Genomic DNA, 113100 nt, shown 5'->3' with positions numbered 1-113100 from the left:
CAGGAGGACAGGGCCAGGGCGGCCGCGGCCAGGGCGGCGCTCAGGGCGAGAATGCGGGGAGTGTGCATGCGAGTGCTTTCCATGAAGGTGATTGACTAATTAGCGCATGATGTATTTTTGCTTGCCCCACTTAGGCAAGGGTAAGCTTAGCGCGCGAGAAGAACAGTAGCATGGATCCGGCCGTCCCGGTCAAGATCCTGCGACATCATTGCTTCGCATATCCTGCACGCACCCGCCGCGCACTCCGCGGCCCGAGAAAGGCCACCGACCATCGACCGCACCACACCGCGCATCAGCTCGCTGCTGGCCCTGGCCGCCGGCGTGGGCGCCGCCATCGGGCTCAGCCTGTGGATCGGCAGTACCACCTCCAGCTTCGCCGAGCTGCGCCACGCGCTGCTGGCCCCCGACGGCCAGGTCAGCGACATCGCCATCCGCGAGATCCGCTGGCCGCGCACCGTCACCGCGCTGGCCGCCGGCGCCGCTTTGGGGATGGCCGGCACGCTGATCCAGGGCCACACCCGCAACCCGATCGCCGAACCCGGCCTGCTGGGCATCAACCAGGGCGCGGCCCTGGCCATCGTCTCGGTCGCGGCTTTCTCCGGCCCGCTGCCGGCGTGGACCCAGGCGCTGCTGGCCCTGGGCGGAGCGCTGCTGGCGGCCCTGGTGGTCTTCGGCATCGGGCGCATCGACGGGCGCGGGGGATCGCCCATCACCTTGCTGCTGGTGGGCGCGGCGGTCACCGCGCTCTGCGCCGGAGTGGTCTCGGCCATCGTGCTGCTCAGCGATGCGGCCCTGGAAACCCTGCGCTTCTGGCAGGTCGGCTCCGTGGTCCAAGGCTACGAATCCTTCTTGTCGCTGTGGCCGCTGCTGGTGGCCGGTACCGTGCTGGCGCTGGCCAATGCCCGCGGGCTGAACGCGCTGACCCTGGGCGAGGATTCCGCCCGCAGCCTCGGGGTCACCGCCCTGCATGCCCGCGGGCTGGGGCTGGCGGCGATCGTGGCACTGTCCGGGCTGGCGGTCACCCTGGCCGGGCCGATCGCCTTCCTGGGCCTGCTGGTACCGCATATTTCGCGGCGCATCTTCGGCGCCGACTACCGCTGGGTGATTCCCGGCTCGGCCCTGTGCGGCGCGCTGCTGCTGTGCGTGGCCGATGTGCTCGGCCGCATGCTGGCCCGCCCCGGGGAACTGCCCGTGGGCGTGGTCATCGCGCTGCTCGGCGCGCCCTTCTTCATCTACGTGGCCCGGCGCCGCAAGGCGGTCACCGTATGAGCGCCCCGGCGATCCGCACCCCCGCTTCCGCGGTGCGCGCCCGGCGCGCTGTGGCTACCGGCCTGATCCTGCTGGCCGTGGCCCTCGCGGCCTTCTGCCTGCACCTGGCCATCGGGGGCACCCCGATCGCGCTGGGCGATGTGGTGGCTACGCTCTTCGGCGCGGCCCCGGATCCGCGCACCGAGCTGACGATCATCGAGTTCCGGCTGCCGCGCAGCGTGGCCGCGGTGCTGGCCGGGGCCGGCTTCGGAGTGGCCGGGGCGCTGACCCAGAACGTGGCGCGCAACCCGCTGGCCAGCCCCGACATCCTTGGGGTGACCAACGGAGCGGCCCTGGGCGCGGTGGCCGTGCTGGCCCTGAGCGTGCACGCCGGCGGCCGTTCGGAACTGCTGGTGCACTACGGGCTGCCCATCGCCGCCACCCTGGGCGGCTTGCTGGTCTCCGCCCTGGTCTTCGCGCTGGTCTGGCACAGTTCCCTGGAAAGCAACCGGCTAGTGCTGGTGGGCCTGGGCTTTTCCGGGCTGTGCGCCGCGCTGACCTCCTGGATGCTGACCCTGGGAGAAATCTACAACGCCCAGCAGGCGCTGACCTGGCTGGCCGGGACCATCAACGCGATCTCCTGGGCCGACCTGGCCTTCGCGCCGGCGGTCATCGCGCTGGGACTGGCCGCGGCCGCACTGCTGCGCAACCAGCGCGAGGTGCTGGCGCTGGATTCGGATACCTCCCGCGCGCTGGGCATGAACCTGGGGCGCGACCGGGTCCTGATGCTCGGCATCGCCTCGCTGCTGGCCATTGCCGCGACCGTGATCGCCGGGCCGCTGGCCTTCGTTGCGCTGGCCAGCGGGCATGCCGCGCGGCTGGTGGCCCGCGGCACCATCCCGCCGGTGCCCCATGCCGCGCTGATCGGGGCGATCTTCGTGCTGCTGGCCGACCTGGTTGCGGCCCGGGCTTTCCCGGTGATCCTGCCTGCCGGGGTGGCGACCGCGGTGATTGGCGCCCCGTACCTGATCTTCCTGGTCATCCGCCAGTCCAAGGTCCGCCAACGCGGCTAGCGGCTTATCCACAGTTGGCGATGGCTGCCAGCTCGGTCCTCTGGCCGCGCCCATGATGGGTCCATGGGCATCCACCAGCTAGCCGCAGCGATCCAGGTCCTGCGCGAATCCATCACCGGGTCGCTCCCGCGCGGAGCGACCCAAGTGCTCCTTGAGCTGATGGCTTCCTGCTGCGCGCTGCTGGCCAAGCTCTCCTGCACCCTGCGCGAGTCCGATGACCCGCGGGTGGCGGCGGGGCATGCGCGGCTGATTGAAACGCTCTACCGCTACACCCTGCGGGAGCAATTGCACTGCGCTATCCATCTCGAATCAACCGGCGCCCACCTGCTGGAAGACGATGAGCTGGCGGCCATTTCCGCATCGCGGACCAGCTACGACCGCCCCGCCCGCCAGCATTCAGGCCGCGCCCACTACCAGAACACCGGCGACTTCCTGGCCAGCTGGCTGGGGATCAACGCCCATGAGGGGCAGCACCGGGTGAATGACGCGCACCTGCTCATCGCCCGGCGCCTCATGGATGGCAGCACCGCCGCGCCGCGCTTGTCCCAGCTGGCCAGGCTCTACGCCGAAGCGCCGGACCTGGACCCGCGGCTGATTGCCCGCACGGCCCGCGCACTGGACAAATTCGAGCCGGCTGACACGAGCTTCCAAGGCCGGCCGCTGGAATCGTCCGCCCGCAATGAACAGGGCCAGCTGCTCGATCACCAAGCCGCCGCGCTGCTGCAGGAACCTGACCGTGCCACCCGCGAGACCCAGCTCGCGGCAATGCTTTCCGCTGAGCGCAGGGCACGCAAGCAAACCAGGAACCCGGCACCCGGCATCTATCCGCGAGGCGCCGTGGGCGACTGCGACAAGTACGAGCTCTACATCGCCGGGACCCAGCGCGAGGAATTCCGCTCCACCCTGGCCCAGGCCGATAACCCGCGTACCAAGGCAGGCAAAGCCGCCCGTGCCGCCAAATCCGGTTCAGGCGCTGCCCCTGATGATGGCCAGAACGCCTCAGAGGACCAGCAGGAAGCGGATCCCGGGGCAAATGCCGGGCAATCAGCCACCGACGACCTGTTCAGCAGCAAGGAACCACCACCGCCATGGGCCCAGGACGGGCACGGGGAGGAAGAATCCTTGTCCGGAGCGCAGCAACAACCTGACAAGCTTGTTGATGAGCAGGAAACGCGCGGCGCAGGCGGAGCAGGTGAAGGCCTCCAAACGTCCCTGCTGCTTGGCGATGGGGAGGTTCCGGTGGCCCAGCGCCGGCTCAACGCACTATTGGCCGCGCTGAGAGGGCGCACGGCAGGTGCCGCGCCCAATGGAATCATTCCAAGGATCGGCATCCATATCCAGTTGCGCGATCCGCAGGATCTTGGCGATCCGGCCAAGCTTCGCGCCACCTCCGACCACGGGGTGAAACTCGATTCCGCGGACACCGCACAGCTGATCTGCCAAGGCGAGATCTACCGGGTGGTCTTCGGACCCGATGGGCAACCGCTGGATGTAGGACGCAAGGAACGCTTCTTCACGGATGCAATGAAGCGCGCAATTTTCGCCCGCGACCGCGGATGCATCGTCCCGGGATGCACCGCACCGCCTGAAATGCTCGAATACCATCACGACAACTGGTGGGAACGTGGCGGGTGCACTTCATCGCGCAATGGCAGCTGCCTGTGTCGGAGGCACCACCATGCCATTCATGCAGGATTGCTGACCCTGGTTACCGTTGGGGGACTGGCTCACATCCTGCTGCCCAAGCACCTGGACCCGATGCAGGTACCGCGAAGAAACAGTGTTCCGGTGGCCGCCTGAGCACCCGGAGCCGCGAACTGCTGCACCTGCCGGCGTGGCCAAGATGCTATGGGCGCGAGAGCGCAACTTTCAGTCCGAACCCGATCAGCACTGTCCCGGTGATCCGGTCCATCCAGGACACCGACTTCGCTGAGCCCAGCCAGCGGCCAGCGATCCGAACCCCGTATACCAAGGCCACTGCCCACACCAGGGTCAGTGCAACATGCACCGCCGATAGCCCCATGCCCATGAATAGGGCGTTGGTGCCCGCCGGGGTGAACTGCGGGATCGCGGCGATATAGAAGACGCCGATCTTCGGGTTCAGCACGTTGGTCACCAGCCCGGTCAGGTAGGTTCGATACCTGCTTTGCGATATCGGGACCCGGGTAGTCGTCAACTGCTTTTCCCGCAGGCTCCGGTAGATCATTTGCCCGCCCAGGAACACCAGATAGGCTGCGCCGGCATAGGCCAGCACCTGGTAGGCCAGGGATGAGGCGGCCAGAATTGCCGAAGCTCCCGCGGCCGCGGCCACACCCCAAACGAATACTCCCGTGCAGATCCCCAGCGCCGCCAGCAGCGCTTCACCGCGTCCCCGGGCAATGGCCGATCGCAGGATCAGCGCGGTATCGACACCCGGAATCAACGTCATCAGGGCGGCAACTATACTGAACCCAGCAAGGCGGAAGCAACGGTCATGCACTCAATGCTAGAAGCTGCAGCTGGGCGCAGGCCCCAGGGTGAGCAAGCTCATGATCTTCGCCCGACGCGCGGGGCCAATTAGAGTTGGCCACCGCGCACGCTCTCTGGCATAATTGCAGGGTACTCGATTCGCAGTGGCCCCTCTCTCCGCTATGAGTCCTGTCCTTTTAGAATCCGACCAGTAAGGCCTGCCCCACAGGTGCTAAAAATTGGATTCGACCATGTTGAGAAACAGGAGACCACAAAAGTGGCCGTAAAGATTCGTCTGAAGCGCTTCGGTAAGATGCGCGCACCTTTCTACCGCGTTGTCGTCATGGACTCGCGCGCTAAGCGCGATGGCCGTGCCATCGAGGAGATCGGCAAGTACCACCCAACCGAGAACCCATCGGTTATCGAGATCGATTCGGATCGTGCACAGTACTGGCTGTCCGTTGGCGCTCAGCCAACCGAGCAGGTACACGCACTGCTGAAGATCACCGGTGACTGGCAGAAGTTCAAGGGCATCGATGGCCAGGAAGGCACCTACAAGGTTGCCGAGCCTAAGCCAGTATTCGTTGCTCCTGATAAGGGTTCGGTGATCCTCCCAGAGGCAATCACCAAGAAGGCTGAAAAGCCAGCTGCTGAAGAGGCAGAGGCCGAAGCTACCGAGGCTGAGTAACAGTGCTCGTTGACGCGCTAGACCACTTGGTACGCGGGGTTGTCGAGGAACCGGAAGACGTCAAGGTCGCCTTGAAGTCCACCCGCCGCGGCGACCTGCTCGAAGTACGTGTGAACCCTGAAGATCTCGGTCGTGTGATCGGACGCCAGGGACGCACCGCGCGAGCACTGCGCACCGTGATGGCAGCGTTGGCCAAGGAGCCGGTACGTGTCGATGTAATCGATACCGACCGTCGCCGAGGCTAAGCAACTTAGAGGTCTGGCTTTTAAGTTGGCTTCGAAACGAAAGGAGTTTCCGTCCTAACTAGTGACGGAAACTCCTTTCGTGTTTACCCCCTAGAATTTCCATTCCAGTCTCCCGGCACACGCCACGGAACACAGTGCAGAAAGAGCAGCAGACTATGCGATTGCAGGTTGCCCGCATCGGCAAGCCCCACGGCATCCGTGGCGAAGTCACCGCCCAGGTCATGACCGACACCCCGGAAGAGCGCTTCACCGCTGGCGAAGAACTCATCGTCGTCGACGGCCCGGTCAAGACGCTGACCATCGAGAATGCTCGCTGGAACAAGACCATCCTGCTGCTCTCCTTCAAGGAAATCGCCGATCGCAACCAGGCTGAAACCCTGCGCGGGGCGCGCCTGGAGATTGAAGTTTCCGACGAGCCGGAAGATGACTCGGACGAATGGTACGAGCATGAACTGCTGGACCTGAAGGTCATGCTCGATGGCGAGCAGGTCGGCGTCATCACCGCACTGCGCACCAATCCCGCCCAGGACCTGCTGGTCTTCGAAGACGCTGACGGCCAGGAGATCTACCTTCCTTTCGTCGACGAATTCGTCCCAGAGGTCGATCCGGAAGCCGGCATCGTGGTCATCACCCCGCCGGCAGGCCTGCTGACCTTGAACAGCGATGAAGAAAGCAGCGACGAAGAGGGAAAAAAGTAAGCCATGCGTCTTGACGTCATCTCGATTTTCCCTGAGTACCTCCAGCCGCTCTCGCTGTCGCTGATCGGCCGCGCCGCGGAAGACGGCATCCTGGATCTGAACGTCACCAACCTGCGCGACTTCACCGCCGACAAGCACCGCAAGGTCGACGACACCCCATACGGTGGCGGCGCCGGCATGGTGATGATGCCAGAACCATGGGGACAGGCACTGGATGCGGTGCGTCCAGCCGATGCTGGCGGCCCCAAGCCAACCCTGATCGTCCCATCGCCTGCAGGCACCGTGTTCAACCAGCAGATGGCCTATGACCTCGCCGAGGAAGAGCACCTGGTCTTCGCCTGCGGCCGCTACGAAGGCATTGATGAGCGCGTCATCGAATACGCGCACGAGAACTTCAACGTCATCCCCGTATCCATCGGCGATTACGTGCTCAACGGGGGAGAAGTGGCCGTGATGGTGATGGTGGAGGCCATCGCCCGGCTGATCCCAGGGGTCATCGGCAACCCGGAATCGCTGGTAGAAGAATCCCACTCTGATGTTCTGCTGGAATACCCGGTGTACACCAAGCCGGCTTCCTGGCGCGGCCGCGATGTCCCCGAAGTGCTGCTCGGTGGCAACCACCAGCGGGTGGGACGGTTCCGCCGGGATGAGCAGATCAAGCGCACCGCAGCGCGTCGCCCTGACCTGATCACCCAGCTGGATGCCGAGAGCCTGAACCGCAGGGACCGCGATGCCCTGTGGCACAGCGGATTCGCGCTCGTTGACGGTGCCATAACCCCCAAGTCCGAATTGGACTGGGCTACCGGCGCTGGCACCGAGAGCGACTAAGAGGCCAAAATCACTCGAAAGCCATTTCGGGCAAACTCGCATCGGCTTCGCTGATACGGCATAATTGTTTCTTGGTGTGTTTTTGTTCGACTCCTGCCGCAGGGGGAAGTTCGAGCCACAGAAGACCGCCGCACCGTTTGCTAGAGGCAATCGGTGGTACAACGTTCCGGGGATTTCACTGGTTTCGACCGGTGTCGGGCCCCGCTACGAGGATTCGGTGACCTACGGCATTGATCCTAGGAGATGCACTATGCATATTCTTGACTCTGTTAACGCAGCCTCGCTGCGCTCCGACGTTCCAGCCTTCGGCCCAGGCGACACCCTGAAGGTTCACGTCAACATCATCGAAGGCAAGAACTCCCGTGTTCAGGTCTTCCAGGGCTACGTCCTTGGTCGCCAGGGCCAGGGTGTTGGCGAGACCTTCACCGTTCGCAAGGTTTCCTTCGGCACCGGTGTTGAGCGTACCTTCCCAGTCCACTCCCCAATCATCGACAAGATTGAGGTTGTGACCAAGGGTGACGTTCGTCGTGCAAAGCTGTACTACATGCGCGATCGTCACGGCAAGGCTGCTCGCATCCGCGAGAAGCGCGACTTCAGCGCAAAGAAGTAATCTGCGTTCTTCAATGAACCGGATTGCACGCACTGAGCGGGCAACAATGAAGCGCCGGGCCTTTTCATGGGCCTGGCGCTTCGCTGTACTCGCCATCATTCTTGGTCTGCTGGCCGCCATCGTCATTCGCGCCACCCTGATCGACGTCTTCCATATCGAGTCCAACTCCATGGAATCCACGCTCAACCCTGGCCAGAGCATCGCCGTAGACCGCCGCGCTTACTCGGATGCCGAACCGCAACGCGGAGACATCATCGTCTTCGATGGCCGCGGCTCGTTCCTGCCCTACGCCAAGGCCAGCTTCGCTGATGATCTGCTGGGGGCGTTCAGCCTCACCGGCAGCAGCAATAAGTACGTCAAGCGCGTCATTGGCGTTGGGGGAGACACCGTGGAATGCTGCAGCGCCGATGGGCTACTGCTCGTCAACGGCGAGCCTGCAGACGAGCAGTACATCTTCGCCGGGGATGCTCCGAGCGACCAGAAATTTTCCGTAGAAGTGCCAGTTGGCCGCTTGTGGGTCATGGGCGATCACCGCTCCACTTCCAAGGATTCGCGGGCATTGCTGGGCGCAAGCGGCGGCGGAATGATCAGCGTCGAGCGCGTCACCGGCAAAGCGACCGAGGTGATTTGGCCGCTCGATCAGCGTTCAGTAATCAGGTGACACGCCGTAGCAACCGGCGATTTGGATAGCGCCAGATGGGTAGAACTACCCATCTGGCGCTATTTTTCTAGGTTAATGGAATTAATTCGGATGGATTTCCATCCCACCCGATTTGCTGTGCAATTCGTGTGTAAATTTCGCGACAACACTCAGGATCCACCAAGCTGACTAGGGATTAGAAAGAGAAGTCCAATCTTAAACCAATACTACTGGCACGTAAGTTGTAACCAAGCTCGATGAGGGTAGAGCTATTTGACTAGGTGAAACGGGTTCCGGAATTTATATTTTTGTTGGATTCGATGGTTGAAAAGCTGTGTCGGAACCAAGTATTGTTTCATTTTGGTAACAACACCTGTGCTTACGCGCGCGCCCTTAGGTAAGGGGACGCGCGGGCACTCGCACCATAAATCTGGGAGAAGCATTAATGCCACATCCAAAAAAGAAGACTGCGCAACGCGGCATCGTTGCAGCAGCCGCGACCGCCTTGGTGGTCGGCTCTAGCTTCATGCCTGCCGCAGCGGCGCCAACGGCCTCCGAATCGCCGTCTGCGTCCGCTACGGCAAGCGAGAAGCCTTTGGCCAGCGAAACCGCTCTGGACACCGAGGGGCTCGACAAGGCTATTGAGAAGGACCTCAATAAGTCCGTTGAAGAGTACGTCAAGGACGGGGAGACCAGCGACGCTGCTTCCAAAGTCCGCGACGAACTGAATGCGAAAGGCATTGACGCCACTGCCTCGGTGAAGGACGGCAAAGCCGAGATCACCGTAAGCAAGAAGGACGCTGCCAAGGCCAAGGAGATCGTCCAGGCTAGTGCAGCTCCGGCTCCTATCGTGGTGACCGAAGTTGACTCGCAGGTCAAGACCGTAGACAAGGTCTACACCGAGCTCTTGGCCAACATCGAGCCGAAGGAACTGAAGCGCATCACCGCTATCCTTCAGACCAACGATGGCTTGAAGATCTATGCAAAGGGCTTCGACGAGAAGGAAGCTGCGGACGACCTGAAGTCCAAGTCCGCTGGCTCCCTGCCTGAGAAGCTGACCGTTGAGCAGTTCGTCAGCGAAGCTACGCACGTTGACGGTGTAGAAAGCTCGGGTGTTGCCAAGACCACCGCCGCAGAGGATATTTACGGCGCCTTGGGTTACGCAATGGACAAGTCCGGCGCACCTACTAGCACGTCGACCGTCTGCTCGCTCGGATTCACCGCGTGGACCGCAGAGGGCGAAGATGCCATCATCTCGGCTGGGCACTGCTCGGAAGATGGCGCCACCAGGATTTTGGGCCTTGCCGAACAGTCGGTTCCAGGCCAATCGCCAACGCTGGGTGCCGAGCTGGGTACTTTTGGATTCAACCAGTTCGGTGGTCCGGGTAATTCGGGCCTATCCGCCGAAGAACTGGACTCCATGACCGAGGAAGAGTTCAATAACCTGGAACCAGGCACGGACATCTCGGTGATCGATAACATCAATCCTGCGCTGAACTTGCACGCTGCTGTGTCCGAATGGGCTGACGGCAAGGAACCTCGCGACGAAGTTATCAACGTGACTGGCACGACCAAGGCACTAGTTGGGTCGGAAGCTTGCTCTTCGGGTCGTACGACCGGTTGGAGCTGCTCCCCGATTATCGGTGAAGGCGTCTTCTTCGTTGGTGGCTCGGATAAGACCTACCGTTCAGTTGCTGGCTATGTCGCTGAAAATCCTGGCCAGAGCGTGCTTGACCAGGGTGACTCCGGTGGCCCAATGCTCGTAGGCAGCAAGGCGGCAGGCATCAACTCGGCCAACGCCGCAGGTGAAGACCTGAAGGAAAACACCGCTGATGACATCGCCATGTACACCTCGCTCGATGATGTCTTCGACAAGGGCTACATTGATGGCTACACGCTGAAATTCCATATCAATACCCCTGCCATCACGGTGGAAAACGGTACTGAAGTTGAACCTGGTGAAGCAATCACCGGTACCCTTGCCAATGCTCCGGCTGGCACCATCATCCGTGTGGTCGTTGACGGCAAGCTCTACAAGAAGGTTGAGCTGGACGCTAAAGGAAACTTCTCGTTCCCAGCCCCGGAAGAACCAGGAAAGTTTGCGTTCAGCGTTGTGGCCAAGAACGGCTTCAACACCTCTGAGCGGGTCAACGCCAACGTCGTGATCGTTGCTGCGCCGACTCCAACTCCAACTCCAACTCCAACCGAGGAACCAACCGAGGAACCGACTGAGGAGCCTACCGAGGAACCGACTGAGGAGCCTACCGAGGAACCGACTGAGGAACCAACTACGGAGCCTTCCGAGGAACCAACTACTGAGCCTTCCGAGAGCACCTCGCCATCGCCTTCCGAAGAAGAAAGCGACAAGCCTTCCGAGAGCACCTCGCCATCGCCTTCCGAGGACGAAAGCGACAAGCCATCGGAGAGCACCTCTCCTTCCGCTTCGGAGGACGACGACAAGTCGGAAGCTCCGAAGGACCAGAAGGACGACGAGCCAAGCAAGTCTGCAACTCCAAAGGAAACTCCTAAGAAGGACGATCCTTTGGCGGATACCGGTTCGAACAGCGTTCCGCTGATCGCCGCCGGTGGCGCAATGGCCCTGGCCGGTGCGGCATTCCTGCTGTTCCGCCGCAACGCACGTCGCCACGGCTAAGGGATTCTGTTCCGGCGGGACTGGGTCCTGCTGAAAATGCCCCGCTACTTGAGAACAAGTAGCGGGGCATTTTTACTTGGCACACATGTAGTTCCTTGGTTGCTCTACGATTTCGGCACTAGTCTCAAAGCTAAGATCGTTGCGGCAACGTGAATATCACCGAGGTGTAAATTATGAATTTCAACGCTAGAACTTCACGCACGCCAATCATGCTGGCCTCTACTGCCGCCATGGCTGCCCTATTGCTAACCGGCTGCGGCCAGGGCACCGATCCAGGTGCGCAGGCTACGGCCAGCGCCACGGGATCGGAATCCTCGCAGCAAACAGAAAACTCGAGCGGGAACACCGTGGATCAAGACGCACTGCTCCAGACCAATGACCAGCTCTCCGAAGCCTTGGGCGATGAATACGTCCAGGGTTGGATCAAGGACGGGCAGCTGAATGTTTCGACGACCAGCGAAGAGCAGCTATCCGCTATTGAAGAAGCCGGGGCCATCGGGCACCTAGTCCGATTCAGCAGCGAGGAGCTTCGTTCGGCGATTTCCGAAATCATGAAGTGGCAGGGCAAGCAGGAAAACCCCGTGCGCACTGCCATCCATGCATACACGCTGAATCCTGAAACGGGCGGCATCACCCTGTCGGTGGACAAGAGCCAGCTGGACGAAGTCCAAAAGCTGATTGAAGCTGAGAAGCCCATCGGCGAAATCCCCGTGGACTACAAGCAGAGCGGTGGCATCATGTCGCCTGCTGCCACCCAGTAGCCCGCAGTCCGCTTGTACGGACGCACCAATGGCCAGGCCCGGCGACGGACCTGGCCATTGGTGCGTTTCTGGGCAACTGGCCGTGGCTATGCAATGATCCGTTGCGCCTGGCAAGACACGTAAGATGGGGATTACACGCGACAATGGAAGGTACTAATCGAATCGTGAGCGCAGCATCAGCAGAGACTCCTCCAAGCAGGGGACCCCTATACAAAATATGGCGCTTCGTCCGCGAGATTGTCATCATCATCGCGATCGCGCTGTTGCTCTCGTTCGTGATCAAGACCTTCTTCTTCCGTGCCTACTACATCCCATCAGGCTCCATGGAGCATACCCTCGAGGTCAACGACCGGATTTTCGCCAACCTCATGGTTCCCGGGCCGTTCGAGCTGGAACGTGGCGACGTCGTCGTCTTCCGCGATGACCAGGAATGGCTGCCACCGCTGACCGAGTACCCCACCGCGTTCCAGAATGCGCTCTCCTTTGTCGGCGTGCTGCCAGCGGCTGATGAGCAGTACCTGGTCAAGCGCATCATCGGCATGCCCGGTGACACCGTGGAATGCTGCACCGCGGAAGGCGCCATCACGATCAACGGCGAGCCCATTGACGAGCCGTACATCTTTGACGGCGACAGCCCGTCAGACATGGAATTCAAGGCGACCGTCCCAGAAGGAAAAATCTGGGTGATGGGTGATCACCGAGGTGCCAGCGCGGATTCCCGCTTCCACGCCGATCGCCAGGGCGGTTTCGTCGACCTCGAATCCGTCCAGGGCCGCGCTTCGGTGATCTCTTGGCCAACCTCGCGCTGGGGCATCGTCGACTCGCACGAAGAAGTCTTCGCCAACGTCCCGCACGCAGTGGCGAAGTAGGGGCACCGCCCATGGCCGTTTTGAAGAGCAAGGCAACCACGCTAGAACATGAGCGCGCCTTGGCAGCCAAGCATGGGTTCCGCTATATCGCAGCGGTCGATGAGGTGGGACGCGGCGCCTTGGCTGGTCCGATTACCGTCGGCATGACGGTGATAGATATTGAGCAGGTCACGGAGTTCCCAGCGCTGCGCGACTCCAAGCTGCTGAGCCCGGAAACCCGTACGGAACTGGTCGATCCAGTTCGCCAGTGGGCCGTGGGCTACGGCGTCGGGCATGCCTCTGCGGCTGAAATCGATGAGCTGGGAGTTACTGGCGCCCTGCGCCTGGCCGGATCGCGGGCCATGGAGCTGTGCGCGGTACAGCCCGAGGCGGCGCTTCTGGATGGCAGCTACGACTGGCTGACCGCACCGGAACCGGACCTCTTCGACATCCTGGCCGATGACCGCGAACCCGTGGGCCTGCACATCCCGGTGACGACCATCATCAAAGGCGACATGACCTGCCAGGCGATCGCCGGAGCTTCCATCCTGGCCAAGGTCGAACGCGATGGAATCATGGTTGATCTGGCCACCGAGCATCCGGCCTTCGGCTGGGAGATCAACAAGGGGTATGCCACCGCTGCGCATCGTGCCGCGATCGTTGCGCAGGGTCCCTGCGACTACCACCGCAAGAGCTGGAACTTGACTTCGGGTGCTGATCAGGCCCAAGGTGAAGCCACGACAAAGAAAGCAAAGTGATGGCTGCCGACGACCTGGAAAACTACGAGTCCGACATGGAACTGCAGCTATACCGCGAGTACAAGACCGTGGTGGGGCTGTTCAATTACGTGGTCGAGACCGAGCGCCGCTTCTACCTGGCCAACCAAGTGGACGTGAAGACCCTGTCCAACGCCGGGGAAGTGTACTTCGAGTTGAACCTCACCGACGCGTGGGTCTGGGACATCTACCGCCAAGGGCGCTTCGTGAAGTCCGTCAAGGTGCTGACCTTCAAGGACGTCAACGTCGAAGAACTGAACCCTGACGAGTTCCAGATCCCAAAGGATGGGCTGGGCTCCTAACGCGAGGCACTGCGGCATTCGATCGCCGGCTCTGTTCCTGGAACAGAGCCGGCGATCTCGCTTAAAGCGAATTGTCCACATTCCGCGGCGGGCGCCGCCGCTGTGGACCATAATTCTCCGACGATGTTTCCATTACGGATCGCAGACATCGAGGAGCAAACATGCAGACCGCGAAGCAACGCCTAGGGACCGATGGCGAACAAGCTGCCGCCACATTTCTCACCGGGCAGCACTACGAAATTCTCGATCGCAATTGGAGATGCCCAGCAGGGGAGCTGGACCTGGTAGCAAGAGCCGGCAACGGCCAGATCACCGCCATCGAAGTCAAAACGAGGTCCTCGCAACGCTATGGATCAGGCTTCGAGGCGATCAGCGCGGCAAAATTCCGCCGGCTCAACAGGCTGCTGATTTCCTGGGCCCAATGCCATCGCATGTTTCTCGCCGAACTTCGCGTGGACATCGTCGAGGTCTATCTGACAACAACAGGGTTCGAATGCCGGCTGCATGAGAACGTGCGCTCATGAGCACCGCCCGGACCAGCGCAGTGGCCCTGCACGGGGTCAGCGCCTCACTGGTGGAAGTCGAGGCCGACCTCGGCAACGGCATCCCAGGATTCGTCCTGCTGGGCTTGCCCGATGCATCTTTGAGCGAGGCCCGCGAACGAATCAAAGCCGCGGCTAGGAACTCAGGGATTCCTCTGGCAAACCGGAAACTGACGGTCAATCTTTCGCCAGCCACCCTGCCCAAGTATGGATCAGCTTTCGATCTGGCCATCGTCATCGCCGCCTTGGCCGCTGATCAACAGCTGTTCGCGTCACCGAGCACGCTGTACATGGCGGAACTCGGCTTGGATGGCACCTTGCGGCCAGTACCCGGGGTGCTGCCAGCGGTGCAGCTTGCCAAGGTCCATGGTCTTGACCGGGTGATCGTGGCCGAGGCTAACGGGGCAGAAGCGAGGCTGGTGCATGGAATCGAGGTCATGGCGCTACGCCATCTGGGACAGGTCCTCACCTGCTGCGGAGCCCCAGCCGAACAGGTCACCACTTACCTGCGCCACCGGCAGCCGCAGGCGCCTACCGAATCTGCCGGCCCTGCCGCAGGAACTGCTGCCTCGGGCGATGCGGACCTGGGCCTGGTCAACGGGCAGCAGGAAGCACGGCTCGCCTTGGAACTGGCCGCGGCCGGCGGGCACCACCTGATCATGGTCGGACCGGCCGGCGCCGGCAAAACCATGCTGGCCAAGTGCCTGCCATCGATTCTGCCGCCACTTGATGACCTGCAAGCCCTTGAAGCCACCGCGGTGCATTCCATTACTCGGGGCGGATCCGGGGAATTGGACCAGCTGCAACGCACCCCGCCTTTCGTGGCGCCGCACCACACCGCGTCCCGCTCAGCCCTGATTGGCGGCGGAACCGCACAACTCATTCCCGGGGCCATTACCCGCGCGCACCAGGGCATTCTATTCCTCGATGAAGCAGCGCAATTCCACACCGGAGTACTTGATGCGCTTCGCCAACCGATCGAGGAAGGCTATATCAACCTCGCGCGGATACGCGGCCACCAGCGGCTGCCGGCCCGTTTCCAACTCATCATGGCCTCCAATCCGTGTCCCTGCGGAAAAAACTTCGGCACCGGTACCGGGTGCACCTGCACGCCCATGGCCCGCCGGCGCTATTTCGCCCGGCTTTCAGGACCCATCCTCGACCGTGTGGATCTGCAAGTCAGAGTCAATCCGGTAGCGCAAGCACAGCTTCTTAGCGGGGTACCAAATGAATCCAGTGCACAGGTGCGTGAACGCGTCTTGGCCACCCGGGCACGCAGCAAGGAGCGGCTGGGAAAGTTCTCCATTGCTTGCAACGCGCAAATACCAACTCAGATCCTCAGGAATGAACTGGAATACCCGGCCAAGACCCGGGCGGCGCTTGAACAACTCGCCACACGACGCGGGCTATCTGCGCGCGCCATCCACCGCCTCCTGCGGGTCGCGTGGACGGTTGCAGACCAGCAAGGGCATGCAGCACCGACCGAGGATGATCTGGCCATCGCCGCTCACCTTCGCCAGAACTTGGAAAATAGCTAGGTAAGGCCATGACTTTCAACGATGTGAACACTGCCGGAAAAGCCTCGCCTCCAACCAGCCAGGAGCGCCGGGTCTACGCCCATCTGAACCAACTTATCGAGCCCAACGACTATGTGGCCACGGCCTTGCTGGAACTGATGAGCCCACAGGAACTGCTGCGCCTGATCCAGCGGGAGGATTTCTACCCGGCCGCGCTCAAAGCGCCGGTCGACGGAATCCTCGGATTCCACCCGCCCGGGGATGGCGCACAAGACTTGAGGGTAGCCTTGGCCCGATGGAGAAAGCGCCTGTCGCTGAGCAACCCGGCGGGAGCCTTGGATGCCGCTGCGCGCGCGGGTGGCGGATTGCTGATCCCGGACGATGCTTCGTGGCCGCGACAGCTAGCCGACCTGGAACTGGGACGTCCCCTGTGCCTGTGGTGGCGTTCAGCGAACCCGCAATTGCTCGAAGGCCAAGAGCTGGCGCGCAGCGTGTCCATCGTCGGCTCCCGCGATGCCAGTGACTACGGTGATCAAGTCACCTTCGATCTTGGCCGGACCCTGGCCCTGAACGGGTACACCATTGTCTCGGGTGGCGCTTACGGCATTGACGCCAGCGCGCACCGGGCCGCTCTGAGCGTGGACGATTGGCAGCATCCGAACCCGCCAACGATCACGGTTATGGCTGGCGGCATCGATCGGCTCTACCCTTCGGGCAACAGCAACCTGCTCAACCAGATTATTGCTCGCGGCGTGCTGATCTCAGAGGTGCCTCCCGGAACCACATCAGCACGCTTCCGCTTCCTGAACCGCAACCGGCTGATCGCGGCATTGAGCAGGCTGGTTATCGTCAGCGAAGCGCGCCACCGCTCAGGAGCGCTGAACACCGCCAGCCATGCAGTCGAGTTGGGACGCGATGTAGCGGCCGTTCCCGGAAGCGTTTTCGCGCCCAACTCCGCAGGGTGCCACCGATTGATTGCAGAAGGCAGTGCTACCTTGCTCGCCAGCCCGCAAGATGCGCTGGGCCTGGTTGGCCACCACTGCCAAGCAGAGCCGCGAAGTGCCAAAGTTCAGCAACGCCCGACGGACATCCTGGGTAGGGACGAAGCAATGGTGTACGACATCATGTCCTTCACCAAAGGATTGCTGGTCGATGAGATCTCTGCCCGCAGCGGGGTGCCGCTGATCCAGACGCTACGCGCCATCAATCGATTGGAGACACTGCAAATGGCTGCCACCGATGGCCTGGCATGGAAGTTGGTGCGCCAAAACTGACCGGTGACGCAGCTGAGGGTATCCTCAATAGTGATGAAGCAAGAATCAACGACGCACGCCAGCAATGCGACGTCAGCAAAATTCGCTGAGCCGGTGGCAGACTACCTGGAGTACCTGCAACGCGAACGCGGCCGCAGCACTAATACCCTGCGAGCCTACGAAGTGGATTTGCGGAACCTCGGCCAGTTCTTGCTCCACCATGCGCAGGATCCGAGCCTCAAGCAGATTTCAGTTGATACGCTCCGCGATTGGTTGGCACAGCTTCATGAATCGCAGATTTCCCGCACCACCTTGGCCCGCAGGATCTCTGCGGTGAAGAGCTTCTTCGCGTGGGCGCTGAAGCATCAGCTGATCGACGCGGACCCTGCCCTGCGGCTGGCCGCGCCCAGGAAGGAACGGCGTCTTCCGCATGTTTTGCAACCAAGCCAGATCGACCGCTTGCTCTCCGAAACAGCCCAGCCGCCTGCTGGAAAAGAAGTCAGCGAGAGCAAGCCGGAACCTGCCCCCGATGCCAAGAGCCAGGCCGTAGCGGCACGCGATAAAGTCATCGCCGAGTTGCTGTACGCATCCGGCCTGCGTATCAGCGAGCTCGTGGCCTTGGACGTTGACGACATCGACTTCGAACGACGCACCGTCAAGGTTCTCGGCAAGGGCAACAAGGAACGGGTTGTTCCGTTTGGCAAGCCCGCAGAGCGCGTGATCATCGGGTGGATTCGGTCGCATCGCAAGGTCCTGGCCCGCCAGGAAGCTCAAGGCGCTTTGCTCGTAGGGGTGCGCGGTGCGCGTTTGAATGTACGCCAGGCACGCGAGGTCATTTCCAAGGCCTTGCAATCGCTGGGGGATACCGCTGCCAGCGGCCCGCACGCGTTAAGGCACACCGTAGCCACGCATCTGCTGGATGGCGGCGCAGATTTGCGTGCCGTCCAGGAATTCCTCGGGCATGCTTCGCTGGCAACAACCCAGCTATATACTCACGTTTCGGTTGACCGATTGAGGCAAAGCTACCGCCAAGCCCATCCGCGAGCCTGACTATTTGGTACCAATCTGCAAAAATAGCCTTTCTGGGTGGCGAAAGGCCTCTTCATCGGGCAAAATGGAAGTATCGGCGGCGATGGCACCGGAACGATGTTGACGTAGGGGAAGACGATCAACACCGCAACGGAGGATGGCATGTCTGCACCGATGTCCAAAGGCGTGATTTATATTCATTCCGCCCCTGCAGCGCTATGCCCACATCTGGAATGGGCAATCGGGTCCGTGCTCGGCACTCCAGTAAAAATGGAGTGGACCGAACAGCACGTCGCACCCGGATTTTGTCGCGCCGAAATCGAGTGGGTAGGTACGCAAGGTACCGGCGCTTTGCTGACCAGTGAGATGCATGGTTGGCAGCATCTTCGTTTCGAAATCACCGAAGACCCAAGCCCGGGTGCCGACGGCAGCCGTTGGTCCGTGACCCCTGATCTTGGCATCTTCCACGCCACGGTTGATTGCGCTGGCAACGTCATGGTCAGCGAAGAACGCATCCGGTGGGCCTATGAAAAGGGCGACGGCAATCCCTCGGTCTTCTACCAGGAGATGTCCATCGCTCTCGGCGAGCCTTGGGATGAAGAACTTGAACCCTTCCGTCACGCAGGCGAAGACGCGCCTGTTCGATGGCTCAACCAGGTGGTTTAGCAACTGGTTATCTAGTCCCTGAGTGACTTATCAACAGACACTCAGATACAACCCCGATGGTGCGGGGTTGTTACCCAAAAGAAGTGGGATCCCATGCCGGGGATCCCACTTCTTGCTTTAAAAACTGCGGTTGTGGAGAAGTGCCGAAGCGCAGTGCTATGCTCGATGGCGATGAAGACCAGTCAGGCCGCATGCGGCCACTCCCGGAACGGCAAACTGGTCGTTCCCTGATCCGCGGCCCTCCCGTGCCAGATGCATTCCACCAAAGAACAGCACATCTGAACCACGAAAGGGAGACATGACCGCACAGTTCAACCACACCATCATCGCTTCACTCGACCCGCAACGCATGGCAAAGTTCTATCTTGAGTTGCTCGAAGCACGCGCGGAATCAAGCTGGGGACCATTTACCAACATCAGCCTGGCCCACGGGGTGCTGCTTCAATTCGCTGCACCACCGATGGACTTCCCAGCGCAGCACTATGCCTACCTGCTCGATGATGAGCATTTCGACCGCGCCTACGCGACTATCCGCGAGGGGAAAATGGAGCACTGGGCCGATCCCCAACGGCAGCTGCCAGGGCAGATTAATCATGAACACGGCGGCCGGGGAGTCTACCTGCTTGATCCTTCCGGGCACTACCTGGAATTGATCACCCGGCCTTACCTGCCCGCAGCCACCTAGGACCAGCTAGCGCTGAACCTTGAATACGTTCTTCTGGATGCCGTTGGAGTAGACCTGCGAATCAATGAGGGCCAGCTTCTGCGCGTCCAGGCTGGCGTCGCTGAAAAGGCGCTTGCCTGCACCAAGCAAAACCGGGAAGACCAGCAGGTTGTACTGGTCGATGAGCTGATGTTCTTGCAGCGAGTGGACCATCGTTGCCGATCCATGGATACTGATCGGGCCGCCGTCGCCGGCTCGAAGCCGCGCCACATCGGCGACCGAGCGCAAGATCGCAGTCTCGCCCCAGTTCCCGGCCAAGTCCTTCTCCCGCAAGGTAGTGGAGAGCACGTACTTGGGCATCGCGTTGTACTGCGGGAACTGCTCGGTCATCGAGGGCCACACCGCGCAGAAGGCCTCGTAGCTGTGCCGGCCCAAGAGCATGGCGCTGGCTTCTTCTTGCTCGGCGCCCTTCAGTTCGTAGGCGGCGGGGTCGAACTCGACCGAGTTCATCGTCCAGCCTGAATTGCGGTAGCCGGGTTCGCCGCCCGGGGCTTGGACGACACCGTCCAAGGAGACGAAGGAAGTTGCGATCAGGGTGCGCATGGGAAGGGATCCTTTGTTCGTGGCAAGTACCGGCAGTTGCCTCCGACGTGAGGCGGTACTTGAGCTTAACGAACATGTCAGGACCGAAGCAATGGCTCTGAGCCAATTCTTTCGGGGTTAAAGACCACTGGGCTGGTTGAAGAGTAATCTTCAACCAGCCCAGTGGCGCGCTCGCCTGCAGCTGCCGGAACGGCTAGACGCTGCGGATGGCGACCACGGCGTTATGGCCGCCGAAGCCGAAGGAGTTATTCAGCGCAACGATGGAGCCCTCTGCAGGCAGCTGCGCAGGCTGGCCGGTGACGACCTTCAACGGGATCTCTGGATCCTGGTTGTCCAGGTTAATGGTCACCGGGGCCTTGCGGTTGTAGATGGCCAGTGCGCACAGCACGGACTCCACGGCACCGGAAGCGCCCAGCAGGTGGCCCATCTGTGACTTGGTCGCGGATACCCACACGTTCTCGAGGTGATCGCCCAGGGCGTTCTTCAGCGCAGCGTATTCCGGCTTGTCGCCAACTGGGGTGGAGGTTGCGTGGGCGTTCACATGGACTACGTCCTCTGGCTGGATGCGGCCATCGAACATGGCAGCCTTCAGCGCACGGGTTGCACCCATGCCTTCTGGATCCGGTGCGGTGATGTGGTGCGCATCGGAGGTGACCGAGGAGCCTGCCAGCTCGGCGTAGATGCGTGCGCCGCGGGCGATTGCATGCTCTTCGGCTTCCAGTACCAGCGCGCCAGCGCCCTCGCCCATGACAAAGCCATCACGGTCGGTGTCGTAGGGACGCGAAGCCTTGGTCGGATCATCGTTGCGGCGGGAGAGTGCATGCATGGACGCGAAGGCGGCCATCGGCATGGGGTGGATCGCGGCTTCTGCGCCACCGACCATGACCACATCGGCCTTGCCCGAACGGATCAGTTCCAGGCCAACGTGCATCGCTTCGGTACCCGAAGCGCAAGCCGAAACCGGGGTATGCGCGCCACCGGCGGCACCCAGGTCCAGCGACACGGCAGCTGCTGGGCCGTTAGGCATCAGCATTGGCACGGTCATGGGCAGGACGCGGCGTGGGCCCTTTTCACGCAGGGTGTCCCAGGCGTTGAGCAGGGTCCAGACGCCGCCGATGCCGGTAGCGAAGGCAACGGCCAGCTTGTTCTGGTCCATCTCTTCCTTGACCAGGCCTGAGTCGGCCCAGGCTTCACGGGCCGCAACCACAGCGAACTGGGTCGATGGGTCCATGCGCTTGGTCTCCGGGCGGGAGAGTACCTCGGTCGGCTGCACAGCAGCGCGGGCGGCGAAGGTGACCGGCAGGTCGTATTCCTTAACCCAGTCATCTTCCAGGGTTACGGCGCCGGAGACGCCCTTGAGGGCGTTTGCCCATAGGGTGGGGACGTCCCCGCCGATTGGGGTGGTGGCTCCGAGACCGGTGATCACTACTTTGCGCGCCATCATCAAACTCTCTACTGTGCGAATAAGAACTGTGCTTGGAAATTCAGGGGGCCGGCTTGACGTACCGGCCGGTGTGCGCGGCTTGCCCGCACAACGGTGTGGCGAAAAACGCCGGGAAGCTTAGGCCTGTGCCGCAGCGATGAAGTTGACGGCGTCGCCGACGGTCTTCAGGTTCTTGACCTCTTCGTCAGGGATCTTGACCTCGAACTTTTCCTCAGCCTCAACGACGATGGTCATCATCGAGATCGAGTCGATGTCCAGGTCCTCGGTGAAGGACTTGTCCATCTGCACGTCTGCTTCGTCCAGGCCGGTCTCGGAGTTGACGATTTCGGCGAGGCCCGCCAGGATTTCTTCGTTGCTAGCCATGGATGGCTCCTTTTCTTCTTAGCCGGAGGACTCCGGTCATTTTTGTGGCTGGGCGCAGATCCTGTTTCCAGGAACCGGTTCCAGCCGGCTTAATGAAACTTTGGTGGCGCATCAAGAATGCGCGGCACGTTTCGTCGGTTTAAAGCTTAGGCCAGAGACGCGCTCGGCGGACGCAACATGACGTTCCCGGCGTGCACAATCTGTGAACGGCGCAAAAGCCTAGTTGGCGGTGTGCTCGGCGATGAACGCCTTGGCAGCTTCCAGATCCGCTGGACTCTTCACCGCCAGGGTCTTCACGCCCTTGAGCCCGCGGCGGGCCAATCCCACCAGGGTTCCGGCCGGTGCCAGTTCCAGCACACCGGTCACGCCAGCTTCGGCCAGCGTCTGCATGCACAGGTCCCAGCGGACCGGACGCGATACCTGGGCGACCAGCGAATCGAGGTTCGCCTGGCCATCGGCTACGGCCTTGCCGTCGAAGTTCGAGAGCAGGGTTTCCGCTGGTTCCTTCGGGGTGATGGTTCCGGCCAGTTCCTCCAGGATGCCAACTGCGGGCTGCATGTGCGCGGTATGGAATGCGCCGGCAACCTTCAGGGGGATCACGCGAGCCTTGGCCGGCGGGTTCTCGCCCAGGGCCGCGAGCTGCTCCATGGTTCCTGCGGCCACAATCTGGCCGCCGCCATTGGCGTTGGCCGGGGTCAGGCCCAGTTCGTCGAGCATGGCCAGGACCTCATCCGGGTCGCCGCCGAGCACTGCTGCCATGCCGGTCGGAGCCGCCGCAGCGGCTTCGGCCATGGCGTTGGCGCGGACCTTCACGAAATTCATGGCGTCAGCTTCGTCCAGCGCGCCGGCCAGGGCCGACGCGGTGATCTCGCCAACCGAGTGGCCGGCCACAACGGCGCCTGCCGGCAGCGAGCTGCCAAAGAGCGCACGGGCGGTGACCAGGCCGGCAGCGACGATCAGCGGCTGGGCGACGGCGGTGTCCTTGATGGTCTCTTCATCGGAGGTGGTGCCGTGGGCGGTGAGGTCGCGCTCGGTGATCGAGCTGAGCGCCTGCAAATGCTCGGCCACGCCATCGACGTCGAGCCATTCGGTGAGGAAACCTGGGGTCTGGGAGCCCTGTCCGGGGCAAACGATTGCTAACACTCTTACAGCTTTCCAAATGTTGGGAGCTTTTGGCGCTTCATTTGAGTACCAAGCTCGTGGTGACTGTTTGTAGGATCTCTACAAAAGCCTAGCGTATCCAGAAGCTGAATTCCGCTGTAATGCGCGATCAACTCGGAATTATCGATGTCGGGAGCTCGACGCTCTTTGGTTGAAGCCTACAAGTTCGATTCGTGGAGCCGTCCGAAAAGCAGCGCGGTTTGCAGGACGAAGGCATCCCGGGGAACCAGTGGATCCCAACCGGTGACTTCGCTGACCCGCTTGAGCCGGTAGCGCACCGTGTTTGCATGGACAAACAGTTCCCGGGCGGTGCCTTCGAGCGAGTGGCCGAGCGCCAAGTAGCTGGAGAGCGTTTCAGCCAGGCCATTGGAGGCCTGCTGCAGCGGAATGTAGACCTGGTCCACCAGCGCCGTGCGGGCCAATTCATCGCCGTTGCAGGCGCGTTCTGGCCACAGGTCATCGGCACCGACCGGATTCGGCGCTTGCGGCCAGGCCTTGGCAGCGCTGAATCCCGCCACGGCTGCCACCGCGGCGTGGTGCATTTCCTTCACCGTCGGAGCCATGGGGGAGTAGACCAGCGGGCCGGGACCGAAGAACCGGGTCAGCCGGCTCAGATCCGCTTCTTCGAATTTGGTGTCCGAAAGCATCAGCACCGAGCGGTCGCCGAGCACGCCCACCAGCGAATCGCGCGAGTAGCGGATGGCAATACGGCGCAGGGCCGAGACGAAGGTGGCCGGGTTGGACGAAGGGGTGGTGCCCACCAGGATGCGGATATTCTTCTGCGACTTCCAGCCAATGGCCGCAATGCGCGAGGAGAGCGAGTCGTGGGCCTCGCCGTGCAGCACCGCGTCGACCACGTGGGCCTCCAAGCGCGAGTCCCAGGCGCCGCGGGTTTCGGCGGCGCGGGCATAGACATCGGCGGCGGCGAAAGCGACCTCGCGCGAATAGCGCAGCACCGCTTCGCGCAGGGCTGCCTGCTCATGCTCGGCGGCGATGTCGGGCACCTGGGATTCGACCACTTCCACGATGGTGCGCAACAGGCCCAAGGCCTTCTGCAGGGAGATGGATCGGGTCAGCTCCGTGGGAGCGGCGCCGAAGACATCGGTCACCACCCAGGACGGGGTGGAGGAGGGATCCTCGTACCAGGTAACGAAGGTGGAGATGCCCTTCTGGGCGATCAGTCCCAAGGCGGCGCGCTCATTGGGCGCCAGCGATCGGTACCAGGGCAGTTGCTGGTCCAGGTACTTCAGCGCGGTGGTGGACAGGACGCCAATATGGCTTTTGAGTCGCTTGAGCGTTTCACTGCTGGGTGCCTGGGATCGGCTGGGACGGTTCTTCGGAGCTGCGGCGGCATCCATTTCAGGACTCATGGGTTCCAGCTTAGTTTCTTTTCTTCCCCCGCGCCCGGCACAGCAGGTAAAGGTGAGATTAAATGAGCCAGCTGCCCGGCAACGAGGAAAACCTCGTCATCGGGCAGCTGCTCAATGCGGCGCCGGAGCAAGCTCCGGGCACCTGGACCCTGGGGCCTAGGCGTCGCCGCCAGCGTTGCCGGACTGGCCGGCGTTGGCGTTATTCAGGTCGTACTTGGCGTGCGCCTTCACTGCGGTGTCCGCAGGGATTTCGCCGCGCTCAACCAGCGACTGCAAGGTCTGCACGACCAGCGAGTGCGCATCGATCTTGAAGAAGCGGCGGGCCGCGGCACGGGTGTCCGAGAAGCCGAAGCCGTCCGCGCCCAGGGTGTGGAATTCACCTGGCACGTACGGGCGCAGCTGCTCGGGCACGGCGCGCATGTAGTCGGTGGTCGCGATGACTGGGCCCGGGGTGGACTCCAGCTTCGAGGTCACGTACGGGGTGCGGCGCGGCTTCGATGGATCCACGAGCACGTCGGCGTCGGCGCGCTGGCCGTCGCGGGCCAGTTCGTTCCACGAGGTGACCGACCAGACATCAGCCGAAACGCCCCACTCCTCGGCCAGGATGGCCTGGGCTTCCAGCGCCCATGGCACGGCCACGCCCGAGGCCAGCAGCTGTGCGCGCGGGCCGTCGGTGGTAGCTTCCTTGAGCAGGTGGATGCCCTTGATGATGCCTTCGATGTCAACGTTCTCCGGCTCAGCTGGCTGGCTGATCGGCTCGTTGTACACGGTCAGGTAGTACATCACGTTCGGATCGGCGTGGGTTCCGCCGTACATGCGTTCCAGGCCGGAGCGCATGATGTGGCCGATTTCGTAGCCGTAGGCCGGATCGTAGGTGATCACAGCAGGGTTGGTCGAGGCCAGGATTGGCGAGTGGCCATCTGCGTGCTGCAGGCCTTCACCGGTCAGGGTGGTGCGGCCGGCGGTAGCGCCGATGATGAAGCCACGGGTCATCTGGTCCCCGGCTGCCCAGAACTGGTCGCCGGTGCGCTGGAAGCCGAACATCGAGTAGAACACGTAGATCGGGATCAGCGGTTCATCGTGGGTCGAGTAGCTGGTGCCGGCAGCGGTGAAGGCTGCGACAGCGCCGGCCTCGTTGATGCCCGGGTGGATCAGCTGGCCCTGAGGGGATTCCTTGTAGGCCAGGACCAGATCGCGGTCCACGGACAGGTAGTTCTGGCCGCCCGGGTTGTAGATCTTCGCAGTCGGGAAGAACGAGTCCATGCCGAAGGTACGGGACTCATCTGGCACGATCGGCACGATGCGGTGGCCGAATTCCTTGTCGCGCATCAGGTCCTTGAGCAGGCGCACGAAGGCCATGGTGGTGGCCGCCTGCTGCTTGCCCGAACCGCGCTTGGCGATCGCGTAGGTCTTCTCGCCTGGCAGGGCCAGCTTCTTCGAAGCTTCCTGGCGGCGGGTAGGCACCGAACCGCCCAGGGCCTCGCGGCGCTCCATCATGTACTTGTACTCAGCCGAATCCTCGGTTGGGCGGTAGTACGGAGGAGTGTAGAGGTCCGCTTCGAGCTGCTCGTCGGTGATAGGGATGCGCAGGTGATCACGGAACTTCTTCAAGTCCTCCATGGTCAGCTTCTTCATCTGGTGGGTCGCGTTGCGAGCCTCGAAGTGCGAACCCAGGCCGTAGCCCTTGACGGTCTTGGCCAAGATGACGGTCGGCTTGCCCTTGAACTCCGCAGCAGCCTTGTAGGCGGCGTAGACCTTGTGGTAATCGTGGCCGCCACGCTTCAGGTTCCAGATCTCGTCGTCGCTCATGTCGGCAACCAATTCCTTGGTTTCCGGACGCTGGCCGAAGAAGTGCTCGCGAACGAATGCGCCGGACTCAGCCTTGTAGGTCTGGTAGTCGCCATCCGGGGTCTGGTTCATGATGTCAACCAGCGCGTTGGTCTTGTCTGCTTCGAGCAGGGCATCCCACTCGCGGCCCCAAGCAACCTTGATGACATTCCAGCCGGCACCGCGGAAGAAGGCTTCCAGTTCCTGCATGATCTTGCCATTGCCGCGAACCGGGCCGTCAAGGCGCTGCAGGTTGCAGTTGATGACGAAGTTCAGATTGTCCAGCTTTTCGTTGGCGGCCAGCTGCAGGAAGCCGCGCGACTCCGGCTCGTCCATTTCGCCGTCGCCCAGGAAGGCCCAGACCTGCTGGTCCGAGGTGTCCTTGATGCCGCGGTTCTGCAGGTAGCGGTTCAGCTGCGCCTGGTAGATGGCGTTAGCTGGGCCGATGCCCATCGAGACGGTTGGGAATTCCCAGAAGTCAGGCAGGGAACGCGGGTGAGGGTAGGAAGGAAGCGCGTGGCCTTCCTTCGACTTTTCCTGGCGGAACCCGTCCATGTCCTCTTCGGACAGGCGGCCTTCGAGGAATGCGCGGGCGTACATGCCTGGCGAGGCGTGGCCCTGGAAGAAGACCTGGTCGCCGCCGCCTGGGTGGTTCTTGCCGCGGAAGAAGTGGTTGAAACCTACTTCATACAGGGTCGCTGCACCGGCGTAGGTGGAGATGTGCCCGCCAACGCCGATATGAGGGTTCTGGGCGCGGTGCACCATGATGGCGGCATTCCAGCGCATGAAGGCGCGGTAGCGGCGCTCGATGGCCTCATCGCCCGGGAATTCTGGTTCCTGGTCCACAGGAATGGTGTTCACGTAGTCGGTGGTGGTCACGTGAGGCACGCCCACGGACTTGGCACCTGCACGCTGCAGCAGCGAGCGGATAATGAACTGGGCACGCTCGGTGCCCTGGGTCTCTACGAGGGAGTCAAACGAGTCCATCCATTCCTGAGTTTCCTCAGGATCCCGATCGGACAGCTGGTAAGTCAACCCGCTACGGATCTGGGAGATGTGTTCCTCTACAGCCACGGAAGCTCCTTGATTGAATTGCGGCTCCGACGCTGTGCAGTTTTGCGCTGCGGTGCATCGGTATTGGGACAACGGGTGCAGTAGCACTGGAATGATGTGCACTGCCGGTTCATATGCAACTCTAGTGTTAAACGATCCAGTTTTGTGGCGCGTTTTCCAGCAAAAACCGGTTTAAATCAGATATTTGAAGTGACTTGCGCAACTAGGTACGGGAGCTAACTTCCCGATGGCCATGTCAATATGATGCGGGTCACTGGAATGTGGGTTATATTTGTTCGGCGTGTTATCGCTGTAGCGCTTGAACGGAGCGGCAAAACCGTGTTTCGTTGGTAGTAACGCTTTGCACCAGCAGGAGGAATGAAGTGAGCGACGCCGTATCGGCAAACTTGGAGCCCGCCAAAAAATTGGGCTTCGCTAATGAAGACCTTATTCAGGAACTGGGTTACGACGATGACGTGGACTACGATCTGCGCGAATCGATCGAGGACCTGATTGGTTCAGAGCTGCTCACCGAAGAGGACCATGACGTTGTCGACGCAGTCATTTTCTGGTGGCGCGACGGCGATGGAGATCTAGTTGACGCATTGATGGACGCGCTGAACTGCTTGGACGAGAGTGGCATCGTTTGGCTGCTTACTCCTAAGCAGGGCCGCGAGGGACATGTATCCCCAGCACTTATCCAGCAGGAGGCGCCAACCGCTGGCCTGCATGTAACTACTAGTGAAGGCGTTTCGGAGGATTGGTCCGCAATCCGCCTCGCCCCGCGTAAGAAGAACTAATGATTCAAACAGGTTCACGCCTGTTCGACTTCTCGCTGGAAAATCAGTACGGCGAAACGATAACCAGTACCGGGCTGTCTAGCGGCCGGGTGCTGGTTGTCTTTTATCCCTGGGCATTTTCGCGGGTATGCGGGTCGGAACTGGCAACACTCCAAGAGCACTACGAATTCTTCACGCAGCACCAGGTGCGCATCGTGGCCATTTCGGTGGACCATAAATTCACCCTGCGCAACTATGCGCAGTCGCTTGGCTTGGACTTCGAGCTGCTGGCCGATTTTTGGCCTCATGGGGCGGTGGCGCAACAGGCCGACGCCTTTGACCCTGAGCGTGGGGTCGCGGCCAGATTGACGCTGTACCTGGTTGACGGTGAAGTGCGCGATATTTTCCGCAGCGAGATGACGCAGCCAAGAAGCATTGATGATTACAAGGCGGCAGTGGAACGCGCCGTTTAGCGTGCCGATATGGGCTGTGCTCCAGTTCACGAAAAAAGTCGGCTCACCGATTTGCCCGGACGCAGAAACCTGTGTAGAGTTATTCCTCGTTGGCTTGCAAAAGCGAACATGGTAAGGGCCTTTAGCTCAGCTGGTAGAGCGTCACGTTTACACCGTGAATGTCATCGGTTCGATCCCGGTAGGGCCCACCAAATAAGAATCCTCGATCCATTCGGATCGGGGATTTTTTGTCTCCTTGAGGCGATTTTTCCACTCGGGCAAGTCCTGCGGTGCCCATAGTGCCGGCTTCATGGAATATTTGATCCTCGATGACGCTGGACTCCTGGCATTGTCGTCCGAAGCCAGCGTGGCTGAGCCGGTGGCCCTTGCGCGGCACCGGAGGGTGCTTCGAATCTGCGAACCCGGTACAGCGATCTGGCATCGCTGTTTTCCAATGCCCCGTGGAGGGTGGCGGGGTCGTCTTCGATCACCGCTTCCTGGTACGTGCTATCGCTCATCGAGCTGCTTCGCTTCCACCTGCGGGGCAAGTCCGCAGATCCAGGCGCCTCGTGTTCTTCCGCGCTGGACTGAGCTCGCGCCTCGGTGGCGCTGGTCCCAGTGGTGCAGCGGGGAATAAGCAGGTGTGGGGGCGATGCTGGCGATTGCGGATTACCCGTGCATGCGAACAGCCTCGAACTTGCCGGCAACGCCACTGGAGAGTAGGTTCCAAGATCAGGCGATGTGGTGACGCTCGGCACTCTTTTATGAAAACCTCCATTTCAATTTGCCAAGTCAGTTCGGGATGCATTAGATTATTACTTGTTGCAGCGAAGGACTGAAGGAAAGAAACTTCCCGATTTCACACACTGCAGGAGGGCCTTTAGCTCAGCTGGTAGAGCGTCACGTTTACACCGTGAATGTCATCGGTTCGATCCCGGTAGGGCCCACCAAAACGAAGACCGCTTCAATCACTCTGGAAAGAGTGATTGAAGCGGTCTTCTTCGTATTCCCGGCCGGCGCCAGCCAATCGCCGAATGCCAGCGAAAGTGCGAAACTGGATGCATGACTGCACCAGAAGAAAACCTTTGGCTCGCCACCGTTCGCAAGAACCCGGACCACTCGCAGAATTTTGCCCAGCGCTGGCGCACGCTTGCCGCCGAAGGCCAGGATATTTTCGGGGAAGCTCGCGCCGTTGACGCGATGGTTGCCCGGGGCAGCAGAATTCTGGATGCCGGATGCGGGACCGGGCGGATCGGCGGCTGGCTTTCCGAGCAAGGGCACCAAGTGGTTGGCGTGGACCTCGACCCGCATTTAATCGATGTTGCCCGGGCAGATTACCCCAAAGCCCAATGGCAGGTCGGCAATCTGGCTGACTTCACCATCGCTGACGCAGCGGGGGAGAACCAGGAATTCGACCTGATAGTTTCTGCCGGCAATGTCGTCACCTTCCTCTCCGAGTCCGAACGCCGCCCGGCGCTGCAGCAACTGCGCGGGCATCTGGCGGCAGACGGGCGCATGATCATCGGCTTCGGCTCGGGACGCGGCTACGGGTTCGATGACTTCGAGGCCGACGCTTTGGAGGCGGGGCTGGCACTGCAGCAACGCTATTCGACCTGGAGCTTCCATTTGCCTGCCGCCGATTTCCTGGTCGCCGTACTCGGGCGCAAATAGCTCCAAGCGCGACCCGAACACTGCAGGAAAAAAGCCACTTCGCTTCCATGCGACGTGCAATTGCTCTTGAAAGGCCTCTGGCCTGCGGCTTCTGCCGTGGGTCGAAAACGGCGGGGTGCGATTAGGCGCAGCTGCCAGAATGCGCCTCTTGCGGTAAGCCGTCGTTAGCGCTATCTTGAACTTTGTAATGCAAAGTGGTTTTCATCACGTACTGCTTTGCGGCTCGGAGGCGGTGATCGCCGAAGGAGGCAGTGCGCCATGGACAACACGAACAGCAATGACATCGACCCGGCTCGCATTCTGCGTGGAATCGAATCGGATGCACAGCAAGCCCGCGAGGGCATGAGCCCGAACCAGCAACTGCTGTTCTCCATCTGGGGCGGTGCCTGGATCATTGCCTTCCTCGGGCTCTACTTGGCACTCGCGCCGCAGGGCTCGCCGCTGCTGCCGCCGGCGGTTGGCATCGGCACCGCAGTTGCCTCATTCCTCATCGCGATCGTGACTTCCGGCGTGCATTCGGCCAAGCGCGGTTCGGGGACCAAAGGTCCGTCGATGGCGCAAGGGGCGATCTACGGCAACACTTTCAGTCTGGGCATGATCATCACCGCCTTGCTCGGTTGGCGGCTGCATGCCGAGGGGCTGAGCTCAATGGGCATGGCGACTTTTGCCCTCACCGGCCTGTGCCTGGTGATCGGCGTGCTCGTGGTTGCCGGCTCGGTGCTCTTCAACGACCGGGCCCAGCTGGTCTTCGGGTCCTGGATCCTGGCTATTGCCCTGCTCTCACTGGCCGCGCCGGCACCGCATAACCTCTTGGCCGGTGCAGTTGGCGGGCTGGGATTCATCGTGCTGGGCCTGCTGCACGGCAGCAAGCCGGAACTGGTCTCAGGAGCCTTGATCCGGGGTGGGCATGCAGGAGCTTGACCCGCTGATCCACGCCCAGGCACGGCTGAGGACCGTCACGGTCCTGGACACCTTGCGGGCCGGGGACAGCATCTCGTTTCCCAAGCTGCAGGGCCTGCTGTCGATGACCTCGGGTAATCTGGCCACGCATTTGCGCAAGCTGGAAGACGGTGACTACGTGAAGGTGGACAAGATCCTGGAGGGGCGCAGCCCAGTGACCTACATTGCCTTGACCCGCGCTGGGCGAACCGCCTTCGAAGAGTACAAGGAACAGCTTCGCGCATTGCTGGATACGGTGTGATCGTCGGACGAACGTGCAAGGATACACGCAATTGCGCAGCCGGGGAGGAACCGGGAAAATCTGCCAGCTAATGCAGAGGCCCGGGACAGGTGAATCATCTGCGCGGCCCATTAGGCTGGAGAAGGTACGCTGTCGAATCAACTGCAGAAGGAGATTTTCCAATGGGCCTAGGCGATAAGATCCAGAATAAGGCGCAAGAAGTTTCGGGCAAGGCCAAGAAATCCGTAGGCGATGCGACCGGCAATGAACGCCTGCAGGCTGAAGGCGTTAAGGACCAAGCCGCTGCGAAAGCCAAACAGGCCGGCGAGTCAGTCAAGGATGCGGCCAAGGACGTACGCGACGGCCTGGACAAGTAGCAACAGGCACGCAGGAGCTTAAACGGCAAAGGTGCCCGCGAATTCCGCGGGCACCTTTGCCGTTTCTGCATGGAACGCACTCGGGGCTACTTGGCCTTGAGCCTCCACAATGAAGTGACTTCCTTCGAACGGGCCGCATGCAGCACGTCCTGGGCATCCTGTGCGCGGTGGTGCCTTGGCGCGGTGTCGATCTTGTCGATGACTTCCAGGCCTGCCGCCTCGATGGCCTCCAGCAGCAGCGCGCGGGTACGCAAGCCCAGCAGCTCGGCGAGATCCGAGATGATCAGCCATCCTTCGCCGCTCTCGGTCAGGTGACCGGGCAATCCGCGCAGGAACTGCATCAGCATCTTGCTCTCGGGATCGTAGATGGCCGCATCCAGGGTGCTCGGCGCGCTGCCCGGAAGCCACGGGGGATTGCACACGACCAGCGGGGCCCGGCCCTCGGGGAACATGCTGGTCAGTTGCGCACGAGCGGCGCCGGAAATGCCCAAGCGCGCGAAGTTGTCGTTGGCGCAGTCCACCGCGCGCTGGTGAATGTCGGTTCCGATGACCTGCTTGACTCCGCGGCGGGCCAGCACTGCCGAGAGCACTCCGGTTCCGGTGCCGATGTCGAAAGCCAGCGAGAGGTCCTCCAGCGGAGCCACCGCCACCAGATCCACATATTCCTGGCGGGTGGGCATGAACGTCCCGTAGGCCGGGTGGATTTTCGCTCCCAGGGCCGGAACGTCCACACCCTTCAGGAACCACTGGTGGGCACTGAGCATGCCAGCTAGTTCCTGCAGGCTGGCCACAGCCCGGTGTCCAGCCAGGTCCGCGGCCTGCTCGTAGCCGAATGCCACCGCCGGACCGACGATCGGCGCCCGGGGCAAGTCCAGGACGGCCAGGCCGTCCTCGGCCTGGAAATCCAAGGGAACCAGGATCAGCGACAGCATCCGTGAACGCTGGGCCCGGGCCTGCCGGATGGCGTAGAACTTCTGCGCATCATCCAGGACCTTTTTCTTGGCCTTCGCGCTGCTGGCCTTGGCCGCGTTGGCGGCCGCCATGCGCCGGTCCATGGCGGCAAGCAGCTGCTTGGCGTTGTGGAAGTCGCCGGTCCACAGCATGGCCGTGCCGCGGGCCGCGTGGCGCATGGCCGCATCCGCGCTCAAGCGGTCATCGGCCACCACGATGTGTGCTGGTGCCCGGCGGGAATTGGCGGACAGCCAGATGGCTGTGGTGCTGGTTCCTTCGTGGTCCCAGGAAACGGTCACAGGGGCGGTGGCGGAATGGGAAGCGATGGGATAGCCCTGTCGATCAGCGTTGCTCAAGCGCATGGCAACCGCGCATGAGCTGTTCTGTTGCGAGGGGCTGGAGTTCCAATTCTACCGGTCCCGGCCAGGCTAGCTGGGCCGGTGCCTGGCGCCCAGCTGTTCGAGGATCCTTATCACTGGAATCGAGCTGTCCGTTTCGGCTGCCAGCTGCCGGGCAATTCGCCGGGCGCCATCGGCCAAGTCCTCATTGGCCAGGACTCCGGTAATTGAGGACGCGAGCCGCTGCGCAGTCAAGTGCTTGTAGGCAATGGGCTCGGCAGCCGCGCCGAGCCGGTGGATGCGCTGGGCCCAGAACGGCTGGTCGGTGAAGACCGGAACCGGAACTGCGGGGACGCCTGCCCGCAGGCCAGCGGCCGTGGTGCCGGCCCCTGCATGGTGCACGACGGCCGCCATCTGCGGAAACAGCCAGTGGTGGGGTACCGCGCCGATGCCCAGGATGCCGGGTTCGTCGATTTCCGGTTCCCCTTGCACGATAGTCCGTCTTCCGGTGCGCCGGGCAACATCCGTGATGAAGTCCGGTTCCAGCGCCTGCGTGCTGCCGAAGCCAATGAAGACTGGCGCCGGCCCCTCGTCGATGAAGTCGAGCAGCCTCTGCGGCGGTGTCCATGCCGGATCGGCTGGCGGCCACCAGTACCCGCAATTGACGATCCCCTCATGCCAATCAGCGGACCGTGGAACGATAACTGAACTGAAGCCGTGGAGAATGGGGCTCCGGTGCTGGCGGCGAAGGCGTTCGGAGGCGGCACGGCTGCGTGCGGGCAATCCCAGGGATTCGCGTACCCGCTTTGCTGGGAGGTCGTAGGGCGCCTTGGAAGCGGCGAAGAGCTGGCCGAGCAGCTTGTTGCCCAGTGGCCCGAAGCTGCGCGATGCACCCAAAGCCATGGGCGAGTACGCTGCACTGGGTTCAATGGGTTGCAGGTGCGCGCCGATCGCGGGGATGCCCATGGCCTCGGCCACGTCGTAGGCATAGGGTGCTACCGCATTGGTCATGATGATATCGGCACCTCGCTCGGCTGCGGCCATCGTTCCGGTAGCTGCCAGTTCGAAATAGTCCCGGAGCTCCCGGAGGTACCGGCGCAGATCCTTGGGGCTGGCCTTAGCGCCCGGAGCTGCCGGCTTGACCAAGGCAACCATGTCGCCGGGGAGCTCTCGGAATCGGCAGCCTGCGGAAACCGCAAGGTCCTTGTATGCCGGGTTTGCCGCAATGGATACATCGAAACCATGGAGCGCCAGCTTCTGGCCGAGGCCGGCCATCGGCGCGACATCGCCTCGTGTTCCCGGTGCGATCATCAGCAAGCGCATGGTTCCTCCTGTAGAGTTAAATGCGAACAGTGTTCGCGGTTAACTATACAGCCAGAGCACGGCGCGTGACGCGCCCTGCGGGAAAGGACGGGCGATGACCGGCAACCAGCCTCGCACCGGGCCCAGGCCCCGGCACTCCCGGGCCAAGATCGCCCAGGCGGCGATCGCGCTGGCCGATGAAGAAGGCATGGGAGCGGTATCCATCAGAGCCGTAGCTGCAAAGATCGGAGCAGGAGCCGCCTCCCTGTACCGTTACGTTGAGTCCCATGAGGAGCTCACCGGCCTCATGGTTGAGCAGATCAGCGCCGAATATGAACTGGAATCGCTGGCCGGTTCGGCTGCCCAGCAGCTGCTCGGCCTGGCCACCCAGGGCCTGCAGATCATGCGCAGGCATCCCTGGGTGCCCTCGCTGGCCATGGGCAAGGCGTCCATGGGGCCGAACGCCTTGGCCTACCTGGAACGTGGATTAGCGGCCCTGGAAGGCAGCGGGCTGGAGGCAGGGGCCAAGCTGCATTGCCTGGCGATGCTCAACGCCATCACCGCAGCATTCGCGCTCAATGAGCAAAGCCAGCAGCGGCCCGAAGACCCGGCGGCGCTGTTCGCCCAGCTGGAAACAGGCCGCTACCCCCACCTGTCGGCCGCGCTGGGCCAAGCGGCAAGGCCCGTGGACCAGCAAGAGGCCTTCGTGAACGCGATCATGCACTATCTGCGTGGTGCCGGTGTTATTCCCAACTAGCCAGAGGCCATTCTTTGACATCTTCTAGGTGGTGCGGGAGCAATATGGAAACATGAATCCATAGCATCATCGCCTAGAACCAGGAGCTGAAATGCCCGCGCCCAGCGAAGCAAGCATGAAAGAAATCCACGAGCTCATCGCCGTGGACACCACTAGCCGCGACAGCAACCTTGCGCTGATCGGGAATGTCGTGAAGAAGCTGGACGCCTATGGCATCAGCTCCCAGCTGATCCACAACGAACAGGGCACCAAGGCCAACCTGCTGGCCACCATCCCCGCCGCCGATGGAACCCGCACCGGCGGCATTGTGCTTTCCGGGCACACCGACGTGGTGCCAGTGGACGGGCAGAAATGGAGCAGCGATCCATTCGACGCCCAGGTGCGCGCAGACAAGCTCTATGGCCGCGGCACCTGCGACATGAAGGGCTTCCTCGGGGTGATCCTGGCCAAGCTGGACCAGTTCACCGGCGCAGAACTTGCCGAACCAATCCATCTGGCGCTGTCCTATGACGAAGAAGTCGGCTGCGTCGGCGCGGTGTCGCTGGTGCAGAGAATTGTTGACGAGAAGCTGGCGCCTCGCGGATGCTTCGTGGGGGAGCCATCGAGCATGCGGGCGATCCGCGGCCACAAGTCGATGAACGTTTTCCGCGCCGAATTCAACGGCGTCGCAGCGCACTCCTCGCTGCCTTCCGAGGGGGTCAACGCAATTTCCTATGCGCTGCGCTTCGCGAATTTCGTCGAGGAGGTTTCGGCCGAGCTGCGCAACCATGGCCCGCGCGATGAAGCATTCATCGAACCGACCACCACCATGAACGTGAACAAGTTCGACGGCGGCATCGCGGTGAACACCATTCCCTCGCAGGCGGTGGTGTTCTTCGAGTACCGCTCGCTCGCGGTGGTGGACCGCGAGGCGCTGACCGCGCGCTTGCGCGCAGAAGCGGCCAAGCTGGAAGCCCAGATGCGCGAGCAGAACCCGAGCTGCTCCGTGGAGTTCTCCCAGCAGGCGGGCGCTCCGGGACTGGATACCGCTGCGGAGGAAGGGATCGTGTCCTTCGCGGCCGCCTGCGGCGCCATTGCCACCGATGAAAAGGTTACCTATGGCACGGAGGCCGGGCTGTTCGCCGCGGCCGGCATTCCCACCGTGGTGTGCGGTCCTGGCGATATCGCCCAAGCCCACGCTCCGGACGAATACATCGAGCTGGAGCAGATCGTGGCGTGCGAGAACTTCATCGATTCGCTGATTGCGCAGGTCAGCTCGTGAGCGCCGAGGTGAAGGCGACACCAGAGCAGATCGTCAAAGCCCGCAAGGCGGTCATCTCCAGTTCCATCGGCGCGGCGCTGGAATGGTTCGACATCATTGTCTATGCCACTTTCGCGACGACCATTGCCAAGGTGTTCTATCCGGAATCGGACGGCACGTTCGCGCTGATTCTCACCTTCGCCACCTTCGCAATTTCCTACCTGATCCGCCCCCTGGGCGGCATGGTGCTGGGCAGCTACGCCGACCGCAAGGGACGCAAGAACGCGCTGACCCTCACGCTGGGCCTGATGATGCTCGGTACGCTGATCATGGCTGTGGCACCGCCCTATGAGGTGGCGGGCGTAGCCGGTGCCTTGATCATCCTGCTCTCGCGCATGATCCAGGGCTTCTCTGCCGGTGGCGAATTCGGCACGGCCACTGCATTCCTGATCGAAACCGCACCGCACAAGAAGGCGTTCTACTCTTCGTGGCAGGTCGCCAGCCAAGGTGCATCCATGCTGCTGGCTTCTGCCTTCGGCTACTTCCTGACCACCGGCCTGAGCCAGGAAGCCCTGGAGAGCTGGGGCTGGCGCGTGCCGTTCTTCGTTGGCCTGCTAATCGGGCCGGTAGGCCTGTACATCCGCGCCAAGCTGGATGAAACCGACGAGTTCGTTTCCGCCGCCAAGGAGAAATCGCCACTGGGCACGCTGTTCACCCAGCACTACGGCCGCCTGCTGGCGGCAGCGGCAACCATTGGCGTGGCCACGATTTCGGTGTACATGATCCTGTACATGCCGACCTTCGCCGTCACGAACCTGAAGATCCCTGCCGACGCGGCTTTCCTGGGCGGCATCTCGGCGGGCATCATCACATTGTGCGGCGTCCCGCTGGTGGGCCATCTGGCTGACCGCATTGGCCCGGCCCGGGTGATGACCTACGCAGCGGTCGCGGCGTTCGTGCTGGCCTACCCGCTGTTCAAGCTGATGACCTCGAACCCGAGCGTGATCGTGATGGTGATCGTGATCGCGGTTCTCGGCGTGATCATGTCCTTCTACTTCGGTCCGCTGCCGGCGTTGCTCTCCAACCTCTTCCCGGCTGCCATCCGGGGTTCGGGCCTGTCGGTGGCCTACAACGTGGGCGTGACCCTTTTGGGCGGAATTGCCCCGCTGGTACTGACGTGGCTGCTGGACCTGACCGGGTCGCTGGATGCACCAAGCCTGTACTACATGGCAATTGCCGTGATTTCGCTGATCGGCCTCGTGGTCGTGCGAAAGCGCTACGGCCAGCGCTAATCCAGCCTGGGATTCAGCCAATGATCGCCGCAAGCTTCCTCGTGGAACTTGCGGCGATCGCTTTTTCCAGCGGGTTCGCGCGCTTACAGGGCCACCAGAAGCACAGCCGTCCAGTGGCACAGGAAGGCCATGACGGTGCAGGCATGGAAGAGCTCGTGGAATCCGAAAACGCTCGGCAGCGGATTTGGCCGCTTCGTGGCGTAGAAAACCGCACCGATCGTGTAGGCCAAGCCGCCAGCGAGAATCAGGATCATCACCGCGGGGTTCGCGGCCCAGAACGCTGGCAACTGCATCAATGCGCCCCACCCGAGCAGGATGTAGAGGCTGACTCCAACCCAGCGGGGTGCCGCGGGCCAGAATGACTTGATGGCAATGCCGGCCAGTGCACCGGCCCAGATGACGGACAGCACGATGATCGCCTGCGGACCGGGCAAGGTCAATGCTGCTACCGGAGTGTAGGTGCCGGCAATGAGCAGGAAGATGTTCGCATGGTCGGCCCGGCGGAAGAGCCCCATGACCTTGTCGGTCCAGTTGCCACGATGGTAAAGCGCCGAGGTGCCAAAGAGCAGGATCGAGCAGAGCGCGAAGACCGCGGTGGTCCATTCCGCCAAGCGTCCGTTGGCCAGTACGACCAGCACCAGGCTCATGATGATAATGCCCGGGGTGGACCAGGCATGGATCAGCCCGCGCCAGCGAGTACGCTCGGTGCCGATGTGCGCGAAGGTTCGCCCGGCTCGGCCTTTGCCTGCAGATGGTAGCGGTGCGGTAGCCATGGGTCTCCTTAACGTCGTGCGCGGGCACTGGGCCCATCATCGAACTATACGATAATCGGCTGTCAGCGTGCTGTGGGGTCATCGCGATTAATCCCGATTAGGATTCGAATATGGCAGATGACCAAGAAATTACCGACCACCTGAAGACTATTGCTCAACTCAATGAGCCCGGAGAAGTGCTGGCCAATGATTCACCGTTCATCTCCGTGCGCAACCCTGACTGGTTCGAAGAAGTGGCCCCGGGCTCGTGGAAGGCGATCGGGGAACGCGACCAGTTGCATCGGCGGTTGATCGACCAGGAACTGCGGGCAGCGGGCGGCGCCCAAGCGCAGCGCCAAGCTGTTGTGCTTGCCGGAGCTCCGGGAGCCGGCAAGAGCAGCCTGCTGCGCGAACTGCTTGGCGGTCATGAAGATGACTATGTGGTGATCGATGCCGATGAATTCAAGGCGAATCTGATGCGCGAAGCGCAAGAAGACGGAACTTACGAAGGATTCTTCAAGCCTCGGGAAGTCAAAGAGCGCGAGCAGCGCGGTGAGCAGTTCTTCCCGATGGACATGGCGAGCCTGGTGCATGAGGAATCTTCCATGCTCAGCGAGAACCTGCGTGCCGCATGCTTCGAGCAAGGGCTGAATGTCGTCATTGACAAGGTCCTTGCGTCCGAGGATTCAGCGCAGAAGCTGGCAGCTCAGCTGCAGGAGGCCGGATACGAGATTCAGATCGTGGAGGCGTACGCGCCGCAAGATGTCTCGGAAGAACGGATCGTTGAACGCTGGGAAAAGCAGCAGGAAGCTTCCCTGGATGGCGACGACAACCTTGGTGCACGCTGGGTTCCCGAAGGATTTACCGATATGGTCTTCGACGCCCCGGGCCAGCGGTCCCGGCCTGCTGCCGTGGCCCAGATGTTCGCACGCAACTGCCCAGCGGTACTGAGCTTCAAGGTATTCCATACCGCACTTGGGGAAGCCTCGGACACGGAGGGGAGCCTTCTGCTTTTCGAATTGCGCAGGGAAGCCGTGGGCTCTGAGCTGCTGCGGGTGAAGTAGCCAAGACAAGAGAAAAACCCGCCGAGCAGCAGTTGGTACTGCTGCTCGGCGGGAATTCAAGATCCGCAGGACAATGGTCCCTCGGGAGGTGACTTAGGCCCGTCGTTTGGTGATGAAGCCCCAAATGACCAAGACGATCAGGGCGCCGCCGATGGCAAGAAGCCAACTTGAGATCGAGAAGAACTCATCCACGCCCTCACCGAAGATAGCACTTCCGATCCAGCCTCCGAGTAGGGCGCCAACGACGCCGAGAATCAGGGTAGCGATCCAGCCGCCACCTTGCTTGCCGGGCAGAATGGCCTTTGCGATCGCTCCGGCAATCAAGCCCAAAACTATCCATCCAATGAATCCCATGATTCGCTCCAATGGTCAGACTGTGCAGTGGTCGGGTTCGATCCACTTAAAAACCGAGAGTACATGGCATTGAGCTGGGGTTCTACAACGACCTCGAAGAAATTCAGCATTTTCAAAGGCTGGGTTCAAGCCATGCTTGAACCTCGGGCCAATTGATCCGGGAATTCCCCATCTGGCCACATGTTTTACAGAATCTTCCTGGTGAACCAGGTGCAACCTGTTGACAGCGTCCGCTGCCGCTCCTACTCTAGTTAAATCATACTTTATGACTTTGGCTACAACATAAGTCATATATTAGGTTCACGTACGACGGAGTAAATGGATGAGTGAACAGGTCCCGCCCCTTGTTGTAATGGGTGTCTCGGGCAGCGGCAAGACCACCATCGGAAAGATGCTGGCTGATCAGCTGCATCATGAATTCATTGATGGCGACAACCTGCACCCCAAGGCCAACAAGGAAAAAATGGCCGGCGGACAGTCTCTGGATGACGCTGACCGCGAGCCGTGGCTGCAGCTGATCGGCGCCAAACTGGCCGAAAGCAATCGGCACCAAGCGCCGCCGGTTATTGCCTGTTCTGCACTCAAGCGAAGCTACCGGGATCTCATCCTCAGCTTGGAGCCAGCAACGATCTTCATCCACCTCACCGGTGTCCCGACGCTGATACGGGACCGGATGAACGCGCGTTCGCATGAGTACATGCCCACCAGCCTGCTTGACAGCCAGCTGGCCACGCTTGAGGCTCCCGATGCGGACGAGCCGGTGCTCAGCGCCGATATTGCCGATAGCCCCGAGGACATCGTTCGACAGCTGATCGCCAAACTGTCCTAGTGCAGTGCGCCGACAGCAATCCACAGACCACCTATGGCATAAGCCTCCCATTGATCAAGGATGACAATGACAACTGAGCTTGAACTGAACTGGACGTTAAGTACGCCCGGGCTCCTGACGCTAGCGGTCGCGGCGGTAGCGCTGCTGCTGGTGCTGATTATCCGCTTCCGCGTCCACGCGTTCCTCGCACTGGTGCTCACCAGCTTGCTGACCGCGGTCGCTTCCGGCATCCCGGCTGAATCGGTCATCACGACGCTGACCGGCGGCTTCGGATCCACCTTGGCCAGTGTGGCCCTGCTGGTCGGCCTTGGCGCAATGCTCGGACGCATGCTGGAAACCAGTGGCGGCGCCGATGTGATGACCAACTGGCTGATCTCCAAGTTCGGCGAGAAGCGCGCGCCGCTGGCACTGTCAGTTGCCTCGCTGCTCTTCGGCTTCCCGATCTTCTTCGATGCCGGGCTGGTAGTCATGCTGCCGATCATCTTCACCGTGGCCCGCCGCTTGGGCGGCTCGCTGCTGCTCTACGCCATCCCATCGGCCACCGCATTCTCGGTGATGCACGTCTTCGTTCCGCCGCACCCGGGCCCTGTGGCCGCCTCCGGCCTGCTGGAAGCCAACGTCGGGCTCGTGCTGGTGCTCGGCCTGGTCGTCGCGATTCCAACGTGGTTCGTTGCAGGCCATCTCTTTGGAAAGTTCGTTGGCAAGAAGTTCAACATCCCGGTACCGAATATCCTGGATGCGGCACTGGGCAACGGTGCAACGAAGGACGAGTTCAAGTCCTCTCCTTCCGTGGGCACGGTGTTCAGCTTGCTGCTGCTCCCGCTGTTGCTGATCTTCATGAACACCGGACTGAACATGCTCGGTTCCGCCGGCATCGTGGACCCGGAAGCCTCCTGGGTGCGCTGGCTTCGCCTGCTGGGTGAAACTCCGGTGGCCCTGCTCATCACCGTGCTGCTGGGCATTTTCCTGCTGGGCTTCCGCAAGGGCAAGGACAAGACCCTTACCGAGACCATCGTGGACTCCGCGCTGGGCCCGGTCTGCTCGATCATCCTGATCACCGGCGCTGGTGGCATGTTCGGCGGAGTGCTGCGTGCCAGCGGCATCGGCAACGCCATTGCCACCTCGCTTGAATCGGTGGGCATGCCGCTGATCGTCGCCGGCTTCCTGATCGCGGCCATCGTCCGACTGGCCCAGGGCTCGGCAACAGTGGCGCTGACCACTGCGGCGGCCATCGTCCAGCCGGCGGTGCTGGCGGATGCCTCGCTGACCGCATTCCAGGTCGCCGCCATGGTGCTCGCGCTGGCAGCAGGCTCGGTCTTCGCCGGCCACGTCAACGACTCGGGCTTCTGGCTGATCTCGCGCTTCCTGGACATCGATGTGCCAACCACCTTGAAGGTCTGGACCGTTGGCCAGGCGCTGGTATCGGTGGTCGGCTTCGCCTGCGTCATGGTGCTCTACGGCCTGGCGACCGCGCTGGCCTAAAAAGGGGCAGCGAGCAGGACAAAAAATCCGCCGGGGCAGCGATGCAGTCGCTGTCCCGGCGGATTCGCTTTTAAGAAGGGAATGCCGGGTTACTGGGCGCTCTTGGCCGGGTCCACGAACAAGCGCGGCGCGCCGTCCCAGAGGCTGCAGATCTCGTTGTGCGTCCGGCGCATGATGCTTTCCATGTTCTTCCGCGCGCTGGCGGAGTCCGAATTGGAGATGGCATCGGCGACCGACTGGTGCCAGAGCAACGCTTCCTCGTGCGGGCGTTCAGGCATCAGGCCCAATTCGGTGCGGCCGCGCAAAATCGCTCCGATCGGGGTGGAGAGGTTCGCGAACATCTCATTGCCGGAGGCGGCCAGCACCACAGCGTGGAATCGGATATCCAGTTCCAGGAAACGTCGCAAATCGCCTTGGCGCCCGTAATGGTTCATCTGCGCCGAGAGCATCATCAGCTCCTTGCGCATCGCTTCGGGGGCGAACTCGGCCGCCAGTTCCGCGGCCATCGGCTCTACGGAAATGCGCAGCTCGGTCAGCGAGCGCAGCTGTGCGCCCTTCTGGTCGCTGGCCAGCCGCCAACGGATGACATGATCGTCGTAGGGGTTCCAGCGTTCGGCCCCCAGCACGCGGATGCCCACGCGCTTGGTGCTGGTGACTAGGCCGCATTGGGCCAGAACGCGGATGGCTTCACGGATCACCGAACGCGAGACCTGGAGCTTCTGCTCGAGGTCGGCGGCGAGGATAATGGAGCCGCGCGGAATTTGCCCGCTGATAATGCGAGAGCCGAGGTGCTCAACCACATGAGCGTGCAGACTAGTTGCCATGGGCTCAGTTTAGCCAATGACTTGCGCCAAATCGGACTATGGCGAGTCGATCGGCGAAATAAATATGCTTTAATTTACGCGATCCTCTGTAAAACACGGGCGTCGCCCTTGTAGGATGGAAAGGTCACGTGGCCGTGAACAGGGATCGTGACTCATCCGGTCTCTGCTTGGCGGTTCAACTCCCCGTAATCGATGGAGACTTATTTTTATGCCTGCACAGATTGGTGTCACAGGTCTGGCCGTCATGGGCGCAAACCTTGCCCGTAACTTCGCTCGCAACGGATACACCGTCGCCCTGCACAACCGCTCGGTCGGCAAGACCGACGCGCTGCTGGAAGCTCATGGCGATGAGGGCGATTTCATTCGCACCGAAAGCCTGGAAGAGCTGGTAGCAAACCTCGAAACCCCGCGCCGCGTGCTGATCATGGTCAAGGCCGGCGGTCCAGTGGACTCGGTCATCGACCAGCTGGTGCCGCTGCTCGAAGAGGGCGACGTGGTCATCGACGCCGGCAACTCGCACTACACCGACACCCGCCGCCGCGAAGCTGCCCTGGCTGAAAAGGGCCTGCACTTCGTGGGCATCGGCGTTTCCGGTGGCGAAGAGGGCGCACTGCTCGGCCCATCGATCATGCCCGGCGGTTCCGCTGAATCCTACAAGTCGCTGGGCCCGATGCTGGAAAAGATCTCCGCCAAGGCCGACGACGGCGCACCGTGCTGCGCTTGGATCTCCACCGACGGCGCCGGCCACTTCGTGAAGATGGTCCACAACGGCATCGAATATGCCGACATGCAGGTTATCGGCGAAGCCTACGATCTGATGCGCAGCGCCGCCGGCATCGAGCCAGCCAAGCAGTCGGAGATCTTCAACGAATGGAACCAGGGCGAACTGTCCAGCTTCCTGATCGAGATCACCGCTGAGGTGCTCGGCCACGTCGATGCTTCCACCGGCAAGCCGCTGGTCGACGTTATCCAGGACTCCGCAGGCCAGAAGGGCACCGGCCGTTGGACCGTGCAGTCCGGCCTGGATATGGGCTCGCCTGTTTCGGCCATCGCCGAATCGGTCTTCGCCCGCTCCCTTTCCTCGCAGCGTGATATCCGCGCCGTGGGCCAGAAGGTGCTGACCGGCGAAACTGCCGAGGTCACCTTGCCGGAGAACTTCGTCGAGGATGTGCGCCAGGCGCTGTTCGCTTCGAAGCTCGTCTCCTACGCGCAGGGCCTCGACATGCTCACTTCGGCTGCCGGCGAATACAACTGGGACCTGAAGCTCGACGAGATCGCTGGCCTGTGGCGTGAAGGCTGCATCATCCGTGCAGCCCTGCTCAAGGACATCACCGCTGCCTACTCGGCAGGCGAGAAGCCTTCGAACCTGCTGTTCGCTCCGGCATTCGCTGAAGCCATCAACAAGGCAGTTCCAGCATGGCGCCGCGTGGTTTCCGTTGCTGTCCAGCTGGGCATCCCTGCACCAGTGTTCTCCTCGTCGCTGGCTTACTACGATGGCCTGCGCCGCGACCGTCTGCCAGCAGCCCTGACCCAGGGCCTGCGCGACTACTTCGGTGCGCACACCTACCGTCGCACCGACAAGGAAGGCACCTTCCACACGCAGTGGAGCGGTGACCGTACCGAAATCGCTGCCGAGGACACCCACTAAGCGGAGCGATTTGACGCTAGCAGCTGCTGGCTGATCCGAAGCCCACCAGTTCAATTCGATTGAACTGGTGGGCTTCTGCCATTTGAGCCCTTCTGCGCGCTGTCCCGCTTCGCTGGAACTGGCAGCCGTGGGGCATGCTCAGCCGAATGCTGGGTGGGACAGAGGCAGGTCCCGGCCAGTGCCATGCGCTCATGGAGGAACTGATCCCAGAGGTGCGGAAAATCGGTGCGGCAGCCAAAGCCAGTTGGATTTTCTGTGGCAAGCGCGACGAATAAGGCCCCCTGCGTGCGAACTCATCTGCCAAGCATGCGCCGGTGATTGCAGAACGATCTGCCGCTGGCAGCAGTCGGCGGAGCCCCCGCGCATCGAGCCGGCAGCCCTCCGCGATGCATTCACTGAATGGATCCGTGGATCAGTGCCTGGCTAGAAGCAATCCGGACAACAGATGCCCCGGGGCTTGCGCCTTAATCCTGGAAAGGAGCCGGTACTAGTCTTCCAGCAAGTTCTCGGCGCATTGCAACAAGCGAACAGCTTCGCTGGGGGAGATGCGCACCAGTGCGAAGGCCGCTACCACCAGACCGGTAATGGTGTCGCTCAGCAGGGCATGGCGTTCGACTGAAAGATCCGGCCGAAGGGCATGCAAGCCACGGCCCATGGCTTCATCAAGTTCTTCCCGGTACGCGGCAATGATGGCGGCGATTTCGTTCTCTGCTGCAATCGGTGCGCTGGCGGTGTTGATCAGCAGGCACCCATGGGCTGCAGGCAGGGACTCCGGCTTCGCGAAAACGGCAGCAAGCCCACGCAGATAGTCTCCCAATGCCTGTGAAGGTACTGGGTCCTGGAGCAGCGGACGCAACCGCGGGCGGACAATTTCATTGAGGTAGCTGTCCACTGCGGCATCGAACAGGCCGCGCTTGGAGCCGAAGGAGTTGTAGATGCTTGAACGGCTCAGGCCGGTGGCATTTTCAAGTTCGGGAATGGACGTGGCCTCGAAGCCCTTGGACCAGAACACCGAGCGGGCGTTCTGGATAGCCGCTTCCTTGTCGAATGCAGATGTACGCGCCATCACACCCACCTCCTCTTTTCGTAACGACCATTCCAGTATATATTGAAATGGTCGTTACAGAATAGTTGCCTTCCCAACACCAAGGACAAGCCATGATCATCGCCGCGCAGATCTTCGCAACCGCCGCTGCCCTGCTCCACGTCTACATCTTCTCGATGGAGTCCATCACCTGGACCACTGGAAAAACCCGCGCCTTGTTCAAGACCAGCGAGGCTGAAGCAGAAGCAACGCGCGAAATGGCCTTCAATCAGGGGTTCTACAACCTCTTCCTGGCGGTTGCCGCACTTGCCGGGGTGATTGCCTTGGGCATGGGCCACTTGGCTGTGGGTGCCACGTTGGTCTTCGCCGGGGCCGGCTCCATGCTGGCCGCTGCGTTGGTGCTGGCACTGGGAAGCCCGGGCAAAGCCAAGCTGGCCGTCAAGCAAGGGATGTTCCCGCTGCTGTCAGTTGCGCTGCTGGTCCTCGGCCTGGCGCTGGGCAACTAGAACGACACCGAGAGTTTCCAATATCACCGAGAATTGAAAGAACTGGTAACCATGACTGAAGCAACCAGCACGCAGATCCTGCTCGCCTCCCGTCCGTCCGGTTGGCCAACGCAGGAGAACTTCACCGTCCAGACCGTTGAGCTGCCGGAGCTGAAGACCGGTGAAATCCGGGTGCGCAACGAGTTCATTTCCGTGGACCCGTACATGCGCGGACGCATGAATGACACCCGTTCCTACATCCCGCCATTCAAGATTGGCGAGCAGATCCTCGGCGGCGCCATTGGCCGTGTCATCGAGACCGCGGACGAAGCGTTCCCGGCAGGTACCCTGGTCCAGCATCAGCTGGGCTGGTCTGACACCGTGCAGGCCGACTCTGCCAATTTCAAGTCCGCACCTGATCTGCCCGGCGTTTCCTCGTCGCTGCGCCTGCACATCTTGGGAATGACCGGCTTGACCGCCTATGTAGGCCTGAGCGCAGTCGCCAATCTTGCCGAGGGCGAGACCGTCTTCGTCTCCGGCGCTGCAGGTGCCGTGGGCACGGCTGCCGGGCAGATCGCCAAGCTCATGGGTGCCAAGCGCGTCATCGGCTCGGCCGGCAGTACAGAGAAGGTTGAACTGCTGACCAGCAAGTACGGCTACGATGCCGCCTTCAACTACAAGGATGGCGATGTCCGCGGGCAGCTGGCCGCCGCAGCCCCGGAAGGCATCGATGTCTTCTTCGACAACGTGGGCGGAGACCACCTCGAAGCCGCCCTGGCAGCGTTCAACGATGGCGGTCGTGCTGCCCTGTGCGGCGCTATCGCCAGCTACAACACCACCGAGTCGACTCCGGGCCCGAAGAACATGGCCAACCTGATCACCCGCGGCCTGAAACTGCAGGGATTCACCCTCTCCAGCTACCTTGACCTCGCCCCCGAGTTCGGCGAGCGCATGGGCAAGTGGTTCTCCGAAGGCAAAATCGCCTACGACGAGACGATCGTGGATGGCATCGAGAATACCGTGGACGCCTTCCTTGGCATGATGCGCGGTGCGAACACCGGCAAGATGCTGGTGCGCATCTAGTTCTTCCAACCCGAGGATTGCTCCGGTCCGACCCCGATTCAGGGGCTAGGATCGGAGCATGAACGGTTATGGTGGTAGCTGGGGCGCGGGGCTGGGGATCCTGCTCTCGCTCGTCCCGCTTTCGACAGTACTCATCGCGGCCGTAGGCGTTGTTCTGGCCTTGCGGACACTGCGGCTGCGCTCGGAGCTGGATACCGCCGGGCAATGGTGGCTGCGTGTCCAATACGCCATCGACCGGTGCCTGTCCCAAGACATCACCGAGCGGAACGTCGGTACCTCGATGCTCGACCACCTGCAAGGCGTCGGCGAGCTGCCCGAAGGCTTGGAGGGGGCGCGGCGCAAATCCTGGCTTCGTGGCCATAGGGATAGCTGGGCGGTGCAGCCAGAGGATTTGGCCTTGATCCGTGATGTGCTCAAGGAGCTGGCCATGGACAAATCGCGCCAACTCAGCGCCACGGGAATCCGCGCGACCCCCGATCCTGGCCCCGAATACGGCACACTGATTCGCCAGGCTCAGCTGGTGCTGAAAATCGACGCGAAACTGGGTCGTGGGAGCGACCCGGACATCGTCGGGATTCTCTCCGCTTGCTAGCTACCGGATCATTCTTGCGTCGGTAATTTTCGGAGCAGCCGGGTCGTCCTCGCTCACGCCGTCGAAGGCGAATCCGTTGCGTTCGTAGAATCGGATGGCACGCGGATTCTGGGCCGCCACCCACAGCACGGCCGGCTCATCGCCAAGGACTGCATCCAGCAGCGCCTGCCCTGTTCCGTCGCCATGGAAGTCTTCCAGCACATACAGGTTGTACAGCTGGCGAGAGACGTTCTCCGGTATCCCGTCGGTATTCCCCATGGGTGATGCAGAGAACGCGAATCCGACAAGCTTCCCGTCCTCATTTTCCGCCACCGAAATCCTGAAGAGCGGATTCGGGTCCTCCAGAACCCTGTCCCACATGCGCAGCCGCTGCTCACTGTGGGCAGGGTCGAAGAAACCATCTGGCAGCAGCTGCGTGTAGGTTTCTTTCCAGCATTCGACATGCAGCCTGGCAAGCTCCTGCGCGTCGGCAGGCAGCGGTTTCCTGAGCTTCTGTGCCATTCCTATCCCTTGATGTAGTCGGACAGATGAACTGCGGTCAGCGTGCCCGAGGCGGCAAGGTCAGCCGGGGTCCCTTCGAAGACAATGCTTCCTCCCTCGTGCCCTGCCCCGGGACCCAAGTCAATGACCCAGTCGCAGTGGGCTACCACCGCCAGATGATGCTCGATGACCACGACGGTATTGCCTTCATCGACCATCTCATCGAGCAGGCGCAGCAGGTTCTGCACGTCAGCCATGTGCAATCCTGTGGTTGGCTCGTCCAGGATGTAGGTACCGGCGCCCTGGCCCAAATGGATAGCCAGCCTGATTCGCTGCCGTTCGCCGCCAGAAAGCGTGTTCAGCCGCTGTCCCAGTTTCAGGTATCCCAGACCCACCTGGTTCAGGCGTTCGAGCACGGCCTTCGCCTTGGGTACTTTGAGCTGCTCAAGCGCTTCTTCCATGCTCAAGTCCAGGACTTCGGCAATGTTCAACCCATCCAGGGTGTATTCCAGCACATCAGCGGTGAATCGCTTGCCGCCGCACTGCTCGCAAGGCAAGGCCACTCCGGCCATGGATGCCAAGTCCGTATAGGTGTATCCGACACCGCTGCACCCCGGGCATGCTCCGGCCGAATTGGCGCTGAACAGGGCAGGCTTCACGCCGTTGGCTTTAGCAAACGCCGCACGGATCGGATCCATGATCCCGGTATAGGTGGCCGGGTTCGAACGCCGGGAGCCTCGGATGGCGGTTTGGTCCACCACCGCCACGTCATCACGTTTGGCGATTGTCGAATGGATCAGCGTGGATTTGCCCGAACCGGCGACACCGGTGATTGCGCACATCACGCCGGTAGGGATATCCACGGAAACATTCTTCAGGTTGTGCAAGGAAGCGCCGCGCACTTGCATTGACCCCTGTGCCTCGCGCGGGTTCGCATTGAGCGCAGCACGCGTGGTGAAGTGCTTTCCGGTCAGCGTATCGCTGGACAGCAGGCCGTCCACTGGACCGCTGTAGCAAATGGTGCCGCCATGGGTACCAGCGCCCGGGCCCAAGTCGATCACGTGGTCTGCGATGCCGATGACCTCGGGTTTGTGCTCCACCACCAGCACGGTATTGCCCTTGTCCCGAAGGCCAGCCAGCAGCCCGTTCATCCGCTGGATGTCATGGGGATGCAAACCAACGGTGGGCTCGTCGAAGACATACGTGACATCACTGAGTGCTGATCCAAGATGCCGGATCATCTTCACGCGCTGGGCTTCGCCGCCCGAAAGGGTCCCCGCCGGACGGTCAAGGGACAGGTATCCCAACCCCAAATCCACCATGGATTTGAGCACTGCCTTCAAATTGGTGGTCAATGGCGCTGCATCCGGGATCTGGATCTTCTCGAGGATTTCGAGCAGTTCGGAAACCTGCAGTGCAGTCATGTCCGCGATTCCCAAGGAATTGATCTTCGAATCACGAGCGGCCTGGCCGAGCCGTGATCCGGCGCAGGCAGAGCACGGTGCGGTCGTGGAGATGCGTTCGATCCAGGCACGAATATGGGCTTGCTTGATCTCCCTGCCCGAATGGATGTAGTTGGACTTGATGCGCGTGACCAAACCGGAGTAGCTCATGTTGGCCCCATTGAGCTTGACCTTGCCTGCTTCTTCGTAGAGCAAGCGGTCAAGCATGGCACTGGGCATGACCCTGAGCTTCATGTCCAGATCTGCCTGCGTGCCGGCAGTCAGCGTCTGCCACAGCCATGAATCCGGGGCAAAGTTCGGCGCCTTGATGGCCCCCTCGTTCAGCGACTTGTCCCAATCCAGCAGCTCATCAAGGTCGATGCTCGCCTCGGTGCCGAAACCCTCGCAGACAGGGCACGCGCCCTGGCCGAGATTAAACGAGTACGCGCCAGCGCCGCCGGCGCTCGGAGTGGAATAACGCGAATACAGAACGCGCAAGAGCGAGTAGGCGTCGGTCGCCGTGCCCACGGTAGAACGCGAATTCGCGCCCATGCGTTCCTGGTCGACCACGATGGCCGTGGAGAGGTTTTCCAGCACTTCTACATCAGGCCGGGGCATCGAGGGCATGAAGCTCTGGATGAAGGTCGTATACGTTTCATTGATCAGGCGCTGGGACTCTGCAGCAATCGTGCCGAACACCAGGGAGGACTTGCCGGAACCGGAAACACCGGTAAACGCGGTAATGCGCCGTTTTGGAATATCGACGTCAACACCTCGCAAGTTGTTTTCCCGGGCTTGGCGTACTCGAATGGTGTCATGGCTATCGGCAGGGTGCTGGCTCATGCCCCAAGCCTACTCAGAAATGCTCCAACCGACACCTGCTGGAGGGCGGCGGACTTGCAAACGCTGCCGATTCCGGTGGAGTATCGAACCCACAAGGAATCAGCGACCCCCTGCGAGAGCGGAGAAATCCATGCCGGACGCACCTAGGAAACTACTCAAGCTCAGTTCGGTGGCGGCGCTGGCCGGGTGCCTTGCGCTCGCCGGTTGCGGCAGCACTGCAGGTGGCACCGCAAGCCAGGAGCCGTCAAGTCCTGAAGCCAGCCCAACGCAGTCCGCATCGCCAACGGCATCCTCTCCCGGGGATGCCGGGGAGTCGGAGCAATCTGGAACTGTCGGAGGCCAAGAGCTGGGCAAGCTCCCATCGAGCGCTACCGAGTATGCAGATGCCCTGGTCGTCGCTTGGGGCAATGGAAGTGAAGCGCAGATGCAACAGCTGGCCACCGATCAGGTGGTCGCCTTGCTCACCGGGCATTCGGCGGCGGGCGGACCGAACTGGTCGCAAACGGGCAGCGATGCCGGAGCCGGTTCGGTCTTCGTGAGTTATGAAAATGCCGATGACGGATCCGTGCTCAACCTCCGCGTGCAAAGCCAGGTGGTGGGCCAGGGCCAAGAACAAGGCGTGGTCGAAGCGAACTTCGAATAATCAATGAATCCAAGGTGGGGCGGGACTGCTTAATGGGGCAGATCCGCCCTGCTGCCGTTTAATCGACGAATATTCAGCTCCCGAACCCCCTCCGCACCAGGGATCGAACCTGATTGAGCGTGTTGCGATTTACGGTAGAGAATATTCGGCAGAAAGGCGTATTCTCGTAACACTCAATCCATTCACAGGATTTCGGTGTAACAAAAATTACGTCTATCATGATTGAGGCGTGCGCCACGACACACTTGTGGCCCGTCCAACAGTGCGCTCCGAGCCCGAACCGTTTAAAGGACATTCATGAAGCTGCTGAAATCTATCCCACTGCTTGGCTGGGTGGTCGTCGCCATTCTGCTGGGTATTCTGCTTGGCCCGGTCATGCCGGTCTGGTTGGGAAGCGTATTCCTGACCTACAACTCGATCTTCTCCGGATTCCTTGGCTTCGTCGTGCCTTTGATCATCTTCGGTTTGGTGGCACCCGCTATCGCTGAGCTCGGCAAAGGCGCCGGCAAGTGGTTGGGCATCACCGCAGCCATCGCCTACGCCTCCACCCTGTGCGCGGGCCTGCTCGCATACTTCGTGAGCCGTTGGCTATTCACCAAGTCGCTTTCCGGCGGTGGCGTCGAGGAAGTTGGCGGAGGCGAAGGATCCGGCTTTGAGCCGTACTTCTCCCTGGTCGGCAGCGCAGGCGAATCGGCAACAGAGATCGTGCTGGAACCGCTGATGGGCGTCATGACCGCGCTGGTCCTGGCATTCATGCTGGGCTTGGGCCTGACCGCCTTCCGTTCCACCGTCCTCTTCCGCGGGGCAGTGGAGTTCCGCAACATCATCGAGATGGTTATCCGCCGTGTGGTTGTTCCCGCATTGCCGCTGTTCATCTTCGGCATCTTCCTGGATCTGTCCGCTGCCGGTGACGCCGTCACCGTAGTGCAGAAGTTCCTCTTCGTTGCCGTGGTCTCCTTCGTGCTCACCCTGGTTGTCCTGCTGGTGCAGTACTCCATCGCTGGCGCGATGAACAAGCGCAACCCGCTGGCCGCCCTGTGGGGCATGCGCAATGCCTACTTCACCGCATTGGGTACCTCCTCCTCGGCCGCAACCATTCCAGTGACCTTGGAATCTGCGAAGAAGAACGGTGTTTCCGATGCGGTCGCCGGTTTCGTCATCCCGCTGTGCGCCACCATCCACCTGTCGGGCTCGATGGTCAAGATCACCTGCTTCTCCATCGCCGTGCTCCTGCTGACCGGTGGCGACGTTTCCTTCGGCGCCTACTTCCCGTTCATCCTGATGCTCGGCGTCATGATGGTTGCAGCTCCCGGCGTGCCTGGTGGCGCTATTGCGGCCGCTGCTGGCCTGCTCGCCCAGATGCTGGGCTTCGGCGAGGTCGAAGTCGGCCTGATGTTCGCAGCCTACATTGCCCTGGATAGCTTCGGCACCGCAACCAACGTGACCGGTGACGGCGCGCTGGCCATGATCATGCACAAGCTGACCCGTGGCAAGCTCGGCGCCCAGCCCCAGGATCCTGAGGACGAGGTCGTAGAGCTGGCCGATGGCACCGAAGCTGCGGACCACAAGCTGGCCTAAACGGCTTCCATCACTCGCATAGGCATCGATGCCCGGTACCAGACTCGCAGTGGTACCGGGCATCGATGTTTTGCTTTGCCCGCAAGGATCGGGGCGAAAGCGAAAACCCGCCCAGCAGGCGGACCGTGGCCGGTCCGTGTGCTGGGCGGGTTTGCTTTGCCGCAGTGGCAGCAGCGGTAGTACTAGATCCACATGGCCGGGTCGATGTACTCGGCCGGGTCTACAGCAGGCTTGCGTTCTTCAGGCCTGCGCGGACGGTTCTGTGCGGGGATTCCGGTGACAATCGAGCCTTCCGGAGCATCCTTGACGACCACGGCGTTCGCACCGATGGCGGAATCGGCGCCGATGACGATCGGGCCGAGCACCTTGGCTCCGGCACCGATGACCACGCGGTCACCGATGGTCGGGTGGCGCTTGACCTTGGCCAGTGAACGGCCGCCGAGGGTCACCCCGTGGTACAGCATGACGTCATCGCCGATTTCGGCAGTCTCGCCAATGACGATGCCCATGCCGTGGTCGATGAAGAAGCGGCGCCCAATGGTGGCGCCGGGATGGATCTCGATCCCGGTCAGGGCGCGGTTCGCCTGGGATAGCAAACGCGCTGGCCACTTCAACGAGGGGTTCTGCCACATCTTGTGGGCCAACCGGTGCAGCCAGATCGCGTGCAGTCCGGAATACACGAAGAAGTTTTCCGGATCGCTTCGCGCTGCCGGATCGTGCTGGCGTGCGTTGGCCAAATCCTCACGCAGGCGGGAGAAAAAACTCATGAATACTACCTTAGGGGTTGCGGTTCGCTCGGGGACAATCCGCAGATGTCACACAGCAAATCGGCGCGAGCTGCACCGATACAGGTCTCTCTATAGACCCAACAGTGGCTCGCGCCGATTTATTCTGCTTCTGCAAATTTACTTAGCCGCGGATGTCGTCGAAGAGCAGGGTGGAGATGTAGCGTTCACCGAAGTCAGGGATGATCGCAACGATCTGCTTGCCGGCGTTTTCTTCCCGCGCGGCGATCTGTACCGCACCCCAAACGGCTGCGCCAGCGGAGATGCCGCCGAGGATGCCTTCCTTGACGCCCAGCGCGCGAGCGGTCGATACCGAATCCTCGATGCTGGCATCCAGGACTTCGTCGTACAGCTCGGTGTCGAGCACCTCTGGGATGAAGTTCGCTCCCAGTCCCTGGATCTTGTGCGGGCCGGGCTTTCCGCCGTTGAGGATCGGGGAATCCTTGGGCTCAACGGCCACGATCTTCAGGTTTGGGTTCTTTTCCTTCAGGTAGCGGCCTGCACCGGTGATAGTGCCACCGGTACCGATGCCGGCAACCAGGACATCGATCTTGCCTTCGGTATCGGACCAAATCTCCGGACCGGTGGTCTCTGCGTGGACCTGCGGGTTCGCGGTGTTAGCGAACTGCTGCGCCCAGATAGCGTTCTCGGAAGTCGCAACAATCTCCTTGGCCTTTTCCACAGCCCCGCGCATGCCGTCGGCGCCCGGGGTCAGCACGATCTCGGCGCCGAAAGCGCGCAGCATCACACGGCGCTCGGTGGACATGGTTTCAGGCATGGTCAAGATGACCTTGTAGCCGCGGGCTGCACCGACCATCGCCAGTGCAATGCCGGTGTTGCCCGAAGTGCCCTCAACGATGGTGCCGCCTGGCTTCAATGCACCAGAGGCCTCGGCTGCATCAACGATGGCCACGCCGATGCGGTCCTTGACGGAGTTCGCCGGGTTGTAGAATTCCAGCTTCACAGCGATGTTCCCTGGCAGGCCCTCGCCGACGCGGTTCAGCTTCACCAGCGGGGTGTTGCCGACGACTTCGGTGACGTTGTTGTAGATCTTGCCCATCTTGTATGCAATCCTTACGTGACTCTATGCAGCCGCAGTTAGTTGCGGCGAAATAATTGCCGGAATCTGGCGTAACCGCCGGACACCTATGAGGTTCACAACTAACCCTAGTAGGCCAAAAGCGCGACTAGGCTTCGTTTAGCCATTGAGCGTAATATTTCCTGACTTTCGCGATCTTTGGGTCGATAATCACGCGGCAATAGCCGACTTCCTGGTTTTCGGAGTAATAATCCTGATGGATTTGCTCGGCAGGATAGAAATCTTTGGACTCTTCGAGCGTAGTGACGATCGGATTGGGGTATACGCGCGAGAACTTCTCGATGGCGTCCTGGAAGAGATCGCGCTGCTGGTCATCGAGCGGGAACATCGCCGAGCGGTACTGCGTGCCCACATCGTAGCCCTGGCGGTTCAGCGTCGTCGGGTCGTGCACGGTAAAGAACATGTCCAAGATGACTTCGGCCGGAACCACTTGCGGGTCAAAGATCACGGCGACACCTTCGGCATGGCCAGTGGTGCCGCTGCAGACTTCGCGGTAGGCCGGATCCTTGGTGTGGCCGCCGATATATCCGGAAATCACGGCGTGGACGCCACGGGTTCGCTGGTACACGGCATCCAAGCACCAGAAGCAACCGCCGGCTAGTACGAAGGTGCTCAACTTGGTGTCCTGGACTTCCAGGAACGGGCTGAATTGATGAGGGGACTGAAGGCTGGGAATACTCACACAGTTCACAACGTTGCGGCGTTGCATTCTGTTCCATCCCCATACCCACCGCGTAGGGTGGTGGGTATGCAGAGCAAGGCAGATAACTCGCAAGACCTGGGGAAGAGCAGCGATTCCCTGGATGCCTCGACGCTCAAGCCCGTTACCGGAGAAACGCCTGAGCAACCGGTGGAAGACACCTCGGTTCCGCAGACCACCTTGGGTAACGTCCTTGAAGCAGCTGAGGAACTTTGGCCAAAATCATTGGCCGAAGATTGGGATGCCGTTGGCTTGGTGACCGGACGTACCAGCCAGCAGATTTCCAAGATCGTGATGGCTGTTGATCCAACGCTGGAGGTGATCGAGGATGCAATCGAGCGTGGGGCCGATCTGCTGATCACTCACCACCCATTGCTCCTGCGCGGAGTCACCCAGGTTGCCGCCACCAATTTCAAGGGCGAAGCCATTCACCGCCTGATCGAATCCGGAACCGCATTGCTTACGGCGCACACCAATGCCGACAGCGCCATCGGGGGAGTCAACGACGCCCTCGCCGATGCCTTCGGGCTGAAGGACTGCGTGCCGTTGATCGAGTCCAAGGATGGACTGCCAGAAGAAGGCTTGGGGCGGGTGGGCTTCTTGGAGAAGCCGATGAAGCTCGAGGATTTCGCTGAACGCGTTTACACCGTGCTCCCAGCGGTGGCTGGCGGTGTTCGTGTCGCCGGAGACCGTACAGGCATCATCCGGAAGGTCGCCCTTTGCGGCGGTGCCGGCGATTCCCTGTTTGACGCGGTGCGCTCGCACCAGGCCGATGTCTACGTGACTGCTGATCTGCGTCACCACCCGGCAAGCGAAGCACGCGAAGCTGCCAACGGCGGGTTCCCTTACCTGATCGATGTCTCCCACTTCGCTTCGGAATGGGTCTGGCTGTCGGCTGGTGCCCGCGCCCTGGGCAATGTGCTCAACGATCTTGGCCACACCGTGGAGATCGAGGTTTCCCAAGTGAATTCCGATCCATGGGACTTCGTGCTGACTCCGTAGTCAGTGAGTTCCATGCTGCATCATCTGGAAATATGGGTTGAGGATTTGGCAGCCAGTACAGCTTCCCTGGGCTGGCTGCTCACTCGCCTTGGCTATGTGGTGGATTCCCAATGGGCTGATGGCATCAGCTATGCCCGCGATGGATTCTATATAGTCCTGGAATTCGGACCGGATGCCAAAAGGCAGCGGCATGACCGCCTGGCTCCCGGGCTGAACCATTTGGCTTTCCATGCTGGAACCAGGCAGGCGGTGGAAACGTTGGCTGCCCAGGCGCTGGATCACGGGTTCACCCTGATGTTCCCGGAGCTGCACCCGTACGCCGGGGGACCAAAGCACTACGCGGCGTATTTGGAAGATGCTGCCGGTTTCGAGATTGAGCTAGTAGCGGCCCTGACACAAGCTGAAGTGTGAACCAGCAACCGGTGCGATCCAGGAAATACCCAATCCCGGATCGCACCGGTTGCTTTCTTCAGGGTGCTGGCAGCAGCCGGATAGATCTGCCGCGGCCTCCTCGCGCACTTTTACGAGGTCCTAGCGCTCCGCCAGCTTCACCTCGGCCAGCGAATACTCGGCTTCAACTTCTCTGTGCCCGTTGCTGGCAGTTGCAAGCAACGAACCCTTGGTCAGTTTTCCTTCCGAGATTTCCAGGCTGGTTAGCAATCTGCTGATGGTTGCAGTCCTTGACTGCCCGGCCGCCAATTCGATGACGCTGAACCCCGGTCCTTCTAGATCGGTCAATCGCACGTTGCCTGTGTTGGTGACAGTCACCTCGAAGTTGACCCAAGCGCCGGCCCTCGAAGAGGAGTTCCCCGTACGGTCCGCTACTGCCGGCTCGGATACTTCAACGCTGAAGGCCGGTTGGCGATCCAGCAGATCTACTTCCTCGCCGGTAACGGTGTATTCATCCACAACGCTGGTGTATTCGCCGATGCGGCCTGAAGTCCAGCGGGTCTGAGGAACGAAATAACCGTCCGCTAGTTCCTGATCCGTCACCTCGTGGCGCGGGGTTGCGCAGGTGTAGGCCTTGTCAGCACCGAGGTTTGAGTAGCGGCAATTCCCTGCTGGACTGGATTCGCCTACCGGCTTGGCGGCAAACGGTGAGAAATTGCCTTCTGCGGGAACTACCCATTGATTGATATTGCCGATGTTGCTCACGCGGAAACTGTATGGCACCTTTTCACCCACCGCGTAGGGATCTGCTGCCAGGTCGCGGCTCGCATCGCCGCGCTGGCCGACTACCTCGATGCCGGTGACTTCTTGGCCGGCCACCTGAGCTGCGATGGTGGCCTGCGAAGTGCTTCCGGACGCACTCGTGAACTGCAGCTGCAATGATTGGGCGCCGAGAGCTGTCGCCGCAATGGTTATGGGCACGTTAACGGTGGTGCTCTGGCCCGGTGCAAGATCGGTGACCTGGGTAGCTGCCGCATTGAACAGGTTCGATGCACCGACGTCTATGGTTCCCGAAATGGTTTGGGCTTCCTGGTTGGTGATGGTGACCGGCACATCCACGGTCGTTCCAGCATCGGCTTTGAATGTGCTGGCTTGCATTGGGGCGCAAACGTAATTCAGCCACTCTTCATCAAAGGATGCGAATTGCATGCTGTCGGTATAGCCGGCCTCGTAGAACACACCGAACTTGCCCCCATCGAGCGCACCTGCCACCGAATAGGCAGACAACCCTCGGCGGATCGTGCGAAGCCCCGGCCAGGTCTTGCCGTCATCGCAGGAGATCCTCGCCGAGACGTTGGAGCGGGAGGCCTGCGAGTTGGCTCCGGTGTATAGCAGCTTCTTGGCCTGGCTGCTGTTGATTTCGGCATCGGGGAACATCTGCGTGATGTGGGCATTATTGGTGGGGTCAGGCAGGTTCCTGTCCTGAGTGACCGATGAATAGCTGTGGCCGCCATCGGACGAAATTGCGACCTTGCGGTAGCCGCCGCCGCTGTTATCGCGGGAGTTGAGCAGCAAGCGGCCATCAGAAAGCTCAACGACCTTGTTCTCGTCCATGGCTTTCCCGGTGAATTCGCCACGCTGCCAGGTAGCCCCGTGGTCATCCGAGTACACTGAATAGGCTTGGATAGCCCGCGATCCATCGGCTTGCATGACATCACCGGCATATTGCTGTACCAAGCGGCCGGCGTATTCACCGCGAGTGAGCTGGATTCCTTGGCCAGAGGTGGCAAAGGTGGTGCGGACCGCTCCGGGTACTGCGTGGTCGCCGGGCTTGACCACATCGGTGATCAACCGTGGCTTGCTCCAGGTAGCACCGTCATCAGTGGACTCGACCACCGCGGCGCTGATGACCTGGCGGTTCCCGTCATCGTGACCCCAGGTGCTGCCATGGAAACCTTGATCCTTTGAATAGACGAAGAAGGCGAATACCTTCCCCACCTCTTCATCCACCACGTAGCTTGGGTCGGAATAGCCGTATTTTCCTTCGTCAGCGGAGCCGGGGAAGCCGGCGGCGATGGTGGTCATCGCGCCCCATGTGGCACCGTTGTCGGTGCTCTTGCGTTGCACGATGCTGTTTGGATTCGGAGCGTCGGCGGCGCTGCCGGGGCGGGCATCCCAGGCAGCGATGATAACGCCATTGCCCAGATGGGCCATCGCCGGAATGCGGTAGAAGAAGTTCTGGGCAGTGCGGTCGGAACCCAGATTGATCTCGGAGAAGTTTCCGGGAGGTGCACCGGGATCAGCTTCGTCCAACGTGCTTGCCGCCAGCGCCCCGTGGGCGCTGATGACCGGGATGGCTAGGGAGATGGCGATGGCAGCCGCCAGGGTTTTTCCATGATGAAGCCTAGAGCGAATTCGCATGGGCCAGTTCCTCGCAGGTGAGTGGGATCCTGTAATCAGGAAGGACGTATGACGTAGGATGTCATACGTGAAGCCTAAGTGAACTGCATCACATTTGGAAGGGGTCTGCATGGAATAACGAAGCCCGGGGTGCTGCGAGGCCGGCGGTTGCAGTCAGGATTCTTCGCGTGGCAACGCCGGAGGGGTAGTGGACTGCAAATCCTGATTGGGCTATTTGGCGGTGGTGAACTGGTGGTCTTCCGGCAGCAGGATGTTCAGCGCCAAGCCCTTCTTGTCTTGGACGAGGGACGCTTCCCACTTGGTCTGGACCAGTTCGAGCAATTCTCCAGGGTTTTCCGGTGCGACCGGTTGCTGGACCAGGAAACCGGCGACCTCTCCGCGGGTGTGCTTGGCAAAGTGCGAGACCACCTTCGGGATCCCATTGCGCATCTGGAAGACGTTGACCGCAACGGTGTTGCCATTGGCCGGCTTGTAGGCGGCCGCATAGGTGCTCGACCGCGCGTCCACGATCAGCTGGTCGCCGGCCGCCGCATCCAGCACCGGAGCCAGGCGCTTCTTCCACCAGGTGGCCAGCTTGCCCAGCGGCTCGAGCTTGACCGACATGGATAAGCGGTAGGGCGGAATGCGATCGCCAAAACGCACGGCACCCCACAGGGCGGAGACCACGATGATGGATTCATCGGCGCGCCGCTGCGCTGCTTCATCCAGGCTTGCGTAGTCCAGGGCCTCGAAGAGCACCCCCGAGTAGATATCGTGCGCCTTGGCTGCGGGCTCGGTGTGCAGATTGATATTCCGCGCTACTTCCTTGGCCAGCGAGGCTCCGACTCCCAGCAGGTCCATGGCATCTTCGCGTGCTGAGACTTCAGCAAGGGCGTCAAGCACCAGGCGGCGTTCCCCCGAAAGCTCCGGAAAAGACAGGTCCTCGATTTCGAACGGAGAACCTTCGGCGTGGGCGGTCTTGCCTTCGGAAGGCGGCAACAGAATAAGCACGCGTTCCAGCTTATCGGAGTTCACCTGATCTTCTGCCCAGGGCATGTACCCGCAGAGCAGATCTGGCTAGGCTGAACCCACTACCCAGCAGCGCTTCACGCAGAGCAAGGACAGAGCATGCCCCAGCAGAACTCAAGAGCTAGCCAAACTGCCTCCGGGCAGCACTGCGACTTCGATGTGATCGTGATCGGCGCCGGGCCGGCCGGGGAGAACGCCGCCGACTATGCCACCCGGCAGGGCCTGAAGGCGGCCATCGTCGAATCCGAGCTGGTGGGCGGGGAATGCTCGTATTGGGCATGCATGCCTTCCAAGGCCCTGTTGCGCAGCGGCGATGCGCTGCGCGCGGCACGCCGGGTTCCCGGGGCCCGCGAAGCGGTGACTGGTGCGCTGGATCCCGAGGCGGTGCTCGCGCGGAGGGACGCCTTCACCAGCAACTGGGATGATGCCGGGCAGGAACGGTGGCTGCGCTCGGCGGGCATCGAGTTGATCCGCGGCCGGGCGCGGCTTTCCGGGCGCGGCCTGGTGCAGGTGACGGATCGCGAGTACTCGGCCCGGGCCGTAGTCCTGGCCACCGGATCCACTCCAGTTCTGCCTGGGATCGAGGGATTGGCTGAAGCCAGGCCGTGGGGCACCCGGGAGGCCACTGCGGCCAAGGCGATCCCGCCAAGGCTGGCCATCATCGGTGGCGGAGTTGCTGGGGTGGAGCTGGCATTCGCCTTCGCCTCCCTCGGATCCAAGGTCACCATCCTTGCCCGCGGGTCGCTGCTGGGCCGCGAAGAGCCGTTCGCCGGCGAGCTGGTGGCCCGGTCGCTGGCCGAGGCCGGGGTAGTGGTGCACCAGGACACCACTCCGTTGCAGGTCTACCGCGATGAGCACGGGATAGCCGGCCTCCAGCTGCCCGGAGGATCCCTCGTGGAAGCCGAGGAAGTGCTCGTCTCCACCGGGCGGCGGCCGGACATCGGGAACCTGGGACTCGAAGCACTCGGGGTGGACCCGTCCCGGCGGTTGCAGGTCGATGACACGATGCTCGTGGCGGGCACCGACTGGCTCTACGCCGTGGGAGATGCCAGCGGGCGCAGCCCGCTGACCCACCAGGGCAAGTACCAGGCCCGGGCCGCGGGCGAGGCCATTGCTGCGAGGATCAATGGAACCGGGGTTCTCGATGCGCCCTGGGGCAGGCATGCGGCCACGGCGGACCACCATGCGGTGCCGCGCGTGGTCTTCAGCGATCCGCAGATCGCCGCGGTCGGACTCACCGAACGCCAGGCCCGCGACGCCGGTCTGCAGATTTCGGTTATCGAGCACGATCTGGGTGCGGTGGCCGGGGCGAGCCTGCACGCCGACGGGTATTCCGGGCGGGCCAAGCTGGTGATAGACCAGGCGCGTTCGGTGATCGTCGGCGCCACTTTCGCTGGCCAGGATGCCGCGGAACTGCTGCATGCGGCCACCATTGCGATCGTCGGCGAGGTCAGCCTGGACCGGCTGTGGCATGCGGTCCCCGCCTATCCGACGATCAGCGAAATCTGGTTGCGGTTGCTTGAGGCGCAGCGGTTCGGGTGAACCCGGCTGTGACCGAATCAGCGTTCGGAAGTGGTCTGCGGCCCGCGCCCAACGCATTAGACTGGTAGTGAATGGGATGGCCAGACGGTCGCGTGGCAAGCAATTGCCCCGAGGAACGTCCGGGCTCCGCAGAACAGGGTGGTGGGTAACGCCCACTCGGGGTAACCCGCAGGCTAGTGCCACAGAAAATAGACCGCCAGGTTTTCCTGGTAAGGGTGAAACGGTGGTGTAAGAGACCACCAGCACCCCAAGCGATTGGGGTGGCTAGGTAAACCCCACTCGGAGCAAGGTCAGACAGACTGCGTCATGAGGGCTGTTCGCCCCATGCAGTCGGGTGGACCGCTAGAGGCTGCCGGCAACGGCAGTCGTAGATAGATGACCGTCCCGCTTCGGCGCGACAAAACCCGGCGTATCGGCCATCCCATTCACACTCTTCCTTCCTGCGATTGCGCCGGCATCAGCCTTTAGTGCGCTGGTGAGATGATTCACAGTCCCCGATCCTCAGTTTTTCTGCGCACGGTCTAGAATGGATCATGTACTTACGAGGATGATCCTGTTACCTCGTGCCACCGCAAAAGCAATGGTGCTTCCCACGGTGCCAACCGACTTTATGGATCTGCGAGTCGGCTGAATTGGAAGGATTTTCTGTGACCCAGCAGTCTGTCGTTGCCCAGCAAGAATGGAGCGGGCGCGAAGAGCTCGCCGAGGCCATGATCCCACTGATCGGACGTCTGTACCGCAAGAACAATGTGGTGACCTCCGTCTACGGCCGCAAGCTGATCAACCAGTCCGCCATCGACATCATCAAGGCCCACCGCGTAGTGCGCCGCATCGATGGCGAAGAGCTCGACCTGAACGACACCAAGGCCATCCTGGATGCCATCGAGGCCCTGAACGTCGGTTCGGTAGCAGTTGACCTCGGCCGCGTGAACAAGAAGTTCAAGGAATCCGGTTCCGCTGATTTGAACGCTTTCCTGGCTGATGAATTGGGCGAGAAGGTTGGCCAGGCCGGCGCAACCGACGCTGAACCCCAGGACGTTGTCCTCTACGGCTTCGGCCGCATCGGACGCCTGCTGGCCCGCATCCTGATCGAGCGTGGCGGCTACGGCCTGCGCCTGCGCGCCATCGTGGTCCGCAAGGGCTCGGATGACGACATCGTCAAGCGCGCTTCGCTGCTGCGCCGCGACTCGGTGCACGGCCGCTTCGAAGGCTCGATCACGGTCGACGAGGAAAACAGCACGATCCTCGCCAACGGCACCCTGATCAAGGTCATCTACTCGAATGATCCGACCACCGTCGACTACACCGAGCACGGCATCGACAACGCCATCGTGGTGGACAACACCGGCCGCTGGCGCGATGAGGCCGGACTGTCCCAGCACCTGGCCGCCAAGGGCGTTTCCCGCGTGCTGCTGACCGCACCGGGCAAGGGCGATCTGAAGAACATCGTCCACGGCATCAACGATTCGTGGATCACCGCAGAAGACAAGATCGTCACCGCTGCCTCGTGCACCACCAACGCCATCACCCCAGTGCTCAAGGCCCTGAACGACAAGTTCGGTGTCACCCACGGGCACGTCGAGACCGTTCACTCGTTCACCAACGACCAGAACCTGATCGACAACTTCCACAAGGGCGAGCGCCGCGGCCGTTCGGCAGCGCTGAACATGGTGATCACCGAAACCGGTGCCGCCAAGGCAGTGGCCAAGGCCCTGCCGGAGTTCGAAGGCAAGCTGACCGGCAACGCGATCCGTGTACCGACCCCGGATGTCTCCATGGCGATCTTGAACTTGAACCTGGAGAACGGGACCACCAAGGAAGAGCTCAATGCCTACCTGCGTGAAACCTCGCTGACCTCCAGCTTGCACAAGCAGATCGACTACATCGATTCGCCTGAGGTTGTCTCCACCGACTTCGTCGGCTCGCGCCGCGCCGGCATCGTTGACGGCCTGGCCACTATCGTGTCCGGCAAGAACGCTGTCGTCTACGTTTGGTACGACAACGAGTTCGGCTACTCCTGCCAGGTTGTGCGCGTCATCGAATCGATGGCCGGCACCCACCCGGCTGCAGTGCCTGCAGTGAAGGCTGAAGCCGTCACCGCCTAGGACCTCGCTGCTTGCAGCTGAAGGGACCATCCCAACGCATTGCGCGCTGGGATGGTCCCTTTTGCTATTCCATCCGGGCGGCACGAAGCCCTCCAAAGGACCTTCCGGGTCCAGGGGGCCAACGAGAACCAGTACCTGGCCAGCACCTCTCCAGCAAAGTCCAGGCAGGTCTCGACCTTTGCGCGCATCCGGGCTTGGAGGTCCGCTTTAGCCTGCGCCGCCCTGCATCAACGGGGGCTGCAGGTGCGCCTCTTCGCGGGCATCTCTGGACCCCCGCACTGCTAGGCTTTAGGCCATCAAGCATTGGATCGAGGTTGGTTAATGGACAGTACCCGGACGCTGGCGGCGCGCATGGCGAGCCAGCTGCTACTGGAGCCGGCAGAATCCGTACTGCAGGCCGCAGAACACATGCTCGCGTTCCAGTCCCAGGACTTCGCTGCAGGACGCTACGCGCTGGCTCAGCGCTCCGCAGCGCAAGAATCCCGCCAGCAAGTCGATGCGCTCTTCAGCGAAGGCCGGCTCGTGCGGTCATGGACCATGCGGGGCACGCTGCATATCTGCTTGGCCGAAGATGCGCGCTGGATGACTCGCGCAACACGTGAACGCACCTTGCGCTCTTCGGCCACACGGATGCGGGGACTGCAGATCGGCACCCAGGACATTGACCAGGCAGCTGGCATCATCAGCGCGCATCTGCAGGAGCACGGGCAAGCCAGCCGCTCCGCGCTCTTCAAGGCACTGAACCAGAATGGAATGGAGACCGGCCAGCAGCGAGGACTGGTTATCCTGCAGGTCCTCGTCCTGGACGGGTTGATCTGCCAAGGGCCCATTCCACAAGACGCGAAACTCATCGCGCAGGACTTCGTGCTCGTGGATGAATGGATTGCAAGTCACCGGGAACCAGGAGATCCGTTGGCGCAACTCTTGCGCCGGTACCTGCACTCGCATGGGCCAGCTACCCTTCGCGACGCAGCCTGGTACACGGGACAGACGCTGACCACCATGAGAATCGCCGCAGAAGCACTCGGCGGCTTGCTGTCCAGCGCAGGAAGCGATGAGCGCGGGGAGGGCTACTGGGTCATCGCCGGCAGCCGCGCCCACCGGGAGCTTGAAGCGATGGAGCCCACCGGGCTGCCACTGCGCCTGCTTGGTCCCTTTGACGAGTACTACCTGGGCTACGCGAATCGCACGCTGGTAGCCGACGAGCAGATGGCTGCGCAGATCCTGCCCGGCAAGAACGGCATGTTCCTGCCCTTCTGGCTAGAACAAGGCAGGGCTTCGAAGCTCTGGAACGCAGAAACAGCGCCCACCGGCAAAATCGGTGCGGCGCTGCATCAGCGGTATCTGGACTTCAAGACTGCCCGGTAGGCGGCGGGAGGCCTAGTGCCCGAATGGATCCTCATCGGTACCCGGCAACCAGGTGTTGCCAGGCACGCCCCAACCCAGAGCCTTCTTGGCCTTCTTCCACTTCTTCTCCCAGCGTGGCTGCAACTTGTCCACGTAGAGGTAGCCGTCAAGGTGGTCGTACTCGTGCTGCATGATGCGCGCGAACCAGCCGTGCGCTTCGAAAGAGATCGGATTGCCGAACTCGTCGAAACCCTCCACCTTCGCATAGTCGGCACGCTGCAGCGGGTAGTTCAACCCGGGCACGGACAAGCAGCCCTCGGAGTCGTCATCAGCATCTGCGGGAGCCTGCGACACCTTTGAAAGCGTCAGCTTGGGGTTGATCACTACGCCCCGCTCGGGAGCATCGTCCTGGTCCGCGAAGACGTAGGTGAACATGCGCAGGCCCAAACCGATCTGCGGAGCCGCCAGGCCCACGCCATGCGCTTCATCCATGGTGAGGTGCATATCGGCAACGAGCTCGCGCAAGGCGCCATCAAACTCGGTGACCTCCACCGCACGCTTGTGAAGTACAGGTTCTCCGTAAACAGTGATCTGCCGAATAGGCACGTGATCGGTTCCTTTCAAAAGTGCTTAGAGTGCTCGTCCAATAGTTTCACGCATGATCTCGCTTGTGCCACCAAAGATGGTCAGCAAGCGGGAGGCAGTGAAGGACTGGGCAATCGGGTACTCCATGATGTAGCCATAGCCGCCATGCAGCTGCAATGCCTGATCGGAAAGCTTTTTAGCGCTCTCACTAGCCCAAAGCTTGACCTCGGCAGCCTCGGAAGGATCCAGCTCGCCGTCGTTGAATGCCAGGACGGCCCGGTCCACGAAGCTCTGGGTGACATGCGCCTCAGTCTTCAGGTTAGCCAGTTCGAAACGGGTGTTCTGGTACTCGGTCAGCGCCTGGCCAAAGGTCGAGCGGTTCTTCGCATGCTCCAGCGCCTGCTCGAAGGACGCGGTGCAGATCGCCGAGGCAGCCACGGCAATAGCCAGACGGGCCTGGGGAAGCTGCGCCTTGACATAGGACAGGCCCTGTCCAGCCTCGCCAACAAGATCCGCAGACGAGACGCGGACATCGTCGAAGAACAGCTCAGCGGTATCAGAAGCCCGCAGCCCAATCTTGTCGAAGGGGCTGCCGTTGGTGTACCCCTCGGAACGCTCGACCATGAACAGCGAGAATGACTGCTCGCCCGCACGTCCGCTCTCGCCATCGGTGCGCGCAAGCACCAGAGCGGCATCGCCAAACGCAGCATTGCCGATGAAAGTCTTCTGGCCGCTAATCAGCCAGTCATCCCCATCGCGGACCGCCTTGGTGCGCACCGCGCGCAGGTCAGATCCAGCGCCAGGCTCGGTAAACGCGCAGGAGGTAATGGTGGAGCCATCGACCATGCGTGGAAGCCACTTGGCCTTGAGCTCGGCAGAGCCGTAGGAGAGCAGGTACGGCAGCACCAGGTCGTCGTGCAGGTGGAAGGCCAAGGCTACGGACAGATGCCCCGAACGCACGAGCTGCTCATCAAGCACTACACGGAAGCGGTAATCATCGATGCCCATGCCACCGAACTGCTCAGGCACTGCAAGACCCAGCAGGCCGTTTTCACCGGCAGACTGCCACACCTCGCGGGGGATCTGATGATCCTTTTCCCACTGAGCGTATTTACCGGAAATCTCCCGGGCGTTGAATTCCGTAGCCAGTTCACGGAACTGCTCGTGGTCCTCTTCAAAGAGCGCGCGTTTCACAGGGGGAGTACCTTTCGGTGGATGGAACGAAGGCATAAAGCTCACTGGCTTGCCGAAGTACATCATCCATTATGGTCGCTCAGGCCAATGCGTGCCTATTCGCCAGGGCAAACAACGATTCAAGTCACTAGATAACGCAAAAAGTCTCGAAAAACACGGGGGTAGACCCCAAAACACAACGCATTCGAACATAGTTTCGAATCCGTGTTCCTAGCCACCGAAATATGACTTAACACCGCATCCGGGCAGCACTGCGCTCGCCGGCAGGTTCGAACTGCCTGTTCAATCGGTCCTGTCGGCGACGAATCTGCAACCGGCATCCGTGCGTGATGGCGTTGGCTTCACCGGAGACAGTGATACTTCGAATAGGGGCCTAGGGGAGGCAAGTGGCTCGTTATGCAGGGGCGGGCAGTGCCAATAATGCAACCCTGGACTGTCCCGCGGGTTGCGGATCACTCCACGCGAAATCGACCCGGTTGCCGCTTGATGGAATCTGTTTGTTTCGAGACTGCTGGCAGGGTTGCGTGCGATCGCGTCGAGGCGCCCGACCTGTGCCATGGAAGCGATCTTTTCGGCGTCGGCAGGGTGCCTGGGCATCTGGTGGTTCCATGCGGTGGCCATTGCCGGCGGTGAAGGCGGGTTGGCGGCTAGCGGCGCGATGCTGAACGCCGTGTCGGATTCGCTGGCGGGGACTGGTGGCGAGTGCCTCTGGATTCCAGATGTTCGGTCTGGAATCAACGAGGCCCGGTGCCTTGCTGATTGCGCTTCAAGGCGTCGGAAACGAGAAAAGACCTGGTTCGGAATTTCCATTCCGAACCAGGTCTTTCGATCTGGGGTGAGTAACGGGGTTTGAACCCGCGACCTTCTGGACCACAACCAGACGCTCTACCGACTGAGCTATACCCACCATGTCTACTTCGTTACTAGTCAGAAGCTGTAGTGCTCATGATCTCGTACCGGGCAACGAGAAATACTATACACGTATCCAGGCCGGAAATACCAATTCGCATGGAGCCATTTCCGGGATTGTGACGGGATGCTCATTATTCATGGCTGTGGGGCTGTTGCTCGCCGCTGAACTGCCTCATGAGATGGATCCCCGTGCCGTGATCACGCCTTTGCCAGCAGTACTTGCGGGAAATGCTTTGCTGCAGGTGCAGGGCCCGACGATGCTAGGCATCGACGGTGGAAGCCGATATAGTTCGAGCCACCGTGAAGAATTGATGATGGGGGGAATTCTTGGGCATTGACGATCTTCTGGAAGCCTTGAATGCTGGCCAGAGAATTACCGCCGGTTCGCCGCTGCATGCGCTCATGCATAGCACAAGCCAGGACGCGCTGCGCATTTGCGCGGAGCTGAACGACGGCTACCGCAGCCCAGGGCAAGTGCGGGATTTGCTGCGGCAGCTGACCGGAACGAACGTTGACGACTCGGTGGTGCTAGTCCCGCCGTTCAACTCGGAGTTTGGCCGCAATATCGAACTGGGGAAAAACGTCTTCATCAATGCTGGCTGCAAATTCCAGGACCAAGGCGGCATCAGTATCGGGGATGAGTGCTTGATTGGGCACAACGTCGTTGTGGCAACACTTAATCACGATCTTGAACCTGCTCGGCGGGCGGATATGATTCCGGCTCCAGTGATCATTGGGCGCAACGTCTGGATTGGCGCGAACGCGACCATACTTTCCGGTGTCACGATCGGCGAGAACGCAGTTGTCGCTGCCGCCGCGGTCGTAACGAAAGACGTACCTGCCGGCGCTGTTGTGGTTGGCTCGCCAGCCAGGGTGGTGCGCACGGTCTAATTCTGCGGCTCGTCAGCTGAGCGGCGGCGTTGCCAGGCGTGCGGGTAAAGCAAAAGACTCGATCCGGAACTTTCGTTCTGGATCGAGTCTTTGTCTCTGGGGTGAGTAACGGGGTTTGAACCCGCGACCTTCTGGACCACAACCAGACGCTCTACCGACTGAGCTATACCCACCATGTTTGCTTCGTTACTAGTCAGAACGCTTTTGCGAACCAATTCCGTATCTGGCAACGAGAAATACTATACACACAATTCCGCGCTTGATGCCAATCGGAAGGCCCCTGGGGCACTGTGCAGTGCATCACCAATGCGCCGGGGCCTTCGTTTAGCGGTTAGCCGGCGCTTTCGGTGATCCCGGCGGCGATCTTCCTGGCCTCAACGGAGGTTGGTCCCGGCGCCGGCACCATGATGGCGTCGCGGTAGTAGCGAAGCTCGTTGATCGAATCCTGGATGTCGCCCAGTGCGCGATGGTTGCCGGTCTTGGCTGGAGCGCCGTAGTGCGCCTTCGGGAACCAGCGGCGGCTCAGCTCCTTCAAGGTCGACACGTCGATAATGCGGTAGTGCAGGTGCTCAATGACCTCGGGCATATCGCGTGCCAAGAAGTTCTTGTCGGTGCCCACCGAGTTGCCGCCCAGCAACGCCTTGTTCGGCTCCGGAACGTGCTTCTTGATGTAGTCGACCACCAGGCGCTGGGCTTCCTCCATGGAAATGCCGTTCTCCAGCTCGGGCAGCAGGCCGCTAACCACATGCATATTGCGAACGAAATCATCCATCTGCGCCAGAGCTGCCGGCTCGGGCTTGATGACTACCTGGATGCCCTCGTCGACGATCTCCAGATCGGAGTCGGTAATGAGCACTGCTACTTCGATCAATGCGTCGTTAACCAGATCCAAGCCGGTCATTTCGCAATCGATCCATACAATTTTTTCTGAGTTACTAGCCACGTAACCAATCTACACTTCAAGCAGCGCTGTGGGGGAGCGCACCCTCGTCGCACGGCGGAAGGACAGTGTTTCAACCGGCCTGGACGCGTGCTCGATGCTAAAATCGTCTGAGATTTCCGGCTGTTGAATTGCCTGCTTGCAAGGGCGCGGCACATGCGACGCTGGCTTAATTACTCTCGAACTCATGTCCGTTACAGCCCGAGGTGTCAGTGTGTCAGCCAGCAAGCCAGCAGCAGTGAGCTCCCCGCCCTACGCTGGAGTGAATAGGACCCTTCTCAGCGGCGTCATCGGTTCCTCCCTGATCCTTTTCGGATCCTTCGGTACCGGGTGGCTGGCCAGCGTATCCCCGCTGAACCGCGACCCGTTCTTCATCATGCTGCGCACCGAACCCGCCGGCGTGATCACCTGCGTGATCCTGCTGGCCCTGGGTTGCTGGGTCCTCTTCCGTTCCTGGTGGCGCCTGGGCCAGAAGCTCAAGGGCTGGGGCGAGGGTTCGCTGAAGGTGGTCCGCCGTGCGGTCTGGCTGTGGAGCATCCCGATGTTCGTCACGTTGCCGATCATGAGCCGGGACGTGTTCGCCTACATCGGCCAAGGCCGGCTGGTGGATGCCGGGCAGGATCCTTATGTTGACGGAATATCCTCGCTGAATAACTGGTTCCAGCTCGGTGCCGACACCATGTGGGCGCAGGACGGCACCCCTTACGGCCCGCTCTACCTGAGCATCGAATTCCTCGTGGTCAAGCTGACTGGCCCTTCGACCGACGCGGCGGTCCTGGCCTTCCGCGCCATTGCATTCATCGGCGTGCTGCTCTGCCTGCGCTACGTGCCCAAGCTTGCCGAACTGCACGGTGTCTCCGGGGCCAAAGCCGCCTGGATGACCGTGGCGAACCCGCTGTTCCTGGTGAACTTCGTGGCCAGTGCGCACAACGATGCCCTGATGACCGGCCTGTCGGTCTGGGCTGTCTACCTGGCATGCAAGCGCTACGGCTTCTGGGCCATCGTGGTGCTGGCGGCCTCGGTGGGGGTCAAACCGATTACCCTGGTACTGCTGCCGTTTATCGGCCTGCTCTGGGCAGGGCCTAACGCTGCCTGGCCGCGCCGCATCCTCTACTGGTTCTACACCGGCATGATCTTCCTGGCCCTGATGACCGTGGTTGGGTGGCTCAATGGCTACTGGTTCGGTTGGCTGAAGGTCATGCTCTTCACCGGTACCGGATACTCCATCTTCTCCCCGGTAGGCATTGCGGTCATCGCGCTGAGCGGGCTGGTCTCCGCCATCGGGCTGTCCACCGAGTGGATCCTGCCCGCGGCCAAGCTCTTCGGCCGCCTGGTCGGCGTAGCCATCGCCTTTGTCTTGATCTTCCGAGGAAAGCACTCGCACCTGGTGCAGCGCATGGCCATCGCCTTCGCGGCGATTGTCGTGCTCTCCCCGGTGATCCAGCCGTGGTACCTCCTGTGGCTGCTGCCGTTCTTCGCCGCGACCGGCCTGCGCGATGACTGGCAGATGCTCTGGCTGCACCTGACCACCATCTTCTTCCTGGCCTACCAGGCCGCTGACCAGATCTTCGTTTGGCAGTTCCTGCAGGATTCCCTGGTTCCACGCGTCCAATTGATTTCCTGGGGCATCTCCATCGCCTGCGCCCTGTACCTTGTCTTCTTCGATCCGAAGACCAAGAACATCTGCGCTGATCTGCTCAGCTCGACCAACTGGCTGAAGAAGAGCAAGAAAGCCTAGTGGCAGTGGAGCAGCCGAAGCTGGCACCGCAGCGCGCAAGCCTGCGGTCACTATCATGGCAAGGGTTCACCGCCTCGGCCATGATTACCGTCGCCTCCTGGGGGATCGGCTGGTTCCCGCGCAACCAGCTGTCCCCGCTGGCACGCAGCGGCTTCTTCATAGAATTCCGAACCGAAGTGCCAGGTGTCATCAGCTGCATCGTGCTGATGGCCGTGGGAATTGTCTGGTTGACCCGAACCTGGATCCTGGCCCGGCCATGGGTCCAGGCTGCCGGTGAGATTACCGGGCGGGAACTGGCCCGCGTGCTGGCCATGTGGTCTGCTCCGCTGATGCTCAGCTTCCCGATCCTCAGCCGCGACGTCTACTCCTACCTGGCCCAGGGCCGCATGCTGCACGCCGGCAAATCCCCGTACGCCGAAGGCGTGTCCGCGCTTCCGGGCTGGTTCGATGGCGGATCCGACAGCCTGTGGGCGCAATCGCCCTCGCCCTATGGCCCGTTCTTCCTCGTGCTCGCCCGCATCATCTACTTCGCCTCCAACGGCATTCCCGAAATCGGCGTGGGCCTGCTGCGCGTCATTGCCGTGCTCGGTGTCTGGGGCTGCTATCACTTCACTGCGAAGCTGGCGCAGAAAATGGGGCAGAGCGCGAACTGGGCCAACTGGGCCATCGTGGGCAATCCGCTGTTCCTGCTGACCATGATCGGCGGCGTCCACAACGACGCGCTGATGATCGCCGGTGTCTTCAGCGCCTTCGCCTATGCCTACGACCGCCGTCCCATGGCCGCCACGATGGCGCTGGCCATAGCCGTGTCGGTCAAGCCGATCGTGCTGCTGGCGCTGCCTTTTATCGGCTTGGTCCTGCTGGGCAGGAGCCCGTCGATGCGCGAGAGGTGGAAAATCTGGGCCAAGGTCGCGGCCCTCTCCCTGACCTGGCTGCTTTTGATCGGTGCGGTCACCAACCTCTGGTTCGGCTGGCTGCTTGCCATGTTCACCGCGGGCGATGCGGCGTTCCCGTACGCTCCCGTGGGACTGATCGGCTGGTCCCTGAGCAATCTCGCTGGCATATTCGGCGCCGATATCTCCTTGGTGAATGCCATCGTGGTGGGCGTCTTCCAGGTCATCGCGCTGGCCATTGTGGCGCGCCTGGCGCTGGCCAAGGACACCTCCAGCCCGGTGCGCCTAGCGGCGTGGGCGCTCTCGGCGGTGGTGCTGCTGGCTCCGATTATCCAGCCGTGGTACATCCTGTGGCTGATGGCGCTGTTCGCCATTTCGCACAAGGTGTCCTGGGGATCGGAAAAGCTGATGATCTATGTATCCAGCCTGATCCTGGTGGCGGTTTTCGTCGACCAGCTCTCCATCGAGCAGTGGCACTCGGCCTGGCTGATGAAGACCCTGGCTGGCGTGCTCGTAGCGGGCTTGTTCATCGGCCTCTTCACTGCCGATGCCAGAACCAGGAAAGTGCTGCGCGGGCCGAAAGCATAGCCAAGGTCACATTCTGCAGCCCAGCTTTCTCCCGGAATATTCCGCTTAGATAGAAATATGCAAACAATGTTCTGGCCAGCGGCAATCGCCATTCTCGGCGGCGCCCTCTTCTTGGCGTCCGCCGGCGTTTTCCTGCTGGCCGTGCAATACCGCCGGCATGGACGGTTGTCCTGGCGCCGCACCATTACCACCGCAACCGCAGCGGTCTACGGATTCGGCCTCTTCAGCTACACCATGCTTCCGCTGCCGGCCACGCGCGACGAATTCTGCCGTCCCGGGGTGGCCATCCCGCAACTGGTGCCCGGCCGTTTCGTCGACGACTTCAGGGTGGCCATCGTGGAGCGCGGGCTGAGCGGCTTCGCCACCAGCTTCACGCTGTGGCAGGTGCTGTTCAACATCATCTTGTTCATGCCCCTGGGCATCTTGGCCGTGCGCTGGCTGCGCGGCAACATTTTCACCGGCGTCTTGCTGGGCTTCGCGGCCTCGTTGGCCATCGAGCTGACCCAGTACACCGCTATTTGGGGGTTGTACACCTGCGCCTACCGCGTGGCCGACGTCGATGACCTGATCACTAACACTGCCGGCGCGCTGCTGGGCGCGATGATCGCCTACCTTCCGATGTTCCGCTTCCTGTCCGGTCCGGTGGAAGCGAACGCGGCCAACGCGCCGGCGCGGCCGGTCACCCGCGCCCGCCGCGCACTGGCCAACATCTTCGATGCAGGCTTCACCTCGGCCGTGCTCTTCGTCATCGGCGCTGCACTGGAACTCCTGGAGCGCTTGGGTGCCCCGGAGTTCGGCCAACAGTGGATGAACTTCTGGCTTCCGCTGCTCGTGGTCTTCTGCGTCTTCTGGCTGCCGAGCCTGGCGCCGGGACGGGCTACCCTCGGCCAGCGCTGTGCCTGGCTGATGCTCACCGACGGGCAGGGGCAACCGGCTCCGGCCGGCCGGGCCTTGCTGCGCAGCCTGCTCGGATTTGGCGGGATTAACTTCCTCTTCCAGATTTCCACCAGCATGGTCGACTTCACGCCCTACCCGCTGCTGAACATGCTCGTTGTGATCTATATCGCGATCAGCGCCTTCTACTTCATCTTCGAGGCGAATCACCGGGGGCTGGCCGGAAAAATCAGCGGTACCGGTTTCATCGACCGTCGCGCCCTTTGAGCCAAGGCGCCCCAGCAACGCAAGGCGCACGCTAAAATGGAACGCGGTGGTCTGCGCCTGGGGTGCGGTCCAGCAAACTCGCGTTTGAAGACATACCGATAATTCCCAAAAGTTAGGTCTGCTCAGCAGCATGGAAGATAACAAACCAGAGGTCCCGGCCGAACCGCACCGCGCCGTCCTAGGCACGGCCGTAGGCGCGACGGTCCTCATTGCCATCGGCGCATTCGTGCTCTCGTTCGCTGCATTGACCGACCTGGCCGAACGCTCGGGCATCAGCCCGCGCCTGGCCTGGATCTGGCCAATCATCATCGACGGCATGATCGTGGCCGCCACCGTGGCCATCGTGGCCCTGAACGGCTTCCATCGCAAGGCCATGATCTACCCGTGGTCGCTGCTGTTCTTCGGTGCGATCGTTTCCACCGCGGCGAACTCCACCCACGCAATCCTGACCGTGGACTCGATCGAAAACGGAGTGCCGCCGCTGGTTTCCGCGCTGGTTGCCGCCATGCCGCCAATCGTCTTGCTGGCCATCACCCACCTGACCGTGCACATGTACCAGAAGAAGTCCGAAGCCGCGAAGCTGCGCGCTGAGCTGGAATACAACGAAGAGCAGGAAAACGCCGAGAAGTACGGCGTCGCTTATGATGATGGCTACAACGCTGCGCTGACCGACACCAAGACCGCCGAGGAAGAACGCCTATCGGTCCTGGAACAGGATCACCAGGACGCGCTGGCCCGAGCCCGCGCCGAAGGCATCGCGGCCGGCCGATCGGACTCGAAGGTCACCCCGATCAAGCAGAACGCGCAGCCAGCCAAGGAAACCAAGCCTGCAGCGCAGAAGAAGACCGAGGACAAGGCGCCATTGTTCGACGACATGGCTAAGCGCCTTTCCCGCCCATAAGGGCCGTCGCCGCACCCGGCTGGCGCCAGGGCATGAGCATGAGGACAGCATTTTCAGGAACGCTTTAGCATCCAGGAGGCATCAATGATGGATCCGGCGCAGGGCCAGGCGAACGACGAGTTCTCCGAACAGATTGCGGCCGCCGTTGAGCAGTACAAGTCTGTGACCGGCGAACTCAATACCGTCATGTCGGCCATGAAGGCGAAGATCCGCCGGTTGTTCGCGAATTCCGAGGTGCAACCGCTGTTCATTACCGGCCGGGTGAAATCGCCGCAGTCCTTCGCGGCCAAGGCCTCGCGCCGGCTGCAGGAAAGTTCCGAGACCGCCCCGGTGCTGGAATTCCCCAACCCGCTGCGCGAAATCCACGACATGGTGGGCATCCGCATCATCGTGATGCTGCCCCATGAAATCCAGCAGGTGGCCAGCCTGATCAAGTCGCACCGCGACTCCTTCGACTGCCGCAGCGACCGGGAGAAGGACATCGGCTCGGTGGAGTCCGGCACCTACGGCTACTCCTCGCGCCACCTGCTGCTCAAGACCCGCAGCGAGCCGATCGTGCGCAAATTCCAGGAGGCCTTGGGCAAGCCGGTGGTAGCCAGCGGCAACTTCGTCTTCGAAGTGCAGATCCGCACCGTGCTGCAGCATGCCTGGTCCGAAATGGAGCACGACATCCGCTTCAAGCATCCCGGCGAGGCCGCCTGGAATCCGCAGATCGACCGCCACTTCACCGCCACCGCGGCGATGCTGGAAACCGTGGAGGACTACTTCACGGACATCGACGAGCTGTACCACCGCCTGAACGGCTACCACGACCAGCAGGGCGCCGGATCCGAGCCGTTGACCGGCGAGAAGATCGGCGAAATATGGCAGACGCTGTTGCCGCACGTGGACCGCAAGCGCGATGACGATTGGTCCTGGGCCGCCGAGCTGCTCGGCTCCCACGGCATCGACCAGACCTGGCAGCTGGCGCAGCTGCTGGATGCGAATGTGGTCACCGATGTGCGTGCGGCGCTGGACCACCGGTACTCGCCGGGTCCGGACCGCTTGCTGGACGACGTGCTGCTCTGGCGCTTCGGCAAGGACCACATCGACAAGACCAGCGGCGGGGACCTGCGCCGCGAAGCCTCCTTGCGCCGCCGCCTGATCCAGATGATGGATTACCGATCGCAACCCAGCGACAAGGAATAATTTCGATTCGAAGCCCGGATTTCCACTGCGGTGGAAGTGCGGGCTTCGATTCTTTAGCCAGCTCAACCCCAAACTGTTAGTTTGTGCACGTTCCGCAGGCCACGGCGTGGTTGGCCGGTAGAATAGTCAAGTTGCCCAATTTGTGGGCCGCACAATTCTTGTACCCGCATGAAAGGGCCACACCATATGATTTCCGTAGCCAACCTTGAGCTACGCGTCGGCGCCCGCTTGCTGATGGACGAAGTGAACTTCCGCATCGACAAGGGCGACAAGATCGGACTGGTGGGACGCAACGGTGCCGGCAAGACGACGATGACCAAGGTCCTCGCCGGCGAGACCCAGCCAGCCTCGGGTGAGGTCACCTTCAAGGGCTCCATCGGCTACCTGCCGCAGGACCCCAAGACCCCTGACATGGAGCAGCTGGCGCGCAATCGCATCCTTGGCGCCCGCGGCCTGGACGTGGTGGTCACCAAGCTGGCCCAGAACCGCGAGGACATGGCCAGCGAGGACGCTGCCGTCTCCGCCAAGGCCATGCGCCAGTACGACCGGTTGGAAGCAGAATTCATCGCTGCCGGTGGCTACGCTGCCGAATCCGAAGCGGCCGCCATCTGCGCCAACCTGGATTTGCCGGACCGCATCCTGGACCAGCCGCTGCGCACCCTGTCCGGTGGACAGCGCCGCCGCGTCGAGCTGGCACGCATCCTCTACTCGGACGCCGAGACCCTGCTGCTCGATGAGCCGACCAACCACCTGGACGTCGACTCGATCATGTGGCTGCGCGACTTCATCAAGAACTACCCCGGCGGCGTGCTGATGATCAGCCACGATACCGGCCTGATGGAATCCACCGTGAACAAGGTGCTGAACCTCGACGCGAACCGCGGCGTGGTGGATGTCTACAACATGAACTGGAAGCGCTACAAGATCCAGCGCGAAACCGATGAGCGTGCCCGCAAGCGCGAGCGCGCCAACATCGAGAAGAAGGCTTCGGTCCTGCTGACCCAGGCGAACAAGATGAAGGCCCGCGCCTCCGGCGCCTCGGCGGCGCAGTCCATGCTCAAGCGCGTGGATCGCATGCTTTCCGGGCTGCAGGAGGAGCGTGCCTCCGACAAGGTTGCAGCCCTGCGCTTCCCGGATCCGGCTCCCTGCGGCAAGACCCCGCTCATGGCCGAAGGCCTGTCCAAGGCCTATGGCTCGCTGGAGATCTTCAACGATGTCTCGCTGGCCATCGACCGCGGCTCGAAGGTTGTCATCCTGGGCCTGAACGGTGCCGGCAAGACCACCTTGCTGCGCATGCTCGCCGGTGTCTCCGAACCCGATACCGGAAAGATCATTCCGGGCCACGGCCTGAAGATCGGCTACTTCGCCCAGGAGCATGACACCTTGGATCCGGAAGCCAGCGTGCTGGAGAACATGCGCCGCAACGCGCCTGACCACCTGAACGATGCCGACGTCCGCTCGATCCTCGGCTCGTTCCTGTTCGTCGGCGACGACGTGACCAAGCCGGCCGGCGTGCTCTCCGGCGGCGAGAAGACCCGTCTGGCCCTGGCCACCATCGTGGCTTCCAGCGCCAATGTGCTGCTGCTTGATGAGCCGACCAACAACCTCGACCCTGCCTCGCGCGCCGAGGTGCTGGGCGCGCTGTCCACCTTCCCGGGTGCCGTGGTCATGGTGTCCCACGATGAGGGCGCAGTGATGTCGTTGCAGCCTGAGCGCGTGGTCATCCTGCCTGATGGCGATGAGGACCTCTTCAACGAGGATTACCTGGAATTGGTTTCGCTGACTTAAATCCTGACAACGCGCAATAGCTCTCGTAGGCTTGGCAGATCACCATCTTCAAAGGGAGCTGCCAAGCCATGAGTGTTTTTGGACGCAAATTACCGCGGATCGCAGGCGCTGGGCTGCTGCTTGCCAGCGCGCTGGCCGGCTGCGCCGCACAGGTTTCCGATGAGATCAACGCCCAGTGGACGCTGCTGGACCCTGCCGGGGTGAATGCGTCGAGCACCAGCCTCGACCTCGGGGTCATGCGGCTTGCCTGTTCCTCCGGGTGACCGGCGACGTGACCGCCACCCAGGTGGAGCCGTCCAATGACCAGATCGCCATCGGGATCGTGGTTGAACCGCTGGAAGGCGAAGCGCATGCCTGCCAGGGCAACGAGACCGCGCCCTACACGCTGGAACTGCAGGAGCCGGTGGGGGACCGCACCCTCATCGATGCCTACTGCCTCGAAGGCGAGTGGCACAAGACTCCTGGGTGCAGCGACAGCGGGATCCGCTGGACGCCGCCGGCCAACGGCAGCTGAAAGAAAACTGCATTAAGCAGAGAACCGCGCGGCAACTGGAATATTCCAGCTGCCGCGCGGTTCCCTTGTTTCCCGCAGCTACTTCGGGAGGCCCCCTGGCGTGTGGTCGGCCTGGTCGAGCAGCGCATCCTCGATGGCTTCATCGGTCGGCGTGCCGTCACGGCGGAACTTCTTATCCGGCTTGGCGCGAATCTTGCGCACCTTGTGCAGCGGCTCGTCCAGGCCCAGCGCCTCGGCTTCGGCTTGCTCGGCGGCATCCTCGGCGTTCAGCTTCTTCTGCTGGCGAGCGGCATACCAGAAGCCGATGAAAGCCAGCACGCCAAAGATGTACCACTGGATCTCGTAGGAAAGATGCGGACCTTCATCCATATCCGGAGCGTCCAGCTGCAGTGGCGCAGTGGCCGGGGCCGGATCCTCTTCATACATCAGGCCGTAGGCGCCCTGGGCGATCTCGTAGTCCAGGAGCTTGGCGTAGTCTTCGAGCTGGATCGAAGCCAATTGGCCCTCCGGGGCGCCGCGGTCCAAGCGGATTTCCGATGGTTTCAAGCGCACATCCACAGTGACTTCTCCGGCAGGTGGCGCTGGAACAGCATCCGGGTGGCCGTTTTCCTGGTTGCCGATCGGCAGGTAGCCGCGGTTCACGACGACAGTTCCGCCCTCGGTGGTCCTGAACGGCACCAGCACCTCGTAGCCGGGGCTGCCGGCCTTGATGCGGTTGCGCACGATCATGGTATCCGCGGGCAGATATTGGCCTCTGAGCTGCGCGGTCATCCAGGTCTTGTCCTCGTCCAGGTCCTGGAAATTCTCCAGGGCCTGCGTGCCGGTGACCGGCTCTGCGAAGTAGTTGCGGTTGACCCGTTCGATGCCGTCGAGGACTTCGGCACGGCGGTCGGCTTGCCAATTGCCCAAGCCAATGCAGGCGGCGGCGAAGATCGCCACCAGAATGAGCCAGCCGACCCACCGGGTACTGGCCAGAAAACGATACATCTACTTGCTTTCTCCTTCATTGCCCGGCATCGGCAGCGTTTCCTTGTAGAGCAGGCGTTCCTTCAGATACGTTTCGAGCCAGTCGCGGTGCTCTTCGCAGGCCAGCCAGATTTTGCGCCGGTCCGGGGTGTGGATCTTCGGATTATTCCACAGCAGCTGGTGGCTGGCGGCGTTGCGGCAGCCCTTTCGCGAGCACTGGATTTCGGCGGCGGCAGGGGAGCCGCCGAGCGAACCTAGCAGATCCACTAGTCCTCCTTGGGAGCAGTTGTTGGCTGTTGCACCGGATCAGCTTCTTCGGCGAAGCTTCCGTCGATCACTTCTGGTTCCGGTGCCTGCTGCGCGGCCGGCGCGGTTTCGTCCGGTGCGGCGATAGCCTGGGCGCCGGGAGCCTTGTAGAACTCGGCGGGCGGTTCGCGTTTGGTCAGATCCGCACCGCCGTTGGCGATCACCACTGCGATATAGGGAAGGATAATTGCGCCCGCGAGCAAGACCCAGCGCAGCCAGCCATCGAAGAAGAAAGCGAGAACGAAGCAGATCAGGCGCACGGTCATGGAAATCGTGTATTTGCGCACACGTGAATCGCGCTCGGTGGTATGGGACTCGCGCGCTTCGGTAATGCGGTGAACTTCCGGTTGGCTGGAACCGTGATTCGTGGGCTGTGGGGACATGTAAAAGACTTCGCTTCGCAGTACGGGATCTGCTCCCATTGTCTCACCTGCGGCACGAAGAGTGTAATTTCTACGCGCTGTCGAAGCGGTAAAACTGGGTAGTAACTAATAGGATTGTTCACGGAGTAGCTACTTAACTAGGCAAAGTGCGCTTTTCGGCTGGCCCTTGGAGAGATTTACCATGCCAGGACAGCGAGCGCATGAACGGAGAAATACATTGACTACGGAACCAACCACTGGCCGCAGTGTCCTCGTGACCGGCGGCAACCGCGGGATCGGACTTGCTATTGCGCGCGCATTCGAAGCCAACGGCGACAAAGTGGCCATTACCTACCGCAGCGGCGAGGTTCCCGCCGGACTGCTCGGCGTCAAGGCCGATGTCACCGACGGCGAATCGATCGACGCGGCCTTCAAGGAAGTTGAAGCGGCCCACGGTCCGGTAGAAGTCCTCGTCGCCAATGCGGGGGTCACCAAGGACACCCTGCTGCTGCGCATGAGCGAAGACGACTTCACCTCGGTGATCGACACCAACCTCACCGGCGCCTTCCGCGTGATCAAGCGCGCGTCCAAGGGCATGATCCGGCTCAAGCGCGGCCGTGTCGTGCTGATTTCCTCGGTCGTCGGCCTTTACGGCTCGCCAGGGCAGATCAACTACGCGGCGTCCAAGGCCGGCCTGGTGGGCATCGCCCGCTCGCTGACCCGTGAACTGGGCTCACGCGGCATCACCGCCAACGTTGTGGCTCCGGGCTTCATCAACACCGAGATGACCGCTGTGCTGCCAGAGGACACCCAGAAGGAATACCTCTCCAGCATCCCGGCCAACCGCTTTGCTGAGCCTGAAGAGGTTGCCAACGTGGTCCGCTGGATCGCCAGCGACGAAGCAGGCTACATCTCCGGTGCCGTGATCCCGGTTGATGGCGGCCTGGGCATGGGCCACTAGAAGATTTAAGCAAGAAATCCAAAGGAGTACCACCATGAGTGAATTCAAAGGTGCCGTTGTAACCGGTTCCTCGCGCGGCATCGGTGCGGTGACCGCGCAGCTGCTGGCCGAGCAGGGCGTTGGCGTAGTGGTCAACTACCGCGCCAAGGCCCCGCGCGCCAACAAGATTGTTGCCGCTATTGAAGAAAAGGGCGGCAAGGCCGTTGCCGTGGGCGCCGACCTGACCACCGTTGAGGGTCCGCAGGCTCTGGTTGACGCGGCTGTTGAGAACTTCGGCTCGCTGGATGTCGTCGTGCTCAACGCTTCGGGCGGCATGGAAACCTCCATGGGCGAAAACTATGCGCTGCGCCTGAACCGCGACGCGCAGGTGGCCATGCTGGAAGCCGCGCTGCCCCAGCTGAGCGAGGGCGGCCGCGTGGTCTTCGTTACCAGCCACCAGGCGCACTTCATCAACGAAGTAACCACCATGGATGCCTACGACGCTGTGGCCAAGTCCAAGCGCGCCGGCGAAGATGCACTGCGCGAAATGATCCCGAAGCTGGCCGAGAAGAACATCACCTTCGTGGTGGTCTCCGGTGACATGATCGAAGGGACCATCACCGCAACCCTGCTCAACCGCATGGAGCCAGGTGCTATCGACGCCCGCCGCGAAGCTGCCGGCAAGCTGTACTCCGTCGAGGAGTTCGGCGCCGAGGTAGCCAAGATGGTCTTCGCCGACGTCGAGACCGGCCACACCGAGCTGGTTGGCGGCGCAGGCGACTTCCTGGAGCAGTCGGGCAAGTAAGCCCCCGCAGCAGCGCGCATCAGCTGGCGGCAGTTACCCCGTGCAGGGGTTCCGACCGCCAGCTTTTCCGTGCCTGGGGCAAAATGCGCAGGGTTAAGCGAAATCGCCGGGCACCTCCGAAAGGGAGGCGCCCGGCGATTTCGCTTGGATCAGTCCTTGGGCTTGTCGCCGCAGACGATCTTGTGCCATGGGCTGTAGGTCCAGCTCTTGGTTTCAGCTGGCAGCTTCTTGGATCCATCGAAGGCTTCCCGGTAGCGGGTGATATCGATGCTGAAGCCCTTCTTGCCACCAGATTCCGAGACGCACTTTTCGGCCGGGTTGTACTTGGTCTCGGGGTTGGTCTGGTTGTACTTGCCCGAGCTCTTCTGCGAGACATCCCAGTACTTGGTGGACCACAGGCGGGTATTGACCTTGTCGCCCGAAACCCAGGCCTGGATCATCACGCCGTAGGGGGTGTTGTTCTCCCAGATCATGTCGATCTGGCCTTCCCACAAGGTGGCTTCGCGTCCCGCGGGGTAGCGCTCGAACCAGCGCGAATGCGGCTTGTGGGTGATGTCGTCGTATCCGGCCAGGAAGCCGACGTTGTACATCTGGGTGGAGATCTGCGAGAGTCCGCCGCCTACGGCTTCGGTGCTGAAGCCGCTTTCCACGACCCCGGAGCTGTAATAGCCGTTGGCCACGGTGATCGGGCCCAAGGCCTGCAGCAGCGAGAAGCGTTCGCCGGGCTTGATGATATCGCCATTGACGCGCGCCGAACCGGCATGCAGGTTCTTGGTGCGTACGGTATCGGAAGCCGGGTAGGGAGTGGAGAAGGTGACGATCGGTTCCTTGATGCCGAGCTTCTTCGCATCTGCGGTGGTGAAGTCGGCTTCCTTCTCGGTCATCTCAACTTCGGCAGTGCGGTTCTTGGCAGCGGTGGCGGCCAGGACCTTGGCGCCCAGGCCCTTGGTCTCCAGCGAGATGCCCTTGGAGGACTTGATGATGGACGGCTTGCCGTCCTTCAAGACGATCTGCGCATCCTTGGCAGTGCTGGAAAGATCGGAATTCTTCGTCGCAGCCTTGTAGAGCTTCTCGTCATCCAATGCGATCGCTGGGGCGCCATCCTTGGGCGCGTACTTTGCCGCCGCGGCAATAGACGCGGCCGAGATGGACGCTTTCTTGTCATCCGATGCCAGGATGACCTCGTCCTTCAGCAGCGCCTTGACGTCCTTGTCGTAGAACGCCTGCAGGGCGTCGGCAGAGATTGCCGGCTTGCTGACCTCGGCAGGCAGGTCGATCGCCGCGCCGGCAATTTCCCATTCCTCGCTGATCAGTGTGGCGGCTTCTTCGGTCTTCAGCGCTACGCCGTCAACGGGCTTGGTCAGCTTCGAGGTGCCATCCTTGAAATCGATGGTTCCTTCGGCGACCTCGGCATTGGCCTTCTTGGCCAGCGCTTCAAGCTGCGCGCCCAGTTTTTCCTGATCTACGTCGACCGCTGGGGTGACGTGGAATTCGCCGGTGAGCCGCTCGTAGAGCTTGGCCGGGTTGATTTCGTAGGAAGTCAGTTCGTTGATGGTTTCATCAACGTTCAGTTCCAGGCCGGCCTTGGCCGGATCCAGGGTGTACTTTTCACCGTTGACGGTGACATCCATTGGCTTTTCAGCCAGGGGGAGTACCTCGCGTTCCAATTCGGCGCGAGCCTGGTCCTTGTTCATGGATCCGATGTTGACGCCCGCAATTGACGCGTTGGCTGGAACCTGGGAACTGACATAGGCGGCTCCGCCGAAATATGCTGCGGCTACGGCTGCAACACAAGAACCGGTAATGATCCAAGGCTTGGCCTTGCTCTTCGGCTTCTTCTTGTCTTGTGCGGAGTGCGTAGGCGTAGTTGAGGAACTGTCCGGGGAGGGGGTCTGCACTGGTCTGGTAGCTCTTTCGAAAGCGATAGGGGCTACGCGCGCGGCTAGGACTTATGCCGCCAGCCGTTAAACGCGTCAATAGAAATACTAACCGCTGGAACAACCGATCAAGTTACCGAAAGCCGCTATCGGCAGAATTGTTATGCAGTTGTTGGATTCCGCTAAGCCAAATCATTGAGTACTAGGTCGGCGATGACGTCCAGGCGCGAGAAGTCCAGGCGCACGTCCGCCTCATCGCGCAGGGCAGGCTTCGCATTGAAAGCCACACCCAAACCCGCGGCAGCAACCATGGCCAGATCATTGGCGCCATCACCGGCGGCGACGGTTGCCGTCATCGGGATGTGATGTTCCTCGGCCCAGGCGCGCAGCATCGTTTCCTTCATGCCGCGATCGACGATCTGGCCGTGAACGGTTCCGTCAAGAATTCCCTCGGAAATGCCCAAGGTGTTAGCCAGCGCATGGTCCAGGCCCAGATGGGCAGCCAACGGATCCAGGATCTGCTGGAACCCGCCGGAAACTACGCCGACCTTGTGCCCAGCAGCGTGGAACCGCTTGACCAGGGCTTCGGCGCCGTCCGAGAGGACAATGCGCTGGCCTACCTCGGCAAGGACAGTATCTGGCAGATCCTTCAAGGTAGCTACGCGCTGGATCAAGGACTGGGCGAAATCCAGTTCACCGCGCATCGCGGCTTCGGTCACCGCAGCCACTTCTTCTTCCCGTCCAGCGTGAGCGGCGAGCAGTTCGATGACTTCCTGCTTGATCAAGGTGGAATCGACATCCATCAGCAAGAGCAACTGCGGAGCATCGACGAGTTCGGCCGGTACCACCGCTACGCACATGTCCGCGTATTCCAGTGCGCCGTCGGCGACCTGCGCATCGACGAATGCCGCAGCAGCCTGCTGCAGCTTCGCCTGATCGGCCTGTTCAAGGCGGAACTTGGCGACCAGCCGCTCTTCGCTGGCTTTGATCTGGCTCTCGTCCGCGGCGGGAATGAGCCCGGCGGCGGCCGCTTGCTGCAATACAGCGTTGAAGTCTGTGCGGGAGAAAGCGGGGCGGGATGCGAAAACCAATGATGAAGCCATGCAACCATTTTTCATTGCTTCGGTGTTTACGACCAAACATGACGTGTTGGCGCAAAGCTGCTGACCAGGCCCAGGGGAGCGAACTAGTATTGCCGTTGGACGCAATACAGGTCAATCCGGCGATCTCAGGCCCCGTTCGGCATTTCCAATTAGTGAAACAGGGGCGAAAAGTCTAATCTTGAATACCATGAGCGAAGTGCTAACTTTCAAAGATGTCAGCGTTGTACGCGGGCGAAAAGACCTGCTCAAGGACGTGTCCTGGGAAGTCAAAGAAGGACAGCGGTGGATTGTGATCGGCCCCAATGGCGCCGGCAAGTCGACCTTGATGAACATTGCGGCCACCCGGCTGCACCCAACCCGCGGTACCGCGGATATCCTTGGCGAACGTTTGGGCAAGGTGTCGGTCTTCGATCTGCGTCCGTTGATCGGCCTGAGCTCAGCCCTGGTTGCCAACTCCATTCCAGCCAACGAAACCGCGCTGAACGTAGTACTCACCGCGGCTTACGGCATGACCGGTCGCTGGCGCGAGAAGTACGAGAAGCTCGATGAGCGCCGTGCTTTCCATCTGCTGCACAACTGGGGCATGTCCACCTTCATGAACCAGCCTTTCGGCAAGCTTTCCGAAGGCGAGCGCAAGCGCGTGCTGATCGCCCGTGCCTTGATGACCGATCCCGAACTGCTGATCCTCGATGAGCCTGCAGCAGGCTTGGACCTTGCCGGGCGCGAAGACCTGGTTGGCAAGATGGCGGAACTGGCAGCCGACGAGGATGCCCCGGCGCTGGTTCTGGTAACCCACCACCTTGAAGAGGTGCCAGCGGGATTCACCCACATCCTGATGATGCGCGACGGCGAAGTTGTCGCTGCCGGCGAGATCGAATCCACGCTGAACGAAGCGAACCTAGAAGCAACCTACGGCATGCCGCTGAGCCTGCGGCGTGAAGGTGGACGCTACTCTGCTTTCGCACGCAGCTAACAGCAATAACTAAAGGGGAAAATTCCACGTGATCGAATTTTGGCGCGAAGCCCTGGTCTTCATTGGTGGACTGTGGGCCGGAACTATCAACACCGTCGTCGGTTCGGGCACGTTGGTCACTTTCCCCATTCTCGTGGCGTTGGGCATGGCTCCGGTGAATGCCGTCGTCTCCAACGCCATGGGTCTGGTTGCTGGTGGCTTCTCCGGTGCCTGGGGGTACCGTCGAGAAGCTGCCAGCGTCAAGAAGACGCTGCTCAAACTCGTGCCGGTTTCACTGATCGGCGGGTTGATCGGTTCCTTGCTCCTCCTGAACCTGCCGGAGTCCGTCTTCGGCATCGTTGCGCCGGTGCTGCTGGTTTGCGCGCTGGTGCTGGTGATCTTCCAGCCCCGTCTTGCCAAGTGGGCGAAGACCCGGCAGGCCGCTTCCGGCGGCACCGACCCGGATGATGCCGATCGCGCCCAGATTCCAATGGTCCTCTACATCCTGGTGTTCATCATCGGTGTCTACGGCGGCTACTTCACCGCCGCGCAGGGAGTCCTGCTGATGGCGGTATTCGGCGTGTTCTTGCAAGCATCCCTGCAGCAGTCCAATGCAATCAAGGTCATCCTCTCCCTGATCGTGAATCTCGTGGCGGCCGCGATGTACCTGATCATTGCGCCGGAACGCATCAATTGGCTCGTCGTCCTGCTTATCGCTGTCGGCTCGCTGATCGGCGGATTTGCCGGCGCCAAGATTGGCCGCAAGCTCTCGCCTGGGCTGCTGCGCCTGGTCATCGTCATCCTGGGCCTGGTCGCCCTGGGCAACATGCTCTACAAGTTGGTGTAGCTTCGTGGCTGAAATTCTCAACCCTGAACGGATCCTGCCGGTCGCGGATCTGGCCGATTCCCGCCTCGACGAGTACCTCCGGCTCTCCGAAGCGAACCTGCGTATGCGCACTGACGTGGAAAACGGGCTCTACATTGCCGAGAGCACCAAAGTGGTGCAGCGTGCGATCAACGCGGGCCACGTGCCGCGCAGCTTCTTGCTCGCCGAAAAGCATCTGGACCAGCTAACCGAGGAGTTCAACCGTTTCCCAGACGCGCCGATTTTCATTGGGGATGATCGGCAGCTCCAGGATCTGGTCGGCTTCCACTTGCACCGCGGCGCCATGGCAGCGATGAATCGTCCCGAACCGCTGGATCTGGACGAAGTGCTTGAAGCCAGTTCGCGCGTCGCCATCTTGGAAGACATCGCCGACCATACTAACCTCGGCGCAATTATCCGTTCGGCTTCAGGGCTCGGCGTTGACGCCGTGCTGCTCACCCCCAAATGCGTGGACCCCTGGTACCGTCGCAGCGCCCGCGTCTCAATGGGGACGGTCTTCGACCTTCCTTGGGTACGCATGCTGTCGTGGCCAGAGGACATCCAGACCTTGAAGAGGCATGGCTACGAGATGCTCGCCATGGAACTGACCGAGGACGCGATCCCGCTAAACGAAGTAGAGATCAAGTCTGGCCAGAAGGTCGCCATGATCTTGGGCAACGAAGGCAGGGGAGTTACCGATGAAGCTCTGGACGCCGTTGACCGGACCGTGATCATCCCTATGTACCGCGAAGTGGATTCCCTGAATGTTGGTGCCGCTAGCGCAATTGCATTCTGGCATTTGTGCTCCGCGCCACGCTAAGAAGGTTTCTGCCGCCGCCGCTTTTGCGATAGGATGGACTGTCTGTGCATTGAGGTCTCTTCATGGAGCCCTGAATGCGGGACACAATTTCCGAGTAAGTAGCTACTGGCAAAATCCAGTGGCCATAAACAAAAAGGTGTATAGCTATGAAGGCTGATATCCATCCACAGTACGGCCCAGTTGTCTTCAACGACCTGGCATCCGGCGAGAAGATCCTGACCCGTTCGACCGCTAAGTCGGACAAGACCATCGAATGGGAAGATGGCAACACCTACCCAGTAATCGACGTCGAAATCTCGGCAGCTTCGCACCCGTTCTACACCGGCAAGCAGCGCATCATGGACACCGCTGGTCGTGTCGAGCGCTTCAACGCCCGCTTCAAGGGCTTCGGCGGCAAGAAGTAATACTTCGCCCCTAGCAAGCTTTCGCGGCGTGTTTCCAGTATTTGGAAACACGCCGCTGCTGCTTTAACAGCACACCTGTCCATCAGTGACTGAAAAATGTTTTCACGGAACCGTCTAAGAGGATTCGTTTTTCGCGCCACGATACGCATCGCGGCATCTTGGCAGTTTCCTGGATGCGCCAGTGACTGAAAAATATTGTCAGCAGCGTCCGCCCCAGCGTCTTCCGGCTCAATAGCCGTCGGGGCGGCAGGAGATGACTGAAAAATGCTCTCACTTAACTGACTAGGAGGATTCCTTTTTCGCGCCGTGATGCGCTAGTGGCATTTTGGTAGTCGTCTCGATGCGCCAGTGACTGAAAAATATTGTCAGCAGCGTTCGCCCCAGAGTCGTTCGGCGCAATAGCCGTCGGGGCAGCCGGGGATGACTGAAAAATATTTTCACGGAACTGTCGTAGAGGTCCCGTTTTAGGCACAGCGGTGCGCATCGGGCATTTTGGCAGTTGCCTGGAGGCGCCATTGACTGAAAAATATTGTCAGGAGCGTTTGCCCAGAGCTTTTCGGTGCTATAGCCGTCGGGGTTTCCAGTGGCGGCTGAATAAGGATTCGCTGACTCGTCGAAGCAGACGTCTTGGCCGCACTGCTCCGAGCAACTGGCTCCATCGCCGTTGCGTGAATGGTGTTATTGGTGGTGTGGAGGTGCTGGTGACTGAAAAATTCTGTCACCCAAAAACCGGTCAATCGGGATAGCGTCCTCAGCCTGTTTCCTTCTGGCCGTCATCTGGCGGCGATTCAGGACCGGGATCCTCGTCTGGAATGTCGACGCGAGGCTTGAGCCCAAGTACCCTGCGTACTTCTGCCGTGAGTCGAATATGCGGCAAAGGAATGACCTTAGGGCGCTCTGGGCAATGATCATTTACATGATCGAATTGGTCCACACGCTTGACGCTTTCCGGAATAACGAGTGCGCTCAGCCCGTGTGGAGTCACCCACATCTTGGATCCGTCAGGACGCGGAACGACTTTCCAACCCAATGCATGCTTGAACATTTGATGCTGCTTGCACAGCAGATGCGTATTGTCCCTGGTCGTATGCCCTCCGTGAGCCCAGCCATTTATATGGTCAATCTCGGAGCGGTCAGCTGGACGGCGACAGCCGGGGAAGCAGCAATGCTCATCGCGGTGCCGTAACAGATCCTTGAGGCTCTGCGAGGGCCGGTAGCGCCTTCGCTCGACATCTATCGCGGCGCCAGTCCATGGGTCGGTCAGCACGCGCTGGAACGAAGGCGCATCCTTTGCCAACACCAATGCGACCCCCAGTGGGATGGGGCCGTAGCCTTCCAGGTCAGCCACGGTCCTTGTAGGATCCGCCAGCATTTCCACCGCGGGAATCGTGATGGATACCCGTGGCTTGAGGGGCGTGCCTTCCCGGTCCGGCCAGCCGTTGAGGATGATGTCTGCAAAGGCGTCCGCTTCTATTAGCTCCCGGGTGCGGGGATCCTGCGGATCGTTATGCTGATCAGCTAGCCACTTGACGGAGTTCTTGATGGAATGAATCACTGCGGCACTGTTGTAGTACTTGAGGGTGGACATGCCATTTTCGTTATCCCATAGCGTGAGCTTGCGATTCTTTTCAGACTTCTTGTGCCTTTGTTCGGCGGCCTCCGGGCACATCCTGTCATGGAACCGGCGTGCGCGTTGGTATATCGCGTCATCAGACGCAGTCTTCGCCATGGGCAACAGCACGCGTTGCATCTGCATGATTTGTTCGGGGAGCAAGTCCTGCGAATACTTCACGATGTCATGCGCTGCCTTGGGCGTGATCTCTCCTGCAGCCAAAGCCGTGAGGGTTTCCTTGCAGGCGTAGCGAAGACCCTTGGCATAGAACATCCGCTTGCCTACCATGCGAGGGGTCTCACGCAGCGCGACAGCCGCTTCTGCGATGAAGTTGGAGTTGATGACCTGGTCACTGCCGCGGTCAACGCCATAGTATTGAGCACTTTTCCGAGCCTCGCGTTCCTCCTCCTCGGTAGTGGTCCCCGCGGTGGCGATCATATCGGCAAATGATTCACTGACTTGTTCTACTGAATCGGCCAGCAGCACAGATGTCATTGCATCGAGGGTGCTCTGAATGCGTTGGATCTTCTTCAGCCGTTCGAGGGCGTCGTCGGGGCCATTGAGCGGGCCCGCGTCGTAGAGCTCATCTGCCAATTGCTTCAGCGGACCATGGAACAGGTGATGTTCGAGATGGTCGCTGAATAACGAATCCTTGTGGGATTCTGTGCGAGTGCCAGCTGGGGGCAACGGTAGACGATGTTCATCATCGTCGTCATGGATGAAATCGGGTATAGCCATAGTTAATTATCCTGCCGGCAACAGACAGTTTGGCCCGGAAATCCGCGGAATGTGGAAGTATTCTCGAATATTTATTCGATTGTTATCCGGCGTCGAATGTTGCCACTGCGAACCACCGAATCCGGGGGTGCGTGGATTCGACTAGCGGGCAGCCGGGGATAGAATGAAACCATGAAGCATCATGGTGAATACAAGGTAGTCGGTGGCAAATTAGTCGTTGTAGATCTGGATACTTCCGATGGCGTGATCACCGAAGTGTCATTGAATGGCGACTTCTTCCTGGAACCAGATGATGCACTCGATGACTTGAATGATGCGCTACGCGGTTTGCCAGCGGACGCCAGCCACAGCACCATACGCAATGCGGTAACCGACAATCTGCGTGAAGGCGCAGTGATGTTCGGTTTTGACGAAGACGCCATCGCGCGCGTCGTCCGCCGCGCGCTGGGACACGCCACCAAGTGGGAAGACCACGAGTGGGAAGTCCTGGGCCCGGAGATCATTCCAATCACCGAGCAAGTGGCGCTGGATGAGGTGCTGACCCGGCAAATCGCCAAGGGGACCCGCAAGCCGACCATCCGTTTCTGGGACTGGAGCGAAGGTGCCGTCGTGATCGGATCCTTCCAGTCGCTGAAGAACGAAGTGGACATGGAGCAAGCCGAAAAGCACGGCATCCAGGTGGTTCGCCGCATTTCCGGAGGCGGCGCGATGTTCATGGAAGCTGGCAACTGCATTACCTACTCGCTCTACGCTCCTGAATCCCTGGTGGACGGCATGAGCTTTGCCGATTCCTACCCGTACCTGGACGCCTGGGTGATGGAAGCGCTGGAAAGCATCGGCCTGGAAGCGTACTACAAGCCGCTGAACGACATCGCGACCCCTGCCGGCAAGATCGGCGGCGCAGCGCAAAAGCGCCTGGCCAACGGTGCGATGCTGCACCACGTCACGATGAGCTACGACATCGACGCGGAGAAGATGACCCAGGTGCTGCGCATTGGCCGGGAGAAGATCTCCGACAAGGGCATCACCTCAGCGGTCAAGCGTGTGGATCCGCTGAAGTCGCAGACAAAGCTGGATCGCATGGAGATCATCAACGTCATGATGGACACCTTCGCCAAGCGCACCGGGGCCAAGCCGGCGCAGCTGGATGCCGAATCCCGTCTGGCGGCGAAGGAATTGGCCGAGGCCAAATTCGCTACCGCGCAGTGGACCGCGCGGGTTCCGTAGCGAGCCAAGATCCAAGGGGCTGTTCTCGATCAAGTTCGAGGCCAGGCCCATGTTTTGCTTGAGGCCATGGTTGCTGTGGCCCTGCCATCTCCGCTGCGCCGGCAGCGTGTAGCGGCACGGAAAAGCCGGCCCGCTGCGTGGATAAGCAGCGGGCCGGCTTCGGAGGGCCAGCGCCTAGCGGCTGGTGCGGCTGTAGGCCTGGGCCTTCAGCGAGCGTTCCAGTTCTGCGCGTTCCTCAAGCAGGATGCGCTTGAGGGCGGCCGGTGCGCTCTCATGGCGTTCCAGCCATGCGGTAGCGGTAGCCAGTGCATGGTTCTGCTCGATGGCGCCCTGGAGATCCTGGTGCCCTGGATACAGCCCCTCGATCACGCGCGTGGCGAATTCCATGCCCATGGTCTCGAAGACCGGCAGGATCGCGGCCCAGTAGCGTTCCTCGAACGGTGCCAGCAGGGCGGAGGAACCCATGGTGAAGCCCAGCGCGGTGGCCGAGAGGGCATCGTTGGACAGCTCCCCGTGTTCATCGCGCGCCATCAGCACGGTGTCGAAAGCGGTGTCCTTGGCCTGCGGATCCGGGCGCGCCGCCAGCGCGGTGCGAACCGAATTCTGCGCCACGCTGGTGGGGTTGGCCTTGGCCGCTTCGTGCATGGATGCCTCGGCGGCCTCGTCGAGCCGGCCGGAAGCGGCCAGCGCGATGTAGGAACCCCACAGCAGCTGCTCATCGACGGTGACCTGGTAGGCATTGGGCTGCTCGCCCAGGAAGGCGTCGAGCACCTCCGGAGCCACGCCGGCACGGGCCAGGCGAACCAGGGTGCGCGCGGTGGTGGTCTGCTGGTCTCCGCCGGCCTCGAACCGGGTGAGCCACCCGGTGAGGGTTGCGGCGGCCTTCTGGCGCAGCTCCGCGCGCAGCTCGGGGGCAACGTACTTGGAAATCGAGGTGGCCAACTGGTCGGTAAGCACCCCGAAGACGCCCGCGTCGGTGACGGCGTGCGCGTGATCGAGGATCGCCTGCACGTAGCTTTGCGCATCCAAGGTGGCCGAACGCACCGCATCCCACAGCGACGCCCAGCAGGTGGCGCGGGGCAGCGAGTCGCCCAGGCCCGAGAGGTGGCCGAGCAAGGTGGCACGCGAAACCGGGTCGAATTCGATCAGCGCATAGGTCTCATCGCCGTCGTTGGGCAGCAGCAGATCCGGGATCCGGCGTCCGACCAGGAAGTCCAGGGCCGCAGATTCGCCGGAGAGCTCCACGTCCACCGAGTCGGTGCGCACCAGCTGGCTCCCGTCCAGCTGGTAGGCGCCGACCGAAAGCACATGCGGGCGGGCGATCTTCTGCCCGGTGACCGGATCGGTGCCCGACTGGATCAGCGATGCCGCGGTGATGGTGCCGCCGGCATCGGTGGTGTACTCGACGTGCAGCTTCGGCACGCCGCTGGTCTTCAGCCAGGCATCCGCCCACTGGCCCATATCGCGGCCGCTGGCCGCTTCGAGCGCTTCGAGGAAGTCATCCAGCGAGGTATTGCCGTAGGCGTGCTTGCGGAAGTAGGCGCGGGCGGCGTCGCGGAAGGCCTCGGCGCCGACAAAGGCGGCCAGCTGCTTGAGCACGCTGGCGCCCTTGGCGTAGGTGATGCCATCGAAATTCTGGTCCGCGGCCAGCAGGTCAGGGATGTCGGCCACGATGGGGTGGGTGGTGGGCATCTGGTCGGCCACGTAGGCCCAGGCCTTGCGGCGCGCCGCGAAGGTGGTCCACGCGGTGGTGAAGTCGGTGGCTTCGTCGTTGGCCAGGGTGCCGATGTAGTCGGCGAAGGATTCCTTGAGCCACAGGTCATCCCACCACTTCATGGTGACCAGGTCGCCGAACCACATGTGCGCCATTTCGTGCATCAGGGTGTTGCCGCGCTGCTCGTACTGGCCTTCGGTGGCGTGCGAGGTGAAGACGTAGCGTTCGGTGAAGGTGACCAGGCCCGGGTTTTCCATGGCGCCGAGGTTGTACTCCGGCACGAACGCCGAGTCGTACTTGCCCCACGGGTAGGGGTAGTCGAACAGCTGGTGGTAGTAGTCCAGGCCCTGGCTGGTCAGCTTGATGATCTCGTCGCCGTCGAAGTGCCCGGCCAGCGAGGCGCGGCAGGTGGCGGCCATCTCGATGCTCAGCTCTTCGCCGTCATCCAGCCGCTGGAGGTGCTCGCCGCGCACCACGTGGTACGGTCCGGCCAGCACCGCGGTGATGTAGCTGGAGATCGGGGGAGTCGGGGCGCAGGCCACGGTCTTGGTGCCGTCATCGTGCAGCACCTCATCGACGATCGGCTGGTTGCTGGCCAGATGCCAGGCTGCCGGACCGGTGAGCGTGAAGCGGTAGCTGGTCTTCAGGTCGGGCTGCTCGAAGCAGGCGAAGACCCGGCGCGCCTCGGAAGGCTCGAACTGGGTGTAGAGGTAGGTTTGCCCATCCTGCGGATCCACGAAGCGGTGCAGCCCCTCGCCGGAGCGCGAGTAGATCGCCCGTCCGGTGATCTTCACGGTGTTCGGCACGTTGGTGCGCAGCTGGTCGAGGTAGATGCGTGCATCGAGCACTGCGGATTCCAGGTCGATCGCGGTGCCGTTGACCAGTACCTCGTCCACGGATTCGTGGATGAAGTCGATGAAGGCCGCCGGATCCTTGGAGCTGAAGTTCAGCGTGGTGATCGAGCTGAAGCTGGTGGCTGTGCGATCGGTGGCATTGGAAAGATCGAGCTGGACCTCGGCGAAGTGCCATTCGATATTCCGTGCGCGCCAGGCCGCTTCGTCGCGCCTGAGGTTTTCATTGGGTGCATAGCGTTGAAGTGTGTCCACCACCCCAGCTTAGCTGTGAAAGGAATGCTTTAGGGTTCTTTTTGCTAAACTTCCCGGCTCGCCAGCAGGGCGCGAATGCCGTGGAAGTGCTCGGAGATCAGCTGCCGGGCGGTTTCCACGTCCTTGGCGCGTACCGCGTCGAGGATATCGCGGTGGTCCTGGGCGGTCTTGGCCGGCTGGGTGATTTCCAGATCGGAGTCGATTGCATCGTAGATGGTGCGGTAGACATCCCAGAACACTCCGAGCAGGTTGGTCAGCAGCTGGTTGCCCAGCGGCTCGAAGAGGATGCGGTGGAAGGCCTTGTCCTGCTCGACGAAGGTCTCCTCGCGCGCCGCGTGCTGCTCCATCTGGCTTACGCACTGCTCCAAGGCCTCCAGGTGCTCGTCGGTGACCGCGCGGATGGCCAGGCCGATCAGGCCGGTTTCCAGTGCCTGGCGGACATCGACCAGCTCACTGGCCTCATGGCCATGGTGGCGCAGCGACATCTGCCCGCGGAAGGCGAGGGAGTCATGCAGGGCGTTGAGGTTTTCCTGGGCCACGAACATGCCGAAACCGTGGCGGGTGTCGATGATGCCCAGGGCCTGGAGCACCTTGATCGCCTCGCGCAGGGAGTTGCGCCCCACACCCAGCTCGGCCATGAGTTCCTGCTCGGTGGGCAGCGGGTCCCCGGGCAGCAATCCGCGTTCCAGGATCAGCGCGGTGATGTCATTGGTCAGCGCGCGCAGGCGGGCACGGGCATCTGATCGGCGGGCTGGCATCGTGCTCAACGGATCCTGCTTTCCTCGGCGGGCGGAGAAGTTCATGTGACGCAGTTGACCATGCGGCGTGACGTCCACTACAGTCTAGACCATAGATCGGACATCCTACGTCCTACAACACTCACTCATTTTCCTGGAGGTGGCAAGAATGGCTTTGAACGAAGTAGCCAACAAGCCCTTTGCACGACGAGATTTCCTGAAGATCACCGGCATGGTTGGCGCTGCTGCGGCATTCTCGGCCAGCCTGGCCGCCTGCTCCCCAGGAGCCAGCGGTGGCGCGGGCAGCACCGCAGCTGCCGGCACGGGCACCATCGAGGCAGGCATTTCCTACGCCCTGTCCACCGGTTTCGACCCGATGACCTCCTCCGGCGCGACCCCGTTCGCCGCCAACATGCACATCTTCGAAGGCCTGGTGGACCTGCACCCGGCCACCCGTGAACCGTACCTGGCGCTGGCAGCGGCGGAGCCGAAGCAGATTGACGACACCAGCTGGGAAATCACCCTGCGCGACGGGGCCACCTTCCACAACGGGGAAGCGGTCACCATCCAGGACGTCGTCTACTCCTTCGAGCGGGTGCTGGACACCGGCAACGCCTCGTTGTTCGCCCAGTTCATCCCCTTCATCAAGTCGGTGAAGGCCAAGGACGAGAAGACCGTGGCGTTCACGCTGAACTACGCCTTCCCGCTGTTCCCGACCCGCATCTCGGTGGTCAAGATCGTGCCGAAGGCCGTGGCTTCCAAGGACCAGGCCGCCTTCGACGCCGCACCGATCGGCACCGGCCCGTACAAGCTGGTCTCGGCCACCAAGGACGACAAGATCGTCTTCGAGAAGTTCGAGGACTACAACGGCAAGTACCCGGCGACCGCCAGCGGCATGACCTGGTTCCTGCTCTCCGATGCGGCGGCCCGCGTGACCGCCATGGAATCGGGCCGCGTGCAGGCCATCGAGGACGTTCCGTACCTGGATATGGACCGCCTGGCTTCGAAGGCCACGGTGAAGAGCGCCGATTCCTTCGGCCTGCTGTTCCTGATGTTCAACTGCGCCAAGAAGCCATTCGACAACGCGCTGGTCCGCCAGGCACTGCACTACGGCCTGGACACCGAGTCGATCATCAGCACCGCGTTGCTGGGCAACGCCAAGGCTGCCAGCTCCTATGTGCAAGAAAGCCACCCGCAGTACATCAAGGCGGATACGGTCTACGGCTACGACGAGGCGAAGGCCGCGGCGCTGCTGGCCGAAGCCGGCGTGGACAAGCTGGAATTCGAGCTGCTGACCACCGACACCTCGTGGGTCAAGGACATCGCCCCGCTGATCCTCGAATCCTGGAACAAGATCCCGGGCGTGAAGGTCACCATGAAGAACCTGCAGTCCGGCGCGCTGTACACCGACAACGTGGACAGCGGCACCTTCTCGGTGGTGGCCGCCCCGGGCGACCCATCGGTCTTCGGCAACGACCTGGACCTGCTGATGAGCTGGTTCTACCGAGGCGATGTCTGGCCGAAGAACCGCTTCCGCTGGAACGATGCACCCGAATACAAGGAGCTGCAGAAGCAGCTGGACGCGGCCATCCAGACCGATGATTCGAACAAGGCCATGGCGGCGTGGGGCAAGGCGATCAACATCGTCGCCGACCAGGCCCCGCTCTACCCGGTGCTGCACCGCCAGCTGCCATCGGCCTGGGACGAAAACGCGCTGGAAGGCTTCGCACCGCTGCCAACCACCGGCATCTCCTTTGTCGGCGTGAACCGCAAGGCCTAGCTGGCCCCGGCCCCGCGCAGCAGGCCGGGAGGCACGGCACCCACGCCGTGCCGCCCGGCCCGCACAGCGCAATGACCTGCACACTTCGATACTCGACGGAGCTACTCCATGGGGAATTTCCTCAACCTGCTCTTACGCCGCCTGGCCGCGCTGCCGGTGATGGTCCTTGGCATCTCCGCCATGGTCTTCATCATCATGAAGCTGGCCCCGGGCGATGAAGCCACCTCCGCGCTGGGCGAGGGCGCCTCCGAGGCCGCCAAAGAGGCCTACCGCGAGGAACGCGGCCTGAACGACGCGCTGGTGGTCCAGTACATCAGCTTCATCGGCCGGCTCATCCGCCTGGACTTCGGCCTGACCACCCCGCCGGCCCAATCGGTCTCCCAGATGATCGCCGGCGCGTTCCCGCTGACCTTGCAGCTGACCTTCCTGGGCGTGGTCATCGCCGTGGTCATCTCGCTGGCCTTCGGCCTGCTCGGTGCGCTGTACCGCGATGGCTGGCCGGACCAGCTGGTCCGCATCTTCTCCATCGCGGCGATCGCCACCCCGTCCTTCTGGCTGGGCATCCTGCTCATCCAGTGGTTCGCCCTGGGTTCCAGCCCGCTGTTCCCCTCCGGGGGAGCGGCCCCCGAAGGATCGGGCCCGGGCACCTGGCTGCTGCATATGGCGCTGCCGGCCCTGGCCCTGGCCATCCCGGTCTCCGCCTCGCTCACCCGCGTGGTGCGCACCTCGATGGTCGAGGAACTGGACCGCGACTACGTGCGCACCGCCATCGGCAACGGCGTGCCGCGCGGCGAAGTGATCTCCAAGAACGTGCTGCGCAACGCCCTGGTCACCCCGGTGACCGTGCTCGGGCTGCGCATCGGCTACCTGCTGGGCGGTGCGGTGGTCATCGAGATGATCTTCTCCCTGCCCGGCATGGGACAGCTGATCATGAACGGCATTACCAACAAGGACACCAACCTGGTCCAGGGCGTCACGCTGACCATCGCGATCACCTTCGTGCTCGTGAACATCATCGTCGACTTGCTCTACCTGCTGATCAACCCACGAATTAGGACGGTGTAGGGATGAGCATCATGGCCCCACGCAACAACCTCGTGAACCGCCTTTCCGAGTCCGGCGCCCGCTTCAAGGCGCTGCCGGCAGGCTCCAAAATCGCCTTGGCCTTCCTGCTGGCCATTGCCGCGGTGGCCCTCTTCGCCCCGCTGATCGCCCCGCACGACCCGCTGGCCACCGGAATCCCGGCGCAGAAGCCGAGCGCCGAGCACTTCTTCGGCACCGACCGGCTGGGCCGCGACATCTACTCGCGCCTGCTCTTCGGCGCCCAAGCCTCGCTGCTGGTCGGCCTGGGGTCGGTGGCGCTGGCACTGGTCATGGGCGGGCTGCTCGGTGCGTTGGCCGCCACCAGCGCCAAATGGGCCAATGAGACGATCATGCGCATCATGGACATGGTGATGGCCTTCCCGGGCATCGCCCTGGCCGCCGCGCTGCTGGCTTCGCTGGGCAACACCTTGCCGGTGATCATCTTGTCCATCGCGATCATCTACACCCCGCAGATCGCCCGGGTGGTCCGTGCCAACGTGCTGGCCCAATGGGGCGAGGACTATGTGCGCGCCGAACGCGTCATCGGCGCCGGGCGCTTCTACATCCTGGGCACCCACGTGCTGCGCAACTGCGCGGCCCCGGTGATGGTCTTCGCCACCGTGATGGTGGCCGACGCCATCATCCTCGAAGCATCCCTTTCCTTCCTCGGTGCAGGCATCCAGGATCCGGCCCCGAGCTGGGGCAACGTGATCTCCTACGGCCGCACCCTGGTGCTCAACGGCGCGTGGTGGGCGACCACCTTCGCCGGCCTGGTGATCCTGCTGACCGTGCTGGCGCTGAACATGCTGGCCGAAGGCATGACCGATGCGCTGGTGAACACCAAGGGCTCGGCCAGGAAGCAGGCGAAGAAGAACGGCGAACCTGCGCTGGCCAAGGCCAAGGCGGCCGCGGACCCGCAGGCCGCCGAGCGGCTGCGCGGGGAACTGGACCTGCTGGCAGCGGCCGAGGCCCAGCGCACCGACCGCCTGGTGCTCGATACCTCCCAGGGCGCGCCGCGCACTATCCTGGAGGTCAAGAACCTGTCCATCCGCTTCCCGGAGCGCTACGGGGACACCCCGATCGTGCAGGATGTCTCCTTCGCGGTACGCGAGGGCGAAACCATGGCGCTGGTGGGCGAATCCGGCTGCGGCAAGTCCATCACCTCGCTGGCCATCATGGGGCTGCTGCCGGGCAGCGCCCAGCTCTCCGGTTCCATCACCTTCGAGGGCAGGGAACTGCTGCCGGCCACCTCCGATGGCGGCACCCGGGCCGGGGACGACAAGGTCTACAAGGGCCTGCGCGGCCAGCAGATCGCGATGGTCTACCAGGACGCGCTGTCCAGCCTGAACCCCTCGATGCTCATCGGCGACCAGTTGCGCCAGCTCACCCGCCGCGGCGGACGCAAGACCCCCGAGGAATTGCTCGCCCTGGTCAAGCTGGACGCCAAGCGCACCCTGCGCTCCTACCCGCATGAGCTCTCCGGCGGCCAGCGCCAGCGCGTGCTGATCGCCATGGCCCTCTCGCGCAGCCCCAAGCTGGTGGTCTGCGACGAGCCGACCACCGCGCTGGATGTCACCGTGCAGAAGCAGGTGGTCGACCTGCTCAACGAGCTGCGCGAGCAGCTGGGCTTCGCGATGGTCTTCGTCTCCCACGACCTGGCACTGGTGGCCTCGCTGGCCCACCGGGTCACCGTGATGTACGCCGGCCAGGTGGTGGAGTCCGGTCCGATCAGCGAGGTGCTCTCGGACCCGCATCACGAATACACCCAGGGCCTGCTCGGCGCGGTGCTCTCCATCGAGTCGAAGGCCGAACGCCTGCACCAGATCCCGGGCACCGTCCCCAGCCCGTACGATTTCGCCGCCGGCGACCGCTTCGCCGAGCGTTCGCAGCGTGCCGGCGCCGACCCGGACCAGCACCTGTCCTTCGTCCCGGTGGACGCCGGCAGCGAGCACCGCTGGGCCAGCCACCAGGGCAATGGCAGTCACCTTCAAGGAGCCAGCAAATGAGCAACGCGATCATCGAGCTGCAGGATATCCACGTGCACCACAGGATCCGCGGCGGCAAGCTGTTCTCCCCGCGCCTGATCAAGGCCGTCAACGGGGTGGACTTCGCGGTGCGCCGCGGGCAGACCGTGGGCATCGTGGGTGAATCCGGTTGCGGCAAGTCCACCCTGGCCTCGGTGCTGGTGGGACTGCAGGAACCCACCAGCGGGCAGGTGCTGTTCAACGGCAAGCCGGTGGGCAAGCGCAACGCCGCAGGCCGCAAGGAGTTCGGGCGCAGCGTGGGCGTGGTCTTCCAGGACCCGGCCACCGCGCTGAATCCGCGCATGTCGATCATGGACACGCTCACCGACCCGCTGCGCGTGCATGGCATCGGCAGCGATGCTTCGCGCAAGGCCAAGGCGCTGGAACTGCTTGAGGTGGTGGGCCTGCCGGCTTCGGCGGCCTCGGCCCTGCCCAGCCAGGTCTCCGGCGGCCAGCGCCAGCGCGTGGCCATCGCCAGGGCGCTGGCCCTGGAACCTGCGGTGATCGTGGCCGATGAGCCCACCAGCGCGCTGGATGTCTCGGTGCGGGCGCAGGTGCTGAACCTGCTCACCGACCTGAAATCCGAGCTGAACCTGGGCATGGTGTTCATCTCCCACGATATCCAGACCGTGCGCTATGTTTCGGACACCATCTGCGTGATGAACTCCGGGCAAATCGTCGAGCGCGGCGATGCCGCACAGGTATTCGACGCGCCCACCAATGACTACACCCGCACCCTGTTGGGTGCTGCCCCGGCACTGCTGGAGCACTAACCATTCGTCGCAATTGCGGCACCTAGAGAAAGACCGAATCCCCGTGGCTTACACGAACAACCCGAAGTACTCCGGCGTCATCCCGCCGGTCATCACCCCGCGCACCGCCGATGGCGCCATTGACGCCGCCGGCCTGGATGCCGTGGTGGAACACCTGATCGACGGGGGAGTGGCCGGCCTGTTCGTGCTCGGTTCCTCCGGCGAGGTGCCCTACCTGGCCAATGCCGAACGCGACGCGGTACTCACCCGGATCGTGGTCGCAAACGCTGGCCGCGTGCCGGTGCTGGTCGGTGCCAGCGAGCAGACCACCGCCCGCGTCATCGACGAGGGCCAGCGCCTGATCGCCCTGGGCGCCGACGCGCTGGTGGTCACCACCCCGTTCTATGCCATCTCCAACGGCCCGGAGATCGAAGCGCACTTCACCGCCATCCACGACGCCCTGCAGGTCGACATCTTCGCCTACGACGTGCCGGTGCGCACCCACCACAAGCTGCCGCTGGATGTGGCCATCCGGCTGGCGCAGTCCGGCGCCATCGTGGGCGTGAAGGACTCCTCGGGCGACGACGTGTCCTTCCGCCAGCTGCTGCTGGCCACCAAGGACATCGAGGGCTTCTCGGTGTTCACCGGCCATGAGGTCGTCGTCGACGGGGCACTGCTGGGCGGAGCCCACGGCGTGGTCCCGGGCCTGGGCAACGTGGACCCAGCGGGCTACCGCCGCCTGTTCGACCTGGCCGTGGCCGGCGACTGGACCGGCGCCGCGGCCGAGCAGGACCGCCTGGCCCGCGTCTTCGACATCGTCTACACCCCGGATGCTTCCCGGGTGTCGCCAGGGGCTGCAGGCCTGGGCGCCTTCAAGACCGCCCTGGTGGAACTGGGCATCATCGCCAATAACGCCATGAGCGCCCCGATGGCGTCGCTGGATGCCTCCGAGGCCGCCGCGATCCGCGGGATCCTGGCCGAAACCGGCCTGTTGCCGGTGGCCGCCAAGTAGGCCCTGGCCCAGTGCAAGAACAACTAGCAGGCGCCGGCGAGGTGCTCGCCCTGGATCTGGGCGGCACCAAGATCGCCGGCGCCGTAGTGCGCCGCGATGGCACCATCACCGCGCGCAGCCAAGCACCCACACCGGCCCGCGAAGGCGCCGCCGCGATCATCGCGGCCATGGCCGGCGTGGTGCAGCAGCTGCGCGGTGCATGCTCGGCGCTGCCGGCCGGGTTGGGTATCGGCGCCGCCGGGGTCATCGACCCGGAAACCGCGAAGGTGGTATCGGCCACCGATACCTTGGCGGGCTGGGCCGGCACCGACATGGCGGCCGAACTGGGACGGCTCACCGGACTGGGAGTCCGCGCGGTCAATGACGTGCACGCCCACGGTTTGGGCGAGGCCCGCTTCGGCGCAGGCCGGGGAACCGGCCAGATGATGCTGTTGGCCATCGGCACCGGAATCGGCGGAGCCTACCTGCACGGCGGCCAGCTGGTCACCGGCTTCCACCACGTGGCCGGGCATATGGGGCACATCGATTCGGCTTACGCCACCGGGCTGGAATGCTCCTGCGGACGCACCGGGCATGTGGAGGCGATCGCCGCCGGGCCGGCGATCCACCGGCACTACCAGCGATTGGCCGGCAACCCGAAGGTGCGCGACACCCAGGCGGTCACCGCGCTGGCCGAAGCCGGCGACGCCTTGGCCTATCGGGCAGTGCATACCGGAGGCCTGGCCGCAGGCGCCGCCGCCGGATCGCTGGCCAACGTGCTGGACCCGCAGAAAATCGTAATTGCCGGCGGGATGGCCGGGGCGGGGAAGATCTGGTGGGAGGGTCTGCGCGAGGGCTTCGCCGCCAGCGCCATCGATCTGGTGCGGGGCACCGCGCTGGAACCTGCCCGTTTGGGAACCGATGCCGCCCTGATCGGGGCGGCCAGCCTATTCTGGCCACAAGACTAAGAGGAGAAAGACATGTTGCTTTCGGCAGCAGCACTGCAAGCCCTGCGCGGACGGCTGATCGTTTCGGCGCAAGCCTATCCGGGGGAGCCGATGCGCCACCCGCAGACCATGGCGCAGGTGGCTGCCTCGGCGGTGATCGGAGGCGCCGGCGCGGTGCGCGTGCAGGGCATCGCGGATATCCAATTCACCCGTTCGGCCGTCGAGGTGCCGGTCATCGGGCTGTTCAAGGACGGCCATGAGGGCGTGTTCATCACCCCCACCATCCACCACGCCTTGGCGGTGGCCAACGCCGGGGCGCACATCGTGGCCCTGGACGGCACCCGCCGCGAACGGCCCGACGGCAAGAGCCTGGCGCAAACCATTAGCGCGGTCCACGAACGGTCTGCCGCCTTGGTAATGGCCGACTGCGGGTCGCTGGACGACGCGCTGGCTGCCGCGCAGGCCGGGGCCGATCTGATCGGCACCACGCTGGCCGGCTACACCGGGGAACGGGACAAGACCGAGGGGCCGGACCTTGAGCTGCTGGAACAGATCGCAGCAGCGGGCCTGGAGCCGCCATTGATTGCCGAGGGCCGGATCCACACCCCGGCGCAGGCCAAAGCCGCGCTGGATGCCGGCGCGTTCGCCGTGGTGGTGGGCACCGCGATCACCCATCCGGCGAGCATTACCGGATGGTTCGACGCCGCCCTGCGAGGCTAGGCGTTTTCTTCGTGGCTGGCAACTGGCCTACGATTAAGCGCAGAACCTAATTCCTGCAGAATCGGAGAATCACCCCGTGGACGTCTTTATCAAGGGCCCTTCCAAGCGCGATGTTGCCGGCATGAAAGCGGCCTTCGGCGAGGTGGAAGCCGGGGACGTGATCTCGGTGCTCTACAAGACCGCCCGCTTCGGCAACTTCCTGATCACCGGTGCCGCGCACGCCACGGTGCTCGACGACGTCATGGTTGGCGGGCTGAACGCGGCCGCTGCCAAGAAGAAAGCCAAAGACGCCGACGGCGGCGAAACCATGGCCCGCCAGCCTGATAAGGACGTGCGCGCATTCCCCGCAGTCTTCGAAGGCGAATTCGCCCCGGAAGACGTCGAAGTTTCCGAGCTGTCTCACGGCGATTTGGTTGCCGCATCCTTCAGCCAGGAACCCTACGGTGATTTCGTGATTACCGGCGTGGTCACCGAGGCCGAAAATGATCGCGGCTACCTGATGGTCGGTCCGTGGATCCTGCAAACCGCCGACGGGGCGCCGCCGCGGTTGCTGTCGGTTCAGCGCGTGGCGGCCAACGGCACGCACGTGGCCCCGGTGCCTACGCGCCGCGGCCTGGTCGAGGTAGACGGACTGTAGCCAGCAAAGAGTTCGACAGGCCCCGGTGGATGAAATTATTTTTCATTCACCGGGGCCTTCTTTCTACTTCCGGAAAGGAGGCGGGTTCTCACGGTCGTTGCAACACCTTGATCAAACAGGAGTTGCAACGACCGTCAGAACCCGCCTTGTACGACTTGGTCCGGCATTTATCACTCCACGCGTGCACGACTAGGAGAAGGGCAGCACTATCGATGGTGTTTCAGGTCGTATCTGTGGCTCCCATGGTAATGGGGTCAATTTGCCTTGGCGGCGGTATGCCGTCTCAAGCGGGATTCTTATAGACCCAGGCACCGCTAGAACTTACTATGGTAGATAACATCTTCCGGAAGATATAACCGACACAGGTGGGTTGAGATATGAGTACATCTCCCCACCTGCCAAATGTGAAAGTGTACCTTGCGATCAAAACCCATAATTCTGGTGCTCGCGTTTGCCGGATTGTTGCTGTTGTTGGATCTAGCGATGCTGTCTTATCGCGCCATACAGGCTGCCACCCTACAGGAGGCAAACTCACTATATACGAACAGAGCTATCGAGTTGAGCGGTGATCCATCGACAGCAATCGATTACGCTCGGGGCGATGGGTTGGATGTAACCATTTTCCAACCGCTCGCTGACGATGATCATATTCGTGCCGTATTTTCGACAACGGACGTGTCTGGATCTTTACCACTGCACGATATCCGTTGGAATGTATCCGATAGTCGTCCGGGGGCATTAGTAGGGGCCAACCTCCAAGCTGTGGGCGCCGAGATCGTAATACTGGGAAAAGAATATGAAGTTGCTGGTTTATTAGGGGCACGGGACAAGAGCCTGTTAGCCGACGAAATCGTTATTTACGATCCACAGTTGTTTGAGGAGCCAGGTGAGCGTCGATTCGTCGTTGACGGACCAAACGCCAATCGGATTACTGAACGTTTCGAGAATACGCGTGCGATTGAATCAGGTCTCTCCAGACGAACTAATATTGATTTCATTTCTCCCATCATGAATATGCTTACTGTGGTTTTGCTAATCACTGGGACAGGTATTTTAGGGTATCTAACGCATACCTGGGGTGCAGCGCGTGATTCGGTAGATCGGTTGTGGGGACGCACCCGCGCATTTTTGTTGTCACGACATATTCTCTCGTACACGACAGTCTGGATCGTGGCGGCAATAGTACCGACGCTAATTCTATTTAGTGCGGGTCGAGCTAGCTTATTGTTTCAAGATTTTCTCTACTCGCATGTGCTTCTGACATCTATGTTCATTCTCTCTTTCACGACGTCGTTTGTGGTTAGGAACGGAGGAATGAAATGAACGAGTTCATTTTTGATCTACGTCGAAACTGGCTTGCTATTGCAACAAAAGCTGTTATCGTAGTGCTGTTTTTAACGGGTTTATACAGCACTATCAGTTTCTCAGCGTCAACGCAGAACGCGATTATCAAAAGCTTTAGTGATGGAAACAATCAAGATCTCTACCGTGTGACAGATACTTTTATCGATGCCAATGAGTTCACAGAAGTTCGTCAAAGCCCAGAAAAACTAGATCAAATTGGAGATTTTTACGAGAAACTCAATGAGAGCAAGCTCGTGAACTTATTGTCGTCTTTTAATCAACCTATACCGATTGCTGATTTTAAAGGCAGTGAGTCTTTCGATGCTTGGGCTGGGGGAGACTATGTTAATGGCGGCGTTTACGTCGATCAGCTGACAGGGCGCGAGACACTGGAGGTTCGGTCAATGCAGATGAGTAAGGAAGCGTTTGAATTTTCGCATTTGACGGTCGACGAGGGGCAACTTCCTGATTGGGAGAATATTGACTACAGTTCTGGCCAGATCCCAGTGTTGCTTGGTGCGGACTACAGGGGTATTTACAGTGTCAATGACACACTTGACGGCATGTTCTACATGGAACCGTTCTCACTCAAAGTTGTTGGATTCCTTGAGCCGCACTCTTCGATGTTCTACCAAGACGATATAGACCACTTCCTTGATGACACCATTGTCATCCCGTATCCAAAAACACTACGTGGGATAGCGAAGACGAATCTAGATTTTGGTGGGATATTGTCGTTCGCAATGATCAACAGCGATTTTACTGCCTCGAAAGACATGTCCGGTAACGATATCCTCAAGCATCTTGACCAGATCGGGCGGGAAACTGGATTCACGAACTATGCACTTATAGGTGTGCCTCAATATTTAACTAAATATTCCCTGATGCGAACAATGCTATTTGATAATGTATGGCTAGTCGCCTTCCTTCAAGTTGCTTTAGGAATAGTTGGCGGACTCGTGTTGTGCGCGCTGAGTGCATTCAATTTCCGTCGTCGGCGTACTGTCCTCAATTTACGGTGGATAATTGGAACTTCTTGTTTGGAGTTGCAGAAGTGGATGGGGATGATTGTGCTCATCGAATGGGCCGCAATCGGACTGTTGTTCCTCACTGTTTATCAAGTTTTACCCAATGAGGGTTCATCAGCCGTCGGCTGGATTATTCTAATTTTTGCCGTTGCTGCTTGTGTTGATATTGCTGCTGCTACCAGGTCGACCAAACTGTACTTTCAAAGAAAGATTGCATAGAGACATGACAAGAATCGAACTTCGAGGCCTATCCAAAGGGTTTCGTGAGGCTAACGGCACACCCCATACACTGTTCCAGAACACGAACTTTGAAGCAGATGAGAACGATGCTTCAATTGCCGTCCTCGGACGCAGTGGTTCGGGAAAAAGTACCTTACTTAAAATTTTGGCCGGTCTTGATACTCATTATATGGGGGAATTTTGCTTTAACGAAGAAATTCTCCAGCATAAGGAATCGAGGATGGCGGCCTTTCGCAAGGCGAATGTCGGCGTAATTACGCAACGCTATGATCTGCTACCTGAGCGGACCGCCTTGCAAAATGTCATGTTGGGACTAGGCGGGAATAAGAACGCCTTCCGCGACCCGGCAGCAGACGCACTCGGTCATGTAGGTCTTAGTAAGTACGAAAATCATAGAGTCGGCAGACTCTCAGGTGGCGAAGCTCAGCGTGTGGCGATTGCCCGCGCAATCGTTAAATCTCCAGCAATTCTAATTGCGGATGAGCCAACCGGGGCGCTCGACGAGCAGACGGAAAATGAAGTGTTGGATCTATTCGACATTCTTCGCGCTCGTGGAAGTTTGCTCGTTATTGCAACCCATAGTGAACGAGTAGCTCAACGTTGCGCCAGGCAGGTAGTTATCACAGGTAAGAAAGTAGTTGAAGTCTAGTGTCGATTCTAATCGATAATCCTAGGCTAAAGAGATATTCTGATTAATAAATTCCTAAAACATCACGGCATTATTCCGATGCATAACACTAGATTGGTTTATTTGAGATTTCCGTATCTGATTTCTCGCGGTCGAGTCTCTTCTCTGGGCTTATTTTTTGTCAGAGAATTTATCTTCTTGCATCGAAACAAATGCTTTCAGTTCATATTGTGTTATTTTCAAGCTAATTGACGGCTGGAATATTCATATATAACCAGAAATGCAACACTTATGTATCAATCTGAATGCTGCAACGGTGGCGAATGCCTTGCAGGACTTGTCGCTTTGATGATCGCTGGAGCCCTATAGGCACCCCACGGCCCTCGCACAGCCCTACGAAGACCAGGTATGTTGGTTAGCCCTTCGCATTGGACCTAGGCGCGCAGCACCTGGCCGATGATCTCGACGCCCTGGTTGAAGGCTCCAGGGTTCGGGCCGGCAAAGTTCAACCGCAGAAAGCGTCCGGTCGGTTCCGCGGGGAACCAGCTGTCTCCGGCCGAGATGGCCACGCCGCGCATTTCGCAGTCGCGGACCAGCTGCACCAGATTAGTGGCATCCGGCAACCTTGCCCAGAGGTTCAGCCCGCCCAGCGGGACCTGCTCGACATGTGCTTCGGGCAGATGCTGCGCCAGGGCGTCGAGCACCAGATCCCTGCGCGTTGCCAGCTGCTGGCGCACCGAGCGCAAGTGGGTGCGCCACCCGGGCTGGGTGACCACGTCAAGCGCGACGGATTGCAGCGCACCACTGACATACATGGATTGGGCCTGGTTATCGGCCAAGATCCGTTCCCGTGCTGGCCCTCTGGCAATGACGCCGGCAACACGGACCGCCGGGGACACGCTTTTGGTCAGGGAGCGCAGATACACCACATGGCCGCTGTCATCTCTGGCGGCCATCGGTGAAGACTCGGCATTGATCCCCAAATCCTTCGCCCAGTCATCTTCCACCAGGAAAGCGCCACGATTCTTCAGGATTTCCAGCACCCGCTGGGAAACTTCGGGCGACCACTGGGCCCCGGAAGGGTTGGCAAAATTCGGGTGGGCGTAGAAGGCGCGGGCCCCGGTTTGCTCGAAAGCGCGATCCAACTGCCCGGTGTCCGGGCCGTGGGGACCGGCGGGAACGGGGACGAGCTGCACGCCGACTTGCGCGGCCGCGAGGATAGCACCCCAGTAGGTGGGCGATTCGATGAGCATCGGCTTGCCGGCCCCAACCAGTGAGCGGAAGATCGAGCCCAGCCCGCTTTGGCTGCCGGGCAGGACGACGACGTCGCTGGCCGCCGGCGCGCTCAGCCCAGGGGCGGTGATGGCGCCGAGCTCGGATGCGAACCAGCTCTGCAGATCAGGCAGCCCCGCGGCCGGGGTGCGCTGGAGCACCGCATCGCTGCGCGCGACCCGCGAGAAGGCGCTGCGCACCAGTCGTTCTGGCAGCAAGTCTCGATCCGGATAGCCCGACTGCAGGGATATGACGTCATTGGGCGTAGCGCGCTGGGCGGAGGCGAGTTCAGGCAGGGGCCGTTGCACAACGCCCAAGGCCGCGGTTTGCCAGGCATGGTCGTGCGCCCGGGCCACCGGGTGGCTGCGAACGAAGGTGCCGATACCCGGACGCGATTCAATGATGCCCTGGCCGGTGAGGATCCGCAGCGCTTTCTGCACGGTGACCGGGCTGACTTCATGATTCGCCACCAGAGTACGGGTGGAGGGCAGCTGGCTCCCGGCGGGGGCTGTCGCAATCCATTCGCGCAGTACCGCAACCAGGCGCTCACTGCTACTGTTAAACATGAAACTAGATAGTACCGCTACTCTCATTTCGCGGCAACCGCTATCCTCGGGCGTTACCGGGCTGATCTGGGGATTGCTGGGCGTGCTCGCCTTCTCCTTCACCGTGCCCTTCACCCGCATCGCCGTGGAAAGCGGCCATTTGCAACCGCTGTTCGTCGGCGCGGGGCGATCCGTTATCGCCGCAATGCTGGCTGTTGCCGTGCTCTGGAGCACCGGCCAGAAACTTCCGACACGGTCGCAATGGTGGCGGCTGCTGGTCGTCGCCGGGGGAGTTATCGCAGGTTTCCCCCTGCTGACATCCTTTGCGATGACCACGGCTCCGGCCAGCCATGGCGCGGTAGTGATCGCCATCCTGCCTGCAGTGACGGCCGCAGCCGCTGTGCTGCGAACCAGGGAACGCCCCAGTGCCAGATTCTGGATCGCGGCTGGTTCTGGGGCATTGGCAGCCTTGGCGTTTGCCGCTTTGCAAGGAGGCGGGCTGGGCAGCTTGCACGGGGCCGACTGGTTGCTCTTCGGGGCGGTGCTCGCTTGCGCTATCGGCTATGCCGAAGGCGGCCTGCTCTCGCGGGAGCTTGGTTCATGGCAAACGATCTCATGGGCGCTGGTCCTGGCCTCACCGGTAATGATCACCCTCACGACCGTCTCGGCGCTCCAGCATCCGCCCACGGCAACATTCAGCGAGTGGGCGGCATTCGCCTATCTTGGCGTCGTGAGCATGTTCCTCGGCTTCATTGCGTGGTATCGCGGATTGGCCATCGGCCCGATGGCGCAAGTGAGCCAGGTGCAGCTGGCGCAGCCGGTGATGACGATCTGCTGGGCCGGGATGCTGCTGCACGAACAAATCGGTTGGCCCACCGTGGTTGGCGGCTGCGCGGTCATCGCCTGTGCCCTGCTGGCCGTAAGATCGAGGAACCAGCACATGAGACAGGATGGCGCATCATGAAATCATCAACGAAAACTGGCGCAGTGCCAGTCACCGCTTTGACCGGGCTCAGCGCCTTCCCGCTGACCCCAATGAATGATGACCAACTCGATGAACCTGCATTCATCGGATTGGTGCAGCGACTGGTTGCGGCCGGGGTGGATTCAATTACCGTCCTGGGCTCGACCGGTTCGTACATGTACCTGGACCGCGCGGAGCGCGAACGCGTCATCGGGTTGGCGGTGCAGCATGCAACGGGGATCCCGGTGCTGGCTGGAGTCGGCGCCATGCGCACGGCCCACGTCCTGGCGCATATTGACGAGGCCAAGGCCGCCGGTGCGGCCGGCGTTCTGCTCGCCCCGGTGGGCTACCAGCGGCTGGACGATGATGAAGTCTTCGCACTGTTCAGGGCGGCGACCGAACGCAGCGACTTGCCGGTCGTTGTCTATGACAACCCTGGGACAACGCATTTCACCTTCAGCAACGGGCTTTATGCGCGCATCGCGCAGTTGCCGGGGATCATTTCCATCAAGATTCCGGGGGTTCCGGCCGATCCGGTGGATGCGCTGGCGCATGTCGCGGCGATTCGGGCGGTGCTTCCCGATCACGTAGGCATCGGGGTATCGGGCGATGCGTTCGGGGCAGCCGGACTCATCGCAGGATGCGACGCGTGGTTTACCGCGGTGGGCGGAACGATCCCGGCCCCGATGCTTGGAATTACGCGTGCGGTGCAGGCCGGAGACCATCAGAAGGCGCTAGCGGTTTCCGAGGATCTGCGGCCGTTGTGGGACCTGATGGCGCAATGCGGCGGCAGCTTGCGCGTCAGTGCCGCCATTGCCGAGCACCTGGGCCTGGTAGCACCCAATTGCCTGCCCTTGCCGGTCCAGGGACTTAACCGGGAGCAGCGGGCAAGGGTGGCGCTGGTGCTCGATGGACTGGGGCAGGCAAGTCTCTAGCTGGGTGGCCAGCGGCCCTGTTCGGCCAGTGCGAGGCTTCGATTTCGATTCATGATCGTGAAGCCGGCAGATTCGAAACTGGCCAAGATGCCGGAAAATAGGCCCTCTCTGCCCTTGTAGGTGATTCCGGTATCGGTGGGGCGGGCATGCTCGACCGCGGCAGCAGGCAACTGCCCTGAAATGATCCGCCCGCGGAATGCGGGGCGGATCACGAGACAAATCAGCACCCAGGCGGATTCCGCCCCGCGGTTCCATTCTTCATCCTTGAAGTACTGGCATTGGCACCACTAGGGATCGCACTGCTGGCCGGATTCCAAGTTCCATGGAGTCTTCTTCGCGGGCTGGTTCCGGGCGCGCGGTGGGCGTACCCTGTGGCTAACCAGCGAACTTGGCCATCTTTGCCTGGCCATCTAGGAGCGAAAGGGTGCCTACCACCATGCCGCGAATCATCCGTTTTGACCATATCGGCGTCACCGTTGCAGACCTTGAGCTGGTGACTGGCTTCTTCATCGGCTTGGGCTTGAGTGTCGAGGGCAGGGTCGACGGGATGGAAGGGGAGTTCCTGGAAACCGTGTGCGGGGTCAAGGGCTCGCGCACGAATGTCGTCATGCTCAAGTCCGCGGATTCGGAGGTCGGCATCGAGCTGGCCAGCTTCGAGAAGCCTGCCCATGAACCGGGCAACCCGCACGCCATGGCCAACGAACTGGGACTGCGCTCGATCGCCTTCGAGGTAGATGACCTCCAGGGGATGGTCGCCGGCCTTGAAACCCGGGGCTATGGACTGATCGGCGGCGTCGGGGAATACGAAGGCGCCTGGAAAATGGCTTATGTGCGGGGCCCCGAAGGGCTGACGGTAGCCCTGGCCCAGCGGCTGGGAAACTAGGCGAAGCAGTCGTTAACCAGCAGGTGCCCGGGCCCGGGGGAAATCCCCCTGGTCCGGGCACCTGCTCGTTGGCTCTAGCGCTTGGCCTTCTGCAAGGACTTCTCGCTGATTGGCGCATTGTCGCTGGCGCGCAGCTTGCGGAAGTACTCCATGGCCTCATCCTGGCGCTCGGCTTCGCCGCCCGAGGAGATATCGGCACGCAGGTGGTCCTGGGTGTAGCCGAAGGCTTCCACCAAGTCCTGGGCATGCGGGCGCAGGCGGGCAAGCAGGCGGTTGATGTAGCCGGACAGGGTGCGGGCACGCTGCATCGAGAGCAGGCCGTTGGCCAGGTACCAGCCCAGGTCATCCTCGATCAGGGTTAGCGCGAAGACATCGCGCAACCAGGTCAGCACCTCCTTGGTGGTCGGATCCCCGGTCTTCTCCAATGCCGCGGTGAATGCTTCCCAGCGCAGCAGCTGGCCGTGGTCGCGTGCCGCGGAGATCAGCAGGTCCTGGTTCTCGTTGAATGCGGCGGCAGCCTTGGCCTTGTTCTTCCCGGCACCGCGCAGGGCGTTGGCCACCTCGGCGACCTTGGCGTTGATGCGGTCGGTGAACAGAGCGCGCTGGTTCTCCGGGTCCTTGAAGAAATTGGCGCTCTTGCGCTCATCGGAGATATCCGCGAACGCCTGGCCGACGCTGCGCAGGCCCGAGCGGTGCAGGGCAGTGGTGCCCACCTGCTTGGCCACGTACAGGGCCATGGCCCCGGTATCGAGCTTGCGGAATTCGGCGGCATAGTCGGTGAGCAGGCGCTTGCCCACCAGCTGCAGCAGCACATTGTTGTCTCCCTCGAAGGTCACGTAGACATCGAGGTCTGCATAGAGCTGGGTGAAGCGGTTCTTGGCGATGAACCCGGCTCCGCCGCAGGCTTCGCGGCATTCCTGCAGGGTGTCCAGCGCGTCCCAGGTGCTCAGCGGCTTGAGCGCCGCGGCGAGGGTTTCCAGATCCTGGCGGTCCGTGTCGCTGTCCTCGCGCCCGGAGAAGACCGCGTCGAACTTCTCCAGCAGCCCATCGTGGGCGAAGGAGGCAGCGTAGGTGCGGGCCAGGCGGGTGATCAACCGGCGCTGGTGGCGCTGGTAGTCCAGCAAGGTGGTTTCCTCGGTGTCCGAGGTGGAGTTGAACTGGCGGCGCTGGTTGCCGTAGGTGATCGCGATCTGCAGGGCGATCTTCGAGGCGTTGGTGGCGGCGCCATCAAGCGATACGCGGCCCTGGACCAGGGTGCCGAGCATGGTGAAGAAGCGGCGTCCCGGGGAGGGAATCGGCGAGGAATAG

At 61.7% G+C, this 113100-nt stretch carries 108 protein-coding genes, 4 tRNA genes and 1 other RNA gene (2 of these 113 cut by a window edge); 76 read left to right on the top strand and 37 right to left on the bottom strand.

The features are described from left to right. Window positions 1–68: the 5' end (the start) of an ABC transporter substrate-binding protein gene (locus ACIOTN_RS05680; protein ID WP_402734891.1), read on the bottom strand. Its footprint begins 940 nt before the window's first position; 68 of the gene's 1008 nt are visible here — the first part of the coding sequence; it begins with the start codon at window positions 66–68; the stop codon falls past the left edge of the window. 253 nt (window positions 69–321) lie between these two features. Between ACIOTN_RS05680 and ACIOTN_RS05675 the strand changes: the two genes are divergently transcribed. From ACIOTN_RS05675 to ACIOTN_RS05665, 3 genes are all read left to right on the top strand, one after another. After that, window positions 322–1269, top strand: coding sequence for a FecCD family ABC transporter permease (locus ACIOTN_RS05675; RefSeq protein WP_402734890.1), 948 nt, complete (start codon window positions 322–324; stop codon window positions 1267–1269). After that, a complete protein-coding gene (locus ACIOTN_RS05670) occupies window positions 1266–2321 on the top strand; it encodes a FecCD family ABC transporter permease (RefSeq protein ID WP_402734889.1) in 1056 nt (351 codons plus the stop codon). The genes ACIOTN_RS05675 and ACIOTN_RS05670 overlap by 4 nt, the downstream gene beginning before the upstream one ends. Window positions 2322–2384: 63 nt before the next feature. Continuing rightward, the gene (locus ACIOTN_RS05665) at window positions 2385–4121 is read left to right on the top strand and encodes a hypothetical protein (protein ID WP_402734888.1); all 1737 of its coding nucleotides are present in this window, start codon (window positions 2385–2387) and stop codon (window positions 4119–4121) included. A gap of 46 nt (window positions 4122–4167) precedes the next feature. Here ACIOTN_RS05665 and ACIOTN_RS05660 read toward each other — a convergent pair whose 3' ends face one another. Next, window positions 4168–4749, bottom strand: a complete 582-nt coding sequence (locus tag ACIOTN_RS05660; protein ID WP_402734887.1) for a LysE family translocator — start codon at window positions 4747–4749, stop codon at window positions 4168–4170. Between the two features lie 297 nt (window positions 4750–5046). Between ACIOTN_RS05660 and rpsP the strand changes: the two genes are divergently transcribed. From rpsP to ACIOTN_RS05575, 17 genes are all read left to right on the top strand, one after another. Continuing rightward, window positions 5047–5457 (top strand): 30S ribosomal protein S16, encoded by a 411-nt coding sequence (gene rpsP / locus ACIOTN_RS05655; protein WP_402734886.1) that lies wholly within the window; start codon window positions 5047–5049, stop codon window positions 5455–5457. A gap of 2 nt (window positions 5458–5459) precedes the next feature. Continuing rightward, window positions 5460–5702: an RNA-binding protein gene (locus ACIOTN_RS05650; protein WP_038991490.1), complete on the top strand. Its 243-nt coding sequence runs from the start codon at window positions 5460–5462 to the stop codon at window positions 5700–5702. Between the two features lie 155 nt (window positions 5703–5857). Further along, window positions 5858–6400, top strand: a complete 543-nt coding sequence (gene rimM, locus ACIOTN_RS05645) for a ribosome maturation factor RimM (RefSeq protein WP_402734885.1) — start codon at window positions 5858–5860, stop codon at window positions 6398–6400. A 3-nt stretch (window positions 6401–6403) separates the two neighbouring features. Next, window positions 6404–7228, top strand: coding sequence for a tRNA (guanosine(37)-N1)-methyltransferase TrmD (trmD, locus tag ACIOTN_RS05640; RefSeq protein WP_402734884.1), 825 nt, complete (start codon window positions 6404–6406; stop codon window positions 7226–7228). A 250-nt stretch (window positions 7229–7478) separates the two neighbouring features. Continuing rightward, window positions 7479–7838, top strand: coding sequence for a 50S ribosomal protein L19 (gene rplS, locus ACIOTN_RS05635; protein WP_105657733.1), 360 nt, complete (start codon window positions 7479–7481; stop codon window positions 7836–7838). A 13-nt stretch (window positions 7839–7851) separates the two neighbouring features. Next, window positions 7852–8499: a signal peptidase I gene (gene lepB / locus ACIOTN_RS05630; RefSeq protein WP_402734883.1), complete on the top strand. Its 648-nt coding sequence runs from the start codon at window positions 7852–7854 to the stop codon at window positions 8497–8499. 424 nt (window positions 8500–8923) lie between these two features. After that, a complete protein-coding gene (locus tag ACIOTN_RS05625) occupies window positions 8924–11131 on the top strand; it encodes a S1 family peptidase (protein ID WP_402734882.1) in 2208 nt (735 codons plus the stop codon). Between the two features lie 173 nt (window positions 11132–11304). Next, window positions 11305–11892, top strand: coding sequence for a hypothetical protein (locus tag ACIOTN_RS05620; RefSeq protein WP_402734881.1), 588 nt, complete (start codon window positions 11305–11307; stop codon window positions 11890–11892). A gap of 164 nt (window positions 11893–12056) precedes the next feature. After that, window positions 12057–12761: a signal peptidase I gene (lepB, locus tag ACIOTN_RS05615; protein ID WP_286134539.1), complete on the top strand. Its 705-nt coding sequence runs from the start codon at window positions 12057–12059 to the stop codon at window positions 12759–12761. A gap of 11 nt (window positions 12762–12772) precedes the next feature. Next, complete coding sequence (locus ACIOTN_RS05610) at window positions 12773–13498, top strand: ribonuclease HII (protein WP_105661214.1); 726 nt, start codon at window positions 12773–12775, stop codon at window positions 13496–13498. Further along, the gene (locus ACIOTN_RS05605; RefSeq protein WP_105657739.1) at window positions 13498–13818 is read left to right on the top strand and encodes a DUF2469 domain-containing protein; all 321 of its coding nucleotides are present in this window, start codon (window positions 13498–13500) and stop codon (window positions 13816–13818) included. The genes ACIOTN_RS05610 and ACIOTN_RS05605 overlap by 1 nt, the downstream gene beginning before the upstream one ends. Before the next feature lie 161 nt (window positions 13819–13979). Next, window positions 13980–14342: a YraN family protein gene (locus ACIOTN_RS05600; protein WP_402734880.1), complete on the top strand. Its 363-nt coding sequence runs from the start codon at window positions 13980–13982 to the stop codon at window positions 14340–14342. Next, entirely contained in the window at window positions 14339–15898 is a 1560-nt protein-coding gene (locus tag ACIOTN_RS05595; protein WP_332595131.1) for a YifB family Mg chelatase-like AAA ATPase, read from the top strand. The genes ACIOTN_RS05600 and ACIOTN_RS05595 overlap by 4 nt, the downstream gene beginning before the upstream one ends. An 8-nt stretch (window positions 15899–15906) precedes the next feature. Further along, on the top strand, window positions 15907–17151 hold the full coding sequence (gene dprA / locus ACIOTN_RS05590; protein WP_402734879.1) for a DNA-processing protein DprA: 1245 nt from the start codon (window positions 15907–15909) through the stop codon (window positions 17149–17151). Window positions 17152–17184: 33 nt separating this feature from the next. Next, window positions 17185–18180 carry a tyrosine recombinase XerC gene (locus ACIOTN_RS05585; RefSeq protein WP_402734986.1) on the top strand — a complete coding sequence of 332 codons (996 nt, stop codon included), beginning with the start codon at window positions 17185–17187 and terminating at the stop codon, window positions 18178–18180. A gap of 141 nt (window positions 18181–18321) precedes the next feature. After that, window positions 18322–18825 (top strand): DUF3145 domain-containing protein, encoded by a 504-nt coding sequence (locus ACIOTN_RS05580; RefSeq protein ID WP_402734878.1) that lies wholly within the window; start codon window positions 18322–18324, stop codon window positions 18823–18825. A 298-nt stretch (window positions 18826–19123) separates the two neighbouring features. Beyond that, window positions 19124–19510 (top strand): VOC family protein, encoded by a 387-nt coding sequence (locus ACIOTN_RS05575; RefSeq protein ID WP_402734877.1) that lies wholly within the window; start codon window positions 19124–19126, stop codon window positions 19508–19510. 6 nt (window positions 19511–19516) lie between these two features. Here ACIOTN_RS05575 and ACIOTN_RS05570 read toward each other — a convergent pair whose 3' ends face one another. From ACIOTN_RS05570 to aceE, 6 genes are all read right to left on the bottom strand, one after another. Beyond that, entirely contained in the window at window positions 19517–20092 is a 576-nt protein-coding gene (locus tag ACIOTN_RS05570) for a dihydrofolate reductase family protein (protein ID WP_105657744.1), read from the bottom strand. 193 nt (window positions 20093–20285) lie between these two features. Further along, window positions 20286–21533 carry a beta-ketoacyl-ACP synthase II gene (fabF, locus tag ACIOTN_RS05565; protein WP_105657745.1) on the bottom strand — a complete coding sequence of 416 codons (1248 nt, stop codon included), beginning with the start codon at window positions 21531–21533 and terminating at the stop codon, window positions 20286–20288. Between the two features lie 120 nt (window positions 21534–21653). Next, on the bottom strand, window positions 21654–21899 hold the full coding sequence (locus ACIOTN_RS05560; protein ID WP_105657746.1) for an acyl carrier protein: 246 nt from the start codon (window positions 21897–21899) through the stop codon (window positions 21654–21656). Between the two features lie 219 nt (window positions 21900–22118). After that, complete coding sequence (locus tag ACIOTN_RS05555; protein ID WP_402734876.1) at window positions 22119–23042, bottom strand: ACP S-malonyltransferase; 924 nt, start codon at window positions 23040–23042, stop codon at window positions 22119–22121. A gap of 176 nt (window positions 23043–23218) precedes the next feature. After that, window positions 23219–24430, bottom strand: coding sequence for a CdaR family transcriptional regulator (locus ACIOTN_RS05550; RefSeq protein ID WP_105657748.1), 1212 nt, complete (start codon window positions 24428–24430; stop codon window positions 23219–23221). A gap of 156 nt (window positions 24431–24586) precedes the next feature. Then, complete coding sequence (gene aceE / locus ACIOTN_RS05545; RefSeq protein ID WP_105657749.1) at window positions 24587–27331, bottom strand: pyruvate dehydrogenase (acetyl-transferring), homodimeric type; 2745 nt, start codon at window positions 27329–27331, stop codon at window positions 24587–24589. A 362-nt stretch (window positions 27332–27693) separates the two neighbouring features. Here aceE and ACIOTN_RS05540 point away from each other — a divergent pair, with 362 nt between their 5' ends. The 8 genes from ACIOTN_RS05540 to ACIOTN_RS05505 all read left to right on the top strand — a co-directional run bounded on the left by ACIOTN_RS05540 (window position 27694) and on the right by ACIOTN_RS05505 (window position 31769). Then, window positions 27694–28110 (top strand): DUF3052 domain-containing protein, encoded by a 417-nt coding sequence (locus ACIOTN_RS05540; RefSeq protein WP_105657750.1) that lies wholly within the window; start codon window positions 27694–27696, stop codon window positions 28108–28110. Then, window positions 28110–28562, top strand: coding sequence for a redoxin domain-containing protein (locus tag ACIOTN_RS05535; RefSeq protein WP_332498654.1), 453 nt, complete (start codon window positions 28110–28112; stop codon window positions 28560–28562). The genes ACIOTN_RS05540 and ACIOTN_RS05535 overlap by 1 nt, the downstream gene beginning before the upstream one ends. 115 nt (window positions 28563–28677) lie before the next feature. Continuing rightward, window positions 28678–28753: transfer RNA gene (locus tag ACIOTN_RS05530), tRNA-Val, on the top strand. A gap of 662 nt (window positions 28754–29415) precedes the next feature. After that, a tRNA-Val gene (locus ACIOTN_RS05525) sits at window positions 29416–29491 on the top strand. 112 nt (window positions 29492–29603) lie between these two features. Then, a complete protein-coding gene (locus tag ACIOTN_RS05520; RefSeq protein ID WP_332503844.1) occupies window positions 29604–30212 on the top strand; it encodes a class I SAM-dependent methyltransferase in 609 nt (202 codons plus the stop codon). Window positions 30213–30470: 258 nt separating this feature from the next. Beyond that, complete coding sequence (locus tag ACIOTN_RS05515; protein ID WP_332489097.1) at window positions 30471–31133, top strand: hypothetical protein; 663 nt, start codon at window positions 30471–30473, stop codon at window positions 31131–31133. Beyond that, window positions 31120–31413: a transcriptional regulator gene (locus tag ACIOTN_RS05510; protein ID WP_402734985.1), complete on the top strand. Its 294-nt coding sequence runs from the start codon at window positions 31120–31122 to the stop codon at window positions 31411–31413. Before ACIOTN_RS05515 ends, ACIOTN_RS05510 begins: the two co-directional genes overlap by 14 nt. 161 nt (window positions 31414–31574) lie before the next feature. Then, the gene (locus ACIOTN_RS05505; RefSeq protein WP_105657755.1) at window positions 31575–31769 is read left to right on the top strand and encodes a CsbD family protein; all 195 of its coding nucleotides are present in this window, start codon (window positions 31575–31577) and stop codon (window positions 31767–31769) included. An 86-nt stretch (window positions 31770–31855) separates the two neighbouring features. Here ACIOTN_RS05505 and ACIOTN_RS05500 read toward each other — a convergent pair whose 3' ends face one another. Then, complete coding sequence (locus ACIOTN_RS05500) at window positions 31856–33082, bottom strand: methyltransferase (protein ID WP_402734875.1); 1227 nt, start codon at window positions 33080–33082, stop codon at window positions 31856–31858. Between the two features lie 66 nt (window positions 33083–33148). Continuing rightward, complete coding sequence (locus tag ACIOTN_RS05495; protein WP_402734874.1) at window positions 33149–34381, bottom strand: glycosyltransferase; 1233 nt, start codon at window positions 34379–34381, stop codon at window positions 33149–33151. 94 nt (window positions 34382–34475) lie between these two features. Here ACIOTN_RS05495 and ACIOTN_RS05490 point away from each other — a divergent pair, with 94 nt between their 5' ends. From ACIOTN_RS05490 to ACIOTN_RS05480, 3 genes are all read left to right on the top strand, one after another. Beyond that, the gene (locus ACIOTN_RS05490) at window positions 34476–35117 is read left to right on the top strand and encodes a TetR/AcrR family transcriptional regulator (RefSeq protein ID WP_133833425.1); all 642 of its coding nucleotides are present in this window, start codon (window positions 34476–34478) and stop codon (window positions 35115–35117) included. A gap of 115 nt (window positions 35118–35232) precedes the next feature. Further along, window positions 35233–36378, top strand: a complete 1146-nt coding sequence (argE, locus tag ACIOTN_RS05485; RefSeq protein WP_402734873.1) for an acetylornithine deacetylase — start codon at window positions 35233–35235, stop codon at window positions 36376–36378. Continuing rightward, window positions 36375–37649 (top strand): MFS transporter, encoded by a 1275-nt coding sequence (locus tag ACIOTN_RS05480; RefSeq protein WP_105657759.1) that lies wholly within the window; start codon window positions 36375–36377, stop codon window positions 37647–37649. The genes argE and ACIOTN_RS05480 overlap by 4 nt, the downstream gene beginning before the upstream one ends. 83 nt (window positions 37650–37732) lie before the next feature. On the opposite strand, the gene ACIOTN_RS05475 is transcribed toward ACIOTN_RS05480, so the two are convergent. Further along, entirely contained in the window at window positions 37733–38422 is a 690-nt protein-coding gene (locus tag ACIOTN_RS05475; RefSeq protein WP_181148987.1) for a hemolysin III family protein, read from the bottom strand. A 110-nt stretch (window positions 38423–38532) separates the two neighbouring features. Between ACIOTN_RS05475 and ACIOTN_RS05470 the strand changes: the two genes are divergently transcribed. Further along, the gene (locus ACIOTN_RS05470) at window positions 38533–39465 is read left to right on the top strand and encodes a zeta toxin family protein (protein WP_105657760.1); all 933 of its coding nucleotides are present in this window, start codon (window positions 38533–38535) and stop codon (window positions 39463–39465) included. Between the two features lie 93 nt (window positions 39466–39558). Here ACIOTN_RS05470 and ACIOTN_RS05465 read toward each other — a convergent pair whose 3' ends face one another. Beyond that, complete coding sequence (locus ACIOTN_RS05465) at window positions 39559–39819, bottom strand: GlsB/YeaQ/YmgE family stress response membrane protein (RefSeq protein WP_105657761.1); 261 nt, start codon at window positions 39817–39819, stop codon at window positions 39559–39561. Window positions 39820–40141: 322 nt separating this feature from the next. Between ACIOTN_RS05465 and ACIOTN_RS05460 the strand changes: the two genes are divergently transcribed. Then, window positions 40142–40648: a gluconokinase gene (locus ACIOTN_RS05460; protein WP_402734872.1), complete on the top strand. Its 507-nt coding sequence runs from the start codon at window positions 40142–40144 to the stop codon at window positions 40646–40648. 66 nt (window positions 40649–40714) lie between these two features. Then, window positions 40715–42130, top strand: a complete 1416-nt coding sequence (locus ACIOTN_RS05455) for a GntP family permease (RefSeq protein ID WP_105661222.1) — start codon at window positions 40715–40717, stop codon at window positions 42128–42130. Window positions 42131–42219: 89 nt separating this feature from the next. Here the strand turns inward: ACIOTN_RS05455 and ACIOTN_RS05450 are convergent, their stop codons facing one another. Then, a complete protein-coding gene (locus tag ACIOTN_RS05450; protein WP_105657764.1) occupies window positions 42220–42954 on the bottom strand; it encodes a FadR/GntR family transcriptional regulator in 735 nt (244 codons plus the stop codon). A 208-nt stretch (window positions 42955–43162) separates the two neighbouring features. Here ACIOTN_RS05450 and gndA point away from each other — a divergent pair, with 208 nt between their 5' ends. Next, window positions 43163–44602, top strand: a complete 1440-nt coding sequence (gndA, locus tag ACIOTN_RS05445; protein ID WP_105657765.1) for an NADP-dependent phosphogluconate dehydrogenase — start codon at window positions 43163–43165, stop codon at window positions 44600–44602. A gap of 487 nt (window positions 44603–45089) precedes the next feature. Here gndA and ACIOTN_RS05440 read toward each other — a convergent pair whose 3' ends face one another. After that, complete coding sequence (locus ACIOTN_RS05440) at window positions 45090–45668, bottom strand: TetR/AcrR family transcriptional regulator (protein ID WP_402472986.1); 579 nt, start codon at window positions 45666–45668, stop codon at window positions 45090–45092. A 92-nt stretch (window positions 45669–45760) separates the two neighbouring features. Between ACIOTN_RS05440 and ACIOTN_RS05435 the strand changes: the two genes are divergently transcribed. The 3 genes from ACIOTN_RS05435 to ACIOTN_RS05425 are packed head-to-tail and all read left to right on the top strand — an operon-like array spanning window position 45761 to window position 47807. After that, a complete protein-coding gene (locus ACIOTN_RS05435; RefSeq protein ID WP_402472989.1) occupies window positions 45761–46153 on the top strand; it encodes a DUF1304 domain-containing protein in 393 nt (130 codons plus the stop codon). A gap of 51 nt (window positions 46154–46204) precedes the next feature. Next, window positions 46205–47215: an NADP-dependent oxidoreductase gene (locus ACIOTN_RS05430; RefSeq protein ID WP_332731585.1), complete on the top strand. Its 1011-nt coding sequence runs from the start codon at window positions 46205–46207 to the stop codon at window positions 47213–47215. A 58-nt stretch (window positions 47216–47273) separates the two neighbouring features. Next, a complete protein-coding gene (locus ACIOTN_RS05425) occupies window positions 47274–47807 on the top strand; it encodes a hypothetical protein (protein WP_402734871.1) in 534 nt (177 codons plus the stop codon). On the opposite strand, the gene ACIOTN_RS05420 is transcribed toward ACIOTN_RS05425, so the two are convergent. Next, the gene (locus ACIOTN_RS05420; RefSeq protein WP_402734870.1) at window positions 47808–48308 is read right to left on the bottom strand and encodes a GNAT family N-acetyltransferase; all 501 of its coding nucleotides are present in this window, start codon (window positions 48306–48308) and stop codon (window positions 47808–47810) included. A gap of 2 nt (window positions 48309–48310) precedes the next feature. After that, window positions 48311–50572, bottom strand: a complete 2262-nt coding sequence (locus ACIOTN_RS05415) for an ATP-binding cassette domain-containing protein (protein WP_402734869.1) — start codon at window positions 50570–50572, stop codon at window positions 48311–48313. Window positions 50573–50702: 130 nt separating this feature from the next. Between ACIOTN_RS05415 and ACIOTN_RS05410 the strand changes: the two genes are divergently transcribed. Continuing rightward, window positions 50703–51215: a hypothetical protein gene (locus ACIOTN_RS05410; RefSeq protein WP_402734868.1), complete on the top strand. Its 513-nt coding sequence runs from the start codon at window positions 50703–50705 to the stop codon at window positions 51213–51215. 297 nt (window positions 51216–51512) lie between these two features. Beyond that, a complete protein-coding gene (locus ACIOTN_RS05405) occupies window positions 51513–52793 on the top strand; it encodes a dicarboxylate/amino acid:cation symporter (RefSeq protein WP_105661226.1) in 1281 nt (426 codons plus the stop codon). A 182-nt stretch (window positions 52794–52975) separates the two neighbouring features. On the opposite strand, the gene epsC is transcribed toward ACIOTN_RS05405, so the two are convergent. The 3 genes from epsC to msrA form a co-directional block, all read right to left on the bottom strand. Further along, window positions 52976–53560: a serine O-acetyltransferase EpsC gene (gene epsC, locus ACIOTN_RS05400; RefSeq protein ID WP_105657773.1), complete on the bottom strand. Its 585-nt coding sequence runs from the start codon at window positions 53558–53560 to the stop codon at window positions 52976–52978. A 142-nt stretch (window positions 53561–53702) separates the two neighbouring features. Beyond that, entirely contained in the window at window positions 53703–54638 is a 936-nt protein-coding gene (gene cysK / locus ACIOTN_RS05395; protein WP_105661227.1) for a cysteine synthase A, read from the bottom strand. 127 nt (window positions 54639–54765) lie between these two features. Continuing rightward, on the bottom strand, window positions 54766–55293 hold the full coding sequence (gene msrA / locus ACIOTN_RS05390; protein ID WP_105657859.1) for a peptide-methionine (S)-S-oxide reductase MsrA: 528 nt from the start codon (window positions 55291–55293) through the stop codon (window positions 54766–54768). 132 nt (window positions 55294–55425) lie between these two features. Here msrA and ACIOTN_RS05385 point away from each other — a divergent pair, with 132 nt between their 5' ends. Both ACIOTN_RS05385 and ACIOTN_RS05380 read left to right on the top strand, forming a co-directional pair. Continuing rightward, a complete protein-coding gene (locus ACIOTN_RS05385) occupies window positions 55426–56379 on the top strand; it encodes a Nif3-like dinuclear metal center hexameric protein (RefSeq protein ID WP_105657775.1) in 954 nt (317 codons plus the stop codon). A 12-nt stretch (window positions 56380–56391) separates the two neighbouring features. Next, window positions 56392–56790 (top strand): VOC family protein, encoded by a 399-nt coding sequence (locus ACIOTN_RS05380; RefSeq protein ID WP_402734867.1) that lies wholly within the window; start codon window positions 56392–56394, stop codon window positions 56788–56790. 120 nt (window positions 56791–56910) lie between these two features. Here the strand turns inward: ACIOTN_RS05380 and ACIOTN_RS05375 are convergent, their stop codons facing one another. Both ACIOTN_RS05375 and ACIOTN_RS05370 read right to left on the bottom strand, forming a co-directional pair. Next, window positions 56911–59190 (bottom strand): exo-alpha-sialidase, encoded by a 2280-nt coding sequence (locus ACIOTN_RS05375; protein ID WP_402734866.1) that lies wholly within the window; start codon window positions 59188–59190, stop codon window positions 56911–56913. Between the two features lie 210 nt (window positions 59191–59400). Continuing rightward, the gene (locus ACIOTN_RS05370) at window positions 59401–60180 is read right to left on the bottom strand and encodes a YaaA family protein (protein WP_105661558.1); all 780 of its coding nucleotides are present in this window, start codon (window positions 60178–60180) and stop codon (window positions 59401–59403) included. Window positions 60181–60297: 117 nt separating this feature from the next. Here ACIOTN_RS05370 and ACIOTN_RS05365 point away from each other — a divergent pair, with 117 nt between their 5' ends. The 4 genes from ACIOTN_RS05365 (at window position 60298) to ACIOTN_RS05350 (ending at window position 65213) form a co-directional block, all read left to right on the top strand. Further along, the gene (locus tag ACIOTN_RS05365; RefSeq protein WP_402734865.1) at window positions 60298–61740 is read left to right on the top strand and encodes a dihydrolipoyl dehydrogenase family protein; all 1443 of its coding nucleotides are present in this window, start codon (window positions 60298–60300) and stop codon (window positions 61738–61740) included. A 72-nt stretch (window positions 61741–61812) separates the two neighbouring features. Next, an RNA gene (gene rnpB / locus ACIOTN_RS05360) (RNase P RNA component class A) lies at window positions 61813–62168 on the top strand. 219 nt (window positions 62169–62387) lie between these two features. Beyond that, the gene (locus ACIOTN_RS05355) at window positions 62388–63845 is read left to right on the top strand and encodes a glyceraldehyde-3-phosphate dehydrogenase (protein WP_105657779.1); all 1458 of its coding nucleotides are present in this window, start codon (window positions 62388–62390) and stop codon (window positions 63843–63845) included. A 321-nt stretch (window positions 63846–64166) separates the two neighbouring features. After that, entirely contained in the window at window positions 64167–65213 is a 1047-nt protein-coding gene (locus ACIOTN_RS05350; RefSeq protein ID WP_402734864.1) for a winged helix DNA-binding domain-containing protein, read from the top strand. A gap of 12 nt (window positions 65214–65225) precedes the next feature. On the opposite strand, the gene def is transcribed toward ACIOTN_RS05350, so the two are convergent. The 3 genes from def to ACIOTN_RS05335 form a co-directional block, all read right to left on the bottom strand. Continuing rightward, window positions 65226–65798, bottom strand: a complete 573-nt coding sequence (def, locus tag ACIOTN_RS05345; protein ID WP_105657783.1) for a peptide deformylase — start codon at window positions 65796–65798, stop codon at window positions 65226–65228. Window positions 65799–65822: 24 nt separating this feature from the next. Beyond that, entirely contained in the window at window positions 65823–66971 is a 1149-nt protein-coding gene (locus ACIOTN_RS05340) for an acyl-CoA dehydrogenase family protein (protein ID WP_181148860.1), read from the bottom strand. Window positions 66972–67802: 831 nt separating this feature from the next. Continuing rightward, window positions 67803–67878, bottom strand: a tRNA-His gene (locus tag ACIOTN_RS05335). 332 nt (window positions 67879–68210) lie between these two features. Here ACIOTN_RS05335 and ACIOTN_RS05330 point away from each other — a divergent pair. Beyond that, window positions 68211–68774 carry a DapH/DapD/GlmU-related protein gene (locus ACIOTN_RS05330; RefSeq protein WP_402734863.1) on the top strand — a complete coding sequence of 188 codons (564 nt, stop codon included), beginning with the start codon at window positions 68211–68213 and terminating at the stop codon, window positions 68772–68774. 97 nt (window positions 68775–68871) lie between these two features. On the opposite strand, the gene ACIOTN_RS05325 is transcribed toward ACIOTN_RS05330, so the two are convergent. Both ACIOTN_RS05325 and orn read right to left on the bottom strand, forming a co-directional pair. Next, window positions 68872–68947 (bottom strand) — tRNA-His (locus tag ACIOTN_RS05325). Window positions 68948–69105: 158 nt separating this feature from the next. Beyond that, entirely contained in the window at window positions 69106–69717 is a 612-nt protein-coding gene (gene orn / locus ACIOTN_RS05320; protein WP_105657785.1) for an oligoribonuclease, read from the bottom strand. 235 nt (window positions 69718–69952) lie between these two features. Between orn and mptB (ACIOTN_RS05315) the strand changes: the two genes are divergently transcribed. The 8 genes from mptB (ACIOTN_RS05315) (at window position 69953) to ACIOTN_RS05280 (ending at window position 78485) form a co-directional block, all read left to right on the top strand. Beyond that, window positions 69953–71452, top strand: coding sequence for a polyprenol phosphomannose-dependent alpha 1,6 mannosyltransferase MptB (gene mptB / locus ACIOTN_RS05315; protein ID WP_286134545.1), 1500 nt, complete (start codon window positions 69953–69955; stop codon window positions 71450–71452). Next, on the top strand, window positions 71452–72933 hold the full coding sequence (gene mptB / locus ACIOTN_RS05310) for a polyprenol phosphomannose-dependent alpha 1,6 mannosyltransferase MptB (RefSeq protein ID WP_105661236.1): 1482 nt from the start codon (window positions 71452–71454) through the stop codon (window positions 72931–72933). The genes mptB (ACIOTN_RS05315) and mptB (ACIOTN_RS05310) overlap by 1 nt, the downstream gene beginning before the upstream one ends. A 57-nt stretch (window positions 72934–72990) precedes the next feature. Next, window positions 72991–74094, top strand: coding sequence for a VanZ family protein (locus tag ACIOTN_RS05305; RefSeq protein ID WP_402734862.1), 1104 nt, complete (start codon window positions 72991–72993; stop codon window positions 74092–74094). Window positions 74095–74224: 130 nt separating this feature from the next. Continuing rightward, window positions 74225–74995 carry a DUF2637 domain-containing protein gene (locus ACIOTN_RS05300; protein ID WP_105657789.1) on the top strand — a complete coding sequence of 257 codons (771 nt, stop codon included), beginning with the start codon at window positions 74225–74227 and terminating at the stop codon, window positions 74993–74995. An 84-nt stretch (window positions 74996–75079) separates the two neighbouring features. Continuing rightward, on the top strand, window positions 75080–76183 hold the full coding sequence (locus ACIOTN_RS05295; RefSeq protein ID WP_105657790.1) for a GTP pyrophosphokinase family protein: 1104 nt from the start codon (window positions 75080–75082) through the stop codon (window positions 76181–76183). Between the two features lie 186 nt (window positions 76184–76369). Beyond that, window positions 76370–77971 (top strand): ABC-F family ATP-binding cassette domain-containing protein, encoded by a 1602-nt coding sequence (locus tag ACIOTN_RS05290; protein WP_105657791.1) that lies wholly within the window; start codon window positions 76370–76372, stop codon window positions 77969–77971. Window positions 77972–78039: 68 nt separating this feature from the next. After that, window positions 78040–78234 (top strand): hypothetical protein, encoded by a 195-nt coding sequence (locus tag ACIOTN_RS05285; protein WP_402734861.1) that lies wholly within the window; start codon window positions 78040–78042, stop codon window positions 78232–78234. Window positions 78235–78242: 8 nt separating this feature from the next. After that, complete coding sequence (locus ACIOTN_RS05280) at window positions 78243–78485, top strand: hypothetical protein (RefSeq protein ID WP_402734860.1); 243 nt, start codon at window positions 78243–78245, stop codon at window positions 78483–78485. Window positions 78486–78563: 78 nt separating this feature from the next. On the opposite strand, the gene ACIOTN_RS05275 is transcribed toward ACIOTN_RS05280, so the two are convergent. Genes ACIOTN_RS05275 through ACIOTN_RS05265 form a run of 3 tightly spaced genes read right to left on the bottom strand, consistent with a single transcriptional unit; the run spans window position 78564 to window position 80140 of the window. After that, window positions 78564–79472 carry an SURF1 family protein gene (locus ACIOTN_RS05275; RefSeq protein WP_402734859.1) on the bottom strand — a complete coding sequence of 303 codons (909 nt, stop codon included), beginning with the start codon at window positions 79470–79472 and terminating at the stop codon, window positions 78564–78566. Then, window positions 79473–79718, bottom strand: a complete 246-nt coding sequence (locus ACIOTN_RS05270; protein ID WP_105657794.1) for an acetone carboxylase — start codon at window positions 79716–79718, stop codon at window positions 79473–79475. It abuts the gene before it with no gap. Continuing rightward, on the bottom strand, window positions 79718–80140 hold the full coding sequence (locus ACIOTN_RS05265) for a DUF3099 domain-containing protein (RefSeq protein ID WP_332731728.1): 423 nt from the start codon (window positions 80138–80140) through the stop codon (window positions 79718–79720). Before ACIOTN_RS05265 ends, ACIOTN_RS05270 begins: the two co-directional genes overlap by 1 nt. Before the next feature lie 217 nt (window positions 80141–80357). On the opposite strand from ACIOTN_RS05265, the gene ACIOTN_RS05260 reads away from it, so the two are divergent. Continuing rightward, entirely contained in the window at window positions 80358–81080 is a 723-nt protein-coding gene (locus ACIOTN_RS05260; protein ID WP_105657795.1) for a beta-ketoacyl-ACP reductase, read from the top strand. 34 nt (window positions 81081–81114) lie between these two features. Next, window positions 81115–81864, top strand: a complete 750-nt coding sequence (locus ACIOTN_RS05255; RefSeq protein WP_105661240.1) for an SDR family oxidoreductase — start codon at window positions 81115–81117, stop codon at window positions 81862–81864. Between the two features lie 149 nt (window positions 81865–82013). Here the strand turns inward: ACIOTN_RS05255 and ACIOTN_RS05250 are convergent, their stop codons facing one another. Further along, complete coding sequence (locus ACIOTN_RS05250; protein ID WP_105657797.1) at window positions 82014–83762, bottom strand: VanW family protein; 1749 nt, start codon at window positions 83760–83762, stop codon at window positions 82014–82016. 161 nt (window positions 83763–83923) lie between these two features. Continuing rightward, window positions 83924–84844: a phosphoserine phosphatase SerB gene (gene serB / locus ACIOTN_RS05245; RefSeq protein ID WP_105657798.1), complete on the bottom strand. Its 921-nt coding sequence runs from the start codon at window positions 84842–84844 to the stop codon at window positions 83924–83926. 187 nt (window positions 84845–85031) lie between these two features. Here serB and ACIOTN_RS05240 point away from each other — a divergent pair, with 187 nt between their 5' ends. From ACIOTN_RS05240 to ACIOTN_RS05225, 4 genes are all read left to right on the top strand, one after another. Further along, window positions 85032–85817: an ABC transporter ATP-binding protein gene (locus ACIOTN_RS05240; protein WP_133833402.1), complete on the top strand. Its 786-nt coding sequence runs from the start codon at window positions 85032–85034 to the stop codon at window positions 85815–85817. Between the two features lie 28 nt (window positions 85818–85845). Beyond that, window positions 85846–86643, top strand: coding sequence for a sulfite exporter TauE/SafE family protein (locus ACIOTN_RS05235; RefSeq protein WP_105657800.1), 798 nt, complete (start codon window positions 85846–85848; stop codon window positions 86641–86643). Window positions 86644–86647: 4 nt separating this feature from the next. Further along, window positions 86648–87481, top strand: a complete 834-nt coding sequence (locus ACIOTN_RS05230; protein ID WP_402734858.1) for a TrmH family RNA methyltransferase — start codon at window positions 86648–86650, stop codon at window positions 87479–87481. 146 nt (window positions 87482–87627) lie between these two features. Then, window positions 87628–87885 carry a type B 50S ribosomal protein L31 gene (locus tag ACIOTN_RS05225; RefSeq protein ID WP_013348950.1) on the top strand — a complete coding sequence of 86 codons (258 nt, stop codon included), beginning with the start codon at window positions 87628–87630 and terminating at the stop codon, window positions 87883–87885. Window positions 87886–88636: 751 nt separating this feature from the next. On the opposite strand, the gene ACIOTN_RS05220 is transcribed toward ACIOTN_RS05225, so the two are convergent. Further along, complete coding sequence (locus ACIOTN_RS05220) at window positions 88637–90235, bottom strand: DUF222 domain-containing protein (protein ID WP_402734857.1); 1599 nt, start codon at window positions 90233–90235, stop codon at window positions 88637–88639. A 171-nt stretch (window positions 90236–90406) separates the two neighbouring features. On the opposite strand from ACIOTN_RS05220, the gene ACIOTN_RS05215 reads away from it, so the two are divergent. After that, window positions 90407–91462, top strand: coding sequence for a biotin/lipoate A/B protein ligase family protein (locus ACIOTN_RS05215; RefSeq protein ID WP_400342360.1), 1056 nt, complete (start codon window positions 90407–90409; stop codon window positions 91460–91462). Between the two features lie 174 nt (window positions 91463–91636). Here the strand turns inward: ACIOTN_RS05215 and pepN are convergent, their stop codons facing one another. Together pepN and ACIOTN_RS05205 are read right to left on the bottom strand one after the other, a co-directional pair. Then, the gene (gene pepN, locus ACIOTN_RS05210; RefSeq protein ID WP_402734856.1) at window positions 91637–94282 is read right to left on the bottom strand and encodes an aminopeptidase N; all 2646 of its coding nucleotides are present in this window, start codon (window positions 94280–94282) and stop codon (window positions 91637–91639) included. 44 nt (window positions 94283–94326) lie between these two features. After that, window positions 94327–95040, bottom strand: a complete 714-nt coding sequence (locus tag ACIOTN_RS05205; RefSeq protein ID WP_105657806.1) for a FadR/GntR family transcriptional regulator — start codon at window positions 95038–95040, stop codon at window positions 94327–94329. Window positions 95041–95188: 148 nt separating this feature from the next. Here ACIOTN_RS05205 and ACIOTN_RS05200 point away from each other — a divergent pair, with 148 nt between their 5' ends. The 11 genes from ACIOTN_RS05200 to ACIOTN_RS05150 all read left to right on the top strand — a co-directional run bounded on the left by ACIOTN_RS05200 (window position 95189) and on the right by ACIOTN_RS05150 (window position 107214). Beyond that, entirely contained in the window at window positions 95189–96799 is a 1611-nt protein-coding gene (locus ACIOTN_RS05200) for an ABC transporter substrate-binding protein (protein WP_332504337.1), read from the top strand. Window positions 96800–96907: 108 nt separating this feature from the next. Next, window positions 96908–97864 (top strand): ABC transporter permease, encoded by a 957-nt coding sequence (locus ACIOTN_RS05195; RefSeq protein WP_332488901.1) that lies wholly within the window; start codon window positions 96908–96910, stop codon window positions 97862–97864. A 2-nt stretch (window positions 97865–97866) separates the two neighbouring features. Continuing rightward, complete coding sequence (locus tag ACIOTN_RS05190) at window positions 97867–99888, top strand: dipeptide/oligopeptide/nickel ABC transporter permease/ATP-binding protein (protein ID WP_402734855.1); 2022 nt, start codon at window positions 97867–97869, stop codon at window positions 99886–99888. Then, window positions 99885–100679: an ABC transporter ATP-binding protein gene (locus ACIOTN_RS05185; RefSeq protein WP_133833395.1), complete on the top strand. Its 795-nt coding sequence runs from the start codon at window positions 99885–99887 to the stop codon at window positions 100677–100679. Before ACIOTN_RS05190 ends, ACIOTN_RS05185 begins: the two co-directional genes overlap by 4 nt. Window positions 100680–100722: 43 nt before the next feature. Further along, window positions 100723–101670, top strand: coding sequence for a dihydrodipicolinate synthase family protein (locus tag ACIOTN_RS05180; protein WP_402734854.1), 948 nt, complete (start codon window positions 100723–100725; stop codon window positions 101668–101670). Between the two features lie 11 nt (window positions 101671–101681). Then, entirely contained in the window at window positions 101682–102617 is a 936-nt protein-coding gene (locus ACIOTN_RS05175) for an ROK family protein (protein ID WP_286134230.1), read from the top strand. A gap of 12 nt (window positions 102618–102629) precedes the next feature. Further along, window positions 102630–103316 (top strand): N-acetylmannosamine-6-phosphate 2-epimerase, encoded by a 687-nt coding sequence (locus tag ACIOTN_RS05170; protein WP_105657812.1) that lies wholly within the window; start codon window positions 102630–102632, stop codon window positions 103314–103316. A gap of 76 nt (window positions 103317–103392) precedes the next feature. Further along, complete coding sequence (locus tag ACIOTN_RS05165; protein WP_105661251.1) at window positions 103393–103953, top strand: hypothetical protein; 561 nt, start codon at window positions 103393–103395, stop codon at window positions 103951–103953. 417 nt (window positions 103954–104370) lie between these two features. Further along, complete coding sequence (locus ACIOTN_RS05160) at window positions 104371–105276, top strand: hypothetical protein (RefSeq protein ID WP_402734853.1); 906 nt, start codon at window positions 104371–104373, stop codon at window positions 105274–105276. Further along, window positions 105273–106544, top strand: a complete 1272-nt coding sequence (locus tag ACIOTN_RS05155) for a hypothetical protein (protein WP_402734852.1) — start codon at window positions 105273–105275, stop codon at window positions 106542–106544. The genes ACIOTN_RS05160 and ACIOTN_RS05155 overlap by 4 nt, the downstream gene beginning before the upstream one ends. A 4-nt stretch (window positions 106545–106548) precedes the next feature. Continuing rightward, window positions 106549–107214: an ABC transporter ATP-binding protein gene (locus ACIOTN_RS05150; protein ID WP_402734851.1), complete on the top strand. Its 666-nt coding sequence runs from the start codon at window positions 106549–106551 to the stop codon at window positions 107212–107214. Between the two features lie 413 nt (window positions 107215–107627). Here ACIOTN_RS05150 and ACIOTN_RS05145 read toward each other — a convergent pair whose 3' ends face one another. Continuing rightward, complete coding sequence (locus ACIOTN_RS05145; RefSeq protein WP_402734850.1) at window positions 107628–109031, bottom strand: PLP-dependent aminotransferase family protein; 1404 nt, start codon at window positions 109029–109031, stop codon at window positions 107628–107630. Here ACIOTN_RS05145 and ACIOTN_RS05140 point away from each other — a divergent pair. After that, complete coding sequence (locus tag ACIOTN_RS05140) at window positions 109030–109974, top strand: DMT family transporter (protein ID WP_105661256.1); 945 nt, start codon at window positions 109030–109032, stop codon at window positions 109972–109974. The genes ACIOTN_RS05145 and ACIOTN_RS05140 overlap by 2 nt on opposite strands. Further along, entirely contained in the window at window positions 109971–110909 is a 939-nt protein-coding gene (locus ACIOTN_RS05135; protein ID WP_402734849.1) for a dihydrodipicolinate synthase family protein, read from the top strand. The genes ACIOTN_RS05140 and ACIOTN_RS05135 overlap by 4 nt, the downstream gene beginning before the upstream one ends. Here ACIOTN_RS05135 and ACIOTN_RS05130 read toward each other — a convergent pair. Then, on the bottom strand, window positions 110906–111121 hold the full coding sequence (locus tag ACIOTN_RS05130; RefSeq protein WP_105661258.1) for a hypothetical protein: 216 nt from the start codon (window positions 111119–111121) through the stop codon (window positions 110906–110908). The two genes, ACIOTN_RS05135 and ACIOTN_RS05130, sit on opposite strands and share 4 nt — an antisense overlap. Before the next feature lie 212 nt (window positions 111122–111333). Here ACIOTN_RS05130 and ACIOTN_RS05125 point away from each other — a divergent pair, with 212 nt between their 5' ends. Next, window positions 111334–111792 carry a VOC family protein gene (locus ACIOTN_RS05125; RefSeq protein ID WP_332504360.1) on the top strand — a complete coding sequence of 153 codons (459 nt, stop codon included), beginning with the start codon at window positions 111334–111336 and terminating at the stop codon, window positions 111790–111792. Between the two features lie 74 nt (window positions 111793–111866). On the opposite strand, the gene ACIOTN_RS05120 is transcribed toward ACIOTN_RS05125, so the two are convergent. Continuing rightward, on the bottom strand, window positions 111867–113100 hold the 3' portion of the coding sequence (locus tag ACIOTN_RS05120) for an acyl-CoA dehydrogenase (protein ID WP_133833390.1). It continues 782 nt past the right edge of the window; the window shows 1234 of its 2016 coding nt (coding positions 783–2016); its start codon lies beyond the right edge, outside the window — the gene reads right to left on this strand; it ends in the stop codon at window positions 111867–111869.

This window comes from Glutamicibacter sp. NPDC087661, from assembly GCF_044743275.1.
GTDB lineage: Bacteria > Actinomycetota > Actinomycetes > Actinomycetales > Micrococcaceae > Glutamicibacter.
The sequence above is the reverse complement of the archived record's forward strand: the minus strand, read 5'-3'. Positions and strand labels throughout refer to the sequence as shown.

What these genes read in the sequence shown, in the direction of transcription:
- ACIOTN_RS05670 (WP_402734889.1), top strand. Translation starts at nt 1,266, where the DNA reads ATGAGCGCCCCGGCGATCCGCACCCCCGCTTCCGCGGTGCGCGCCCGG.
- ACIOTN_RS05665 (WP_402734888.1), top strand. Translation starts at nt 2,385, where the DNA reads ATGGGCATCCACCAGCTAGCCGCAGCGATCCAGGTCCTGCGCGAATCC.
- ACIOTN_RS05660 (WP_402734887.1), bottom strand. Translation starts at nt 4,749, where the DNA reads ATGACGTTGATTCCGGGTGTCGATACCGCGCTGATCCTGCGATCGGCC.
- rimM (WP_402734885.1), top strand. Translation starts at nt 5,858, where the DNA reads ATGCGATTGCAGGTTGCCCGCATCGGCAAGCCCCACGGCATCCGTGGC.
- trmD (WP_402734884.1), top strand. Translation starts at nt 6,404, where the DNA reads ATGCGTCTTGACGTCATCTCGATTTTCCCTGAGTACCTCCAGCCGCTC.
- rplS (WP_105657733.1), top strand. Translation starts at nt 7,479, where the DNA reads ATGCATATTCTTGACTCTGTTAACGCAGCCTCGCTGCGCTCCGACGTT.
- lepB (WP_402734883.1), top strand. Translation starts at nt 7,852, where the DNA reads ATGAACCGGATTGCACGCACTGAGCGGGCAACAATGAAGCGCCGGGCC.
- ACIOTN_RS05625 (WP_402734882.1), top strand. Translation starts at nt 8,924, where the DNA reads ATGCCACATCCAAAAAAGAAGACTGCGCAACGCGGCATCGTTGCAGCA.
- ACIOTN_RS05620 (WP_402734881.1), top strand. Translation starts at nt 11,305, where the DNA reads ATGAATTTCAACGCTAGAACTTCACGCACGCCAATCATGCTGGCCTCT.
- ACIOTN_RS05610 (WP_105661214.1), top strand. Translation starts at nt 12,773, where the DNA reads ATGGCCGTTTTGAAGAGCAAGGCAACCACGCTAGAACATGAGCGCGCC.
- ACIOTN_RS05605 (WP_105657739.1), top strand. Translation starts at nt 13,498, where the DNA reads ATGGCTGCCGACGACCTGGAAAACTACGAGTCCGACATGGAACTGCAG.
- ACIOTN_RS05600 (WP_402734880.1), top strand. Translation starts at nt 13,980, where the DNA reads ATGCAGACCGCGAAGCAACGCCTAGGGACCGATGGCGAACAAGCTGCC.
- ACIOTN_RS05595 (WP_332595131.1), top strand. Translation starts at nt 14,339, where the DNA reads ATGAGCACCGCCCGGACCAGCGCAGTGGCCCTGCACGGGGTCAGCGCC.
- dprA (WP_402734879.1), top strand. Translation starts at nt 15,907, where the DNA reads ATGACTTTCAACGATGTGAACACTGCCGGAAAAGCCTCGCCTCCAACC.
- ACIOTN_RS05585 (WP_402734986.1), top strand. Translation starts at nt 17,185, where the DNA reads ATGAAGCAAGAATCAACGACGCACGCCAGCAATGCGACGTCAGCAAAA.
- ACIOTN_RS05580 (WP_402734878.1), top strand. Translation starts at nt 18,322, where the DNA reads ATGTCTGCACCGATGTCCAAAGGCGTGATTTATATTCATTCCGCCCCT.
- ACIOTN_RS05575 (WP_402734877.1), top strand. Translation starts at nt 19,124, where the DNA reads ATGACCGCACAGTTCAACCACACCATCATCGCTTCACTCGACCCGCAA.
- ACIOTN_RS05570 (WP_105657744.1), bottom strand. Translation starts at nt 20,092, where the DNA reads ATGCGCACCCTGATCGCAACTTCCTTCGTCTCCTTGGACGGTGTCGTC.
- fabF (WP_105657745.1), bottom strand. Translation starts at nt 21,533, where the DNA reads ATGGCGCGCAAAGTAGTGATCACCGGTCTCGGAGCCACCACCCCAATC.
- ACIOTN_RS05560 (WP_105657746.1), bottom strand. Translation starts at nt 21,899, where the DNA reads ATGGCTAGCAACGAAGAAATCCTGGCGGGCCTCGCCGAAATCGTCAAC.
- ACIOTN_RS05550 (WP_105657748.1), bottom strand. Translation starts at nt 24,430, where the DNA reads ATGAGTCCTGAAATGGATGCCGCCGCAGCTCCGAAGAACCGTCCCAGC.
- ACIOTN_RS05535 (WP_332498654.1), top strand. Translation starts at nt 28,110, where the DNA reads ATGATTCAAACAGGTTCACGCCTGTTCGACTTCTCGCTGGAAAATCAG.
- ACIOTN_RS05520 (WP_332503844.1), top strand. Translation starts at nt 29,604, where the DNA reads ATGACTGCACCAGAAGAAAACCTTTGGCTCGCCACCGTTCGCAAGAAC.
- ACIOTN_RS05515 (WP_332489097.1), top strand. Translation starts at nt 30,471, where the DNA reads ATGGACAACACGAACAGCAATGACATCGACCCGGCTCGCATTCTGCGT.
- ACIOTN_RS05510 (WP_402734985.1), top strand. Translation starts at nt 31,120, where the DNA reads ATGCAGGAGCTTGACCCGCTGATCCACGCCCAGGCACGGCTGAGGACC.
- ACIOTN_RS05505 (WP_105657755.1), top strand. Translation starts at nt 31,575, where the DNA reads ATGGGCCTAGGCGATAAGATCCAGAATAAGGCGCAAGAAGTTTCGGGC.
- ACIOTN_RS05500 (WP_402734875.1), bottom strand. Translation starts at nt 33,082, where the DNA reads ATGCGCTTGAGCAACGCTGATCGACAGGGCTATCCCATCGCTTCCCAT.
- ACIOTN_RS05495 (WP_402734874.1), bottom strand. Translation starts at nt 34,381, where the DNA reads ATGCGCTTGCTGATGATCGCACCGGGAACACGAGGCGATGTCGCGCCG.
- ACIOTN_RS05490 (WP_133833425.1), top strand. Translation starts at nt 34,476, where the DNA reads ATGACCGGCAACCAGCCTCGCACCGGGCCCAGGCCCCGGCACTCCCGG.
- argE (WP_402734873.1), top strand. Translation starts at nt 35,233, where the DNA reads ATGAAAGAAATCCACGAGCTCATCGCCGTGGACACCACTAGCCGCGAC.
- ACIOTN_RS05475 (WP_181148987.1), bottom strand. Translation starts at nt 38,422, where the DNA reads ATGGCTACCGCACCGCTACCATCTGCAGGCAAAGGCCGAGCCGGGCGA.
- ACIOTN_RS05470 (WP_105657760.1), top strand. Translation starts at nt 38,533, where the DNA reads ATGGCAGATGACCAAGAAATTACCGACCACCTGAAGACTATTGCTCAA.
- ACIOTN_RS05465 (WP_105657761.1), bottom strand. Translation starts at nt 39,819, where the DNA reads ATGGGATTCATTGGATGGATAGTTTTGGGCTTGATTGCCGGAGCGATC.
- ACIOTN_RS05460 (WP_402734872.1), top strand. Translation starts at nt 40,142, where the DNA reads ATGAGTGAACAGGTCCCGCCCCTTGTTGTAATGGGTGTCTCGGGCAGC.
- ACIOTN_RS05455 (WP_105661222.1), top strand. Translation starts at nt 40,715, where the DNA reads ATGACAACTGAGCTTGAACTGAACTGGACGTTAAGTACGCCCGGGCTC.
- ACIOTN_RS05450 (WP_105657764.1), bottom strand. Translation starts at nt 42,954, where the DNA reads ATGGCAACTAGTCTGCACGCTCATGTGGTTGAGCACCTCGGCTCTCGC.
- gndA (WP_105657765.1), top strand. Translation starts at nt 43,163, where the DNA reads ATGCCTGCACAGATTGGTGTCACAGGTCTGGCCGTCATGGGCGCAAAC.
- ACIOTN_RS05440 (WP_402472986.1), bottom strand. Translation starts at nt 45,668, where the DNA reads ATGGCGCGTACATCTGCATTCGACAAGGAAGCGGCTATCCAGAACGCC.
- ACIOTN_RS05435 (WP_402472989.1), top strand. Translation starts at nt 45,761, where the DNA reads ATGATCATCGCCGCGCAGATCTTCGCAACCGCCGCTGCCCTGCTCCAC.
- ACIOTN_RS05430 (WP_332731585.1), top strand. Translation starts at nt 46,205, where the DNA reads ATGACTGAAGCAACCAGCACGCAGATCCTGCTCGCCTCCCGTCCGTCC.
- ACIOTN_RS05425 (WP_402734871.1), top strand. Translation starts at nt 47,274, where the DNA reads ATGAACGGTTATGGTGGTAGCTGGGGCGCGGGGCTGGGGATCCTGCTC.
- ACIOTN_RS05420 (WP_402734870.1), bottom strand. Translation starts at nt 48,308, where the DNA reads ATGGCACAGAAGCTCAGGAAACCGCTGCCTGCCGACGCGCAGGAGCTT.
- ACIOTN_RS05415 (WP_402734869.1), bottom strand. Translation starts at nt 50,572, where the DNA reads ATGAGCCAGCACCCTGCCGATAGCCATGACACCATTCGAGTACGCCAA.
- ACIOTN_RS05410 (WP_402734868.1), top strand. Translation starts at nt 50,703, where the DNA reads ATGCCGGACGCACCTAGGAAACTACTCAAGCTCAGTTCGGTGGCGGCG.
- ACIOTN_RS05405 (WP_105661226.1), top strand. Translation starts at nt 51,513, where the DNA reads ATGAAGCTGCTGAAATCTATCCCACTGCTTGGCTGGGTGGTCGTCGCC.
- epsC (WP_105657773.1), bottom strand. Translation starts at nt 53,560, where the DNA reads ATGAGTTTTTTCTCCCGCCTGCGTGAGGATTTGGCCAACGCACGCCAG.
- cysK (WP_105661227.1), bottom strand. Translation starts at nt 54,638, where the DNA reads ATGGGCAAGATCTACAACAACGTCACCGAAGTCGTCGGCAACACCCCG.
- ACIOTN_RS05385 (WP_105657775.1), top strand. Translation starts at nt 55,426, where the DNA reads ATGCAGAGCAAGGCAGATAACTCGCAAGACCTGGGGAAGAGCAGCGAT.
- ACIOTN_RS05380 (WP_402734867.1), top strand. Translation starts at nt 56,392, where the DNA reads ATGCTGCATCATCTGGAAATATGGGTTGAGGATTTGGCAGCCAGTACA.
- ACIOTN_RS05375 (WP_402734866.1), bottom strand. Translation starts at nt 59,190, where the DNA reads ATGCGAATTCGCTCTAGGCTTCATCATGGAAAAACCCTGGCGGCTGCC.
- ACIOTN_RS05365 (WP_402734865.1), top strand. Translation starts at nt 60,298, where the DNA reads ATGCCCCAGCAGAACTCAAGAGCTAGCCAAACTGCCTCCGGGCAGCAC.
- ACIOTN_RS05350 (WP_402734864.1), top strand. Translation starts at nt 64,167, where the DNA reads ATGGACAGTACCCGGACGCTGGCGGCGCGCATGGCGAGCCAGCTGCTA.
- ACIOTN_RS05305 (WP_402734862.1), top strand. Translation starts at nt 72,991, where the DNA reads ATGCAAACAATGTTCTGGCCAGCGGCAATCGCCATTCTCGGCGGCGCC.
- ACIOTN_RS05300 (WP_105657789.1), top strand. Translation starts at nt 74,225, where the DNA reads ATGGAAGATAACAAACCAGAGGTCCCGGCCGAACCGCACCGCGCCGTC.
- ACIOTN_RS05295 (WP_105657790.1), top strand. Translation starts at nt 75,080, where the DNA reads ATGATGGATCCGGCGCAGGGCCAGGCGAACGACGAGTTCTCCGAACAG.
- ACIOTN_RS05290 (WP_105657791.1), top strand. Translation starts at nt 76,370, where the DNA reads ATGATTTCCGTAGCCAACCTTGAGCTACGCGTCGGCGCCCGCTTGCTG.
- ACIOTN_RS05285 (WP_402734861.1), top strand. Translation starts at nt 78,040, where the DNA reads ATGAGTGTTTTTGGACGCAAATTACCGCGGATCGCAGGCGCTGGGCTG.
- ACIOTN_RS05275 (WP_402734859.1), bottom strand. Translation starts at nt 79,472, where the DNA reads ATGTATCGTTTTCTGGCCAGTACCCGGTGGGTCGGCTGGCTCATTCTG.
- ACIOTN_RS05265 (WP_332731728.1), bottom strand. Translation starts at nt 80,140, where the DNA reads ATGTCCCCACAGCCCACGAATCACGGTTCCAGCCAACCGGAAGTTCAC.
- ACIOTN_RS05255 (WP_105661240.1), top strand. Translation starts at nt 81,115, where the DNA reads ATGAGTGAATTCAAAGGTGCCGTTGTAACCGGTTCCTCGCGCGGCATC.
- serB (WP_105657798.1), bottom strand. Translation starts at nt 84,844, where the DNA reads ATGGCTTCATCATTGGTTTTCGCATCCCGCCCCGCTTTCTCCCGCACA.
- ACIOTN_RS05240 (WP_133833402.1), top strand. Translation starts at nt 85,032, where the DNA reads ATGAGCGAAGTGCTAACTTTCAAAGATGTCAGCGTTGTACGCGGGCGA.
- ACIOTN_RS05225 (WP_013348950.1), top strand. Translation starts at nt 87,628, where the DNA reads ATGAAGGCTGATATCCATCCACAGTACGGCCCAGTTGTCTTCAACGAC.
- ACIOTN_RS05220 (WP_402734857.1), bottom strand. Translation starts at nt 90,235, where the DNA reads ATGGCTATACCCGATTTCATCCATGACGACGATGATGAACATCGTCTA.
- ACIOTN_RS05215 (WP_400342360.1), top strand. Translation starts at nt 90,407, where the DNA reads ATGAAGCATCATGGTGAATACAAGGTAGTCGGTGGCAAATTAGTCGTT.
- ACIOTN_RS05205 (WP_105657806.1), bottom strand. Translation starts at nt 95,040, where the DNA reads ATGCCAGCCCGCCGATCAGATGCCCGTGCCCGCCTGCGCGCGCTGACC.
- ACIOTN_RS05200 (WP_332504337.1), top strand. Translation starts at nt 95,189, where the DNA reads ATGGCTTTGAACGAAGTAGCCAACAAGCCCTTTGCACGACGAGATTTC.
- ACIOTN_RS05195 (WP_332488901.1), top strand. Translation starts at nt 96,908, where the DNA reads ATGGGGAATTTCCTCAACCTGCTCTTACGCCGCCTGGCCGCGCTGCCG.
- ACIOTN_RS05190 (WP_402734855.1), top strand. Translation starts at nt 97,867, where the DNA reads ATGAGCATCATGGCCCCACGCAACAACCTCGTGAACCGCCTTTCCGAG.
- ACIOTN_RS05185 (WP_133833395.1), top strand. Translation starts at nt 99,885, where the DNA reads ATGAGCAACGCGATCATCGAGCTGCAGGATATCCACGTGCACCACAGG.
- ACIOTN_RS05170 (WP_105657812.1), top strand. Translation starts at nt 102,630, where the DNA reads ATGTTGCTTTCGGCAGCAGCACTGCAAGCCCTGCGCGGACGGCTGATC.
- ACIOTN_RS05155 (WP_402734852.1), top strand. Translation starts at nt 105,273, where the DNA reads ATGAACGAGTTCATTTTTGATCTACGTCGAAACTGGCTTGCTATTGCA.
- ACIOTN_RS05150 (WP_402734851.1), top strand. Translation starts at nt 106,549, where the DNA reads ATGACAAGAATCGAACTTCGAGGCCTATCCAAAGGGTTTCGTGAGGCT.
- ACIOTN_RS05140 (WP_105661256.1), top strand. Translation starts at nt 109,030, where the DNA reads ATGAAACTAGATAGTACCGCTACTCTCATTTCGCGGCAACCGCTATCC.
- ACIOTN_RS05145 (WP_402734850.1), bottom strand. Translation starts at nt 109,031, where the DNA reads ATGTTTAACAGTAGCAGTGAGCGCCTGGTTGCGGTACTGCGCGAATGG.
- ACIOTN_RS05135 (WP_402734849.1), top strand. Translation starts at nt 109,971, where the DNA reads ATGAAATCATCAACGAAAACTGGCGCAGTGCCAGTCACCGCTTTGACC.